Origin of the sequence: Ottowia sp. VDI28 (genome assembly GCF_049532675.1) — a bacterium.
Lineage (GTDB): Bacteria > Pseudomonadota > Gammaproteobacteria > Burkholderiales > Burkholderiaceae_C > Ottowia.
Map to the genome: position 1 here is coordinate 1702392 of NZ_CP149820.1, position 113002 is coordinate 1815393.

Annotated in this window: 101 protein-coding genes, 3 tRNA genes and 7 pseudogenes (2 of these 111 only partly in view); 75 read left to right on the forward strand and 36 right to left on the reverse strand. The window is 63.1% G+C overall.

The genetic code is table 11. The features are described 5' to 3' along the window. From dusB to WJU18_RS08055, 7 genes are all read left to right on the forward strand, one after another. Window positions 1–919, forward strand: partial view of a tRNA dihydrouridine synthase DusB gene (dusB, locus tag WJU18_RS08025; protein WP_423459572.1) — the 3' portion only. 131 nt of this gene lie to the left of the window's left edge; the window shows 919 of its 1050 coding nt (coding positions 132–1050); its start codon lies off the left edge, out of view; the stop codon is at window positions 917–919. Next, complete coding sequence (locus WJU18_RS08030; protein WP_423459573.1) at window positions 916–1149, forward strand: helix-turn-helix domain-containing protein; 234 nt, start codon at window positions 916–918, stop codon at window positions 1147–1149. The genes dusB and WJU18_RS08030 overlap by 4 nt, the downstream gene beginning before the upstream one ends. A gap of 118 nt (window positions 1150–1267) precedes the next feature. Next, window positions 1268–2872: a bifunctional phosphoribosylaminoimidazolecarboxamide formyltransferase/IMP cyclohydrolase gene (gene purH / locus WJU18_RS08035; protein ID WP_423459574.1), complete on the forward strand. Its 1605-nt coding sequence runs from the start codon at window positions 1268–1270 to the stop codon at window positions 2870–2872. Between the two features lie 318 nt (window positions 2873–3190). After that, window positions 3191–3712: a Csu type fimbrial protein gene (locus WJU18_RS08040; RefSeq protein WP_423459575.1), complete on the forward strand. Its 522-nt coding sequence runs from the start codon at window positions 3191–3193 to the stop codon at window positions 3710–3712. A gap of 18 nt (window positions 3713–3730) precedes the next feature. Then, window positions 3731–4495: a fimbrial biogenesis chaperone gene (locus WJU18_RS08045; protein WP_423459576.1), complete on the forward strand. Its 765-nt coding sequence runs from the start codon at window positions 3731–3733 to the stop codon at window positions 4493–4495. Next, window positions 4452–6839: a fimbria/pilus outer membrane usher protein gene (locus WJU18_RS08050; protein WP_423459577.1), complete on the forward strand. Its 2388-nt coding sequence runs from the start codon at window positions 4452–4454 to the stop codon at window positions 6837–6839. The genes WJU18_RS08045 and WJU18_RS08050 overlap by 44 nt, the downstream gene beginning before the upstream one ends. Before the next feature lie 29 nt (window positions 6840–6868). Beyond that, window positions 6869–7855 (forward strand): Csu type fimbrial protein, encoded by a 987-nt coding sequence (locus WJU18_RS08055; protein ID WP_423459578.1) that lies wholly within the window; start codon window positions 6869–6871, stop codon window positions 7853–7855. 29 nt (window positions 7856–7884) lie between these two features. On the opposite strand, the gene hemL is transcribed toward WJU18_RS08055, so the two are convergent. Beyond that, complete coding sequence (gene hemL / locus WJU18_RS08060; protein WP_423459579.1) at window positions 7885–9198, reverse strand: glutamate-1-semialdehyde 2,1-aminomutase; 1314 nt, start codon at window positions 9196–9198, stop codon at window positions 7885–7887. Next, entirely contained in the window at window positions 9182–10090 is a 909-nt protein-coding gene (gene thiD, locus WJU18_RS08065; protein WP_423459580.1) for a bifunctional hydroxymethylpyrimidine kinase/phosphomethylpyrimidine kinase, read from the reverse strand. The genes hemL and thiD overlap by 17 nt, the downstream gene beginning before the upstream one ends. A gap of 160 nt (window positions 10091–10250) precedes the next feature. On the opposite strand from thiD, the gene WJU18_RS08070 reads away from it, so the two are divergent. From WJU18_RS08070 to ppc, 13 genes and pseudogenes are all read left to right on the forward strand, one after another. Then, window positions 10251–10421, forward strand: a complete 171-nt coding sequence (locus WJU18_RS08070; RefSeq protein ID WP_423459581.1) for a rubredoxin — start codon at window positions 10251–10253, stop codon at window positions 10419–10421. 88 nt (window positions 10422–10509) lie between these two features. Beyond that, window positions 10510–10905, forward strand: a complete 396-nt coding sequence (locus tag WJU18_RS08075; protein ID WP_423459582.1) for a response regulator — start codon at window positions 10510–10512, stop codon at window positions 10903–10905. Further along, entirely contained in the window at window positions 10905–11270 is a 366-nt protein-coding gene (locus tag WJU18_RS08080) for a response regulator (protein WP_423459583.1), read from the forward strand. Before WJU18_RS08075 ends, WJU18_RS08080 begins: the two co-directional genes overlap by 1 nt. Window positions 11271–11296: 26 nt before the next feature. Continuing rightward, window positions 11297–11826, forward strand: a pseudogene (locus tag WJU18_RS08085) (chemotaxis protein CheW). 20 nt (window positions 11827–11846) lie between these two features. Beyond that, complete coding sequence (locus WJU18_RS08090) at window positions 11847–14117, forward strand: methyl-accepting chemotaxis protein (protein ID WP_423459584.1); 2271 nt, start codon at window positions 11847–11849, stop codon at window positions 14115–14117. A gap of 14 nt (window positions 14118–14131) precedes the next feature. Then, entirely contained in the window at window positions 14132–20086 is a 5955-nt protein-coding gene (locus WJU18_RS08095; protein ID WP_423459585.1) for an Hpt domain-containing protein, read from the forward strand. A gap of 54 nt (window positions 20087–20140) precedes the next feature. Continuing rightward, window positions 20141–20740, forward strand: a complete 600-nt coding sequence (locus WJU18_RS08100; protein WP_423459586.1) for a YqgE/AlgH family protein — start codon at window positions 20141–20143, stop codon at window positions 20738–20740. Beyond that, entirely contained in the window at window positions 20740–21135 is a 396-nt protein-coding gene (gene ruvX / locus WJU18_RS08105; protein ID WP_423459587.1) for a Holliday junction resolvase RuvX, read from the forward strand. Before WJU18_RS08100 ends, ruvX begins: the two co-directional genes overlap by 1 nt. After that, window positions 21132–21662, forward strand: a complete 531-nt coding sequence (gene pyrR, locus WJU18_RS08110; protein ID WP_423459588.1) for a bifunctional pyr operon transcriptional regulator/uracil phosphoribosyltransferase PyrR — start codon at window positions 21132–21134, stop codon at window positions 21660–21662. The genes ruvX and pyrR overlap by 4 nt, the downstream gene beginning before the upstream one ends. Window positions 21663–21664: 2 nt before the next feature. Beyond that, window positions 21665–22621, forward strand: coding sequence for an aspartate carbamoyltransferase catalytic subunit (locus WJU18_RS08115; RefSeq protein WP_423459589.1), 957 nt, complete (start codon window positions 21665–21667; stop codon window positions 22619–22621). Window positions 22622–22998: 377 nt separating this feature from the next. Next, a complete protein-coding gene (locus tag WJU18_RS08120; RefSeq protein ID WP_423459590.1) occupies window positions 22999–24321 on the forward strand; it encodes a dihydroorotase in 1323 nt (440 codons plus the stop codon). A 16-nt stretch (window positions 24322–24337) separates the two neighbouring features. Then, on the forward strand, window positions 24338–25072 hold the full coding sequence (locus WJU18_RS08125) for a lysophospholipid acyltransferase family protein (protein WP_423459591.1): 735 nt from the start codon (window positions 24338–24340) through the stop codon (window positions 25070–25072). 56 nt (window positions 25073–25128) lie between these two features. Next, entirely contained in the window at window positions 25129–27945 is a 2817-nt protein-coding gene (gene ppc, locus WJU18_RS08130) for a phosphoenolpyruvate carboxylase (RefSeq protein ID WP_423459592.1), read from the forward strand. Between the two features lie 8 nt (window positions 27946–27953). Here ppc and WJU18_RS08135 read toward each other — a convergent pair whose 3' ends face one another. Then, window positions 27954–29027, reverse strand: a complete 1074-nt coding sequence (locus WJU18_RS08135) for an ABC transporter ATP-binding protein (RefSeq protein WP_423459593.1) — start codon at window positions 29025–29027, stop codon at window positions 27954–27956. A gap of 126 nt (window positions 29028–29153) precedes the next feature. On the opposite strand from WJU18_RS08135, the gene WJU18_RS08140 reads away from it, so the two are divergent. The 19 genes and pseudogenes from WJU18_RS08140 (at window position 29154) to WJU18_RS08230 (ending at window position 46701) form a co-directional block, all read left to right on the forward strand. Beyond that, window positions 29154–30764 (forward strand): ABC transporter permease, encoded by a 1611-nt coding sequence (locus tag WJU18_RS08140; RefSeq protein WP_423459594.1) that lies wholly within the window; start codon window positions 29154–29156, stop codon window positions 30762–30764. A gap of 115 nt (window positions 30765–30879) precedes the next feature. Next, window positions 30880–31173, forward strand: a complete 294-nt coding sequence (locus WJU18_RS08145) for an ArsR/SmtB family transcription factor (RefSeq protein ID WP_423459595.1) — start codon at window positions 30880–30882, stop codon at window positions 31171–31173. 121 nt (window positions 31174–31294) lie between these two features. Next, a complete protein-coding gene (locus WJU18_RS08150; protein WP_423459596.1) occupies window positions 31295–31603 on the forward strand; it encodes a c-type cytochrome in 309 nt (102 codons plus the stop codon). Between the two features lie 12 nt (window positions 31604–31615). Continuing rightward, entirely contained in the window at window positions 31616–32902 is a 1287-nt protein-coding gene (locus WJU18_RS08155; protein ID WP_423459597.1) for an FCSD flavin-binding domain-containing protein, read from the forward strand. Window positions 32903–33505: 603 nt separating this feature from the next. Further along, window positions 33506–34510 (forward strand): MBL fold metallo-hydrolase, encoded by a 1005-nt coding sequence (locus WJU18_RS08160; protein WP_423459598.1) that lies wholly within the window; start codon window positions 33506–33508, stop codon window positions 34508–34510. Further along, window positions 34507–34965, forward strand: a complete 459-nt coding sequence (locus WJU18_RS08165) for a thioredoxin fold domain-containing protein (RefSeq protein ID WP_423459599.1) — start codon at window positions 34507–34509, stop codon at window positions 34963–34965. The genes WJU18_RS08160 and WJU18_RS08165 overlap by 4 nt, the downstream gene beginning before the upstream one ends. A 25-nt stretch (window positions 34966–34990) precedes the next feature. After that, complete coding sequence (locus WJU18_RS08170; protein WP_423459600.1) at window positions 34991–35317, forward strand: hypothetical protein; 327 nt, start codon at window positions 34991–34993, stop codon at window positions 35315–35317. Window positions 35318–35503: 186 nt separating this feature from the next. Beyond that, window positions 35504–36889 (forward strand): sulfite dehydrogenase, encoded by a 1386-nt coding sequence (gene soxC, locus WJU18_RS08175; RefSeq protein WP_423459601.1) that lies wholly within the window; start codon window positions 35504–35506, stop codon window positions 36887–36889. Further along, on the forward strand, window positions 36873–37988 hold the full coding sequence (locus WJU18_RS08180) for a c-type cytochrome (RefSeq protein ID WP_423459602.1): 1116 nt from the start codon (window positions 36873–36875) through the stop codon (window positions 37986–37988). Before soxC ends, WJU18_RS08180 begins: the two co-directional genes overlap by 17 nt. 136 nt (window positions 37989–38124) lie before the next feature. Beyond that, window positions 38125–38580 carry a thiosulfate oxidation carrier protein SoxY gene (soxY, locus tag WJU18_RS08185; RefSeq protein ID WP_423459603.1) on the forward strand — a complete coding sequence of 152 codons (456 nt, stop codon included), beginning with the start codon at window positions 38125–38127 and terminating at the stop codon, window positions 38578–38580. Between the two features lie 145 nt (window positions 38581–38725). Beyond that, on the forward strand, window positions 38726–39037 hold the full coding sequence (soxZ, locus tag WJU18_RS08190) for a thiosulfate oxidation carrier complex protein SoxZ (RefSeq protein ID WP_423459604.1): 312 nt from the start codon (window positions 38726–38728) through the stop codon (window positions 39035–39037). 69 nt (window positions 39038–39106) lie between these two features. Further along, window positions 39107–39916 (forward strand): sulfur oxidation c-type cytochrome SoxA, encoded by an 810-nt coding sequence (gene soxA / locus WJU18_RS08195; RefSeq protein WP_423459605.1) that lies wholly within the window; start codon window positions 39107–39109, stop codon window positions 39914–39916. Window positions 39917–39929: 13 nt separating this feature from the next. After that, a pseudogene (soxX, locus tag WJU18_RS08200) lies at window positions 39930–40596 on the forward strand (sulfur oxidation c-type cytochrome SoxX). An 82-nt stretch (window positions 40597–40678) separates the two neighbouring features. Then, entirely contained in the window at window positions 40679–42412 is a 1734-nt protein-coding gene (gene soxB, locus WJU18_RS08205) for a thiosulfohydrolase SoxB (protein ID WP_423459606.1), read from the forward strand. A gap of 140 nt (window positions 42413–42552) precedes the next feature. Then, window positions 42553–43092 carry a C40 family peptidase gene (locus WJU18_RS08210; protein ID WP_423459607.1) on the forward strand — a complete coding sequence of 180 codons (540 nt, stop codon included), beginning with the start codon at window positions 42553–42555 and terminating at the stop codon, window positions 43090–43092. Window positions 43093–43144: 52 nt separating this feature from the next. Next, the gene (locus WJU18_RS08215) at window positions 43145–44050 is read left to right on the forward strand and encodes a MurR/RpiR family transcriptional regulator (protein WP_423459608.1); all 906 of its coding nucleotides are present in this window, start codon (window positions 43145–43147) and stop codon (window positions 44048–44050) included. Between the two features lie 174 nt (window positions 44051–44224). Beyond that, window positions 44225–44380: a hypothetical protein gene (locus WJU18_RS08220; RefSeq protein WP_423459609.1), complete on the forward strand. Its 156-nt coding sequence runs from the start codon at window positions 44225–44227 to the stop codon at window positions 44378–44380. 66 nt (window positions 44381–44446) lie between these two features. Beyond that, a complete protein-coding gene (locus WJU18_RS08225) occupies window positions 44447–45421 on the forward strand; it encodes an alkaline phosphatase family protein (RefSeq protein WP_423459610.1) in 975 nt (324 codons plus the stop codon). Continuing rightward, window positions 45418–46701: a phospholipase domain-containing protein gene (locus tag WJU18_RS08230; protein ID WP_423459611.1), complete on the forward strand. Its 1284-nt coding sequence runs from the start codon at window positions 45418–45420 to the stop codon at window positions 46699–46701. The genes WJU18_RS08225 and WJU18_RS08230 overlap by 4 nt, the downstream gene beginning before the upstream one ends. 93 nt (window positions 46702–46794) lie before the next feature. Here the strand turns inward: WJU18_RS08230 and miaB are convergent, their stop codons facing one another. Together miaB and WJU18_RS08240 are read right to left on the reverse strand one after the other, a co-directional pair. Further along, on the reverse strand, window positions 46795–48138 hold the full coding sequence (gene miaB, locus WJU18_RS08235) for a tRNA (N6-isopentenyl adenosine(37)-C2)-methylthiotransferase MiaB (protein ID WP_423459612.1): 1344 nt from the start codon (window positions 48136–48138) through the stop codon (window positions 46795–46797). A gap of 82 nt (window positions 48139–48220) precedes the next feature. Beyond that, the gene (locus WJU18_RS08240; RefSeq protein ID WP_423459613.1) at window positions 48221–48607 is read right to left on the reverse strand and encodes a hypothetical protein; all 387 of its coding nucleotides are present in this window, start codon (window positions 48605–48607) and stop codon (window positions 48221–48223) included. Window positions 48608–48776: 169 nt separating this feature from the next. Between WJU18_RS08240 and WJU18_RS08245 the strand changes: the two genes are divergently transcribed. Beyond that, entirely contained in the window at window positions 48777–49109 is a 333-nt protein-coding gene (locus tag WJU18_RS08245; RefSeq protein WP_423459614.1) for a DUF805 domain-containing protein, read from the forward strand. Window positions 49110–49153: 44 nt separating this feature from the next. On the opposite strand, the gene WJU18_RS08250 is transcribed toward WJU18_RS08245, so the two are convergent. From WJU18_RS08250 to WJU18_RS08265, 4 genes are all read right to left on the reverse strand, one after another. Continuing rightward, a complete protein-coding gene (locus tag WJU18_RS08250) occupies window positions 49154–50662 on the reverse strand; it encodes an FAD-linked oxidase C-terminal domain-containing protein (protein ID WP_423459615.1) in 1509 nt (502 codons plus the stop codon). A 145-nt stretch (window positions 50663–50807) separates the two neighbouring features. After that, entirely contained in the window at window positions 50808–51656 is an 849-nt protein-coding gene (gene purU, locus WJU18_RS08255; protein WP_423459616.1) for a formyltetrahydrofolate deformylase, read from the reverse strand. A gap of 52 nt (window positions 51657–51708) precedes the next feature. After that, a complete protein-coding gene (locus WJU18_RS08260) occupies window positions 51709–52587 on the reverse strand; it encodes a ChaN family lipoprotein (RefSeq protein WP_423459617.1) in 879 nt (292 codons plus the stop codon). A 122-nt stretch (window positions 52588–52709) separates the two neighbouring features. Next, window positions 52710–52991: a BTH_I0359 family protein gene (locus WJU18_RS08265; RefSeq protein ID WP_423459618.1), complete on the reverse strand. Its 282-nt coding sequence runs from the start codon at window positions 52989–52991 to the stop codon at window positions 52710–52712. A gap of 250 nt (window positions 52992–53241) precedes the next feature. Here WJU18_RS08265 and WJU18_RS08270 point away from each other — a divergent pair, with 250 nt between their 5' ends. Together WJU18_RS08270 and WJU18_RS08275 are read left to right on the forward strand one after the other, a co-directional pair. Further along, complete coding sequence (locus tag WJU18_RS08270) at window positions 53242–54255, forward strand: fumarylacetoacetate hydrolase family protein (protein ID WP_423459619.1); 1014 nt, start codon at window positions 53242–53244, stop codon at window positions 54253–54255. 358 nt (window positions 54256–54613) lie between these two features. Beyond that, a complete protein-coding gene (locus WJU18_RS08275; protein WP_423459620.1) occupies window positions 54614–55450 on the forward strand; it encodes a DMT family transporter in 837 nt (278 codons plus the stop codon). Window positions 55451–55495: 45 nt separating this feature from the next. On the opposite strand, the pseudogene WJU18_RS08280 reads toward WJU18_RS08275, so the two are convergent. Then, window positions 55496–56704 (reverse strand): annotated as a pseudogene (locus WJU18_RS08280) (MFS transporter); the annotation flags it as partial. Window positions 56705–56878: 174 nt separating this feature from the next. Between WJU18_RS08280 and WJU18_RS08285 the strand changes: the two are divergent. The 7 genes from WJU18_RS08285 to WJU18_RS08315 all read left to right on the forward strand — a co-directional run bounded on the left by WJU18_RS08285 (window position 56879) and on the right by WJU18_RS08315 (window position 62866). Further along, window positions 56879–57688, forward strand: a complete 810-nt coding sequence (locus WJU18_RS08285) for an enoyl-CoA hydratase/isomerase family protein (RefSeq protein WP_423459621.1) — start codon at window positions 56879–56881, stop codon at window positions 57686–57688. 320 nt (window positions 57689–58008) lie between these two features. Then, window positions 58009–58374 (forward strand): DUF2946 family protein, encoded by a 366-nt coding sequence (locus WJU18_RS08290; RefSeq protein WP_423459622.1) that lies wholly within the window; start codon window positions 58009–58011, stop codon window positions 58372–58374. A 148-nt stretch (window positions 58375–58522) separates the two neighbouring features. Next, the gene (locus tag WJU18_RS08295; protein WP_423459623.1) at window positions 58523–59038 is read left to right on the forward strand and encodes a YcnI family protein; all 516 of its coding nucleotides are present in this window, start codon (window positions 58523–58525) and stop codon (window positions 59036–59038) included. Between the two features lie 34 nt (window positions 59039–59072). After that, window positions 59073–59543, forward strand: coding sequence for a copper chaperone PCu(A)C (locus tag WJU18_RS08300; protein WP_423459624.1), 471 nt, complete (start codon window positions 59073–59075; stop codon window positions 59541–59543). Between the two features lie 91 nt (window positions 59544–59634). Next, window positions 59635–60522 carry a PhaM family polyhydroxyalkanoate granule multifunctional regulatory protein gene (locus tag WJU18_RS08305; protein WP_423459625.1) on the forward strand — a complete coding sequence of 296 codons (888 nt, stop codon included), beginning with the start codon at window positions 59635–59637 and terminating at the stop codon, window positions 60520–60522. 20 nt (window positions 60523–60542) lie between these two features. Further along, complete coding sequence (locus WJU18_RS08310) at window positions 60543–61805, forward strand: FIST signal transduction protein (RefSeq protein ID WP_423459626.1); 1263 nt, start codon at window positions 60543–60545, stop codon at window positions 61803–61805. An 89-nt stretch (window positions 61806–61894) separates the two neighbouring features. Continuing rightward, the gene (locus WJU18_RS08315; protein WP_423459627.1) at window positions 61895–62866 is read left to right on the forward strand and encodes an NAD(P)H-dependent flavin oxidoreductase; all 972 of its coding nucleotides are present in this window, start codon (window positions 61895–61897) and stop codon (window positions 62864–62866) included. 32 nt (window positions 62867–62898) lie between these two features. On the opposite strand, the gene WJU18_RS08320 is transcribed toward WJU18_RS08315, so the two are convergent. Then, a complete protein-coding gene (locus WJU18_RS08320; protein WP_423459628.1) occupies window positions 62899–63630 on the reverse strand; it encodes a helix-turn-helix domain-containing protein in 732 nt (243 codons plus the stop codon). 142 nt (window positions 63631–63772) lie between these two features. Here WJU18_RS08320 and WJU18_RS08325 point away from each other — a divergent pair, with 142 nt between their 5' ends. Together WJU18_RS08325 and WJU18_RS08330 are read left to right on the forward strand one after the other, a co-directional pair. Next, window positions 63773–64585 carry a hypothetical protein gene (locus WJU18_RS08325; RefSeq protein WP_423459629.1) on the forward strand — a complete coding sequence of 271 codons (813 nt, stop codon included), beginning with the start codon at window positions 63773–63775 and terminating at the stop codon, window positions 64583–64585. Window positions 64586–64606: 21 nt separating this feature from the next. Next, window positions 64607–66526, forward strand: a complete 1920-nt coding sequence (locus tag WJU18_RS08330; RefSeq protein WP_423459630.1) for an MFS transporter — start codon at window positions 64607–64609, stop codon at window positions 66524–66526. Between the two features lie 29 nt (window positions 66527–66555). Here the strand turns inward: WJU18_RS08330 and WJU18_RS08335 are convergent, their stop codons facing one another. Together WJU18_RS08335 and WJU18_RS08340 are read right to left on the reverse strand one after the other, a co-directional pair. Then, window positions 66556–67563: a Bug family tripartite tricarboxylate transporter substrate binding protein gene (locus WJU18_RS08335; RefSeq protein WP_423459631.1), complete on the reverse strand. Its 1008-nt coding sequence runs from the start codon at window positions 67561–67563 to the stop codon at window positions 66556–66558. A 29-nt stretch (window positions 67564–67592) separates the two neighbouring features. After that, a complete protein-coding gene (locus WJU18_RS08340) occupies window positions 67593–68561 on the reverse strand; it encodes a TAXI family TRAP transporter solute-binding subunit (protein WP_423459632.1) in 969 nt (322 codons plus the stop codon). A 239-nt stretch (window positions 68562–68800) separates the two neighbouring features. Between WJU18_RS08340 and prpR the strand changes: the two are divergent. After that, window positions 68801–70692, forward strand: a pseudogene (gene prpR, locus WJU18_RS08345) (propionate catabolism operon regulatory protein PrpR); the annotation flags it as partial. A gap of 116 nt (window positions 70693–70808) precedes the next feature. On the opposite strand, the gene tgt reads toward prpR, so the two are convergent. Next, window positions 70809–71987, reverse strand: a complete 1179-nt coding sequence (gene tgt, locus WJU18_RS08350; protein WP_423459633.1) for a tRNA guanosine(34) transglycosylase Tgt — start codon at window positions 71985–71987, stop codon at window positions 70809–70811. A gap of 11 nt (window positions 71988–71998) precedes the next feature. Then, window positions 71999–73321: a methyltransferase gene (locus WJU18_RS08355; protein WP_423459634.1), complete on the reverse strand. Its 1323-nt coding sequence runs from the start codon at window positions 73319–73321 to the stop codon at window positions 71999–72001. Between the two features lie 190 nt (window positions 73322–73511). Here WJU18_RS08355 and WJU18_RS08360 point away from each other — a divergent pair, with 190 nt between their 5' ends. From WJU18_RS08360 to WJU18_RS08370, 3 genes are read left to right on the forward strand one after another with little or no spacing between them, the layout of a single operon-like run. After that, window positions 73512–74792 carry an aromatic ring-hydroxylating dioxygenase subunit alpha gene (locus WJU18_RS08360; protein ID WP_423459635.1) on the forward strand — a complete coding sequence of 427 codons (1281 nt, stop codon included), beginning with the start codon at window positions 73512–73514 and terminating at the stop codon, window positions 74790–74792. Next, window positions 74789–75274 carry an aromatic-ring-hydroxylating dioxygenase subunit beta gene (locus tag WJU18_RS08365; RefSeq protein WP_423459636.1) on the forward strand — a complete coding sequence of 162 codons (486 nt, stop codon included), beginning with the start codon at window positions 74789–74791 and terminating at the stop codon, window positions 75272–75274. Before WJU18_RS08360 ends, WJU18_RS08365 begins: the two co-directional genes overlap by 4 nt. A gap of 14 nt (window positions 75275–75288) precedes the next feature. Continuing rightward, complete coding sequence (locus WJU18_RS08370; protein WP_423459637.1) at window positions 75289–75600, forward strand: non-heme iron oxygenase ferredoxin subunit; 312 nt, start codon at window positions 75289–75291, stop codon at window positions 75598–75600. A 131-nt stretch (window positions 75601–75731) separates the two neighbouring features. Here the strand turns inward: WJU18_RS08370 and queA are convergent. After that, window positions 75732–76761 (reverse strand): annotated as a pseudogene (gene queA, locus WJU18_RS08375) (tRNA preQ1(34) S-adenosylmethionine ribosyltransferase-isomerase QueA). Window positions 76762–76837: 76 nt separating this feature from the next. Between queA and recG the strand changes: the two are divergent. The 4 genes and pseudogenes from recG (at window position 76838) to ubiA (ending at window position 81646) form a co-directional block, all read left to right on the forward strand. Then, window positions 76838–78978, forward strand: a pseudogene (gene recG / locus WJU18_RS08380) (ATP-dependent DNA helicase RecG). A 2-nt stretch (window positions 78979–78980) separates the two neighbouring features. After that, the gene (locus WJU18_RS08385) at window positions 78981–79949 is read left to right on the forward strand and encodes a LysR substrate-binding domain-containing protein (protein ID WP_423459638.1); all 969 of its coding nucleotides are present in this window, start codon (window positions 78981–78983) and stop codon (window positions 79947–79949) included. Then, the gene (locus WJU18_RS08390) at window positions 79946–80752 is read left to right on the forward strand and encodes a phosphatase PAP2 family protein (protein WP_423459639.1); all 807 of its coding nucleotides are present in this window, start codon (window positions 79946–79948) and stop codon (window positions 80750–80752) included. Before WJU18_RS08385 ends, WJU18_RS08390 begins: the two co-directional genes overlap by 4 nt. Next, window positions 80753–81646, forward strand: a complete 894-nt coding sequence (gene ubiA / locus WJU18_RS08395; protein ID WP_423459640.1) for a 4-hydroxybenzoate octaprenyltransferase — start codon at window positions 80753–80755, stop codon at window positions 81644–81646. Window positions 81647–81828: 182 nt separating this feature from the next. On the opposite strand, the gene proC is transcribed toward ubiA, so the two are convergent. Next, entirely contained in the window at window positions 81829–82659 is an 831-nt protein-coding gene (gene proC / locus WJU18_RS08400) for a pyrroline-5-carboxylate reductase (RefSeq protein WP_423459641.1), read from the reverse strand. Window positions 82660–82671: 12 nt separating this feature from the next. Next, on the reverse strand, window positions 82672–83739 hold the full coding sequence (locus WJU18_RS08405; RefSeq protein ID WP_423459642.1) for a CDP-6-deoxy-delta-3,4-glucoseen reductase: 1068 nt from the start codon (window positions 83737–83739) through the stop codon (window positions 82672–82674). A 146-nt stretch (window positions 83740–83885) separates the two neighbouring features. Here WJU18_RS08405 and WJU18_RS08410 point away from each other — a divergent pair, with 146 nt between their 5' ends. Then, window positions 83886–84800 carry an SDR family oxidoreductase gene (locus WJU18_RS08410; protein ID WP_423460963.1) on the forward strand — a complete coding sequence of 305 codons (915 nt, stop codon included), beginning with the start codon at window positions 83886–83888 and terminating at the stop codon, window positions 84798–84800. A 3-nt stretch (window positions 84801–84803) separates the two neighbouring features. Here WJU18_RS08410 and WJU18_RS08415 read toward each other — a convergent pair whose 3' ends face one another. From WJU18_RS08415 to WJU18_RS08425, 3 genes are read right to left on the reverse strand one after another with little or no spacing between them, the layout of a single operon-like run. Next, window positions 84804–85481, reverse strand: coding sequence for a hypothetical protein (locus WJU18_RS08415; RefSeq protein WP_423459643.1), 678 nt, complete (start codon window positions 85479–85481; stop codon window positions 84804–84806). A gap of 11 nt (window positions 85482–85492) precedes the next feature. Further along, entirely contained in the window at window positions 85493–86455 is a 963-nt protein-coding gene (locus WJU18_RS08420; protein WP_423459644.1) for a Bug family tripartite tricarboxylate transporter substrate binding protein, read from the reverse strand. A gap of 30 nt (window positions 86456–86485) precedes the next feature. After that, on the reverse strand, window positions 86486–87922 hold the full coding sequence (locus tag WJU18_RS08425; RefSeq protein WP_423459645.1) for an amidase: 1437 nt from the start codon (window positions 87920–87922) through the stop codon (window positions 86486–86488). A 295-nt stretch (window positions 87923–88217) separates the two neighbouring features. Here WJU18_RS08425 and WJU18_RS08430 point away from each other — a divergent pair. From WJU18_RS08430 to WJU18_RS08450, 5 genes and pseudogenes are all read left to right on the forward strand, one after another. Further along, window positions 88218–88795, forward strand: a pseudogene (locus WJU18_RS08430) (helix-turn-helix domain-containing protein). An 85-nt stretch (window positions 88796–88880) separates the two neighbouring features. Further along, window positions 88881–89270 carry a hypothetical protein gene (locus WJU18_RS08435; RefSeq protein ID WP_423459646.1) on the forward strand — a complete coding sequence of 130 codons (390 nt, stop codon included), beginning with the start codon at window positions 88881–88883 and terminating at the stop codon, window positions 89268–89270. Between the two features lie 6 nt (window positions 89271–89276). After that, entirely contained in the window at window positions 89277–89810 is a 534-nt protein-coding gene (locus WJU18_RS08440; protein WP_423459647.1) for an RNA polymerase sigma factor, read from the forward strand. A gap of 13 nt (window positions 89811–89823) precedes the next feature. Beyond that, window positions 89824–90093, forward strand: coding sequence for an anti-sigma factor family protein (locus WJU18_RS08445; RefSeq protein WP_423459648.1), 270 nt, complete (start codon window positions 89824–89826; stop codon window positions 90091–90093). Next, entirely contained in the window at window positions 90048–90608 is a 561-nt protein-coding gene (locus tag WJU18_RS08450) for an anti-sigma factor family protein (RefSeq protein ID WP_423459649.1), read from the forward strand. The genes WJU18_RS08445 and WJU18_RS08450 overlap by 46 nt, the downstream gene beginning before the upstream one ends. 9 nt (window positions 90609–90617) lie before the next feature. Here WJU18_RS08450 and WJU18_RS08455 read toward each other — a convergent pair whose 3' ends face one another. Continuing rightward, window positions 90618–91187: a ferritin-like domain-containing protein gene (locus tag WJU18_RS08455; protein ID WP_423459650.1), complete on the reverse strand. Its 570-nt coding sequence runs from the start codon at window positions 91185–91187 to the stop codon at window positions 90618–90620. A gap of 195 nt (window positions 91188–91382) precedes the next feature. Between WJU18_RS08455 and WJU18_RS08460 the strand changes: the two genes are divergently transcribed. Further along, window positions 91383–92090, forward strand: coding sequence for an RNA polymerase sigma factor (locus WJU18_RS08460; RefSeq protein ID WP_423459651.1), 708 nt, complete (start codon window positions 91383–91385; stop codon window positions 92088–92090). Window positions 92091–92335: 245 nt separating this feature from the next. Further along, window positions 92336–93322 (forward strand): Bug family tripartite tricarboxylate transporter substrate binding protein, encoded by a 987-nt coding sequence (locus WJU18_RS08465; RefSeq protein ID WP_423459652.1) that lies wholly within the window; start codon window positions 92336–92338, stop codon window positions 93320–93322. A 104-nt stretch (window positions 93323–93426) separates the two neighbouring features. Here WJU18_RS08465 and WJU18_RS08470 read toward each other — a convergent pair whose 3' ends face one another. From WJU18_RS08470 to WJU18_RS08490, 5 genes are read right to left on the reverse strand one after another with little or no spacing between them, the layout of a single operon-like run. After that, complete coding sequence (locus WJU18_RS08470; protein ID WP_423459653.1) at window positions 93427–94185, reverse strand: amino acid ABC transporter ATP-binding protein; 759 nt, start codon at window positions 94183–94185, stop codon at window positions 93427–93429. Between the two features lie 4 nt (window positions 94186–94189). Beyond that, complete coding sequence (locus tag WJU18_RS08475; protein WP_423459654.1) at window positions 94190–95305, reverse strand: amino acid ABC transporter permease; 1116 nt, start codon at window positions 95303–95305, stop codon at window positions 94190–94192. Then, a complete protein-coding gene (locus WJU18_RS08480; protein ID WP_423459655.1) occupies window positions 95302–96249 on the reverse strand; it encodes an ABC transporter permease subunit in 948 nt (315 codons plus the stop codon). The genes WJU18_RS08475 and WJU18_RS08480 overlap by 4 nt, the downstream gene beginning before the upstream one ends. A gap of 8 nt (window positions 96250–96257) precedes the next feature. Then, on the reverse strand, window positions 96258–97292 hold the full coding sequence (locus tag WJU18_RS08485; RefSeq protein WP_423459656.1) for a transporter substrate-binding domain-containing protein: 1035 nt from the start codon (window positions 97290–97292) through the stop codon (window positions 96258–96260). A gap of 48 nt (window positions 97293–97340) precedes the next feature. Further along, entirely contained in the window at window positions 97341–98405 is a 1065-nt protein-coding gene (locus WJU18_RS08490) for an aminotransferase class V-fold PLP-dependent enzyme (RefSeq protein ID WP_423459657.1), read from the reverse strand. Between the two features lie 142 nt (window positions 98406–98547). Here WJU18_RS08490 and WJU18_RS08495 point away from each other — a divergent pair, with 142 nt between their 5' ends. Next, window positions 98548–99036, forward strand: a complete 489-nt coding sequence (locus WJU18_RS08495; RefSeq protein WP_423459658.1) for a RidA family protein — start codon at window positions 98548–98550, stop codon at window positions 99034–99036. Then, on the forward strand, window positions 99033–99779 hold the full coding sequence (locus WJU18_RS08500) for a helix-turn-helix transcriptional regulator (protein WP_423459659.1): 747 nt from the start codon (window positions 99033–99035) through the stop codon (window positions 99777–99779). The genes WJU18_RS08495 and WJU18_RS08500 overlap by 4 nt, the downstream gene beginning before the upstream one ends. Window positions 99780–99910: 131 nt before the next feature. Here WJU18_RS08500 and WJU18_RS08505 read toward each other — a convergent pair. From WJU18_RS08505 to WJU18_RS08515, 3 genes are all read right to left on the reverse strand, one after another. Then, window positions 99911–99986: transfer RNA gene (locus WJU18_RS08505), tRNA-Lys, on the reverse strand. Window positions 99987–100119: 133 nt separating this feature from the next. Continuing rightward, window positions 100120–100195 (reverse strand) — tRNA-Lys (locus WJU18_RS08510). Window positions 100196–100250: 55 nt separating this feature from the next. Continuing rightward, entirely contained in the window at window positions 100251–101039 is a 789-nt protein-coding gene (locus WJU18_RS08515) for a tRNA threonylcarbamoyladenosine dehydratase (RefSeq protein ID WP_423459660.1), read from the reverse strand. A 198-nt stretch (window positions 101040–101237) separates the two neighbouring features. Here WJU18_RS08515 and WJU18_RS08520 point away from each other — a divergent pair, with 198 nt between their 5' ends. Further along, window positions 101238–104087: a valine--tRNA ligase gene (locus WJU18_RS08520; protein WP_423459661.1), complete on the forward strand. Its 2850-nt coding sequence runs from the start codon at window positions 101238–101240 to the stop codon at window positions 104085–104087. 60 nt (window positions 104088–104147) lie between these two features. Then, on the forward strand, window positions 104148–105035 hold the full coding sequence (gene galU / locus WJU18_RS08525) for a UTP--glucose-1-phosphate uridylyltransferase GalU (protein WP_423459662.1): 888 nt from the start codon (window positions 104148–104150) through the stop codon (window positions 105033–105035). A gap of 9 nt (window positions 105036–105044) precedes the next feature. Here the strand turns inward: galU and WJU18_RS08530 are convergent, their stop codons facing one another. The 3 genes from WJU18_RS08530 to cysM are packed head-to-tail and all read right to left on the reverse strand — an operon-like array spanning window position 105045 to window position 106807. Next, entirely contained in the window at window positions 105045–105272 is a 228-nt protein-coding gene (locus WJU18_RS08530) for a sulfurtransferase TusA family protein (protein ID WP_423459663.1), read from the reverse strand. 8 nt (window positions 105273–105280) lie between these two features. Next, complete coding sequence (locus tag WJU18_RS08535) at window positions 105281–105844, reverse strand: NUDIX domain-containing protein (RefSeq protein WP_423459664.1); 564 nt, start codon at window positions 105842–105844, stop codon at window positions 105281–105283. A gap of 60 nt (window positions 105845–105904) precedes the next feature. Next, on the reverse strand, window positions 105905–106807 hold the full coding sequence (cysM, locus tag WJU18_RS08540) for a cysteine synthase CysM (RefSeq protein WP_423459665.1): 903 nt from the start codon (window positions 106805–106807) through the stop codon (window positions 105905–105907). 36 nt (window positions 106808–106843) lie between these two features. Between cysM and WJU18_RS08545 the strand changes: the two genes are divergently transcribed. After that, window positions 106844–106928: transfer RNA gene (locus WJU18_RS08545), tRNA-Leu, on the forward strand. 57 nt (window positions 106929–106985) lie between these two features. Here the strand turns inward: WJU18_RS08545 and map are convergent. The 3 genes from map to WJU18_RS08560 form a co-directional block, all read right to left on the reverse strand. Next, window positions 106986–107753: a type I methionyl aminopeptidase gene (map, locus tag WJU18_RS08550; protein WP_423459666.1), complete on the reverse strand. Its 768-nt coding sequence runs from the start codon at window positions 107751–107753 to the stop codon at window positions 106986–106988. Further along, window positions 107750–107962: a ParD-like family protein gene (locus tag WJU18_RS08555; RefSeq protein WP_423459667.1), complete on the reverse strand. Its 213-nt coding sequence runs from the start codon at window positions 107960–107962 to the stop codon at window positions 107750–107752. The genes map and WJU18_RS08555 overlap by 4 nt, the downstream gene beginning before the upstream one ends. A 127-nt stretch (window positions 107963–108089) precedes the next feature. Continuing rightward, complete coding sequence (locus WJU18_RS08560) at window positions 108090–108845, reverse strand: sulfite exporter TauE/SafE family protein (protein WP_423459668.1); 756 nt, start codon at window positions 108843–108845, stop codon at window positions 108090–108092. A 150-nt stretch (window positions 108846–108995) separates the two neighbouring features. On the opposite strand from WJU18_RS08560, the gene WJU18_RS08565 reads away from it, so the two are divergent. The 3 genes from WJU18_RS08565 to WJU18_RS08575 form a co-directional block, all read left to right on the forward strand. Further along, entirely contained in the window at window positions 108996–109973 is a 978-nt protein-coding gene (locus tag WJU18_RS08565; RefSeq protein WP_423459669.1) for a LysR family transcriptional regulator, read from the forward strand. A gap of 25 nt (window positions 109974–109998) precedes the next feature. Continuing rightward, window positions 109999–111528: a glycerol kinase GlpK gene (glpK, locus tag WJU18_RS08570; RefSeq protein WP_423459670.1), complete on the forward strand. Its 1530-nt coding sequence runs from the start codon at window positions 109999–110001 to the stop codon at window positions 111526–111528. Window positions 111529–111691: 163 nt separating this feature from the next. Then, window positions 111692–113002, forward strand: the 5' portion of a protein-coding gene (locus WJU18_RS08575) for an FAD-dependent oxidoreductase (protein WP_423459671.1). It continues 312 nt past the right edge of the window; the window shows 1311 of its 1623 coding nt (coding positions 1–1311); the start codon lies at window positions 111692–111694; its stop codon lies beyond the right edge, outside the window.

Here is a 113002-nt window from a genome sequence, read left to right on the forward strand (position 1 = left end):
GCGCAAGGATCTGTGGCATACGCTGAAGACGTCCCGGCGCGCTGATCATGCCGGCGAACCGGGGCCGATCGCGGTGCAGATCGCCGGCACCGATGCCGAGATGATGGCGGAGGCTGCGGCCTACAACATCGACCGCGGCGCGCAGATCATCGACATCAACATGGGCTGCCCCGCCAAGAAGGTGTGCAACAAATGGGCCGGTTCGGCGCTGATGCAGGATGAACCGCTGGCGCTGGAGATCATCGAAGCCGTGGTGGCGGCATGCGCGCCGAGCAATGTGCCCGTGACGCTGAAAATGCGTACCGGCTGGTGCGCGCGCGAGAAAAATGCCGTGCGCATTGCCCGCGCGGCAGAGGCGGCCGGCGTGCAGATGCTCACCGTTCATGGCCGCACGCGCGAACAGGGGTATAAAGGCGAGGCTGAATATGACACTATCGGAGCCGTCAAGGCCGCCGTGCGTGTACCTGTGGTGGCCAATGGAGACGTCGATTCGCCTGTCAAGGCGCGCGCCGTATTGGCGGCCACTGGCGCAGATGCGGTCATGATCGGCCGGGCCGCCCAGGGGCGGCCGTGGATCTTTCGCGAAGTCGTTCACCATTTGGCCACGGGTGCGCTGCTGGCGCCTCCGCCGGTTCTGGAGGTGCGCCGCGCATTGCTGGCGCATTTGCAGGACCATTACGCGCTTTATGGTGAACACACTGGCGTGAGATCGGCGCGCAAGCATATCGGCTGGATGCTACGCGGCCTGGCTGGCGGCGATGATCTTCGCGCCGCGGTCAACGCCCAGGAGGATGCCGGCGCCCAATGGCGTGCGGTGGATGAGTATTTGCAGGCGCTTGCCGAGCGTCACGAACGCTGGCCGAGTGACACAGCGCAGGACGTGCCTGCCAACGAGATGGAAACGCCACGACAACCATGAGCAAGAAACATATAGAGGAATGCGTGCGCGACAACCTGGAGGGTTATCTGCGCGACCTGCGAGGCACCGAGCCGAACGGCTTGTACGGCATGATGATGAAAGTGGTGGAGAAGCCGCTGCTCGACGTGGTCATGCAGCACGCAGAACACAACCAGTCGCGTGCAGCCGAATGGTTGGGAATGAACCGCAACACCCTGCGCAAGAAGCTGATGGAGCACAAGCTGATTTGATGAGGAGCGGAGGCCAGCCCTCGGTAGGGTGCGCGCGAGGTGCACGCCCTACAGATCCCCCTACGACGCTTCAGTTGCTTTCCTGAGCCGTACTTTTTCATTTTTCACAAGTCCAAGCATGAACGCCCTGATTTCCGTATCCGATAAAACCGGCATCACCGAGTTTGCCGCCGCGCTGGCGGCGCTCGGTGTCAACCTGCTGTCCACGGGCGGCACCGCCAAGCTGCTGGCCGATGCCGGCCTGGCGGTGACCGAGGTGGCCGAGGTCACTCGCTTTCCCGAAATGCTCGACGGCCGTGTGAAAACACTGCATCCGGCCGTGCATGGAGGCCTGCTGGCGCGGCGCGATCTGCCCGAGCACATGGAGGCGCTGCGGGAACACGGCATCGGCACCATCGACCTGCTGGTGGTCAATCTGTATCCATTCGAGGCCACGGTGGCCAAGGCGGGCTGCACCCTGGCTGATGCGATCGAGAACATCGACATCGGCGGGCCGGCCATGGTGCGTAGCGCGGCCAAGAACTGGCGCCATGTGGCGGTGCTGACCGACGCGGCGCAGTACCCCGGCGTCCTGGCTGAGCTCCAGGCCAACCAGGGCCGCTTGAGCGATGCCACCCGCTTTGCGCTGTCCGTGGCGGCTTTCAGCCGTATCAGCGATTACGACGGCGCCATCAGCGACTATTTGTCTGCCATCGATTTCAAGGAAGGCGCCGACAGCGAGGTGCCGGCCAGGCAACTTTTCCCGGCCCACAGCAACGGCCGCTTCACCAAGCTCCAGGATCTGCGTTACGGGGAGAACCCGCACCAGCAAGCCGCGTTCTACCGCGACCTGTATCCCGCACCTGGTTCGTTGGTCACGGCGGAGCAATTGCAGGGCAAGGAGCTCAGCTACAACAATATCGCCGATGCCGATGCCGCCTGGGAGTGCGTGAAGCAGTTCACCGCGCCGGCCTGCGTGATCGTCAAGCATGCCAACCCGTGTGGCGTGGCCGTGGGTACCGATGCGCTCGCCGCCTATGGCAAGGCTTTCCAGACCGATCCCACCAGCGCCTTTGGCGGCATCATCGCGTTCAACGTGCCGGTGGATGAGCATGCCGCGCAGCAGGTGAGCAAGCAGTTCGTGGAAGTGCTGATGGCGCCTGAGTTCACGCCCGAGGCACTGGCCGTGTTCAAGGCCAAGGCCAATGTGCGCGTGCTGCGGATTTCGCTGGAAGGCGTGCAGCGCGACGGCCAGACGGATTGGGCGCGCGGCCACAACGCCATGGATGTCAAGCGCGTGGGCTCCGGCCTGCTGATGCAGACGGCCGACAACCGCGAGCTGGCGCTGGCCGAGCTGAAGGTGGTGACCAAGCTTCAGCCCACGCCTGAACAGTTGCAGGATCTGCTCTTCGCCTGGAAGGTAGCCAAGTTCGTCAAGAGCAATGCCATTGTGTTCTGCAAGGACGGTATGACCATGGGTGTCGGCGCCGGGCAGATGAGCCGGCTGGACTCGGCTCGCATTGCCAGCATCAAGGCCGGGCACGCCAATCTTTCATTGCAGGGTTCGGCCGTGGCCAGCGACGCCTTCTTCCCGTTCCGCGACGGGCTCGACGTGGTGATCGATCACGGCGCCACCTGCGTTATTCAACCCGGTGGCTCGATGCGCGATGCCGAGGTGATCGCCGCTGCTGACGAGCGCGGCGTGGCCATGGTGTTCTCGGGCGTACGGCACTTCCGGCACTGAACGGCCTGCTGTTCAAGACCTGGTGAGTTCCGAGAGAAACTCACTTTGGTGTTACAAATTTCCCGCGAAATGCTTGAAAAATGAGGCTATCAACTAAATAGTTTTGTCTCATTTTTGCCTCTCCAGCGAGGCCTTTAGTGCTTGATGGTTAAAAAAAGTGCCAAGAAGTTGGCACTTTTTTAATTTTTGACCAGCCGTTTACACATGTGAACAAATGGCAACCATACACTCGCGCCGCTCTAGCCCGAGTGTGAACAGGTTGGAGCAAAGAGCGGTGTGAAAGCCGCTGTTGTTTATCTCCTCAAGCACTGGATTTTTATGTTCAAGCAAGTGATTTCTACTGTCGCGCTGGCAGTTTTGGCTGTGTTCTCTGGCCAGGCAATGGCTGCTGATGCGGTCTCCCCTACGGCTACCGCGACATTCCAGGTCAAGATGACCATTGTCAAGGCCTGCTCGGTGACGGCGGGCACCGCCTCCGACATCGATCTCGGTTCGGTACTCTCGACGGCCGTCAATGTCAGCGGCTCCAATACCATCAGCGTGACGTGTTCCAAGAACACGCCGTACTTCATCGGCCTGCAGCCTACCGGCACCAATACGAATGGCGCGGGTGAAATGGTCAGCGCCACGACTACCGACAAAGTGCCTTATCAATTGCACTCCGCCTCGGCTACAGGTCCGGTCTGGGGCAACACTGCCACGCCTACCGCGGTAGGCAATGGTGTGGCTGACACGGGCACCGGCGCGGCGAAAACCCACACGGTCTATGCGGTGGCCGCCAGTGCAAACTTCACGCCGGGCAGCTACGCTGACACCGTGACCGTGACGATCAACTACTGATCCTGGATGGGTGGCAGAGTGAACATTGTGCGTTTCATCGTGTTGGCCTGCGCTTTGCTGGCAGGTGGAGTTGCCGGTGCGGCCGGCTTGCAAGTCGCGCCTGTCACTCTGACGCTCCAACCTGCCCAGCAGGCTGACGGCCTGTGGCTTTCCAATACCGGCGATGCGCCATTGGATGCCCAGGTGCGTGTGTTTCGCTGGACGCAGGCAGGCGGCGAAGATCGGCTGGAGCCGACGCGTGAAGTGATCGTGAGCCCCCCCATGCTGCAATTGCCGGCGCAAGGCCGCCAGTTGGTGCGCGTGATCCGCAGCGGGCCGCCGCCAGCAGGCACGGCTGAAGAGGCCTACCGCGTGCTGATCGATGAGTTGCCGCTGCCGCCTCCCCAGGTGGGGCAGGCCTCGTCCTCCGTGCCCGCGCCATCGGGTGCGGGCAAGGGCCTGAATTTCGTGATGAGGCACTCTTTGCCCATTTTCATCTCCCCCGCAGGCGCGCCGGCAAGTCCGCCGCAACTGAAGTGGTCTCTACAGCGCCAGGGGACGCAAGCCGTGCTCGAAGTAGCCAATACCGGTGGCACGCATGCGCAGCTGGCTGATTTGATTTTTACGGATGAAGCTGGGCGTTCCACGCCTGTTCACCCTGGCTTGCTGGGCTATGTATTGCCTGGCACTACCATGCGCTGGCCGCTCAAGGTGCAGCCCTCCACGTTTGTGGCCCAAGGCCGCTGGCAGGTCATGATCAATGGCAGTACGACCGAACAAGATGTTGCACCGCTGGATCGGTAGGGCTGGAAAGGCGTCGTGGGTGATGATGGCGCTGGCCGCGTCAGCCGCGGCCGCCGCGGCTGACGCGCCAGCATCCGTGCCTGCGCCTTCCCGTGCCGATCCTCGGGGGACGGCGCGCGGCGAACTTGAGCTTTTCCTTGAGGTTTCGCTCAACGGCATGGCGCGTGGGCTGCAGCCCTTCAAGGACCGCGCGGGCGAACTGTGGACGAGCGCCGATGTGCTGCGCCAGTTGGGCTTTGTGCTGCCGGAGGGGACTGCTGCCGACCAGCGCCTTCTCGCGTTGCCTGGCGTGCAGGCGCAGTACGACGCGCAGCGCCAGCGCGTGTCGATCACCGCGCCGCTGGCAATGCTGCAACTGCCTACCACCGTGGTCAGCGCGCCCGGAGTAATGGGCCAGTCTCCCAGCACTTCCGCGGGGCTGCTGCTCAACTACGACCTCTATGGTACCCAGAGCAGCACGACAAGCCTGGGGGCGTTCACGGAATTGCGCGCCTTCAGCGGAGAGTCCGTACTTAGCAACACGGCGCTGCTTCAGCATGCCAGCGGCCAGTCTGCCAGCACGCAGCAACAGGGATTGGTGAGGCTGGACAGCACCTGGAGCCGCTCATTCCCGGAGCAGATGCTCACCGTGCGCGTGGGGGACACATTCACAGGGGCGCTGCCATGGTCGCGCGCCACGCGTATTGGGGGTATTCAACTGGCGCGCAACTTCGGGTTGCAGCCTTACCGCCAGACCGCACCGCTGCCCAGCTTCATCGGATCGGCCACCCTTCCGTCGGAGGTGGAGCTGTTCGTGAATGGCATGCGGCAATACAACGGACAGGTGCCGGCGGGGCCCTTTCAACTCAACACCTTGCCGAGCGTCAACAGCTCTGGTACGGCTCAGGTGGTGCTTACTGACGCGCTGGGCCGTGCCACCACGCTGGATTTTTCGCTTTACGACAGTGGCCGCCTGTTGGCTCCAGGCCTTACGGATTGGACGGTAGATATAGGCGCGGTGCGCCGCAACTACGGCCTGAGCTCATTCGACTATGGCAGGGAGCCGGTGCTGACCGGTACCTGGCGCCGCGGCATGAGCAACCAGTTCACGCTGGAAGGGCACGCCGAGGCCATGCGCGGGCTGACCTTGGCGGGCTTGGGCGGGGTGGCGCAATTGGGGAGCGCGGGCTTGGTGTCAGCGGCGCTTTCACGCAGCCAGCACCGGGAAGGCAATGGCACGCAGGCCAGCCTGAGCTGGAGCTGGATTCAGCAGCGGTTCAATGCCGGCCTGAGCGCCACACGGACTCAGGGCGACTACCGCGACGTGGCGACACAGTATGGTTCCGCGCCGGCCAGAGCCAGCGGCCGCGCGACGATCGGCTACAGCACGGCTGAGCTGGGCAGTTTTAATCTCAGCTATTTTTATTACCATCCGGTTGATCAGGCTTCGACGCGCTACGCCAGCCTGAACTGGTCTCGCTCGTTCGGGCGTTCGGTTTCCCTGTCGGCTGGGATGAACCAGAATTTGAACAACCGCAGCGAGCGCAGCATGTTCATCACGCTGAACTGGCTGCTGGATACGCGCACGAGTGTCGGCGCCAGCGTGCAGCACGATGCGCAGGCTGGTACGACAGGCATGTTCACGGCGCAGCAGTCCGCACCCAGCGAAGGCGGTTGGGGGTGGCGTACCGCCGCGCGCGCGGGTGGCAGTGCCGCCGGCGGGCAGGCTGAGATCAATTACCTGGGCCGCTATGGCAGCGCGCAAGCGGGTCTCAGCGATTTCGGCCATGGCAGCCGCTATGGCTACGTGGGCGCCAGCGGTTCTTTGGTCATGATGGGCGGGCATGCCTTTGCCGCGCGGCGGATCGACAGTGCATTTGCGGTGGTCGATACCGATGGGGTGGCGGGCGTGCCGGTGAAGCTGGAAAACCGCTTGATAGGTGAAACGGATGAACGTGGCCTGTTGCTGGTGGTGCCCGTCAATGCCTATCAGAACAACAAGCTGGCGATCGATCCCATGCAATTGCCGGCCGATGTCCGCCTTGATCGCACCGATGCGGTATTCACGCCGAGCGACCGCGCGGGCTCGCAGGTACGCTTTGGCATCACGCCGGTGCGGGCGGCGAACGTGGCGCTGGTCGATGGCAAGGGCCAGCCTTTGCCTTTGGGGAGCCGGGTGCACCTGAATGGCCAAGGCGGTGAAGGCGCTGTGGTCGGATATGACGGGATGGTGTATCTGGATACGCTGGATGAGGACAATGCACTCTCTGTCCAGACGCCCGCGGGGGCATGCAAGGCGCGCTTGACATGGCGCAGGTCGCCGGATGGCGTGGCGCAGGTGGGGCCGCTGGCCTGCTTGCCCTGAGGCGGTGTGAACATACAAGGATGCATGGTGTGAAGACAATAGGCTGTGGAGTGTTCCGGTGCTGGCGTTGGCTGCTGGCGGTGTGCTTGCTGTCGGGTATGTGCACCGTGGCGCAGGCACAGTGCTACAACGGCGGCAACCTGGACGTGGTTTTCGGGACCGTGAGCGTGGGAAGCAGCGCCTTCGCCACAGGGAATGCGCCATTCAACTGCCAGTCCAATGGCACCACGAGCTACTTCAAGGCCTGTCTTTACGTGGCCGAGGGGCCTGGGAACCTGTCGGGCGTGAACCCGAGGCAGATGACCAACTACAACAGTGGCTCGCTGGCTTACACCCTTTACTCGGATTCGAGCCGCAGCAACGTACTGGGGCCGCAGGGCGGGAGTTACACGGTATATGAGAAAACACTGACGATCGCGGGCAGTTCGTCTGCCCTGGTGCCGTTGAATTTTCCGGTCTACGGACGCGTGGGGCCGGTGCCCGCGGGTACGGCGGCGGGCAACTACGAGGCACCATTCAATGGCGTCTTCATGGTCTATTCCGTGAACCGCAATGGCACGTTTCCGTCGAGCTGCACGGCAAATAGCGGTTCAGGCAATTCCGGCACGGTGAACATGGCCTTCAAGGCCACGGCCAGTGTCTCCAATAGCTGTGCCGTGGGGGTGAGCGCCACTGATCTGAATTTCGGCAGCGTGTCATCGCTCGCTTCTCCGGTTGATGGAACCTCCTCCATCACGATGACCTGCCCGCCAAACACGAGCTGGACGCTGGGTTTGAGCTACGGCGTGAACGCGTCCGGCACGCAGCGCCGCATGGCCGGCCCTTCAGGAAGCTATGTGAGCTACGGACTCTACCGGGACGCCAACCGTACCCAGATCTGGGACAACAGCAGCAACATGGTCACGGGCAGCGGCGGAAGTCCGGGCAGCGTCACGGTTTATGGCCGTGTGCCGGCGCAGCCGGAGTCCAGCCCCGGCAGCTACAGCGATACAGTGACGGTCACACTCACCTATTGACCATTGAGGGTGCGCGTGCCGAAAGGGCGTTACTTGGGCGCCAGCTCTTTGAAGATTTCTTTGGCCGCCGCCACGGTGGCCGCAATATCTTCATCAGTGTGCGCGGCGCTCACGAATCCGGCTTCATACAAAGCGGGCGCGATATAGACACCACGGTCAAGCAGCCCATGGAAGAGCAGGTTGAACCGGCCTGAGTCGCTCTTCATCACTTCGGTGTAGTTGTGCGGCAACTCGGGCAGCAGGAAAAAGCCGAACATGCCCCCTTCGCAATCGGCCGAGAAAGGCAGGCCTTCAGCCGCGGCCGCGTTCTTCAAGCCATCAACGAGCGCGTGCGTCTTGCGTGAAAGATCGTCGAAGAATCCGGGTTTTCTGATCTCTCTCAGCGTGGCCAGGCCGCAGGCGGTGGCCACCGGGTTGCCGCTCAGGGTGCCGGCTTGATAGACAGGCCCCAGGGGCGCGAGTTGTTCCATCACCGAGCGTTTGCCGCCGAAGGCCGCCAACGGCATGCCACCGCCGATGACTTTACCCATGACGGTCAGGTCGGGTTCGAAGCCCGGGATTTGCTTGGCATACACGCTCTGCGCACTGCCCAGCGCCACGCGGCAGCCAGTCATGACTTCGTCGTAGATGAGGAGCGCGCCGTGCTGTGTGCACAGTTCGCGGCAACGGCGGGTGAATTCCACCGAGGCGCGGACGAAATTCATATTGCCCGCGATGGGTTCGATGATGAGGCCGGCGATGTCCTTGCCATGCAGCGCGAAAGCCTCTTCGAGCTGGGCCACGTTGTTGTATTCCAGCACCATGGTGTGCTGCACCACCTCGGGCGGCACGCCAGCACTGGTCGGGTTGCCAAAGGTGGCCAGCCCGGAACCTGCCTTGACCAGCAGCGCATCGGCGTGGCCGTGGTAGCAGCCCTCGAACTTGATGATCCTGCTGCGGCCGGTGGCGCCGCGCGCCAGCCGGATGGCGGTCATGCCCGCTTCCGTGCCGGAGCTGACCAGGCGCAGCATCTCCATGGAGGGCACCAGCGAGAGAATTTCCTCGGCCAGCTCGATCTCCCGCTCGGTGGGCGCGCCAAACGAAAAGCCCTCGGTGGCGGCTTTCTGCACGGCCTCCAGCACGGCCGGATGGCCGTGGCCCAGGATCATGGGGCCCCAGGAACCGATGTAATCAATATAGCGCTGGCCGTTCGCGTCCCAGAAGTACTGGCCTTGTGCGCGCTGCACGAAGCGCGGCGTGCCGCCGACTGCCCGGAAGGCACGGACCGGCGAGTTGACGCCGCCCGGGATGACCTGGCGCGCGCGCGCCATCAGTGATTCGTTGAGATCAGTGTTTGGTTTCATTGAAAGGGTCTGGAATATCGGTGGAAGGCGAGGCGTCGGCATCAGCCTCCAGCACGCTGTCGTCGGTCTCGGCCCAGAAGAGGCGGTCTGCCACGGCATGGCCCATGCCGGGGTGAAAACCGTGGTCGAGCGATTGATCGACGTACTGTAGTGCCTCCAGGGTGGCTTCGGTCAGGTCGGAGCCCATGGCCAGCAGGGCCGCCAGCGCGGCGGAAAGGATGTCGCCCGCGCCCAGGAAAGAGGCGTCGATGCGCTCGAATGTCTGGGTGCAGAGCTCCGCTTGCGGCGAAGCCAGCACGTTGCCTATCTGGCCGTCAGGCAATGCCAGCCCCGTGGCCAGCACGTAGGAAACGCCCAGTTCCGCGGCCGCACGCGCAAGATCGGTGGCGCGCGCATGGCGATGGGTGGTGGACTCCGGAAGCAGCCAATGCCGCAGGGTGCTGTTGTTTCCAACCAACACTGCGGTTTGCGGCAGCAGAAGCTCGCGGAAAGCATCCAGGTAATTGTCGATCTCCTGGTCGTCCCACCAGGAGAGGTCGGGCATGTAGGCGATCAGCGGTATGTCCGAGTAGTCGGCCGCGAAGGCGGCGATGGCGGCCACGGCTTCGGCGCTGCCCGCGAAGCCGACCTTGATGACCTGCAGCGGTACATCTTCGGCCACCATTCGGGCCTGCTCGGCCACGGCTGCATCGTCGAGGGCAGCATGGCCAATGGTTTCGCGGGTGTCGCGCAGATAGGCGCCTGTGGCCACGGGCAAGGCATGCGCGCCCACCGACGCGATCACCAGCGCATCGCCAGCTAAGCCGCCAGCGCCGGTAGGGTCGCTGGCGTTGAAACTCAGTACACAGGGGAGGGGGCTTCGCCAGCCGGGTCGGTAGGGTCCATCAGTCATTATCCCCACGCGCCGGCATAGTGTCGCTAACTTGCGACGGGGGCGCGCGGGTTCGAGCCATCTAGCGTAAATCAAGCCACGTAAGGGTAGGCGCGCTATGTAGGTGGCGCACCCATCGATACAATCGATTGCATTTTAAGCGAGTGCAACTTAAGCTGTAATGGAAACGAAAACTTGGATGTGCCTGATCTGCGGATGGATCTACGACGAAGCGGCCGGTTCGCCTGAGCATGGCATTGCCCCTGGGACCCCTTGGGACCAGGTGCCCATGAACTGGACCTGCCCCGAATGCGGGGCCAGGAAAGAGGACTTCGAGATGATCCAGATCTAAGAGCGTACGCACGTTCTTCTAGGCTGCGCTCCCCCGCGGCTTCGCCTGCCCGATGGGGCCTGGTACATCGGAATCATAGGAGGACAGGGTGGAGTTGAACGGAGCGAGGAAGGTGTTGGTCATTGATGACAGCAACACCATACGGCGCAGCGCCGAGATTTTTCTCAAACAGGGTGGCCATGAGGTCATGTTGGCTGAGGACGGCTTTGACGCGCTTGCGAAAGTCAACGACAACCGGCCGGATTTGATCTTCTGCGACATCCTGATGCCGCGGCTGGACGGCTATCAGACCTGCGCCATCATCAAACGAAACGAAAAGTTCGCAACCACGCCGGTGGTCATGCTGTCGTCGAAGGATGGCGTGTTCGACAAGGCGCGCGGCCGCATGGTCGGCTCGCAGGAATACCTCACCAAACCTTTTACCAAGGACCAGTTGCTGCAGGCCGTGCAGCAGTTCGGCTCCCCTAACCAGAAAGCCCTGTGATGCCGATCCGCAATGTGTTGGTCGTGGACGACTCCAAGACGGAGTTGATGTATCTGGGAGAAATTCTCTCCAGGGCGGGGTTTGCCGTCACGACGGCCGAAAACAGCGACGAGGCGCGCCGCCGCCTTGACGAAGCCAAGCCGGACCTGATCCTGATGGATGTCGTGATGCCGGGGCAGAACGGTTTTCAGTTCACCCGCAGTCTTGTGCGCGACCCGCAGTTTGCCGATGTGCCCATCATCATCTGCACCAGCAAGAACCAGGAAACTGACCGCGTCTGGGGTATGCGCCAGGGCGCGCGCGACTACATCACCAAGCCGGTCAACGAGACCGAACTCCTCTCGAAAATCAAGGCCCTGGACTGAGCCGTACCAGGGAGCAGTACTAGGGTATGGCATCCAAACAGGCACTTCGAGAGTTCCAAAGCCGCCTGACTGAGCGCCTTCAATCGGCGCGCACTTCAGGGGGGCTGCGTCATGGCTGGCTGTTGAAGCCGGGGCATCGCGGCTGCTGTTTCCGCTCAGCCATGCGGGAGAAATTTTTGCCTGGACCCAGGTCCGGCCCGTGCCTTATGCGCACGAGTGGTTCATGGGCGTGGCCAACCTGCGCGGTGGATTGTTCGGCGTGGTAGATCTTGCCGCCTTCTCGAGCGGCGGGGACATTCCCGCCCGCAGCGAGGTGCAATTGGGGCAGTGCCATCTGGTGGCCCTCAATCCCTTGCTGGAGGTCAACTGCGCTTTGCTGGTCGATCGCCTTCTGGGGCTGCGCACCACCGACGCCTTTGCCGCCTCGGCGTCTCCGGCCGTGGGGGCTCCACCCTATTTTGGCCACGTCTATACGGATGCGGCAGGGGCCGAATGGCAGGAAATCAACCTGCAAGCCCTCTCGCAGCATCCTGCCTTTCTGAGTATTGGCGTCTGAAACTTCCCGAAGGTCCATCCATGTCGCTTGCCGATCAACTTTCAAGCCTGACCAAGAAAAAAGCGCGAGAGCCGCGAGACGAGGCTGTCGCCCACCTCGGGACGAATTTCGGGGCGCTGGGGGGAGGCGCTGCTGTGTTGTCTCCCGATCTTGACCTGACATCCGATGACGCGGATGCAGCGCCGCGGCAGGCCCCAGTGGAAGATATTGGCCTGAGCCAGCGCGAGACCGAATCTTTCACCGTGCCGCTGCTGGGTACGCGAACAGCGCTTCAGCATCAGCGGCTGCTGTCGATTCTGCTCGGGTTTTCGTTGATCGTGTTGGCCATGGCGGTGTACCTGACGGTCTCCAAATCCAACACGGAAGCGCAGCAGGTCGGGGCGGCGGGCCAGGCGCTGGTGCAAGCCCAGCGGATGGCCAAATCCGTGTCGCAGGCGGTTCTGGGCAATGCCCAGGCGTTCCCTGAACTCAAGGACAGCAGCGCGGCTCTGGCAACGGAAGTGCGCGGCTTGCGGACGGGCAGCGAAGAGACCGTGGCGCTCAGTACGGCCTACCAGGAAGAACTGGGCAAGATCTCCACCATGGTGGACCGGGCGGAAAAGAGTACCGCCGTGGTGGTTGGCCAGCAGAAAACGCTGACTCAAGTGGGCGCGTCTCTGCGGGCCATCAGCCGCCAATCGTCCGACCTGCTGGAAATCGCAGAGACTGTTTCCTCGCTGAAGCTGCAGCAGAACGCGTCTGCCACCGAGACCGCCGCCGCCGGCCAGCTCGTCATGCTGACCCAGCGTATCGGCAAGTCCGCCAACGAGTTCCTGACCCTGGATGGCGTGAGCCCCGAAGCGGTGTTTCTGCTCGGCAAGGACTTGAACACCTTCAAGGAAGTGGGCGAGGCCTTGCTTTCAGGCAACGCGGATCTGCGTCTGACGCCAGCGAAGGATGAGCAGACGCGTGAGCGCTTGACCGCGCTGCTCAAGACCTACGAAGAGACGAAGACAAAGGCGGACGGTATTCTTGGCAACCTTCAGGGCCTGGTGGCGGCGCGCGACGCTGAAACCGCGATCGTGAATGACAGTGAGCCGCTGCGCCAGGCGCTGAACGGGCTGCAGGCGCGCCTGTCCGACGAGTCAGGTCTGAGCTGGCTGAGCCTGCTGGCATTGGTTCTGTCGGGCGTGCTGGCTGTGCTCTCAGCCATTGGTCTGGCCTACGTGCAACTGCAGGAAAGCCGCTGGCGGCAGGGCGTCGCTGAGCAGCAGCGCCATTCGGCCGAGCAGCAGGAGCAGGAAGCCAAGCGCGTGAACGACGCCAACCAGGCTGCGATCTTGCGCCTGATGAACGAGTTGCAGACCGTGGCCGAAGGCGATCTGACGCAGGAAGCCACGGTGACCGAGGACATCACCGGCGCCATTGCCGATTCGGTGAACTACACCGTGGAGGAACTTCGTTCGCTGGTGGGCAACGTGCAAAGCACGGCTACGAAAGTGGCGCAGACCACCTCCCGCGTGGAAAGCACTTCCAACGAACTGCTGGCCACCTCGACAGAGCAGTTGCGCGAGATCCGCGAAACCGGCCAGTCCGTGCTCGACATGGCGACCCGAATCAACGAAGTGTCCGCGCAGGCACAGGAATCCGCTTCGGTGGCCCGGCAGTCGCTGCAAGCTGCTGAGTCAGGCCTTACGGCGGTGCATGACGCCATCGGCGGTATGAATGCGATCCGTGACCAGATCCAGGAAACTTCCAAGCGGATCAAGCGGCTGGGGGAATCATCCCAGGAGATCGGTGAAATCACGGAACTGATCGCCGACATTACCGAGCAGACCAACGTGCTGGCGCTGAACGCAGCCATTCAGGCGGCTTCGGCGGGCGAAGCCGGCCGGGGCTTCTCGGTGGTGGCGGAAGAGGTGCAGCGGTTGGCCGAACGCTCGGGCGACGCCACGCGGCAGATCGCGACGCTGGTGAAAACCATTCAGACCGATACGCAGGATGCGGTGGCCGCCATGGAGCGCTCCACGCAGGGGGTGGTGCAGGGCGCCCGGCTGTCCGACAACGCCGGTACCGCGCTTTCGGAGATCGACCGGGTGTCGCGCCGTCTGGCGGAGCTGATCGAGCAGATTTCCGCTTCGGCTTCGCAGGAAGCCACCCAGGCCAACGAGGTGGCCAGCAACATCCAGCACATTTTTGCCGTGACTGAACAGACCGGCGAAAGCACGCGCACCACAGCCACCCAGGTGCGCGATCTGGCGCGCATGGCTGACGAGCTCCGCCAATCGGTGGCGCGATTCAAGATCGGTTGATCTCTGGAGCGAATGTGACAACTCGTGGCGATGCCGTGGTAGCAACAGGGGATCTCGGGCCGCTGGCGTGGATCCTGGAGGAAACGCGCAAGTCGATAGAGGCCTCTGCCAAGGCGCTCAAGCGCTTCGCGCGCGAAACCGAACTGGCGCACGGGGGCGAGCTGTCCGATGCGGATGCAGGCCAACTGCGCGTAGCCCGGCAGCAACTGCATCAGGTGGTGGGTGCGCTGGAGATGATCGGCCAGGGCATGGCTGCCCGCATGGCGCGAGGCATGGAAAGCGCAGTTCAGCAGTTCGTGCTGAACCCAGGACAATGCAACGAAGCTGCCGCCGGCACGCTCGAGCGCGCAGGCTTCGCATTGATCGAATACCTGGAGAGCCAACTGGGCGAGCATCCACGCCCGGCGCTGGGCCTCTTTCCGCAGTTCCGCCAGGTGCAGGAAATGGCGGGCGCTGATCGTATCCATCCCGCTGATCTTTGGCCCGTGGAATGGCATTGGGCGGAGCCTGTGGCTCCCGCGGCAGCGCAGGACATGGCATACGGGCGGGAAGTACGCCAGCAACTTGACCAGCGCATGCTCAAGATCATGCGCGATGGCGATGCCAATGCGGCATCGGAGCTGGGGGTGATCAGCCTGGGGCTGGCGAGTGGCGAATCCGCGCGGCAACCCGCCGTTTTCTGGCGGCTCGCCGCGGCTTTCTTCGAAGCCCTGGGCCAATCGCTCATTCCGCTGGACGCCTACACCCGGCGCGCGGCCTCGCGGATTTTGCTGCAGTACACCTCGCTGGCGCGCGGCGAGCAGGTGGTGTCCGAGCGGCTGGCGCTGGATCTGCTGTTCTTCTGCGCCCAGGCTCGCCCGGGCCCGGGCAAGCATGCGCCGGTACTTGATGCCGTGCGCAGGGCATGGGCACTCGATACGCATGAGGCCGTGGCGTACGGCGAACCCATGTTTGGCCTTTTCGACCCAGCGGTCCTGGCGCAGGCGCGCCGCCGCGTCGAGGCCGTCAAGGAAAACTGGTCTGCTCTGGCAGGCGGGGACATGGCCCGGCTCAAGGGATGTGTCGATCAGTTCGGCCTGGCGGCTGAATCGCTGGTCAAGCTTCATCAGCGCGGCAAACCGCTGGCCGATGCGCTGAACCAGGTGGCCGAGCATACGGCGCAGTCCAACCAGCCGCCCACACCCGAACTGGCCATGGAAACAGCCACGGCCATTCTTTTCCTGGAAGCCTCGTTCGCCGATTTCCAGCCTGGCGATCCTCAATTCACCGACCGGACGTTATCCCTGGCCGAGCGTCTGAATGCGGTGCGCCAGGGCGGAAAGCCCCAGGCGCTCGAGTCCTGGATGGAGGAGCTCTACCGCCGCTTCAGCGAGCGCCAGACCATGGGCACGGTGATTGGCGAGCTGCGCGTGACGATGGGCGAAGTCGAGCAGCACCTTGACCGCTTCTTCCGCCATCCCGCCGACCTCACTCCGCTCGACCCCGTACCTGGGCTGATGTCGCAGATGCGCGGCGTCTTGTCCGTGCTGGGGCTGGAGCAGGCGGCGTCGGCGGTCGGCCACATGCGCTACACGATCGAAGGCTTGCTGGCAGGGCAGACCGAGATCGAGCAGATCAGGAGCGAAGGCGCTTTCGACAAGCTCGGCAACAGCCTTGGCGCGCTGGGCTTCCTGATCGACATGCTGGCCTACCAGCCAGTGCTTGCCAAGAAGTTGTTCGCCTATGACGAGCAGACCGGGCAGCTCAAGCCGCTGGTGGAACGCTCGCAAGCCGAAATGCCTGAGCCGGTTGACGCGCCGGTTGAGACATCTGAAGCGCTGGCGGCGCCCGGTGTGCCTCCGGTAGCCGATGACAGCCTTGATTTCGATCTGGATCTGCATCTGGATCTCGAGGAGACTCCGGATACCCCCTCTATCCCCGAGCGCCCGCCGGAGCCGGCAGGCCACGCCGCTGTGTTGCTGCCCGCCGAAGAGGCGTCGCCACAGTCCTTGCTCGGGCCCCTCGAACACCTTGCGATCACCGCGGCGCTCGACGAAAAACCCGCACTGGCCCATGCCGCCAACCGGGCGGTGGAGGCCGCTCGGGGCCAGGACGAGAAGGCCTTGTCCGGCGCCCTGGATCACCTGAATACGCTGTCTCGCCCCGCGGAACCTGTCGCTGAACTGGCGCTCGCGGGGCCGGATGACGAGGGCGGCGAGGAAGACCTGTTGGACATCTTCCTCGAAGAAGCCCGGGGTGTGATGCATTCGGGCTCGGCGGCACTGGTGGCGCTGGAGGCCGATCCTGCGGACATGGAGCAGCAGACCACGCTTCGGCGTGCGTTTCATACGCTCAAGGGCAGCTCGCGCATGGTCGGGCTGGCCGAGTTCGGTGATGCCGCGTGGTCGATGGAGCAATTGCTCAACACTTGGCTGTCCGAGCATCAACCCGTCACCCAGGATCTGCGCGAGTTTTCAGGCGAAGCCCTGCTGGCGTTCAGCCGATGGATCGAGGATGTGGCGGCCAGGAAGGACGGACATTGGCAGGCGGCTCCTTTCAGCCTGGCCGCCGATGCCCTGCGTACCCAAGGCCAGCGCCTGCCTTTGCTGCTTGATGAAAGCGAGCCGGGCGTGGCCGAAACCGCCGGCATGGCAGTCATGGGCGAGGTCATTGCAGGTGCAGGTACCGCGGAGGTGGAGCTCGAAGCCATCGAATTGCCGGCGCCTGCTTCATTGGGGGAAGCCGAACCTTCCGAGGAAGATCCGCAACAGGACGTCATGCTGGAGTGGAGCTTCGTGGATGACGAGGCTGAAGCCCCCCTGGGTGACAACACGCCTGCAGTGGCGGCGGAACCGGTGGAAACTGAATCTGCCGAAGACCGCAGCAGTTCCATCGCGCCTACGCAGCCCATGGCGCTGGAGCCGGCGTCGAAGTGGCTGGACCTGGATCTGCTGATCGAGACGGAGGACGAGGAAACTCTGGCAGAAGCCGAAGCAGCCAACGAAACCCCGGGATCCGAATCCGAACCTGGCCTGCAGTCCATGCCCGAGTCCGAGCCGGAGCCTGCGGCTGAATCCGAATCCTTGCTGGAGCCCGAACCCGAGCCGGAAGCAGAGCCTTCCCATGCTGGTGAGTACAAGCACATTGGCGACCTGCGCATCAGCATCCCGCTCTACAACGTCTACCTCAACGAGGCGGACGAATGGTCCCGTATGCTCATCACCGAGCTGTCCGAGTGGTCGTTGGAGCTGCAGCGGCCGGTGCCGGAAGCCGCGATTTCCTGCGCGCATTCCTTGGCTGGAAGCTCGGCCACGGTTGGTTTTGCCGATCTTTCAGGTTTGGCGCGTGCGGTGGAGCATGCGTTGCAGCGCCTGCGCGGGCAGAGCGCGGGTACCGCCAGGCAGGCGCATGTACTCAGCGATGCGGCGGAAGACATCCGCCGTCTGCTGCATCAGTTCGCCGCGGGCATCCTGAAGGCGCCCGACGCAACCATTCTGGAGGCGGTGCACGATCTGGAGTCTGCGGACCTTGGTGCCGAGGCGCCGGTGCTGGACGCAGAGCTCGCCGAAGCGCCCGCTCCCGAGACGGCCGTGACGATCTCCGATGCGCCGGCGCACGCCATTGCCGACGGCATCGACGTGGTCGATGCCGTGGACATGGACCTGCTGCCGATCTTCCTGGAGGAAGCCGAGGAGCTGATACCTCGGCTCAGCACGATGCTGCGCCATTGGATGGCGCACCCTGCGGATCCCGAAGCGCGCGGCCAGGTGCTGCGCGGCCTGCACACGCTCAAGGGCAGCGCCAGGCTGACCGGTGCGATGCGGCTGGGTGAAATCGCCCACCGCTCGGAATCGGCCATCGAACTGCTGGGCACGGAGGCACTTTCCGCAGGCGACCTGGAGCCCCTGCTGGAGTACCTGGACGAACTCCAGACCGGCTTTCAGCGCCTGCTTTCGAGCGATGCGGATCTGGCGCTTGCGGGGATGGCCGAGGCGCCTGCCGATTTCCATGAGGAGATCGCACCTGCACCAGTGGTGCAGGAGGACGTGAAGCCTTATCAGGTGCCGGCCAGCCGCACCGCCATTGCCTTGCCGGCCGAGCTTTCGCTGGCCAGCTCGCGCGTGGCGGCCAGCCAGATGGTGCGTGTGCGTTCCCAACTGCTGGATCGCCTGGTCAACAGAGCGGGCGAAATGATCACTTCACGGACGCGCCTGGAGGCCGAGGTGCGGCAGGTGCGCAACCTGCTCGGCGACCTCACGGGCAACCTGGATCGTTTGCGGGCCCAGTTGCGTGATGTCGAGCTGCAAGCCGAAACGCAGATGCAATCGCGCCTGGCCCTCTCCAAGGACGCGCAGCAGAATTTCGATCCGCTGGAGTTCGACCGCTTCACCCGCATGCAGGAGTTGACGCGGATGATGGCCGAATCGGTCAACGACGTCGCCACCGTGCAGCGAAGCCTTCAATTGGCCATTGACGCGAGCGAGGACGATCTGGCGGCGCAAGGGCGGCAATCGCGGGAGCTGCAGCGCGATCTGCTGCGCACGCACATGGTCGAATTCGAGGCCATTTCCGAGCGGCTGTACCGGGCGGTACGCCAGGCATCCAAGGAAATGGGCAAGCGCGTGCGGCTGGAAATCACGGGTGGTTCCATCGAGATGGACCGAGGCATCCTGGATCGCATGGCGCCCGCGTTCGAGCACCTGCTGCGCAATTGCGTGGTGCACGGGATCGAAACAGCCGATACGCGCGCGGCACGCGGCAAGGTGCCGGAAGGCGTGATTTCCATCGAAGTGCACCAGGCGGGCAATGATGTGTCCGTGGAGTTCCGCGACGATGGCGGCGGCTTGGACATCGCCCGCATCCGCGAGCGTGCCATCCAGACGGGGCTCATCACGGCCGATCAGGCACTGAGCGAGCCTGAATTCGCCAACCTCATTTTTGCCCCTGGGTTCAGCACGGCCGCTGAGGTAACCGAGTTGGCGGGCCGGGGCATTGGTATGGACGTCGTGCGCAGCGAGATCCAGGCCCTGGGCGGACGCGTCGAAACGAGTTTCCGCCAAGGCGAGGGCACTTCCTTCAAGCTGGTGATGCCCCTCACGACCGCCGTGACGCATGTGGTGATGCTGCGCGCCGGCAACATGGTGATCGGTGTGCCCTCCAGCCTGGTCGAGGTCGTTCAGCGCACCAGTCTGGCCGATCTGGGGCAGGCCTACGAAACCGCCAGTTATCGCCATGGCGCGCAGACCATGCCGTTCTTCTGGTCCGGGGCGCTGCTGCAAAGCTCGCCGCGCAGCACCGAGACGCCGGGCAAGTCCGCATCGGTCATCGTCTTGCGCAGTGCCGAGCAACGTCTGGCCCTGCACGTGGACGAAGTCGTGGGCAACCAGGAAGTGGTGGTCAAGAAATTGGGGCCCCAGCTTTCCCGCCTGCCGGGCCTTGTGGCGATCACGGCCCTGGCCACGGGCTCGGTGGCGCTCATCTACAACCCGGTGGCGCTGGCGGCCGTGTATGGAGAGCAGGCCAAGGCGTTCGTCGCCGCCGATGTGCCGGAAGCGGCGGATCCGGCCGGACAGGGAAGCCAGGCGGCCGCACAGGCGGCGGAACCGGAAATCCCGCTCGTGCTGGTGGTGGACGATTCGATCACGGTGCGCCGCGTGACCCAGCGCCTGCTTCAGCGGGAAGGCTATCGCGTGGCACTGGCGGCGGACGGCATGCAAGGGCTGGAGCGCCTGCAGACCGAGCGCCCGGCGATGGTGCTCTCGGACATCGAGATGCCCCGCATGGACGGCTTCGATTTCGTGCGGAATATCCGCGGCGATAGAAACCTGCGTAGCCTGCCTGTGATCATGATCACATCGCGCATCGCCGAAAAGCACCGCGAGCACGCGCGGGAGCTGGGCGTCAACCACTACCTGGGCAAGCCTTACTCGGAAGAGGAACTGCTGCGCCTGGTCGCTCAATACGCCCATAGCCCCATCGCGGCGGTGTGAGTCAGGGAAGGCGTACGCGCGCCTGGGGCAGGGGAGCTTCGTTAGAATCGCCCCATGTCCCAAGATGCCGCGTCGATCAACTTGACGAATCATTTCCTGATCGCCATGCCGGGCATGGAAGACGGCACCTTCGCCAAGAGCGTGGTTTACGTCTGTGAGCACAGCGAACGCGGTGCGCTGGGGCTGATCATCAACAAGCCAGGCGACATCAGCATGGCCGATCTGTTCCAAAAGGTCGACCTCCCCCTGGAGCGCAAGGATCTGGGCGTGCAACCCGTTTTTCACGGCGGCCCGCTACAGACCGAGCGCGGCTTCGTGCTGCATGAGCCAGTGGTGGTCGAGGGCATTCCGCCTGAAGAGTCGCTTTACGCCTCCACGCTCACGGTGCCCGGCGGACTGGAGATGACGACCTCCAAGGACGTGCTGGAAGCGCTCTCCAGTGGCGGCGGGCCGCGGCGTGTGCTGGTCACGCTCGGCTACTCGGCCTGGGGCGAGGGCCAGCTCGAATCCGAAATCGCGGGCAACAGCTGGCTCACCGTCGATGCCGATGCCGGCCTGATCTTCGACTCCCCCGTGGAGCAGCGCTACGACCGCGCGCTCAAGCTGCTGGGCCTGGAAGCCTGGATGCTGGCGCCCGACGCGGGGCACGCCTGATGGAGCTCGTCACTGGCGCGAGTTTTCTGGCGTTCGATTTTGGCCTGAAGCGCACGGGGGTGGCCGTGGGCAACCGCATGCTGCGGACGGCCACGCCGCAATCCACGCTGCGGGCGGAAGGCGATGCGCGCTGGCCGTTGATCGCGGCGCGCATCGCGGAATGGCAGCCGGATGCGCTGGTCGTGGGAGTGCCCTTTCACCCGGACGGTGGCGAGCACGAGAATACCGTGCGTGCCCGCCGTTTTGCCCGCCAACTGCGCGGCCGCTTCGGGCTGCCTGTCTATGAGGTGGACGAACGCTACACCACCACGGAGGCCCATGCCGGCGGCGCGCGCGATGCCGACGCCGCGGCGGCGGCCATCATCCTGGAGCAGTTCTTGAGGAGTCTTTCATGAGTTCATCGGCCCGTGTTGCCGAAACGGCGGTAGGGGCGCTCGCCCTTGACGCCGAAGCCCTGTATGGCGAGCTGCTGCGCGCTGTGCGTCCGCTGGTGGGTCCCCAGACACAATTGGTGGGTATCGTTTCCGGCGGGCAGTGGCTGGCCGACCGCCTGCATGCCGATCTGGGCCGTCCCGGCCAGGCCGGGGCTATCTCATCGGCCATGCACCGCGATGATTTCGCCAAGCGGGGACTCGCGGCCACCGGCCAGACCTCGCTGCCCTTCGAGGTCGATGGCGCGGACATCCTGCTGCTTGACGACGTGCTCTACACCGGCCGTACCATCCGCGCTGTGCTGAACGAGCTCTTCGACTATGGCCGCCCCGCTTGCGTGCGTCTGGCCGTGCTGGTCGACCGAGGCGGGCGCGAATTGCCCGTGGCCGCCGAAGTGGCCGCCGCCCGCCTGGCGCTGCCTGATACCCAATCGCTCGAACTCGCGCGCGAGGACAGCGGGCGCTTCAGTTTCCGAATCGAAAAGATATAACCATGCTGGCCCGAGGCAATCCGCAACTGAACCAACACGGCGAGCTCACGCACCTGCTCTCCACCGAGGGACTTTCCCGCGACATCCTCACGCACATTCTCGACACCGCCGCCAGTTTCGTGAGCGTGAGCGACCGCGAGGTCAAGAAGGTGCCGCTTTTGCGCGGCAAGAGCGTGTTCAATCTGTTCTTCGAGAACTCCACGCGTACCCGCACCACCTTCGACATCGCCGCCACCCGTTTGTCGGCGGATGTCTATACCCTGGATATCGCGCGCTCGTCCACCGCCAAAGGGGAATCGCTGCTCGACACCGTGGCCAACCTGGCCGCCATGGCTGCCGATATTTTCGTGGTGCGGCACAGCGAGAGCGGCGCGCCCTATCTGATTGCTCAGCACGTGGCGCCTCATGTGCACGTGATCAACGCCGGAGATGGCCGGCACGCGCATCCTACGCAGGCGCTGCTGGATATGTACACCATCCGGCACTACAAGAAAGATTTCAGTGGCCTGACCGTGGCGATTGTGGGCGACGTGCTGCATTCCCGCGTGGCCCGCTCCGACATCCACGCCCTGACCACCCTGGGCGCCGCGGAAGTCCGCGTGGTGGGGCCCCGTACGCTGTTGCCCGCCGATCTGGCACCGATGGGCGTGCGCGTGTGTTACTCGCTTGAAGAAGGCCTCAGGAATGCCGACGTCGTCATCATGCTGCGCCTGCAGAACGAACGCATGAGTGGCGCGCTGCTGCCTTCCAGCCAGGAGTTCTTCCAGAACTTCGGCCTCACGCCCGAGAAGCTCAAATGGGCCAAGCCGGATGCCATCGTGATGCATCCGGGCCCGATCAACCGCGGCGTGGAGATCGATTCGGCCGTGGTCGACGGCCAGCAGAGCGTGATCCTGCCCCAGGTGACCTTCGGCATCGCCGTGCGCATGGCCGTGATGAGTATCGTCGCCGCTTCATGAGGCCCCCCTGAGTCGCTTAGAACGTGTTGGCGATCTCGTCGCGAGGGCTGTTGTGTCCGAAAAGCTGTGGCTGCAAGGCGAAAACCGCAGGGATACCGGGGGTATCGCGAGGATTTTCAACGCCGCAGACGCAGTTTTTCGGGCGCAACGGACCCGCGAGGGGATCGCCAACACGTTCTTATGCGCCTTCCCCCCGAGGGGGACACCTCCGGCGGCCGGGCCAAGCCCGCTCCGCGGAGGCACTGGTATGGCCTGCTCCGCGGCCGTTCGATTTTGGGATAACTCCCTCTCCCGCTTGCGGGAGAGGGTTGGGGTGAGGGTGGGCGGCGTATCTAGGGCCCATGGCCAACGTGAATATTCTGAGTGATTTGTAAACCATGAAGATCCTGATCCAACACGGCCGCGTGATTGACCCGGCCTCGGGCCGAGACGAAGTGGCCGACGTGGCGATCGCGGGCGGCCGCATCATCGCCATCGGCAAGGCGGCGAGTGATTTCGCACCCAATCGAACCATTGATGCCAGCGGCTGCGTGGTGGCGCCCGGTCTGATCGATCTGGCGGCGCGCCTGCGCGAGCCAGGACATGAGCATGCGCGCATGCTGGAGAGCGAGATGGCCGCCGCCGTGGCGGGGGTGACCAGCCTGGTCTGCCCGCCCGACACCGATCCGGTGCTGGACGAGCCTGGCCTGGTGGAAATGCTGAAAATGCGCGCCGAAAAACTGCACCAGGCGCGCGTGCTGCCCCTTGGCGCGCTGACACGCGGCCTCAAGGGCGAGGCGCTCACCGAATTGGCGCAGCTGACCGACGCCGGTTGCGTGGCTTTCAGCCAGGCCGATACGCCGCTGGTCAATACCCAGGTGCTGCAGCGCGCACTGCAATATGCGGCCACCTTCGGCTACAGCGTATGGCTGCGCCCGCAAGACGCATGGCTCGGCAATGGGGTGGCCGCCAGCGGCCCCCTGGCTACCCGCATGGGCTTGGCTGGTGTTCCGGTCATGGCTGAAACCATCGCGCTGCACACCTTGTTCGAAATCCTGCGCGGCATGCAGGGCTCCGGCCTGCATGTTCATCTGTGCCGGATTTCCAGTGCCGCGGGTGTTGAGCTCGTGCGCCGCGCCAAGGCGGATGGCCTGCCGGTCACGGCGGACGTCAGCATCAACTCCCTGCATCTGACCGATCATGACATCGGCTACTACGACAGCGCCGCGCGCCTTTCGCCGCCGCTGCGCCAGCAACGCGACCGCGATGCATTGCGGGCCGGTCTTGCCGATGGCACGCTCGACGCGCTGGTGTCCGACCATACCCCGGTCGATGCCGATGCCAAGACCTTGCCCTTCGCAGAGGCAGAGCCCGGCGCCACGGGGCTCGAACTGCTGCTGCCGCTGGCACTCAAGTGGGGTGAGGATGGGGCCGGACTGATGCGCGCCCTGGAAGTGCTCACCAGCGCCCCCGCGCGCATCCTCGGCGGGGCCTTGGGCAGCCTGCAGGCCAGCTGCGGCCAATTGGTCGTGGGGGGCGCTGCGGATGTCTGTGTCTTCGATCCCCAGGCGCGCTGGCAGGTGGAGCCGGATGCGCTGCGCAGCCAGGGCAAGCACACGCCGTTTACAGGATATGAGCTGAGCGGGCGCGCGCGCCTCACCCTCGTGGCGGGCCATATGGCGTTTGAACGCAAGGGTGCCGCGCCTGGCGCCGGCCGGTGAGCGATCCCAGAACCTCATGAAGTCGGTTGTCGCTGCCTGGCTGCTGCTGCGCGGTGTATGGCATGTAGCCAAGGGGTACCTGACGATCCGCTTTCAGTTCCCGCGCCTTGCGCCCGCGGAGCGCGAGGCCAAGGTGCAAGCCTGGGCGCAGGGGCTGCTGCGCGTGTGGCGCATTGACCTGCAGGTGCTCGGCGAGCCTCCTGCGCAGGGGCCGATACTCCTGGCGGCCAATCACATTTCCTGGCTCGATATCGTGGTCATGCATGCGGCGCGCTACTGCCGCTTCGTTTCGAAGGCCGATGTCAAGGCATGGCCCGTGATCGGCATGCTGGCCACGGGGGCGGGCACCTTGTACATCACGCGTGAATCACGCCGCGACGCCTTGCGTACGGTGCACCATATGGCCGACGCGCTGAAGGCCGGCGAGGTGCTGGCGGTGTTTCCCGAAGGCACCACGAGCAATGGCCTGACGCTGCTGCCTTTTCATGCCAATCTGTTGCAATCGGCCATTTCCGCCACGGCTCCGGTGCAGCCGGTGGCGCTGCAATTCATCGACAGTGCGAGTGGTGAGATCAGTCTGGCGCCGTGCTATGTGGGTGACGAAACCCTGGTGGCCTCGGTCTGGCGCACGCTCACCACGCCGGGTGTGCGTGCAGTGGTCAGTTACGGCGTGCCGCAATGGCCAGAATCGCGTGGGCGCCGCGAGTGGGCTGACGAGCTGCGGCAGGCCGTGGATGCGCTGAGACGGTAATCCCGCACGGTCTGCAAGTGACCATTCCGAATTCCAACTCCGTACGTTCAGCAGTCATGACCGAAACCCGACCGAAAGCAAGCCCTCGCGGCCGCAGCCGTATGAACAATGAACAGCCTCTGGTGGATGACATCCGCTTGCTCGGCCGGATTCTTGGTGATGTGATCCGCGAGCAAGAGGGCGTGGAGGCTTACGAACTTATCGAACGGATTCGCAAGCTCTCCGTGGCTTTCCGGCGCGACGCCGACCAGGAGGCCGACCGCGCCCTCAAGAAGCTGCTCAAGGGCCTGTCCGATGATCAGACCGTGAGTGTGATTCGTGCTTTCACGTACTTCAGCCATCTGGCCAACTTGGCCGAAGACCGGCACCACATCCGTCGCCGCATGGTGCACGAGCGCGCGGGCAATACCCAGGAAGGCAGTATCGAGGTCGCGCTCATGCGCCTGCGCCAGGCCGGCATCGCGCCGCGCGCCATCTCGCAGACACTGGCCACCAGCCATGTTTCGCCCGTGCTCACGGCGCACCCTACGGAAGTGCAGCGCAAGAGCATTCTCGATGCCGAGCGGGGCATTGCCCAATTGCTTATCCAGCGCGACGAAATCAAGGCCCATGCACAGCCGCAGGACGCACTGGCCCCCCGCGAACTTGCCGCCAACGAGGGGCAGATGCGTGCCCGCGTGGTGCAACTCTGGCAGACTCGCCTGCTGCGCTTTTCCAAGCTTACCGTGGTCGATGAGATCGAGAACGCGCTTTCCTACTATGAAGCCACGTTCCTGCGCGAGATTCCGCGCATCTATGCCAGCCTGGAACGGGAACTGGGCCAAAACCCAGTGGCCAGTTTCCTGCGCATGGGCCAATGGATTGGCGGCGACCGCGATGGCAACCCCAATGTGAGCGCTGAGACGCTGGATTACGCCTTGCGCCGGCAATCCGAAATGGCTTTGCGCCACTATTTGACCGAGATCCACTACTTGGGCGCCGAGCTTTCTCTTTCCGCAAGGCTCGTGGACGTGAGCGAAGAGATGCGCGCCCTGGCGCAACGCTCTCCTGACACCAGCGAGCATCGCGCCGACGAACCGTATCGGCGCGCGCTCACAGGCATGTATGCGCGCCTGGCCGCCACGCTGCAGCAACTCACGGGCGGCGAGGCCGCGCGGCACGCCATTGCTCCGCAAGACCCTTACACCAGCGCCGACGAGTTCCTGGTTGATCTGCGCGTCATTGATGCCTCGCTGCGCGAACATCACGGCACAGCCCTCGCGCAGCAACGCCTTTCACCGCTCATCCGAGCAGCGGAGGTCTTCGGTTTTCACCTGGCCACGGTGGATTTGCGCCAAAGCAGCGACAAGCACGAAGAAGTGATCGCCGAATTGCTGCGCGTGGCCGGCACTGAACAACAATACGCCCGCCTGCCCGAAGAAGCCCGTTGTACCCTGCTGGTGCGCCTGCTGGCCGATCCCCGTCCGCTGCGCGTGATCGACGCCGAATACTCTCCGCTGGCCCAAGACGAGATCGCGATCTTCGAGACGGCGCGCCGTATGCGTACGCTTTTGGGCGCGCAAGCCATCCGTCACTACATCATCAGTCACACGGAAACGGTGAGCGATCTGCTCGAGGTTTTGCTGCTTCAGAAGGAGGTCGGCTTGATGCGCCGCCACCCGGATGGCCGCATGCGGGCTGATCTGATCGTTGTGCCTTTGTTCGAAACCATCGAGGACCTGCGCAACGCGGCGCCCATCATGCGTGCGTTCTATGCGCTGCCAGGCATCACGCAACTGGTGAAGGCCAGCGGTGGTGAGCAGGACATCATGCTCGGCTACTCCGACAGTAACAAGGACGGCGGTATCTTCACGAGCAACTGGGAGCTCTATCACGCGGAGATCGCGCTGGTGCATCTCTTTGAAGAGTTGGCCAACTCGCACGACATCACGCTGCGCATGTTCCATGGCCGCGGAGGTACCGTGGGCCGAGGAGGCGGCCCCAGCTACCAGGCCATTCTGGCGCAGCCGCCCGGTACGGTGCGCGGGCAGATCCGTCTGACCGAGCAAGGCGAGGTCATCGCTTCCAAGTATGCCAACCCTGAAATCGGGCGGCGCAACCTGGAAACCCTGGTGGCGGCTACGCTCGAAGCCACGCTGCTGCAGCCTACCAAGCCAGCGCCGCGCACCTTCCTCGAAGCAGCGGAGAAACTCTCAAATGCCAGTATGGCCGCCTACCGCGCGCTGGTCTATGAAACGCCGGGCTTCAACGAATATTTCTTTGCCGCCACGCCAATTCGCGAGATCGCCGAACTCAACATCGGCTCGCGTCCGGCCAGCCGCAAGGCCTCGCAGAAAATCGAAGACCTGCGCGCGATCCCCTGGGGGTTCAGCTGGGGCCAATGCCGTCTGACTTTGCCAGGCTGGTATGGGTTTGGCTCGGCCGTGCAATCGCTGCTGGCCGGCAACGGAGCGGCCGGCCGCCGTGAGGCCGTGGCGCTGCTGCGGAACATGTATCAGCAATGGCCGTTTTTCCGTACCCTGCTCTCCAACATGGATATGGTGCTGGCCAAGAGCGATCTGCCTCTCGCCTCGCGCTATTCAGAACTGGTGGCCGACAAGCGCCTTCGCCGTAAAGTATTCTCCGCCATCGAAGCCGAGTGGCGCCTCACCGCCGATGCGCTGGCGCTCATCACGGGAGAGCGCCAGCGGCTGGCCGGTAACAGCGCGCTGCAGCGGTCGATCAAGCACCGTTTTCCCTATATCGATCCGCTGCACCACTTGCAAGTGGAGTTGGTGCGCCGCTATCGCGCGGGGCAGACCGGTGACCGGGTGCAGACCGGGATTCACATCTCCATCAACGGGATCGCGGCTGGACTGCGGAATACCGGGTAATTACGCTCTCAGCGCGTGCTGTCGGGCGTGAACGTCACCACGTGATCTACCTGGGGCCGTATGCCAATCCATTCTCCCACCTGGTGGTCGTGGTGGCTGGGTACGTGGGCCATGACGATTTCCCCGCTGGCCAGGCGTAGCGTATAGAGAAACTCCGAGCCCCGGAATGCCTTGCGGACGATGGCGGCTTTCACCGGTGCGAGGTCGTCATGCACGATGTCGTCCGCACGCAGCAGCAGATCGCAGCGGCCATTGGCGTAGGCGTCGGGCAAGGGGCAGTCGGTCAGGTTTTTCAGCGTGCCGAGCGGTGTGTTCACTTGCGCGCCGCCATCTGCATGCACGATGTGGGCTGGTACGAACACGCCGTGGCCGATGAAGTCCGCCACGAAGCGCGTGGCCGGGCGATGGTAGAGCGAGTAGGCATCGTCCCACTGGTGCAAGCGCCCCTCGTTCATCACCCCGATCTGGTCGCCAATGGCAAAGGCTTCCAGTTGATCATGGGTCACGAAGAGCGCGGTGGCCTGCGCTGCTTTCAGGATGCCGCGCAACTCGTGCGCCAGGCGCTCGCGCAGATCGACGTCGAGGTTGGAGAAGGGTTCGTCCAGAAGCAGCAGGCGAGGGCTCGGCGCCATGGCGCGCGCCAGCGCCACACGCTGTTGCTGGCCACCCGAGAGCTCGTGCGGAAAGCGCTGCTCGCTGCCTGCCAGGTCCACGAGCTTCAGCACCTCGGCGACGCGAGCGGCCCGGTCGGCCGCTGTGAGGTGTTTCAGCCCGAAAGCCACGTTTTGCGCCACGCTCAGGTGGGGGAACAAGGCGTAGTCCTGAAATACCATGCCAATGCGCCGCTGCTCCGGCGGCATGTGCATGCGCGCACCGCTGACCAGTTCATCGCCTATGCGGATTTCGCCACCGCTGGCACGCTCCAGGCCCGCGACGGCACGCAGCAAAGTGGTCTTGCCGCAGCCCGATGGGCCGATCAGCACGCCAATGTCGCCCGCGGCCAGACCCAGAGAGGCGCCTTGCACAGCGGGGCGTTCGCGGCCGGGATACCGTACTTCGAGCTGTTCGACCTGGAGAAACATATTCGGATCTACGCAAAAGGGCTTTGTCATTCCTGAAGCCGTGAATTGTAGATACGTACAATTCTCATTTGACCTTATTTGACCGCCGGTGTAGCGAAGCCGGGGGCTTTCCCTCGCTTACCTACCTTGCGCGTACTTCAAAAACCTCTGCTGCTGCTCGTTGCGGCGCTGCTATTGCTGCCCGTGGCAGCGGTCATGGCCTCATGGTTTCAATGGGATGCGGCCAGCAGCAACATCCTGCGCGAGATGGCGGCCACCGTGCTGCCCGACTATGTGCTTTCCACCGTCTATCTTTTGCTCATGGCGGGTGTGGGGGTCGTGGCCGTGGGGGTGCCGGCGGCCGTACTGGTCACGGTATTCGATTTCCCGGGCCGCCGCAGCTTCGAATGGCTGATGTTGCTACCGCTGGCCATGCCGGCTTACGTTACCGCGTATGCCTATACGGATTTCCTCCAATTTGCCGGGCCATTCCAGACCTGGGTGCGCGCCGCGTTCGGCCTGGAGGGCAGGGTGTTTCCTGAGGTGCGCAGCCTCTGGGGCGCGGGCTGGGTGTTCGCGTTCTCCCTCTACCCCTATGTCTACTTGCTTTCGCGCACGGCCTTGGCCGAGCGCGCACCGCAACTGATGGAGGCGGCACGGCTGCTTGGCGCTTCCCTGCCGCGCCGTCTTCGTGAAGTGGCTTTGCCTCTCGCCCGCCCGGCCATCGCGGCGGGCACCGCGCTGGCGCTCATGGAAGTATTGGCCGATTTCGGTGTCGTCAGCTATTTCGGGGTACAGACCTTCACCGCCGGTATCTACAAGGCCTGGCTGTCGATGGACAACCGTATTGCCGCCGCGCAACTGGCGACCGGCCTGCTTGCCTTGGTGGTGGTGGTGCTGTGGGTCGAGCAGCGCGCCCAGAAGCGGATGCGTTTCGCGGGCAATGCCACCGCACGCGCGAGTTCAAGCGAAGCCCGGCCGATCGTCTTGAAAGGCGGCCGTTGCGCGCTGGCTTGGGTGCTATGCATCTTGCCCGTGCTGATGGGCTTTGTGCTGCCGGTGGCCTTCATGCTCAGGCCGCTGGCGGCCGATTGGTCGGTGCTGCCGTGGGACCGTTTCCTGATCTGGGCATGGAACAGCGTGCGCCTGGGCGGTATGACCGCGCTGCTGGCCGTGGCCGTGGCGCTCCTGCTGGCTGCCAGCGTGCGCCGTGCGCCAGGCTGGCTCACGCGCGGCGTGGTGCAGATCACCTCCCTGGGCTATGCGATTCCGGGCGCGGTGATTGTCGTGGGACTGTTGCTGCCCGTCGAATGGCTTCAGGCGAAATGGCCGGAGGCGCGTGCGGGGTATTTCGTCACCGCCACCGTCATGGGGTTGCTGTGGGCCTACCTCGTGCGGTTTTCTTCCGTGGCGCTTCAGTCGATACAAAGCGGCTACGCGCGCCTGCCGATGAGCCTGGATGAATCGGCCCGCATGCTGGGCGCGGGCCCCATGCGCCTGATGGCGCAGGTACATTGGCCGCTGCTGCGCCGTGCCGGCATGGCCGCCGCGCTGCTGGTGTTCGTCGATGTGATGAAGGAGCTGCCGGCCACCGTCGTGTTGCGCCCTTTCAACACTGACACGTTGGCCGTCGTGGCCTATCAACTGGCCCGCGACGAGCGTCTGGGCGAAGCCGCGCTGCCTTCGCTGGCCCTGGTGGCCGTGGGTTTGCTGCCCGTGATTCTTCTCAGCCGGACGCTGCGGAAAGAATCTTCCTGACCTTCTTTCTTGCACGCCCGGGAAAAGCCGGGCTGGATCGGTTCGCCGCCTTCAGATATTCTTCAAATTCTCCAAGTTGGATGCGAGTGAATCCGGCGTGCCACCAGTCATTGAAATGAAATCAGACGCGCAACTGCGCGCGGCAGCGGCTTTGTTCCGCGTCATGTCGGCGCCCATGCGCCTGAAGATCATCAATGTCCTGTGCGCTGGCGAGAAGAATGTCGGCGAACTGCTGAGCCTTATTCCCACCACCCAGCCTAATATGAGCCAGCACCTCAACAGCCTCTACAAGGCGGGCGTGCTCGGCAAGCGGCGCGAGGGCGTGCTGATCTACTACCGCATCGTCAATGAGCGTGTCGTGGCCTTGTGCAGGGCCATCTGCGCGGAAGTGCCTGCCGAAGTTCAGTGAAGAATACCGGCCAGGGGAAATCCCGTATAGGGATATCCGCAGGGCTTCGTATCATCAGCTTTTATAAGCGTGCGCTGATTTTTAGGCGCACTACGAATACCCACGTCTGGAGGACATTTCCATGCCTGTTTCGACCGCCCGATGGGCTGCCGCCGCGTTGGTGCTGACCAGCGCAGCCGCCAGCGCGCAGACCGATCCACTGCAGGTGCGCAGTTGGGCGGCTGCCTGCGCCAACTGCCATGGCACCAACGGCCGCGCCGAGCCGGGCAGCGTGTCATTGGCGGGCGGCAACAAGGACGATATGCTCAAGAAGCTGATGGATTTCAAGAGCGGCGCCAAGCCCGCCACCATCATGCATCAGATCAGCAAGGGCTATACCGACGCGCAGCTCGCGGCTATCGCGGCCTGGTTCGAGACGCAGAAGAAATAAGGGAGGCCAGTCATGGATCGTCGTCAATTCATTCGGGCTGCCTCGGCGGCATCGGTCACGGCATCCGCTGCGGCCGCGATTTCGGGTTGCGCATCGGTTGGCGGCGCCAACGATGGCAAGGTGGTGGTGGTTGGTGGCGGCTATGGCGGCGCCACGGCGGCCAAGTATCTGCGCATGTGGTCGGAAGGCCGCATCGAGGTCACCCTCGTGGAGCCCGGCGAAGCCTTCGTCTCCTGTCCCATCTCCAACCTGGTCATTGGCGGCAGCAAGCAGATCGCCGACATCACCACGCCCTATGACAACCTGGCCCGCCGCCATGGAGTGAAACTGGTGCGCGGCCGTGCCGTGGGGATCGATGCCGGCAAGCGCCAGGTGCGTCTGGCGGATGGCACTACGCTGCCGTATGACCGGCTTGTGTTGTCACCCGGTGTCGATTTCATGTGGGATCAATTGCCCGGCATGGCCAAGCCTGGTGCGCAGGATCGCGTGCTGCATGCCTGGAAAGCGGGGGCGCAGACTGTGGCGCTGCGCCGCCAGCTTGAAGCCATGCCTGATGGCGGTGTCTATGCCCTGAGCATTCCGCTGGCTCCCTACCGCTGCCCGCCTGGCCCCTATGAGCGGGCTTGCCAGGTGGCCCACTATTTCAGCAAGGCCAAGCCCAAGTCCAAGGTGCTGATCCTGGATGCCAACGACGATGTCACCTCCAAAGGGCCATTGTTCAAGAAGGCATGGGCCGACCGCTACAAGGGCATCATCGAATACCGCCCCAAGCATGTGGCAACCGATGTCGACGCCGCTACCGGCACGCTCAAGTTCGAGTTCAACGACGACGTGAAGGCGCAGGTGCTGAACGTGGTCCCCCCCATGCGCGCGGGGGATATTGCCCACAATGCGGGCCTGACGACGGCCAACAAGCGCTGGTGCGAAGTGGACTGGCTCACGATGGAGTCCAAGGCCGCGAAGAACATTCACATCCTGGGGGACTCTCTGCAGATCGCGCCCGCCATGCCGAAGTCGGGGCATATGGCCAACCAGCATGGGAAGGTGGCGGCGGCGGCTATCGTGGCGCTGATGTCCGGCCGGGCGCCGAATCCGCTGCCGCTCTATAACAATACTTGCTATAGTTTTGTGAGCGATGCCGATGTGGTTCATGTGGCTAGCGTGCATCGCTATGACGAGGCACAGAAGACCATGGTGACGGTGCAAGGTTCTGGGGGTGTTTCAACGGGCGCCAGTGAGCTTGAGGGGCACTATGCGATGGCTTGGGCGCGGAATATTTGGGCGGATAGTTTGGCGTGATGAGATAGTCATCGGATGGTTCTGAGGCTTGCTGTCTTTCTTCCTCTCCCTCTCCCTCTGGGGGGGTACGGCCATCCGGGAGGGCCGGGGTGAGGGCTTTCACTGCCGGTTGATCTGAACGGTCTTCTGCTTCCTGATAGCCTTCAGCTGTTTGAATTGAGGTCGGAGGCCGGGATTGCCCCCGGCAGTGCAGTCACCTTCTTTTGCGTCGCCAAAAGAAGGTAACCCAGAAAAGGCGACCCCACTGCCCGCGTCCCTGCGCTGCGCTCCGGGCAGCCTGCGATGCTCGGTCAAGGGGCGGTGCTGCAGAACTCGCTTTGTTCACTGCGTTCACGCCGCTCAAACAGCTGCAGCAAGCTAGAGCACGAAGCAAGGGCATCTTGCAGTGCCCTTGCCCGCCCCTTGCCCTGCGCTTCTCAGCGCGGACAGAGGGGACCCATGGCTCGGGCCATCGCTGCGCTCGGCCCTCGAATAGTCAGGCCTCGCTGCGCTCGCCTTTCTTGGATGCACCTCGAAGCGCCATCCGCGTTTCGACCACTCTTGCCATATCAAGCATCATCTTCAATAATAATTCAGTGCATGCTTATGAATAGAGAACCCACCATGATCAGTGCCATGGACCGGCGCCAACTTTTCAGGCGCTGCGCATGCTCCATGCTGGCAGCCGGATTGGGTAGTGCGTGGGCGCGCTACGCCGAAGCCGCGACCACTTCAAATGAGGACAGCCTCCCAAATACCCCTGCCATGAAGGCGCAGGAGGTCGCGCCGAACTGCTGGTATGTGGAGGGGCTTTCGGCGCTTGGTTCGCCAGCCAACCAGAATTTCATCTCCAACGCGGGTTTCATCGTGACCAGCGCAGGTGTGGTGGTGATCGACGCGCTGGGCTCGCCCGCGCTGGCTGAACGCCTGATCGGCGAGATCAAGAAGATCACCCCGAAGCCGATCACCCATGTGATCCTCACGCACTACCATGCCGACCATGTCTATGGCCTGCAGGCATTCAAGGCCGTGGGCGCGCGCATCATCGCGCATCAGGCTGGGCGTGAGTATCTCTACGCGGATACGGCGCGCTTGCGTCTGCAGGCCTCGCGTGAGGATCTGGCACCGTGGATCAACGAGAAAACGCACCTCGTGGAAGCCGATGAGTGGATCAGCGGTCCCAAGGAATTGCAGGTGGGCGATACGAAGCTCATGCTGCAGCCAGTGGGGCCGGCGCATACGCCCGAAGATATGGCGATCTATGTGCCCGCGTCCAAGGCGCTGTATGCTGGGGATCTGGTGTTCCGCAACCGCATTCCCTTCGTCGGCCAGGCCGACAGCCGCAACTGGATCACCTCGCTGGACAAACTGCTCCAGTTCGATGCCGTGGTGGTCGTTCCCGGCCATGGGCCCGCTTCCAGGGAGGCGCGCAAGGACATGGAACTGACGAGGGACTACCTCGTCTACCTGCGCAAGACCATGGGGGCCGCCGCTCAGGATATGACGCCGTTCGACGAAGCCTACAAGGCCACGGATTGGAGCGCCTTCGAGCACTTGCCGCTTTTTGGCGCGGCCAATCGCATGAACGCTTACAACACCTACTTGCTGATGGAGCACGAAACACCATGATGCGCAGGCAAGCCTTGTGGGCGCTCGGCGGGTTATGCTTGGTGGGGGAAGCGCACGCGGCGGCGCGGGAGTTGCCGCTGTCCAGTTCGCTGCCGGATGAGTTGGCCGGTGCGCTGGCCGTCCGCCAGCCGCTGGTGGTGATGATCAGCCTCCATGGCTGTCCCTGGTGCAAGCTGGTCAGAGAGAGCTATCTGGCGCCCATGCGCGAGCAGGAAGGGCTGCATGCGGTTCAGATCGATATGCAAAGCCAGCGCTCCACACGCGCGCTTTCGGGCGCCGCCATCACGCATGGCGCGCTCGTGCGTGAGTGGGGAGTGAAGTTCGCGCCCACCGTGCTCTTTTTCGGTCCCGAAGGCAAGGAAGTGGCCGAACGGCTGGTGGGCGGGTCACCGGATTTCTATAGCGCCTATCTCGACCAGCGGCTGAAACAGGCCCAGCGCGTGATGGGGCCCTGATCCTTTTCACCAATAGGAGCGCATCATGCATCTGTCCGCGGTCATTCTGGCTCTCTCTTGTCTAACCCTGGCTGGGGCGGCACGGGCGCAGGTGCCGGAGCTGTTCAAGGGCGCTGATCTGAAGCTGGGGGAAAAGCTGATCAGCGAAAACAAATGCAATGAATGCCACGCCCGGGACTGGACAGACAACGGCAAGGCAGTCTATCGGCCCAAGGGACGCATCAATACGCCCACTGCCTTGCAAGGCATGGTGGAGCGGTGCAGCCATGAGCTGAACCTTTCGTTCTTCCCCGAGGAAATCGCGGCCATCTCGGCTGTGCTCAATCGCGACCATTACCGCTTCTCCAAGTGAGAGGCGCCTGGGCGGCGAGCAGTGCGGCCTGGCTAAGCGCCTCCTGGCGGTGGGGAGGTGTGTACTTTCGTGCTTACCACGAATGCCGCGCGTTCTTGTGACAAAGTGGTGCGGAGAAACCCGTATGACACGATTGATTCAACAATATTAATATAAGCATATTCAAATATATAGATATAGTTCCCGATGAGTTACCCAGATCTTCCTGGCGACCCTGGCGGAAATCCGCGGGGCCGCCTGGTCAAGGCACCCGAGAATTTCCTGGATCGTGAAGGGATCCGCACCGTCATGGCCGAAGGCAAACGCGGGCGGCGAGATTTCATCCGCAACGCGTTCGCTGCCGCGGCGGCAAGCGCGGCAGCGCCTTCACTGATGGCACAGTCCAATCCGGTCGGCACCGAAGGGGGCGATCCCAACATCCTGAACCTGCCGGCGCACTCCAAGGGCCTGGGCCAGCCGGTGGTGACCGATGGCTACGGCAAGCCCTCCAAATATGAAGGCAACGTGCAGCGCCGCCAGAGCCCGGGCCTGACGCAGACCACGCAGGCTTCGGTATCTTTCGCACCCCTGCAATCGCTGTTCGGTATCGTCACGCCAAGCGGCCTGCATTTCGAGCGGCATCACCAGGGATGGTGGGACATCGATCCCTCCAAGCACCGGTTCATGGTCAATGGCATGGTGAAGACCCCCAAGGTCTTCACCATGGACGAGATCATGCGGCTGCCTGCCGTCTCGCGCTTTCACTTCATCGAGTGCGGCGCCAATACCGGCATGGAGTGGGGCAACGTTGCCGTGCCCACGGCGCAGTACACGCATGGCATGCTTTCGTGCAGCGAGTTCACCGGTGTGCCGCTGATCACGCTGCTGGAGATGGCTGGTGCCGATCTGAAGGCAGGGAAGTTCGTGCTCGCCGAAGGCGCGGATGGCTCCTCCATGACACGCACCATCCCCATGAGCCTGGTCACCTCCGGCCAGGTGCTGGTTGCCTACGGCCAGAACGGCGAGATGCTGAGGCCCGAGAACGGCTATCCGCTGCGCCTCGTGGTGCCGGGCGTGCAGGGCGTGAGTTGGGTCAAGTACCTGCGGCGCGTGGAAGTGGGTGATCAGCCTTGGGCTACCAAGGACGAAGCGGTCCATTACATCGACCTGATGCCCGATGGCCTGCACCGCCAGTACACCAGCATCCAGGAGTGCAAGAGCGTGATCACCACGCCCTCGGGCGGCCAGGTGCTGCTCGACAAGGGTTTCTACAACATCACGGGCCTCGCATGGTCGGGCAGAGGAAAGGTCAAGCGTGTCGATGTGTCGGTGGATGGAGGGCGCAACTGGCGCACTGCCAGGCTGGAAACCCCGGTGCTCGACAAATGCCTCACTCGCTTCAACATCGATTGGGTGTGGGACGGCAAGCCCACCATCGTGCAAAGCCGCGCCATGGATGACACGGGGTACGTGCAACCCAACTATCACCAACTGCGCGAAGTGCGAGGCACGCGCTCGATCTATCACAACAACGCCATCCAGTCCTGGCTGGTGCAGGAAAGCGGGGAGGTCAAGAATGTCCAGCTTTCTTGAACCCGTGCTTCGCCGCGTGCATGGCGTTCGCAGGGCGCGTGCGTGGCTGCCTTTGGCAGCCGCCATGGTGCTCGGCGGCCAAGCGCTGGCGCAGGACCGTTTCCCTGGTGTCGGACGGGCCGCCACGCCCAAGGAAGTCGCTGCCTGGGACATCGACGTCCGTCCGGATTTCAAGGGCCTGCCGCCGGGCTCCGGTTCCGTGGACAAAGGGCAGGATATCTGGGAAGCCAAATGCGCCAGTTGCCACGGTGTGTTCGGTGAATCCAACTCGGTGTTCAACCCGCTGATCGGGGGCACGTCGAAGCAGGATATCGAGACCGGCCGCGTGGCCAACCTGATGCGCACGGATTACCCGGGCCGCACCACCATCATGAAGGTGGCTACGGTGTCCACGCTGTGGGACTACATCAACCGTGCCATGCCGTGGAACGAACCCAAGTCGCTCAAGCCCGATGAGGTATACGCGGTAACGGCTTTCCTGCTCAATCTGGCCGATGTCGTGCCGCAGGACTTCACGCTCTCCGACAAGAACATCGCCGAGGTGCAAAAACGCATGCCCAACCGCAACGGCATGACCACCCAGCATGCCTTATGGCCAGGCAAGGAGCTGAAGGGCCTCGGCAAGCCTGACACCAAGGCCGTGGCGTGCATGAAGGATTGTTCTGTGGCTGGCGAGAAGATTGCAGAGCTGCCGCCTTTCGCGCGTGACGCGCATGGCAACCTGCGTGACCAGAACCGCACCGTGGGGCCACAGCGGGGCGCGGACACCAGCCGCCCCGAAGGCAAGCTGGGCGATGCGGCCAGGCCGGTGGCCGTGAAAGGCCCCGCAGCACCACCCGCCGCTGGCTCGTCCGCGGAGGCCGCGGCGCTGTTGCAGAAACATTCATGCACGGCCTGCCATGCGCAGGGCAGCAAGCTCGTGGGCCCCAGCTTCGCCGATATCGCGAAAAAGTATGCAGGCAAGGCCGACTACCTGGCTGGCAAGATCCGCAGCGGCAGCACAGGCGTATGGGGTGAGATTCCCATGCCGCCGCAGACCGCGCCTGATGCGGATGTAAAGGCGCTGGCGGCTTGGCTGGCAGCGGGGGCGAAGCCATAAATCATCGGCGCCTTCGAGGACAGGTCCGCCGGTTGGCGTCACAGCCAACCGGCACAATACCCAGGTTGGGGAATGCCCTCTCATGAGGGGTATCTTCAAGCTTTACCATTAATTACTTTCAAGGAGAACCATGCCCATGCAGACACGCAGGCAAACCCTCAAGCACAGTGCCGCCGTGGCAGGCCTGCTGGCCACCGCCGGGCTGATGCCGCAATACGCGCTCGCGTTCAACAAGAACGCTTTCGATGCCAAGTCCGTGAACGATGCGCTCAAGGCCCTGGGATCCGGTGCGCCCACCGAAGGCGCGGGCGTCACGCTCACCGCGCCTGACATTGCCGAGAATGGCGCCGTCGTGCCGCTGGCCGTGGCCAGCACGTTGCCGAACGTCAAGCAATTGGTGTTGCTGGTGGAGAAGAATCCGAATACGCTGGTTGCGGTGTTCAACGTGACTCCTGAGGTGGAGCCCAGTTTCGCCACCCGTACCAAGATGGGCCAGTCATCCGATGTCTATGCCGTGGCCATCACGGCCGACGGCAAGGCCCACTACGCCAAGAAAGAAGTCAAGGTCACCCTGGGCGGCTGCGGCGGCTGATGTGGCCCACCCCGAAGCGCCTGCGGCGCTCCCCCAAGGAGGCGCACCCGGCGGCCTGGCGAAGCCAGCTCCGCGGGTGCCCTGGCAAGGACCAGGGGTCACAGGCGTTTCACGGCATTAATACATTGAATCAGGAGTAAGAACAATGGCAGATCCGATGCGAATCCGCGCCCAAGCCGCTGGCGACAAAGCCACGGTGCGCGTGCTTATGAGCCACGAGATGGAGTCCGGCCAGCGCAAGGATGCGTCCGGCAAGCTGGTGCCCGCCTGGCACATCCAGGAGGTCACGGCCTCGCTGAACGGCAAGCAGGTGTTTTCCTGCGAATGGGGCGCCGCCGTGTCCAAGAACCCCTTCCTGCAATTCGCCATCAAGGGCGCAAAGGCGGGTGATAAGGTCAGCGTGACCTGGAAAGACAATAAAGGCGATACGCGCACCGACGAAGCAACGGTGTCGTAAATACGTTCGAAGGCGGGCAGCGGTAAATCAGGGCCCGCCTTTCTTTTCGTCTACGAAGGAGGTACCACGATGAGAGCGAGGGATTGTTACGGAATGGCGGTGGCCGCGGGGCTGCTGCTGGGGTCGGGGGTGGCCATGGCGCAAAAAACGTCCACCCAATCGATCGAGGAATATCGCGAGATGCTGCAGGACGGCAACCCCGCGGAGTTGTTCGAGGCCAAAGGCGAAGACCTCTGGAAGAAAAAACGCGGCCCCAAGAACGCATCGCTCGAGACGTGCGATCTTGGCAAGGGCCCGGGCGTGGTCAAAGGCGCTTTCGTGGAGCTGCCGCGCTACTTTGCCGACACCAACCGCATGCAGGATCTGGAGTCACGCCTCGTGTCTTGCATGGAAAACCTGCAAGGGCTGAATGCCAAGGAAATCAGCGAAACACCTTTCGGCAAGGGCGAACAGAACAATGTGACGGCGTTGGCCACTTGGGTTGCCGCTCAATCCAAAGGCATGCAGTTCAACCTGCCTCAATCGCATCCGCAAGAGAAAGCCTTCTATGAAGTGGGCAAGCGCCTCTTCTTCAAGCGTGGCGGCACACACGATTTCGCCTGCGCTTCCTGCCACGGTGAGGAAGGCAAACGCATCCGTCTTCAGGATCTGCCGCGCTTGACTGGTAATCCGGGCGATGGCGTGGGCTTTGCCGCCTGGCCGGCCTACCGGGTCTCCAACGGCCAGATGTGGGGCATGCAGCAACGTCTGAACGATTGCTACCGCCAGCAGCGCTTCCCCTATCCGAAGTTCGGCAGCGACGCCACCATTGCGCTGGGTGTCTATCTGGGCGTGAACGCCCATGGCGCCAAATCGGCCGTACCCGCCATCAAGCGCTAAGGAGCCGCGAACCATGAATAAAAAGCTCACAAAGACACTGTCATTGCTCGGTGCCGGCGCACTGGTGGCCGGTTGCGCCGCCACCACTTCCAACCTGGACTCGGCGGCCCTCGACAAGCTGACCTCCGATGTCGTTGCCTCCTCGTTCCGAGATCAAGGCATCGTCAAGGTGTCGGCTGCGCTGGCAGAGGATGCGACCCTGAAAGCCTGCGATGCGGCGGACGTGTCGGGCAAGCCGATCAACGCCGCAGCAGGCAAGGCGCTCGAAGAGGCCAACTTCAAGACCATCAAGTGGCCTTCGAATGGCAAGTTCCTCGGCGACTGGAAAGAGGGCGAAAAGATCGCTCAGAGCGGCCGCGGTGAAACCTTCACGGATCAGGCTGGCATGGCCAATGGCGGCAACTGCTACAACTGCCACCAGATCGACAAGAAGGAGATCTCTTTCGGCACCATCGGCCCGAGCCTGTACAACTACGGCAAGATCCGTGGTGTAAAGGATCCGTCCAGCCCGGAATCCAAGGCCATCGTCGAATACACCTGGGGCAAGATCTGGAACAGCAAGGCCTACAACGCCTGCTCCAACATGCCCCGCGCAGGCCACAAGGGCATCCTGAACGAAGACCAGGTGCGCCATATCGTGGCGCTGCTGCTTGATCCGGAAATCACCGGTGAACCAGTAACCGGCAGCAAGGACCAGGCCTACGCCCGAGCCCGGCCTTGGCCGGGCTTTTTACCTTTAAATACTTCAGCGGCAACTTATTCATGAATCTCACCAAACGCGAATTTCTTCAGGTTCTGGGCGCTGCCAGCGCCGCTGGCATGGCCTTGGGCAGCTATCAGAATGCAAGCGCGCAGACGGCGGCCGAAGGCCTCTACGACATTCCCAAGTTTGGCAATGTGTCGCTGTTGCACATGACCGACTGCCACGCGCAGCTCAAGCCCATCTATTTCCGTGAGCCCAGCATCAATCTGGGGCTGGGTGACATGAAGGGCAGGCTGCCGCATCTGGTGGGTGAACAGCTGCTCAAGGCGACGGGCGTGAAGCCCGGTACCGCGCAGGCACACGCGCTCACCTACCTGGATTTCGAGCAGGCCGCCGGCCGCTATGGCAAGGTAGGGGGCTTTGCCCACCTGTCCACCCTGGTGCAGCGCCTGAAGGCGAGCCGCCCGGGCGCCTTGCTGCTCGACGGCGGCGATACCTGGCAGGGCAGCGCCACCTCGCTCTGGACGAAGGGCCAGGACATGGTCGATGCCTGCAAGCTGCTGGGTGTGGACGTGATGACGGGCCATTGGGAATTCACCCTCGGCATGGAGCGCGTGCAGGAGATCATCAAGAAGGATTTCGCCGGCAAGGTGGATTTCATCGCGCAGAACGTCAAGACCACCGATTTCGGCGACCCGGTGTTCTCGCCCTACGTGATCAAGGAGATCAACGGCGTGCCCGTGGCCATCATCGGTCAGGCCTTTCCCTACACACCGATCGCCAACCCGCGTTACATGGTGGCCGACTGGGAGTTCGGCATCCAGGATGAGAACATGCAGAAGATGGTGGACGAAGCCCGCGGCAAGGGCGCGCACGCCGTCGTGGTGCTGAGCCACAACGGCATGGATGTCGACCTGAAAATGGCCAGCCGCGTGAGCGGCATCGATGCCATTCTGGGCGGCCATACGCACGATGGCATGCCGGTGGCCAGCGTTGTGAGCAACAAGGGCGGCCAGACCATCGTGACCAATGCCGGCTCCAACGGCAAATTCCTGGGCGTGCTCGACCTGGAGATCAAGGACAAGGAGGTGACCGGCTACCGCTACAAGCTGCTGCCGGTGTTCGCCAACATGCTGCCGGCTGATGCCAAGATGAACGAGCTCATCAACCGCATCCGCGCGCCGCATGAAGCCAAGCTGAACGAAACGCTCGCCATCACCGAAGGCCTGCTCTATCGCCGCGGCAACTTCAACGGCACGGGCGATCAGCTCCTGGTCGACGCGCTGATGGATGTGCAAGGCGCCGACATCGCCTTCTCGCCCGGCTTCCGTTGGGGCACCACCCTGCTGCCCGGCCAGGCGATCACGCGCGAGTGGCTGATGGACATGACGGCCACCACCTACAGCTACGCCACGCTCACGGACATGAAGGGCGAGATGATCAAGACCATCCTGGAAGACGTGGCCGACAACCTGTTCAACCCGGACCCTTACTACCAGCAGGGCGGCGACATGGTGCGCGTGGGCGGCTTGACCTACGCCTGCGATCCGCTGGCCGACATGGGCAAGCGCATCAGCGACATGCGCCTGAACGGCCAGCTCATCGATGCCAGCAAGACCTACAAAGTCGCCGGCTGGGCGCCGGTGGCTGAAGAAGCTTCCAAAGCCGGCAACAAGATGATGTGGGAGCTGGCCGAGCAATGGCTCAAGGCCCGTGGCGGCAAGGTGGCCCCACGTAAGCTGAACACGCCGAAAATCATTGGGGCCCTGCCCAATCCGGGCTACGCAGGGTAAGTTCGCCCTGGGACCGCCAAGCTCCAGCTTGGCATCAGCGCGTGAGGAGATGCTGCTGCCAAGCTGGAGCTTGGCGGTCCCAGAAGGCGCTGGCTGCGCCTGTTACCCGATTTTCTGCGATAGCTACTAAAATGGTAGCTATGACCCAGCAGCCTACCTCTCTCGATCGCCGCCTGTGGTTACTTGGTGCTACCGGCGCCGCGCTCTTGGCCGGTTGCGGCACGCCAGCGCCTCGCCGCACCGCCTCGCGCTCGCAGCCCGCCGTGCGCTCGGCCCCCTCATTGGCCCTGGATACCGCCGAACGCGAAGCGGCCGTGGCCCGGGCCATGCTGGTCGTGAACACGCCCTATCGCTATGGCGGCAACACCATCGAAGGCGGCTTCGATTGCAGCGGATTGGTGCACTACGTCTTCACGGATCTCGGCAATTCGCGCCTGCCGCGCAGTACCGAGCAGTGGGCGGCGGCGAGTACGCCCGTGCCGGAGGAGAGCTTGCAGCGGGGCGATCTGGTGTTCTTCAACACCACCGGAAAGCCTTGGTCGCACATGGGAATCTATGTGGGAAACGGCCAGTTCGTGCACGCGCCTTCGACCGGCGGCACCGTGCGCAAGGACAGCCTTTCCAGCCGCTACTTCGCCGCACGCTACCTGGGTGCCCGCAGCGTATTCGCGGCGCAATAGGCCCGATAGGCTCCCACCGAATCGCCATATCAGCCGGGTACACTCGCGCGGCATGAAGCGCAGCCATCCCAGGACCTCCAGCGACAAGAAAACGGCGGCAGGCGCGGGGGCTGCGGCTTTCGCGGTGCTCGCGCGTATCCAGACACTCTGGCCATCGCTTGGCCCGGTGGGCCAGCGCGTGGCGGATTTCATCGTGAAGCACCCGCGTGAGGTCATCCACATGTCGGTCAGCGAGGTGGCCGAGCGCACGGGCTCCAGCGAGGGGAGCGTCGTCGGCCTGTGCAAGAACCTCGGTGCCACGGGCTTCCAGCAGATCAAGATCGCGCTGGCGCAAGAGATGGTGCGGCCGGTGCAATTCATCCATGAAGATCTGGACCCGCAGGACACAGTAGATTCCGTGACGCGCAAGATCTTCCAGAGCAATGTCCAGACTTTGCACGACACCCAGGCCACGCTCGAGACTGCTTCCATGCAGCGCGCGGTCAGCTTGCTGCGCGGGGCTGAGCGGATCGAGATCTACGGCATCGGCAGTGCGGCCACCATCGCCGAAGACGCGCACTACCGCATGCTGCGCATCGGCCTGAACGCCAATGTCGTGGTCGATTCGCACGTGCAGGCCATCAGCGCCTCGCTGACCAACTCCAAGGTCGCGGTGCTGACCATCTCGCACACCGGTAGTTCGCACGAGACCGTGACGGCTACCCGGTTGGCCAAAGAGGCCGGCGCGGCCACGATCTGCATCACCAACTTCGGCAAATCACCGCTGCAGGCGCATGCCGATGTCGTGCTGTTCACCATGGCACGCGAGACCCATTTCCGCACGGAGGCCATGACCAGCCGGCTCGCGCAGCTTGCGATCATCGACGTGCTGATTGCCTGCCTGGCGCTGTCGGATCAAGACAGGGCCGTCCGTACCCTGCGCAAGACGTTCGACGTGCTGTCGCTCAAGCGCTATTGAGGCCGAAGCCCTCCGCGGAGAGGATTTTGAGAAATACTCATTTTCATTGAATAAATGAATTGAGCTAATTTCATTGGTCTGTCATGTTTGATTCCTAAGCTCAGTGGTCATCGAGCGGCGCACCTGCTCGTACCGCGTGCGTACCACGCTCCCACTGATCCGAAAGGAATCCCCATGACAACAACCGCGTTCCGATGCTTTTTTGCGGCGATGGCCGCTCTCTTGAGCCTGGGCCTCGCCGCCTGCGGCGGTGGCACTGAGGCCACCGCCGAGGCGCAGCTTGCTCCGAGCGCGCAGGCCGTTCAACCCAACCTCAAGTGCGCGCCTTGAGCTATCGCAGCACTCCGCTACGCCTTTCGTTGATTTGACCCTCCGCTCCCGCGTTGAAAGAACCTCATGACAAACACTTCACGTCGCGATTTTTTCCGTAAGTCAGCTGGCGCCGTTGGCGCTGCCTCAGCGCTTACCGTACTCCCGCCCTCGATCCGCAAGGCACTCGCCATTCCCGCTTCGGTCAACTCCCGCACCATCAAGGATGTCAAGCACATCGTGATCCTGATGCAGGAGAACCGCAGCTTCGATCACTACTTCGGCACCATGCGCGGGGTGCGCGGGTTCGGCGATCCCTTCCCGATTCCTCTGGCCAGCGGCAAATCGGTGTTTTCTCAACCCAATCCCAACGGCGGCTCGGACATTCATCCGTTCCGCCGCGATTCCACGGTCTACAACGCACTGATCGGCTCCGGCACCCCGCACAATTTCCCAGACCAGCAGGCGGCGTGGAACCAGGGCAAGATGGACCGCTGGATCCAGTTCAAGAACCAGGCCACCATGGGCTACTTCATGCGCGAGGACATCCCGTTCCAGTTCGCGCTTGCCGATGCCTTCACGGTCTGCGATGGCTACCACTGTTCCATCCTGACCGGCACCGACCCGAACCGCATCGTATTCTGGTCAGGCAGCGCGGCCAACCCGGAGCTGCGCAAGCAGGGTATCAACAGCACCGACACCGATGGCGAGCCCGTGAACTCGCGTTGCTGGCCCAATCCGTACAAGTGGGTCGCAGGCAGGGTTCAGCAGGCCGACGGGTCGGGGCAGGTCGATCCCAGTACAGGCGCCTACAACTACAAATACACCAACAGCGCCTTCCAGTGGGACACACTGCCGGATCTGCTGCAGAAGGCTGGCGTGAGCTGGCGCATCTACCAGAACATGAACAACAACTGGACAGGTGCCATGCATGGCTGCCTCGCCTTCGCGAGCTTCCGCAAGGCGCAACCTGGCTCACCGATCTATGAGCGTGGTTTGACGGGGGCCCTGAGACCGCCGACGGTGCCGCCAATTTCCTCGCGCAGCTCAAGCAGGACGTGATCAACGGTACCCTGCCTGAAGTCTCGTGGGTGTTGCCCACCCAGGATCTGGCCGAGCACCCCGGCAGCAAGGAAGGCGTGGCCGGTGCCGCGGATTTCATCGCGGATGTGCTGGACGCGCTCACTGCCAATCCCGAGGTCTGGAGCAAGACCGCGCTGTTCGTGACTTTCGATGAGAACGACGGTTTCTTCGATCACGCGGCGATGCCGGCGGTGCCTTCGTATGACGCCACTGGCAACCTCATGGGCAAATCCACCGTGCCGCTGGAAGGCGAATACTTCGACGCTTCTGTGAACACCGGCAAATACCTGAAGGCCGCGGACACCACCAGCGGCAAGATCCGCCCCTGGGGCATGAGCTCCCGCGTACCCATGTACGTGATCTCGCCGTGGAGCAAGGGCGGATGGGTGAACTCCCAGGTGTTCGATCACACCTCGGTAGGCCGGTTCCTGGAGAGGCGTTTCGGCATCACGGTCGATGCGATCAGCCCGTGGAGCCGTGCGGTCTCGGGCGATCTGACCACCTGCTTCGATTTCGAGCGCCCGAACGATCCCGTCTTTCCCGCGCTGCCCGACACGAGCAACTTCTCCGCGATCAATGCGGCCCAGAGGCTGTTGCCCACCACGGGGGTGACCACGGCGCCTGCCGTGCCTCAGCCGCTGTATCAGGAGACGGGCACTCGCCTGTCGCGAGCCTTGCCGTACGAGCTGCATACAAGCGCGCGCGTCGAGCCGCAGGGCCTGGTGTCGCTGCTCTTCAGCAATACCGGCGAGCAGGGCGCGGTGTTCCATGTCTATGACAAGCTGCACCTGGATCTCATTCCGCGCCGCTACACCGTGGAGGCGGGCAAACTGCTCGCTGACCAGTGGAATCCTGGCGCCAGCGACGGCGGGAGCTACGATCTCTGGGTGTACGGTGCCAATGGTTTCGTCCGCAGCTTCAAAGGCAATGCGCTGGCTCAGAACGCAGCCGACTTCAAGCCCGAGGTGCAGGTGTGCTACAGGCCGGTGAACGGGCAGCTCTACGTCAAGGTGCACAACACTGGCACGAAGTCGGGTACCGTGACGATCACGGCCAACGCCTATTTCCCCAACGGCTCCTGGACCATGAAAGTGAAAGCCGGCGAAACCGGTACGCAGCACTGGAACCTCAACCACAGCGGCCACTGGTACGACTTCACCGTGGCAGCCGGCAACATGGAGCGCCGCTTCGCCGGCCGCGTGGAGACCGGCAAGCCCGGTGTGAGCGATCCGGCCATGGCGTTGCATTTGCTGGGTTGAGCTTCATATCCGGGTGCCTTTCATGCGGTTCGCCGCATGAAGACTGCTCTCATTGTAGGAGCGGCTTTAGCCGCTCCTACAAAAACGCGGGTTCTAGGCTTCTTCCTTTACCGCCACGGCACCTCGAAGTGAATGCGGCCTGGCTTCGGTGATCGTCACATCGATCATCTGGCCGGCCAGCCTGGCGCCGTTCGGGCCGCCGTCGAAGTTGACGATACGATTGCATTCTGTTCGGCCCATCAGCTCACCAGGGTTCTTGCGTGAAGGGCCTTCCACCAGAATGCGCTGCAAGGTGTTCACGCGGCTGGCGCTGATGGCCTGCACGTTCTCCTCAATCGTGGCCTGCAGGTGCTGCAGGCGCTTCAGCTTCACGTCGTGCGGCGTGTCGTCCGCCAGGTTGGCGGCAGGAGTGCCTGGACGGGGGCTGAAGATGAAGCTGAAGCTCGCGTCGTAGCCCACGTCGTCGATCAGCTTCATCATCTTGGCAAAATCGTCTTCGGTTTCGCCCGGGAAGCCGACGATGAAGTCGCTGCTGAGCGAAATATCCGGCCGCACCGCCCGCAGCTTGCGGATGATGCTCTTGTATTCCATGGCGGTGTAGCCGCGCTTCATGGCCATCAGAATGCGGTCGCTGCCGTGTTGCACAGGCAGGTGCAGGTGGCTCACCAGCTTGGGCACCCGGCCGTAGACCTCGACCAGGCGGGCCGTGAATTCGTTCGGATGGCTGGTGGTGTAGCGGATGCGTTCGATGCCCGGCATTTCGGCCACATACTCGATCAACAGGGCGAAATCAGCAATCTCCGCCGTGTCGCCCATCTTGCCGCGGTACGCGTTCACGTTCTGGCCAAGCAGCGTGACTTCCTTGACCCCTTGGTCGGCTAGGCCGGCGATTTCGGTGAGCACATCCTCGAAGGGCCGGCTGAACTCTTCGCCACGGGTATAGGGCACCACGCAGTAGCTGCAATATTTGGAGCATCCTTCCATGATCGAGACAAAGGCCGAGGCGCCTTCCACACGTGCTGGCGGCAGATGGTCGAATTTCTCGATCTCGGGAAAGCGGATATCCACCTGCGGCGCGTTCTGCCGTTCGCGCTCGGAGAGCAGCTCCGGCAGGCGGTGCAGCGTCTGGGGACCGAACACCACGTCTACATATGGCGCGCGCTTGATGATCTCGGCGCCTTCCTGGCTGGCCACACAACCGCCCACACCGATCAGCACGCCCTTTTTCTTGAGGTGCCTCACGCGGCCCAGGTCGCTGAACACCTTCTCCTGCGCCTTCTCGCGCACCGAGCAGGTGTTGAACAGAATCAAATCCGCCTCTTCGACATCCTGCGTAGGCTCATAGCCTTCGGCGGCGGCCATCACGTCTGCCATTTTGTCGGAGTCATACTCGTTCATCTGGCAGCCGAACGTTTTGATGAAGACTTTGCGCGACATGGATAAAGGTCCGAAATAAAGAGGGGGCGCGGACAGGGTGCCCGCGAATGACAAAGCTGCCTGATGGACAGCGGTGACGGCCTCAACCGCCCATGAATACCGATTTGCCGACCGGCATTGGCGTGCCATCGGGCCAGGAGGTGGCCTCGTCGGGTGTCAGGATCCAGATCTCGCGGATCAGGCCGGCCGGGTCGCGCAGATAGTTCACGGTGAACATCTGGCCGTGCAGAGAGCCCGTCAAGGCCAGCAGATTCTGTTGGTTGCGCACACGCACGCCCGGGGCCAGAAACTCGCGCTGGCCATTGACCAGGACCTCCGGCGGTGCGGCGAAGACAATTTGCGCGCGCTTGACGTCCTGAGGGAAGTTGCGCACTTGTGCTTGAACGCCTGCACCGAGCAGCAAGCTCGTGAGCGCCATTGCGGAGAGCGCCACCAGAAAAAACGGATTGAACTTTGTCCAGCGGGTCATGGTATGTGTCCAGAGGCTAGAAAGCGAAATCCTCAAGTGTACTTGGTAGGACAAATCCTGGTTTCCTCAGCCTGCCCAGAAACTTCTGTCATGAAACACCTCCCGGAGGGTGCTACCATGAGAAACCGAGGGAGTTTGTCGGGATTATTGACGGAGAGAGGAGTTAGGTATGGATTTCATGACAGCCGTGAAGACTTGCTTTGCCAAGTTCGCCGATTTTTCGGGCCGTGCCACCCGCCCGGAGTACTGGTGGTTCGTGCTCGCCTATGTCGTCGTGGCGATCGTGGCGAGCCTCATCCATGAATACGTCTACATCCTGGTGGTGCTGGTATTTCTCATCCCCATGATCTCGGCAGGCGTGCGCCGCTTGCATGACATCGGCAAGACGGGCTGGCTGATCCTGCTCGGCTTGATTCCGCTGGTGGGCCTGGTGTTGCTTTACTTCATGGTGCAGCCGACCCAGCCGCAAGCCAACGAATACGGCGAGCCGCCTCTGGCCTGATAGCCGGCTGAAGCCGGCCCTGGAGCCAGGGCTCCAGCAAGTTCTTAAAACCGCTCCAGTTCCGGGTGCGGCAGTACGCCGCCCCGCACCAGCATGCGTCCGTACTCGGCGCAGCGCTGCAGCGTCGGGATCACCTTGCCGGGGTTCAGCAGGCCCTGGGGGTCGAACGCGCGCTTGACGCCCAGCATCTGCTCGTTTTCCTCTGCCGAGAACTGCACGCACATGGAGTTGAGCTTTTCCACGCCCACGCCATGCTCGCCGGTCACCGTGCCGCCCATCGCCACGCTGGTCTCCAGGATGTCCGCGCCGAACTGCTCGGCCCGGTGCAACTGATCGGGGTCATTGGCATCGAACAGGATCAGCGGATGCAGGTTGCCGTCACCGGCGTGGAACACATTGCAGCAGCGCAGGCCGTATTTTTTCTCCATGCCCTGGATGGCCAGCAGGATGTCAGCCAACCGTTTGCGCGGGATGGTCGAATCCATGCACATGTAGTCCGGGCTGATGCGGCCCGAAGCCGGGAAGGCGTTCTTGCGCCCGCTCCAGAATCTCAGGCGTTCGGCCTCGTCGGCGCAGACGGCGATGCGGGTGGCGCCGGTCTCACGCAGCACCTGTTCCATGCGGGCCACTTCCTCGGCCACTTCATGCGGCGTGCCGTCGCTTTCGCACAGCAGAATGGCGGCGGCATCGAGATCGTAGCCCGCATGAACGAAGTCTTCCACGGCGGCGGTCATGGGCTTGTCCATCATTTCCAGACCGGCTGGAATGATGCCTTTTGCGATGATGGCCGCCACGGCATCGCCCGCATGGCGCACGTCGGCGAAGCTGGCCATGATGCACACGGCCTTCTGGGGCTTGGGCGTGAGCTTGACCGTGACTTCGGTGGTCACGGCCAGCATGCCCTCGCTGCCTACGGCAACGGCCAGCAGATCGTAGCCTGAGGCGTCGAGCGCATCTCCGCCGAACTCCAGCGGCTCGCCTTCCACCGTGAAGCCTTTGACTTTGAGCACGTTGTGCAAGGTAAGGCCGTATTTCAGGCAATGCACGCCGCCCGAGTTTTCGGCCACGTTGCCCCCGATGGTGCAGGCGATCTGGCTGCTCGGGTCTGGTGCGTAATAAAGCCCGTACGACGCCGCCGCCTCGCTGATCGCCAGGTTGCGCACCCCGCACTGCACGAGCGCGGTGCGCGCCAGGGGGTCGATTTTCAGGATCTGGTTGAACTTGGCCAGCGAAAGCGTCACGCCGCCCGCATGCGGCATGGCCCCACCCGAAAGCCCTGTGCCAGCACCCCGCGCCACGACCGGCACGCCCAACTGGTGGCAGGCTTTCAGCACCCCCTGGATCTGCTCGTAGGTTTCGGGCAGCGCCACGGCGAGTGGCCGCTGCCGGTAAGCGGTCAAGCCGTCGCATTCATACGGAGTGGTTTGCTCGCTGGTCCAGAGAATGGCGTGCGAGGGTAAAACCTCCTTCAGCATGGAAACGACCAAGGCCTGGCGCTCTTGGTTTGACGACACATGCGGTGTGGCAGTAGGGGAGTCGACTTCGGTCACCATAGTCTTCCACGGCGCTGAGCACCATTCACGACAAAAAACTCGCAAGGCTGCGGAGCAAGCCAAATGGAGGCTGCCGCGGAGCTGGCTTTGCCAGGCCGCTGGCGGCGTCCCCCTGGGGGAAGGCGCGTAAGCGACTCAGGAGGGATCACTGGAACACCACGGTCTTGTGGCCATTTAGCAGCACGCGGTGCTCGCTGTGCCATTTGACTGCGCGCGCCAGCACCTGGCTTTCGGTGTCGCGTCCGGCAGCCGTCAGGTCTTCCACTGTATGGGTGTGGTCCACGCGTGCCACGTCCTGCTCGATGATCGGGCCTTCATCCAGTTCGGCCGTCACATAGTGGGCGGTGGCGCCGATCAGCTTCACGCCGCGCTCGTGCGCCTGGTAGTACGGTTTGGCGCCCTTGAAGCTGGGCAGGAAGCTGTGATGGATATTAATGGCGCGGCCCGAAAGCTTGCGGCACATGTCGTCCGAGAGAATCTGCATGTAGCGCGCCAGCACCACCAGTTCCGCGCCTTCGCCATCGATGATTTCCATCTGGCGCGCCTCGGCCTGCGCCTTGTTGCCTTTGGTCATCGCGACGTGGTGGAACGGCACGTTGTAGCTGGCAGCCAGTTGGTAGAAGTCGCGGTGGTTGCTGATGATGGCGCGGATATCCAGCGGCAGCAGGCCGCTTTTCCAGCGGAACAGCAGGTCATTGAGGCAGTGGCCTTCGCGGCTGACCATGATCACGCAGCGCATGGGCTGCGTCCGCGTGTGCAACTGCCAGTTCATCTCGAAAGGGGCCGCCAATGCCTGCAGTTGGCTGCGCAGCTCGTCGGCGCTGAGCTGATCGCAGCTGAACTGCACGCGCATGAAAAACAGGCCGGTGTCCGCGTCGTTGAACTGGGCCGCCTCCTCGATGTTGCCGCCTCGCTCCAGCAGAAAGCCCGAAACGGCATGCACGATGCCCTTGCGGTCAGGGCACGAGAGGGTGAGGATGTAGGTGTCTTGCATTTTGCTGATTGTCGCAGGCCCGGCGCAGGGGTGACGTGTGAGTACGTCCTGGCTACTGCCGCTGTGAGCCGGAAGCCGGTGGCGCGGTGCGCTTCATCTCCGCGCAGTAATCCTTGGGTGGCAGTGCTGGCGTGGCCCAGATGACATCGGCCGCGGTGCTCAAGGTGGCCGTGGCCTGCTTTCCCGCTTGTGCCGAGATCACCTTGGCGTTGAGGCCGGCAGGCAGGTGCACGGGCACCCCCAGCGTGCGGTCCACGTGGCCGTTGCCGGCGATCAGAAGCACCGTGCGGCCGGGCTGCAGCGCACTGGCCGTGGTCTGCGCCATCGAGATGTCGCGCGCCACCTGCACCCGGGCCATAGGCCGCATCTGGGTTTCAGGCAGCAGGCCGCAGTGGCTGTCGCGGATGCGCTCCGTTTGCGTGGCCAGCGCATCGGGCGGCAGACGCTTGTCCAGGGTGCCGTCCTGCATGGCGGCGCGCTGCTGTTCTCTTGGCAGATTGGCGCCCATCACCGGGATGCCGGCCTGGACCGCCGCCATCACCACAGGGCCGTAGGTACCCCAGGGCCAGCCCGCCTCGTTCCAGTCCAGGGCCTTGCGCACCTCCGAAGCGCTCGCATCGCGTGAAAGACCGCGCGTATCTTTCCCGCGTGGCGCCATTTCCATGGCCACGGCCGCCAGCGTTCCGCGCCGGGCCAGCCATTCGACCACCTGGCGCTCCAGTTCATGGTGTTCAGGGGCGTCGTGCTGTTCTCCCAGCAACCATGCATCGGCGGGCAGCAGCGCCTCCAGGCGCAACTGTTCAGCCGCTGTCCATGGGCTGGTATCAGGGGCGGGCTTTGAAGGGGGAGAGGTGTGCGCGCACCCGATCAGCGACAGGCTGCTGATCACGATGGCACCCCAGGTGATGGCGAGGCGGCGGGCTGGATTCATCAGCCGATACTACTTTGGCGATGTTTCCGCGTTTTTGATTGGACAGGATGAGCAGGGCGGCGCCAGCCTGCACTTCACGCCGGAAGTGGGGGAAGCTGGCCCTATCTGGTCCTATGCAAGGCTCAGTGCAGCACGACCGGGTTCTGCGCCAGTTCGGCGTAACCCTCGAGCGTGTCTTCCACTTCTTCCTGCGTGGGCGTGTTTTCCTGCCACGCGGAAATGCGTTGCTGGAACATCTCGGCCCACAGGCCGTCCAGGTAGACCTCCTTGCCTGAACGCTTGTCCACGATCTCGAATCCGTGGCGTGCGAGCACCGGTCCGCCGGCAGGCGCATCGGTTCCCTCTGGGGCGTCGGGCAGCAGATGAACCACCGCGAAGGATTCTGAGTCGTAGAGAGTGTTCATTGAAGGATGGCTCCTTTCAGCGTGGAGGATCGGGGACTTTCCCTTCATATATAGCAACGCGCGAGTGCAATTCAAGGTGGACGGGGTTTTCCCCGGTAGCCTGTATTTGATCACGATCCTGGGTGCGCTTTCCTTCAGAAGAAGGTAAGGCATTGCCATAGAATCATTTTTTCACATCGGTGTGATTGTTGCGGTACACCGCTCCTGAGGTGATGGCTGACATATCACCATGCAAAATACTCAAAACTAAATGAAACTGGCCACCTACAAGGACGGCTCGCGCGATGGACAACTGCTCGTGGTGTCGCGTGATCTGCATTCGGCTCATTTTGCGACAGGCATTGCCAGCCGCTTGCAGCAAGTGCTGGACGACTGGAATTTTCTTTCGCCCCAGTTGCAGGATCTTTACTCCGCCCTCAACGGAGGCCGCGCCCGCCACGCGTTTGCTTTCAACCCGCACCAATGCATGGCACCGCTGCCGCGCGCCTACCAATGGCTGGATGGCTCGGCCTATCTGAACCATGTGGAGCTGGTGCGCGCTTCGCGCGGCGCCGACATGCCAGAGGGCTATCTCACCGAGCCGCTGATGTACCAGGGCGGCAGCGACGACTTCCTGGGCCCGTGCGACGACATCGCCGGTATGCGGGAGGAGTGGGGTATCGATTTCGAGGCTGAAATCGCCGTCATCACGGGCGATGTTCCCATGGGCTGCTCGCCGGAATCCGGCCTGGATGCGGTGCGCCTGCTCATGCTGGCCAACGACGTGAGCTTGCGCGGGCTGATTCCCGATGAAATCGCCAAGGGGTTTGGTTTTCTGCGCGGCAAGCCGGCCACGGCGTTCAGCCCGGTCGCCGTCACGCCCGATGAACTGGGCGATGCCTGGCAGGAGGGGCGGGTGCATCTCACGCTGCAAAGCAACTGGAACGGCCGCAAGGTGGGCTTTTGCGAGGCAGGTCCCGAGATGCGCTTTCACTTTGGCCAGCTGATTGCCCATGCCGCCAAGACCCGGCGCCTGCGCGCCGGCAGCATCATCGGCAGCGGCACCGTGAGCAACCAGGGCACCGAGTCCAGCGGCCGCCGCGACTGGCCCAAAGGCTACAGCTGCATCGCCGAGAAGCGTGCCATGGAGACCATCCAGGACGGCGCGCCAAAGACCGGCTACATGAAGCTGGGCGACACCATCCGGATCGAAATGAAGGGCAAGAACGGCGAGTCCGTGTTCGGTGCCATCGAGCAGGAAGTGACGGCCTCCGAGGAGGCCTGAACTCGGATAGAGGCGCATGCGGCGGCGGAGCTGCCGTATGATGGCGCCATGGTTTCTCATCACCTGTCGGCGCTTTCGTCCGTCGCACCGCCCCCGGGCGGCGTGCGCGGCTAAGAACGTGCTCACGATCTCCTCGCGGGTCCGTTGCGCCCGAAAAACTGCGTCTGCGGCGTTGAAAATCCTCGCGATACCACCAGGTATCCCTGCGTTTTTCGCCTTGCAGCCACAGCTTTTCGAACACAACGGCCCTCGCGCAGAGATCGTGAACACGTTCTAAGCGCCCCTTCCTTACCTCCGCCTTTTGCGTTTTTTGAAACGCAGGCAGGAGCGTGCCTTTATTTTTCCAGACAGGTGATTCATGCATACATGGCCAACGGCGCTGTTTGTGCTGCTTTGGAGCAGCGGCGCCATTTTTTCGCGTTGGGGCTTGGACCATGCCTCCGCTTTTGTTCTTCTCGCGTTGCGCTTCACGCTCGCCTTGGCCGCCTTATGGGCGCTGGGTTGGCGCGAGCGGGTGTGGTTGCCCGCACCGGGTGCCCGGCTTTCGGTGGCGGGCGCTGGCCTGCTGATGATTGGCGGCTACTCCTGCTTTTACTTCCTCGCCTTGCAGCAGGGCCTGACGCCAGGCGTGCTGGCCACGGTCCTTGGGGTGCAGCCGATTCTCACGCTGCTGGTGCAGGAGCGGCGCTTTTCTTCGCAGCGTCTAGTGGGCTTGATCGTCGCTTTGGCGGGCCTTAGCCTGGTGGTGGCCGATAGCCTGTTGCGTGCGCGCCTATCGGTCAGCGGTTTTGGCTTTGCGCTGCTGGCACTGGTGTGCATGACCGCGGGCACACTGCTGCAAAAACGCGTCAGTGAACCGCCCAGCCGGGCATTGCCTTTGCAATATGCCCTCAGCCTGCTGCTTTGCCTGCTTCTGCTGCCTTTGCAGCCGCTGCATCTGGATTGGAGCGCGGGCCTGGTGGTGCCGGTCGTCTGGCTGGGGCTGGTGATCTCGGTGGGAGCCACGCTCCTGCTGTACCGCTTGATCCATGCCGGCAACCTGGTCAACGTCACCAGTCTGTTCTACCTCGTGCCTGGGGGCACGGCGTTGCTGGATTGGTTGCTGCTGGGCAACCGCATGGCGCCCGCCAGCCTGGCGGGCCTGGCTACCATCTTGCTCGGGTTGGCGCTGGTCTTCCGTTCGCGCCCGCGCTAGGGCGAACATGTTCTTAGTGTCTAGCTGACGTTCAACTGGGGGAGGGGGCTGGACCTTCTTGGGGATCCAGTGCCCCAGCACAGCCGCGGCCACGAAGGCAAGGCCTCCGGTCATGGCGATCCCTGCGGCCAGCGAAAAGCCGCCGGCCAGCAGGGACAGCAGCGCCGGTCCGCTAGAGGCGCCAATGTCGGCCATCAGCCGCCATACCCCCAGAAAATGAGCACGGCCATGCCTCGGCGAATGATCGGCACCCAGCGTCATGATCATGCCCGAGCCGATGCCATTACCAAAGCCGATGGCCAGTGAAGCCAGCAGCAGCGACCAGAAGCCCGAAGTCAGGGGCATCAGCAGGAGCGCGACCCCCATGATGACCATGGACGGTACCGCCACCGCGCGTCTGCCCCGCTGGTCCATGACCTTGCCGGCGGGATAAAACACCAGCATGTCAATGCCGCCGGCCAGCCCGTAGATCATGGAGGCCGCCGCGGGCGTCAGAGCCAGATGCTCCGCCCACAGTGGAATGACCGCCTGCCGCGAAGCGCGTACGGCGCTGACCAGCACAACGCCGATACCCAAGGTGAGGAACACGCGCCAATGGTCTTTCAGCGTGGAGCGCATCGTGACAGTGGCTGGTGCGGCTTGCCCTGGGGGTAGCGGTGGTGTTTCCAGGTCCGGGATGCGTATCGCGATGGACGCCGCAGCCGCGGCTGCCACGATCCCGATGACGTAGGCGGCGCTCAGGCCGAAAGCATGCACGGCGCCCGCAGCCAGGAAAGGGCCGGCGAACATGCCGATGCGCATCACGCCCCCCAGCGTCGAAAGCGCCCTCGCACGGTAAGCGACAGGCACGGCCTCGGTGAGATAGCTCTGGCGGGCCAGGTTGTAGACCGCCTGAGACATCCCCACCATGAAGCAGCCCGCCCCGAAAAGACCCAGGTGCGTGGTGTTGAAGCACAGCAGCATGCCCAGGACACTCCAGAGGCCCGCAGCCACGATGGCCCAGCGCTCGCCCCAACGCATGGTGATCAAAGAGGCGGGAACGTTGCTGAGCAGTGAGCCGATGCTGAGCAGCCCCACCATCAGCGCGGCCTCGGGCACCGAGGCGCCCAGATCGCGCGCGGTGAGCGGAATGATCGGCAGGATGGCGCCTTCACCCACTCCGAACAGCAGCGAGGGACCGAACGCGGGAATGGCGATCTTCCAGAGGGAAAAATCTGTGGATGGGCTCGAGGGGGGCGTATCGGGAGAAGGCATGCGCGCAAACAGGCCGCGGCCTTGGGGCGAGCTGCCGGAAGGCGTGGTCTACAGGAAATTGGTTTGCGCGGGATTGTCGCGCGGACGCGGGATAAGCGGGGCCGCGCCCTGCATACCCGACGTGTCCACGGGGCCGCTACCATCTGGGTATTTGCCAAAACCGAGGAACACCGCATGAGCGCCCCCGCCATCGATTACAGCCGCTATCAGACTTTCAACATCACCCGCCGTGGCCAGGAGGGCGCGATCATTGATCTGCAGATGAAAGCCCAGAACGGCAAGCTGCCCACGGCCGGCCACGAAGGCCACTGGGAGTTGAGCGAAATCTGGCGTGACCTCGACAAGGATGAGACCGTGCGCGCCGTGGTGCTGCGCGGCGAAGGCATGGGGTTCTCCGGCGGCGGTGATCTTTCCCTCGTGCAGGACATGGCGAGCGATTTCGCCGTGCGCACACGCGTGCTGAAAGAGGCGCGCGATCTGGTCTACAACGTCATCAACTGCGAGAAACCCATCGTTAGCGCCATGCATGGTCCGGCGGTGGGCGCCGGGCTTGTGGCGGGGCTGCTGGCCGATGTGTCCATTGCCGCCAAAACCGCGAAGATCGTGGACGGCCATACGCGCTTGGGCGTGGCCGCCGGTGACCACGCTGCCATCTGCTGGCCGTTGCTGTGCGGCATGGCCAAGGCCAAGTACTACCTCATGCTGTGCGAGGCGATCAACGGTGAGGAAGCTGAGCGCATCGGCCTGGTGTCATTGGCCGTCGATGACGACAAACTGCTCGAGAAAGCCTACGAAGTGGCCGACAAACTGGCCGCCGGCAGCCAGACCGCCATCCGCTGGACCAAATACTCCCTCAACAACTGGTACCGCCAGGCCGGGCCGAGCTTCGACACCTCGCTGGCACTGGAATTCATGGGCTTTGGCGGGCCTGACGTGCATGAGGGCATCGCTTCCTTGCGGGAGCGGCGCGCCCCTAGGTACTGACGAACCCCCTGAGGCGCTGGCGCGCCTTCCCCCTCTTTCTTCGGGAGGGGGACGCAGCCAGCGGCCTGGCAAAGCCAGCTCCGCGGCTACCTCGTATGGCTTGCTCCGCAGCCTTCTGGTGCTGGCGCACGGTGCTTCGCGGAGGTTTTTTCCGTCATCCCCGCGGAGGCGGGGATCCAGTGCGGCCGTTCCATTACTCCCTGGGCTTGTACCTGCTTGAGGCCCTCTATCTGGAAATGACTTGCGTGGTAGTTCAGGGTCTTTTGGCGCCCTCCGCAGCTTGCCCGAACCGCCTCCGCCGGGTAAACGATAATTACCCCATGCCGCCGCGCTCACTGTTCCAACGGATGCCTTCGCGAATCGCCCGCTTCATGCTGGTGTGGTTCGCGCTGGTGCTGGGCGTGGCGGCGGCTTCGCCGCTGGTGCAGCCGCGCGCCATGCAGTTGGTGTGCAGCGCCGATGGGGCCGTGCTGGTCGATGCCGGTGGCGGGGTGCTCCAGGCGGGCCATGCGCATACGCTCGATTGCGCGCTCTGCCTGCTGGCCAATACACCGCCGAGCACTTTCGCACCGCTGCCGCTGCCCACGGCGGGCGTGGCCGCCGTCAACACGTTGCGCGTCCCGGGGCCGGTACTGGCGCTGCACGGGGCTCCGCTCCCCGCGCGCGGCCCTCCTTCGCTTTCTTGATCGGGGCATCGTCCAGCAAGTCTTCGCGAACATCGCATCGCAGGGCTCCGTATGGCGCCGCCTTTTTTGCTTTTCCGTCATGGCCGCACGCGGTGGTCATGACATGCCTATTGATTTCAAGAGTTCAGGAGGAGCCATGCCGCTCCATATGCTTTCCCTCGTCCGCCACGGCGCCGTTGCCGCCATGGCCATTCTGGGTGCATCCAGCGCGTTCGCACACATTACGCTGGAACAGAAAAGTGCCGAAGCAGGCAGCTATTACAAAGCAGTGTTCCGTGTCGGCCACGGGTGCGAAAAGGCGCCCACGACCACCCTTACCGTGTTCATGCCGCCTGGCGTTCAGGGCGCCAATCCGATGCCCAAGCCGGGCTGGACGCTGGAGTTGGCGAAACCGGGGGAGGGCAAGGGCGCGCCCACGCAGATCAGTTGGCGTGGCGGTTCGCTGCCCAGTGAGTACTACGACGAATTCGCTATGCGCCTGCAACTGCCGGAGCAGCCCGGTCCGATGTGGTTTCGGGTGCTGCAGCAATGCGAAGGTGGGGCCAGCGTCGATTGGGCTGAAATCCCGGCCGAGGGCACTTCCACGCGCGGGCTCAAGCGGCCGGCAGCCTTGCTGGAGCTGCGCCCCACCGAGCTGGTAGCGCCTGCCCATCACCACCACTGATGTTTTTTCGTTTTATTGATTCAAGGAATTCCTCATGCGCTCTCTCAAGACTTCTCTCGCCGCTTTTGTATTGATGGCCGTCTCCGCCGCAGCCTTTGCACAGGCCGTGAAAATCGACAACGCCTGGGTGCGCGCGTCCGTGGCGGGGCAGAAGGCCACAGGCGCCTTCATGACCCTGACAGCCAAGGAAGGCACGCGCCTGGTCGGCGTGGCAACGCCCTCTGCCGGTGTGGCCGAAATCCACGAAATGGCCATGCAGGGCGATGTGATGAAAATGCGTTCCGTGTCCGAACTCGATCTGCCTGCTGGCAAGGCGGTTGAACTCAAGCCCGGCGGCTTTCACGTGATGCTGCTCGATTTGAAGGCTCCCCTGGCCGCCGATTCCACGGTGCCGTTGACCTTGACTTTCAAGGATGCCAAAGGCGCTGAAAGCAAGACCGAGCTGACGGTGCCGGTGCGTGCCGTGAACGCCTCGGCACACGGTGGACATGGGCACAAGCATTGAGCCTCCGCATATGAGGATTTAGGTTAAGCTGTATGCACGCCGCCCCAGGCGGGGCGGCGGTCTACACACTCTGAATTCGAAAGGCGCTGCCATGAATGAAGATCCCGGCGTACTACCATTCGGCAAATTCATTCCCGGTTTTGACTTTCTGAAAAACCTCGCGGGCGGCCAGGCCGCTGCTGGCAAAGGCATGGCCTCGCCATTGCCAGGCCTGGGAAGCTGGGTAGCTCCCACGGTGAACGAGGAGGAGCTCGATAAGCGCATCAAGGAATTGAAGGCCGTGCTGTTCTGGCTCGAGCAGAACGCCACCGCGCTCAAGGCCACCATTCAGGCACTGGAAGTTCAGAAGATGACGCTGGCCACCTTGGCCGGTATGAACATGAGCATGGCTGAAGTCGCCAAGGCCTTCACCATGCCGGGCGCCTCGGGCGCCGCCTCTTCCGCTTCTTCCCGTGCGGCGTCCTCGGGTGAGGCCGCAGGTGCCCAACCTTGGCCTTTCAACACCGCACCGTCTCCAGGCGCAATGCCGCCTGCGGCAGCACCCGCGCCGGAGCCTGAAACCGCACCGGCGCCCGAGCCGCCTGAGCAAACCCCGCCACCCAAGGCGCCGTCCCGAACCAGAGCCAAGAAGGACGCTTCGCCCGAGCCGCCTGCCAATGGCATGGCTGATCCGCTGCAGTGGTGGGGTGCGCTGACGCAGCAATTCCAGCAGATTGCCGCCAATGCCTTGCGGGATGCGTCCACCCAGGCATCGGCCGTCAAAGCCTCGGGCGCTTCCGAGGAGGCGCCTGCAGCCAAGGAAACTGCGCGCCCACCCGCCGCCAGGAAGAAGGCGGCGGCCAAGGCCACTGCAAAGACGCCTGCTGCCAGGAAGACTGCCGCCAGTAAATCAGCCTCCCGAAAGCCGGCGGCCAAGAAATCCACCCCCATGCCCGCGGCCGGAGGCTGGCCGCTGCCGCCGCCTTTCCGGCGGAAGTGAGCCGTTGTTCCCAGCTCGTCATGAAACTATTTCCTCACGGCCATGCCACTCACCCGCAGTGGCGCATGGCAGCGGGCCTGGTGCTCGCACAACTGCGTGCCCTGATGGCATTGCCCGAGTACGCCAGCGCACCCACTTTGGGCTTGCTTTACATCACGGACCACTATGCCGGGCAGGCGCGCGAAATTCTGGACCACCTGAGCGCCGAATTGCCGGAGGTGATCGATTGGGCGGGCACGGTAGGTATCGGCGTGGCCGCCAACAATGCGGAATACTTCGACGAGCCCGCGCTCAGTGTGATGCTGTGCGAACTACCGGGAGATCAATACCGCGTGTTCTCCGGGGTGGCCCCGCTGTCCTCGAACCTGGGCTTCGAACCCCACACGGCGCTGGTGCACGCGGATGCGCAAACTCCTGATCTGGCCGAGCTGATCCCCGAATTGGCCGAGGGCACTGAAACCGGCTATCTGTTCGGAGGTATCGCTGCAAGCCGTACCCAGACTGTGCAGTTCGCGGTGGGCGGCAATGGCAATGTGCGGGGCCAGGGGGCGGCCAGCGGCGTGTTCTCAGGCGGCCTTTCCGGTGTGGCTTTCGGCGCAGGCGTGCCGCTGGTTTCCCGTATCACCCAAGGGTGCCGGCCTGTCGCGCCCGAACGCCTTGTCACCGAGGCCGATGGCAACGTGCTGCTGAAGCTGGACGACAAGCCGGCGCTGGACGTTCTGCTGGGCGATCTGAACATCAGCATGGATCAGCCGCGCGAAGCGCTGGCCGTGGTGCGCCGCACGCTGGTGGGCCTGTCGAATCCGGGTGAAGAGTCCGTGGGCCGTACAGGAAATTTTGGTGCCGATGTGGTGGTGCGCCACATCATCGGCCTCGACCCCGGCCGGCGTGGGGTGGCCGTGGCCGAAAAGGTGCACCTCGGCCAGCGTGCCGCCTTTTGCCAACGCAATGCGGAAGCCGCACGGGCTGATCTGGTCCGCATCTGCGCCGAGATCCGCGAAGAACTGGAACCCGAAGAACTCCCGCAGACCACGGCTGCCGAGTTGGCAGCTTCCTACGAAGACGCCGCGCCGCATCCTGCCCGCCGCATTGCAGGCGCCGTCTACGTGAGTTGTACCGGCCGGGGCGGGCCGCATTTCGGCGCCCCCAGCGCCGAACTTCAGGCCGTTCGGCGCGCGCTCGGCGATGTGCCGCTGGTGGGTTTCTTCGCCGGCGGCGAGATTGCCCGGCACCATGTCTACGGATATACCGGCGTATTGACGGTATTCACCAACACCGCTTGACCCTGCTGCTGTAGCCCTTATAAGAGTCGTCCAAGGCCGAGCCAACAAGGTTGTCGCGATAATCGCGGCACGCTCAAGAGGATCCCGCCATGATCGCGACTGCACTGACTCGCCTGTTCAATTTGAAGCACCCCATTGTGCTGGGGCCCATGGGCGGGGTCTCGGGCGGTGCCCTGGCGGCTGCGGTCTCCAATGCGGGCGGGCTCGGCCTGGTGGGCGGCGGCTATGGCGATCCTGACTGGCTGCGTGCCGAGCTGGCCATCGTGCGGCGCTCCACCACCGCACCGTGGGGCGCTGGGGTGATCACCTGGGCGGTCGGGCCCGAGGTCGTGCAACAGATTCTGGCCGAACAACCGCAGGCGGTGATGCTCTCGTTTGGTGATCCGCGTCCGCATGGCGCGCTGGTCAAGGCGGCGGGCTGCAAGCTGATCTGCCAGGTGCAGGACCTGGCCAGTGCCTTGCTGGCGCGGGAAGCAGGGGCTGACCTCATCGTGGCCCAAGGGACTGAAGCGGGCGGCCATGGCAGCACACGTTCCACCCTGGCGCTGGTGCCCGCCGTGGTGGACGCGGTAGGGCCGGTGCCGGTGCTGGCTGCCGGTGGTATCGCCGATGGCCGTGGCTTGGCGGCCGCACTGATGCTGGGGGCGCAGGGGGCTCTTATCGGGACGCGGTTTTACGCCAGCCATGAAGCGTTGGGTTCGTCCCGCGCGAAGGCGAGCATTGCCAACGGCAGCGGCGAGGAGACCGAGCGCACCACCGTCTTCGACATCGTGCGCGGCTTTTCCTGGCCGAAGCCCTATACCGGGCGGGCGTTGCGCAACCAGTTCATGGCCCAATGGCAGGGGCAGGAGCCGGCACTGGCCGACGCGGTGCCCACTGAATCCAGGCGCTTCAAGCTGGCGCAGCAAGATGAGGATTTCGAGACCGCCATGGTATGGGCTGGCGAGGCCATCGATCTGATCAAGTCAGTGGAGCCGGCCGGTGAAATCGTCCAGCGCATCTCAGCCGATGCCGAGCGCATATTGAGCGCCGGCGCGGCGATGTGCCAGTCCACCTCGTAATTCAACGCCTTTAACGTCTTTAACGCTTTTAACTAGCGCCTCAACCGTTCAAATGCCGCGAACTCCCACGCGCGCATGCACAGCAGCAGCGTATAACCCTTGCGATCGCTGCTTTTCATCTTCTGATCCGTCTGGTGCTGCTGGGCGAAGTCCTGCGCCACGCGCTGCAGGCGCTCCAGGAAAGAAGGGGCCAGGGCAGGGCTGATGCTGCCGTGCACCAGCTGCAAGCCTTCGGCAGGGCCATCGAAGCCGCCGGCAAAATAGTCGAGCAGCACGTTTTCTCTGAAATACTGCATCACCGGTCCATGCGGCCGCCAGCGGAAGGTCTTGGCTACCTTGAGGCGGTAGCGGTTGAGAGGCTTGAGCTCGATGATGCCGATGCGATCCAGCTGCACCAGGTACCTGACCACTTCTGCTTCGGTCAGGCGGTACGTGGCGGTCATCTGCTCCAGCGTCCACTGGCTCAGCACATTGATGGCCACCAGCAGCAGCTTTTCATCGTGCACCACGAAGCGCTCCTGCTCAGCCGTCAACTCCCGAAGCAGCGGCTGGGCATCGGCCACGCGGCGCGCGAGCTCGGCGAAATCGAGCTTCAGTGCGCGGCAGATGGCGTCGATGCGCGAAAGCGGCATGTCGCCCTTGGCCAGCATGCGTTTCACGCTGGATTCGGCCATGTCCAGGGCCTGAGCCAAGTCCGCATAGGTCATCTGGGCTGATTTCAGCTCTTTCTTCAAGGCGGAGATAAGGTCTGCCGTGGTGCTCATTTGATCTCTGATGATGTGCTGGGTATCTTTATACGATACCAAAAGGGTAGTGCAAACGAACGAAGTTGCAAATCTGGCTGCCCCTTCCCTGGCGGTGGCTAGATTTCGCCTGTTTTCACTACCAGGAACCACCTTGTCATCCATGACATCCGCTATCCAGACCCATCCAGGCCTGTCTCCAAAAGCCGCTGAATGGGGACTTGCCGCATTTGTCCTGCTGGCCATGCTGGCTGCGGCGTGGTTGCCACCCGTGATGCTGCCGGATGGGTATCACGCATTCGCGGATCAACGCGGCTTGTTGGGCCTGCCGCATGCCATGGATGTCCTCACCAACCTGCCTTTCGCGGCCGTCGGGGCTTTCCTGTTCCGGGCTGCATGGCGTGCGCGTGAGCGTTTGTCGGCCACGCAGCGCTCATTGGCTTACCTGACCAGCATAGGCTTGCTGGCGACGGCATTCTGTTCGTCCATCTACCACCTCTGGCCTGATGCGGGCGGTTTGGCGTTGGACCGGCTGGGCATGGTGCTGGTCTTCACCGGCGTGTTGGGCCTGGCGGCAGCCAGCCGGGTAAGCGACCGGGCAGGGTGGCTGCTGGCCTGTGGCGTGGGCGCGATGGCACCGCTTGCGGCTCTATGGGATCTGCTGACGGCCAACATGACGCCCTGGATCGTGCTGCAGGGCGGTGGCCTCATGCTGTTGCTGGTGCTCGCCCTGCGTCCGCTCAGGGCGGAGGCAGTACGCGTGGCGCTGTGGCCCATCCTGGGGCTGTATGTCCTCGCCAAGCTGCTGGAACTGGCTGACGCGCCCGTGCTGGCGCTCACGCAAGGATTCATTTCAGGCCACAGCGCCAAACACCTGGTGGCCGCGGCGGCATTGTGGCCGATGGCTGTGACGTTCTGGCGGATGATCCCGTGCGGGCAAGCCTTTGAATCACGCAAAATAGGCGCACAGAACTAAAACCAGAGCCAGAACTAGAACATGAACACCGATCCTGCTCAAGGCGCCCAGGCGCCGAACCAGTTCGCGCTGCTCCGGCAACGCCGCTTCGCTCCTTTCTTCTGGACTCAATTCGCCGGCGCGGCCAACGACAATCTTTTCAAGTTCGCCTTCACCGTCATGGTGACCTACCAGCTCAGCGTGGGCTGGTTGCCGCCAGCCACCGCGGGCATGGTCATCGGAGCGCTGTTCATCCTGCCCTTTCTCCTGCTTTCGGCTTCCAGCGGGCAACTGGCCGACAAATTCGAGAAAACCGCCCTGATCCGCTTCGTCAAGAACCTGGAGATCGGCATCATGGCATTGGCCGCCTGGGCTTTCGTGGGCGGCAATGTGGTGGTCCTGCTGCTCTGCGTGTTCCTGATGGGCGTGCACTCCACGCTCTTCGGGCCGGTGAAGTTTGCTTACCTGCCGCAGGCCTTGGATGAGCGCGAACTGACCGGCGGCAACGGCATGCTGGAGATGGGCACTTTCGTGGCCATCCTGCTGGGCAACGTGGTCGGTGGCCTGCTGGTGGCGGTCCACGGAATCGGGCACGCCACGGTGGCGGTGGCTTGCCTCGTCCTGGCGCTGACTGGCCGCCTGGCCGCTCAGTTCATTCCGCCCGCGCCCGCGACCGACCCCGGCCTTGCGATCAACTGGAATCCTGTCAGCGAAACCTGGCGCAACCTGAAGCTGGCGCGAAGCAACATCGTCGTGTTCCGCTCCATGCTGGGCATCTCGTGGATGTGGTTTTTCGGCGCGGTCTTCCTGAGCAACTTTCCGGCCTTTGCCAAGGAGGTGCTGCACGGCAACGAGCAAGTGGCTTCGCTGCTGCTGGTGTTGTTTTCGATCGGGATCGGGGTGGGCTCGCTCCTGTGCGAAAAGCTGTCGCACCGCCATGTCGAGATCGGCCTGGTACCGCTCGGTGCCCTTGGCATGACGGTTTTCACCGTCGATCTGTACTTCGCTCTGCAGGGGCTGCCGTCTGCCGCCCAGTACACCTTGGGCAGCTTCGTGTCACTGCCGGGCCATTGGCGCGTCATGGCCGATCTGGTGCTGCTCAGCTTGTTCGCGGGCCTTTACAGCGTGCCGATGTACGCGCTGATCCAGTTGCGCAGCGCGCCCACGCACCGGGCCCGCATCATCGCCGCCAACAACATCCTGAACGCGTTGTTCATGATCGGCAGCGCGTTGGTCGCGGGCGCCTTGCTCGAATCCGGATTCAGCATCTCGCAGATATTCCTTTTCGTAGGCGTGGCCAACGCGGTGGTGGCGCTCTATATCTTCCTGCTGGTGCCGGAATATCTGCTGCGTTTCATCGCCTGGGGCGCTTCGCGTCTCGTATACCGCTATGTGGTCAAGGGCAGCGCGAATATTCCCTTGCAAGGTCCTGCCGTGCTGGCGGCCAACCATGTGAGCTTCGTCGACGCGATCCTCTTGATGGCTGCAAGCCCCCGTCCGATCCGCTTCCTGATGGATCACCGCATTTTCAGGATCCCGGTGCTGGGTTGGCTGTTCAGGCTGGCCCGTTGTATTCCCATTGCCTCGCAAAAGGATGATCCGGTGACATACCAACGCGCCTTCGAGGAAGCTGCTCTCGTGCTGCGGGAGGGCGAACTGCTTGGCATCTTTCCTGAGGGCGGGATCACTGCGGATGGCAAGTTGCAGCCTTTCAGGGCGGGCGTGATGAAAATCCTGGAACAGGCGGAGGCCGATCAACTGACGGTGCCTGTCATTCCCATGGCGCTGACCAATCTCTGGGGCTCGTTCTTCAGCCGCATAGAGAAGGACGGTGCCATGACCAGGCCCTTCCGCCGGGGCTTCTTCAGCCGGGTGGGCTTGAACATCGGTGAGGCGATACCCTCGTCGGAGGTATCACCTCAAGGTTTGCAGGCGAGTGTGGGCAGCTTGCTGGCGCCCTGAGTTTCCAGGAAGCTGACCCCCTGCCCGATTCACTCCGGTTCGATGCCCGCGGCCTTCGCCAGGGCGCCCCAGCGCGCGGTGTCTCGCTTCACGAGATCGCGTAGCTCGCTCGGTGAGCCAGGAAAGGGTAGTGCATAAAGGCTGGCAAGCTGCTCTTGCATGGCGGGAGCGCGCACGATCGCCGTAATTTGCTCAGACAGCTGATTCACGATGGGCTGGGGTGTTTGCGCGGGCGCAAAGATGGCCAACCACGCAGTGAACTCGAAGTCAGGCAAGCCTGATTCGGCGATTGTGGGAATGTTGGGCGCGGCGGGTACCCGTTTGGCGGAAGTCAGGCCGAGCGCCTTCAGCCGCCCTGCTTGCGCCTGAGCGATGCCCAGGCCGGCGTCCGTGATGAGAAAGTGCAACTGCCCGCCGATGAGATCCGTGATCGCTTGGCCAGAGGTCTTGTAGGGAATGTGCACGGCCTCGAACCGGGCCTGCTGGCGAAAGGCTTCCGAAGCGATTCTGCCCGTGGCGCTGGAACTGCCGTAGTTCAATTGCCCGGCGCGCTGGCGGGCCAGTGCGATCAATTCCTGCACCGTGTTGACCTGCAGGCTTGGGGCCACCAGCAAGACCTGAGGGATCGTGGCCAACGTGGCGACAGGGGCGAAGTCGGCCACGGGGTCATAGCTCAGTTTCTTGAACAGGTGAACATTGGCTGCATGGGTGGAGTTGGCACCGAACAGCAGCGTATACCCGTCCGGGCGGGCGCGGGCGACATAGGAGGCCGCTACGCCGCCAAGCGCACCTTGGCGTGCTTCGACCACAAAGGCCTGGCCCATGGCTTCGCGCAACCGGTCAGCCAGATAGCGCGCCATGGTGTCGTAGGCGTTGCCTGGCCCGAAGGGGACGGTGATCGTGACGGGGCGTGCAGGGTAGTCCTTCTGGGCGTAAGCGGCGGGTGCCATGGCGGCCAGGCCGGCGGCCGCAGCAATGCGCAATAGGCCGCGGCGGTCAACGGGCTCGGGGAGCGGAGGGAAGAGGGGATGATCCACGAGAAACTCCTTTGCTTCAGTGCCTGTGATCAAGCGAGGTAGCCGTGCTCGCGGTAGTAGCGTTCGGCGCCAGGGTGCAGCGGCAAGTCCACTCCCGTGGGCATGCGCCTTGGATCGATCGGATAGGTCAAGGGGCTCTGGTGCACCGGCATGTGGCGAAAGCGAGCTTCAAATTCGGCACGCTCTTCCACCATGACGGCGGTGACCCGGTAAGCGGTTTCCTCGGGCATGTCGTCCCGGCACATGACGGCCCAGTTGGACCAGTCCAGGCAGGCCACATCCTGCTCGTTGCGCAACCGGCCCTTTTCCAGCACGGCGGGCTTCAGCCCGTACTGCTGCTCCAGCACGCGCATGGCGCCGGGTTCGATAGGTATGAAGCGCATGGGATGCTGGGCCACCAGATCGCTCCAGTTGGACACCATGATCGCTTCGTTGAACACCGCATTGCAGCGGCCTTCCTGCGCGGCCTTCAGGGTGGCACGCGGATTCTCATGTTCCCAGTAGGAGCCGCCCCAGCGGACGATGTCTTCGGGCTCGATGCCGTGCGCCCGGAAAATCAGGTCGATCACGTAGCTGCAGAGGCAGTCGTCCGCACGCGGTGGCATGGCGATATGCAATACGGGCTTTTTCTCACGGATATCCGCGAACGAGGCCACGCCCGTGTCGGCGCGAACCGCCAGCGTGAGGCGGTCATCCTGCGGCAGGTGTCCCAGCGTGCGGAGGTTGGGAAACGCGCGGCCCGCATAGAAATGCTTTCCCTCCCGCGCCCAGCGCACGCCGATATGCGTAGGCGTGGTCACAGACAAGTCAGCCTCGCCCATGCCGACCAGTTCAACGCTGTCCCGGTAGGCGCTGCCTATGCGAACGTTAAAGCGGGAGAGCGGCGCCGAGCGCCAGCGGAGGTGTGCCGAGACCCAACCCCAGATGGTATGGAAGTTGGCGGTTCCCCAGTCTCCCACCATCGTGAGGTTCAGTCGGGGGCCCTTGTTCGTGGTCATGCGTGTCTCCTGTTGATGTTGAAGCAAAGCTGGCGGGCGGTCCGCGGGGTGATGGCCGGCCATCGGCCTTAGTGCCCGCAACGCACTCCGCTTGCGGATAAACCCATAGAGAAGCAGGATGTATGCCGATCCTGATGAATTTCTAAGTGGCTGATGCGCATGGATATTTCTGATCTGGATGTTCGATGGAACGTTTCGTGATACATTTTTTGAAGAGAAATCATGTTTCATGAAACATCTTGCTGCGCACTGAACATCCTGAACGGCGGCCACGCCTTTGCTTCGTCGGTTATCGCCAGATTCGTGAATTCGCGGCCCCGGTGGTAGCGGAATACGCGTGCCTGGCGGAAATCGAGTTGGTGGACGGAAGCTTCGCGGCCGCGCTTTCTGTGGCGCGCGATCGGCTGGAGCGTGGCATGGTGGATGCCTTCGTCAGCGCAGGGTCGAACGCCAGCTTGCTGCGCGCCGAGTTGCCCGCTCCGGTGGCCACCATTGAATTGAGCGGGTTTGATCTGCTGCAAGCACTGATCCAGGCGCGGCAATGGTCCGGCCGGGTGGGCGTGGTGACCTACGGTCAGACCATTCCGGAGCTGGATGCGGTCAAGGAACTGCTCAATATCGAGATTGCTCAGCACGCCTATCACACTCCTGAAGATGCCAATGCCCGCTTCGATCAACTGCGGCGCGACGGCTTCGAGGTCATTGTGGGCTCAAGCCTGGTGGTGGAATTGGCGCAGAAAGCCGGTTTGAGGGCGCTGCTGGCCTACTCGCTGAGCAGCATCCGCAAGGGTTTTGACGACGCGGTCGAACTGGTCCGCGTAGCCCGGCTCGAAGCTGGGCGGTATGAGCAGCTCAATGGCGTGCTCCGCAACTTGCAGGAAGCCGTGGTCGCGGTGGATCAGCAGCATCGCATCATCGCCATCAATCCTCCCATGTTGCGCGTACTCGGCCAGCGGCAGATGCCGCGGATCGGCCAGCGTCTGGAGGAGTTGGAGCCTCAGCTCTCGCTGCAGAACACGCTCAGCCAGCCCAGCGAGGAGCGGGGCGTGGTGCAGCACCTGTCAGGGTGCGACTGGCTGGTCCGCCGGGCACCGATCCACGAGCAGGGGCAATTGGTGGGCGCCACGCTCACCCTGCACGACGCGCGGGACATCCACGATGCCGATGCGGCTTTGCGCAGCCGCCAGCGGCATAGGCAGAATACGGCGAGGCATAGTTTCGAGAAGATGGTGGGCCGCAGCCCTGCGTTTCTTCAGGCTGTGCAGACCGCACGCCGATATGCGCGTACCGACCTGGGGGTGCTTCTCGGTGGAGAAAGTGGCGCTGGCAAGGAGCTGTTCGCTCAAGCGATGCACAACGCCAGCCCGAGAGCCGACAGGCCATTCGTGGCGGTCAATTGCGCGGCTTTCCCGGAGGCACTGCTCGAAAGCGAGCTTTTCGGCCACGAGGAAGGCGCATTTACCGGTGCGAGGCGAGGGGGAAGCGCGGCCTGTTCGAGGTTGCCCATACCGGCACGCTGTTTCTCGATGAAATCGGCGATATGCCGCTTTCCTTGCAGCCTCGGCTGTTGCGTGCCTTGCAGGAGCGCGAGATCACCAGGCTCGGTGCGACCGCTTCCATCCCCGTCGACGTCCGTGTGATGGCCGCCACGCACCAGTCGCTCGAGAGCCTGGTCGCCCAGGGGCGTTTCCGCCAGGATCTGTACTACCGCATCCATGCCTTGCGCCTCACATTGCCTCCGCTTCGCGAGCGTGCGGACGATCTCGCGTTACTGGCGCGCGTGTTGCTCGCGCGCAGCCTGCGCCAACTGGGGTCCGAGCTGGATCCGGAGCAAGCCCTGAGTCCGCTGATGCCGGCTTTGAGGCGCCATCCATGGCCAGGCAATGTGCGCGAACTCGAGAATGTATGTGAGCGATTGGCTGTGTTCCTGTGGCAATACCCGAACATCCACGACATCCAATGGAGCGCACTGGGGCAGGAGTGTCCGGAACTGATGGCCCATGCCCCCGCCGATCACGAGGAAATGACGGCCGATCGTCTGGCCGAGGCTCTGTACCTTGCCGGAGGCAACCGCCAGCGCACCGCACAGATGCTCGGTATCAGCCGCTCCACGCTCTGGCGCTGGATGCGCGACCCGCAGATGGCCGGCGCGCTGGAGCAAGCCCCGCAGGCTGCGCCAGAGTCACTGGCACCAGTGGATGAAGGCCGGGCAGCGCACCTCGGAAAACATCGTTCTTAAGAACGTGTTCACGATCTAAACCCCCGCGCGCGCTCCGAATGAAAGCGCGCCACGAACTCGCTCAATGCGCCTGCATCCAGCGCCGCCCGTACTTCCTGCATGAGCTGAAGGTAGTAGTGCAGGTTATGTACCGTCGCCAGCATGGGCGCGAGCATCTCGCCGCAGCGCTCCAGGTGGTGCAGGTAAGCGCGGCTGAAGCCATCGCGGCCGCCATCCTGCCAGGCCACGCCCGAGCTACCTGCGCAGGCATGGCAAGTGCAGCTTTCGTCGATGGGGCGAGGATCGTTCTTGTGCCGTGCGTTGCGGATCTTCAGATCGCCGAACCGTGTGAACAGGTGGCCGTTGCGCGCGTTGCGTGTGGGCATGACGCAGTCGAACATGTCCACGCCATGCTGCACGCCATAGACCAGGTCTTCCGGCGTGCCCACGCCCATCATGTACCGGGGCTTGTGGGCCGGCAGCCGGTGCGGCGTATGCGCGGTGATGCGCATCATGTCTTCCTTGGGCTCGCCCACGCTGACACCGCCAATGGCGTAGCCAGGGAAATCCATCTCGATCAGGGCTTCAAGCGAGTCCTGGCGCAAGTTCTCGAACATGCCGCCCTGCACGATGCCGAACAGGGCGTTGGGGTTTTCCAGCCGCGCGAACTCGGCCTGGCAGCGCCGTGCCCAGCGCAGCGAAAGCTCCATGGACGCGCGTGCTTCGCGCTCGGTGGTGATCTTGCCCTTGGTTTCGTACGGGGTGCACTCGTCGAACTGCATGACGATGTCGCTGTTCAACGTGGTCTGGATCTGCATGCTGATCTCGGGCGTGAGAAACAGCTTGTCGCCATTCACGGGGGAGGCAAACTTCACGCCCTCCTCGCTGATCTTGCGCATCTCGCCCAACGACCAGACCTGAAACCCGCCGGAATCGGTGAGGATCGGCTTGTTCCAGTTCTCGAAGTCGTGCAGCCCGCCGAATGATTGGATGATGTCCAGCCCGGGGCGCATCCACAGATGGAAGGTGTTGCCGAGAATGATCTGCGCGCCCATTTCATGCAGGCTGCGCGGCATGACCCCCTTGACCGTGCCATAAGTGCCTACGGGCATGAAAATCGGCGTTTCCACCACGCCGTGGTTCAGCGTCAGCCGTCCGCGCCGGGCGTGGCTCGTGGGGTCCGTGGTGAGCAGATCGAAGCGCAGCATCGCGGGTGGCCTTAGTTTTGGCTCTTACGCACAGTCACGAGAAAGCCCGGAAGCGGTTCTCCGCCCTCGGTGCGGAGCTGTGGCAGTTGCTCGATCTCGACGCTTCCAACCCCTGCCTCTTCGCACAAGCGCTGTACTGCAGATGCCTTGTGAGCGAAGCGGCCTGTGGCGCGAAGCACCATGTCTTCCTCGTCTTCCGTGGCGGCTTCGCACGAGAAGATGAAGTGGCCACCCGGTTTGAGGATGCGCAGTGCGTTGGGAATGACTTCCGAAAGATCGCCCACGTAAACCAGCACGTCGCAGCAGGTAATGGCCTCGTAGTGGTCCGATGGGGTGTCGCGCAGCGCATCGAGCACGTTGACATTGTGAAACCGCTCATACACATTGTGCCGGGCGGCCTTGCGGATCATTTCCTCGGAGAGATCCACGCCGATGATGAAGCCATTGAGGCGGCCCAGGAAGACGCCAACGAGACCGGTGCCGCAGCCCAGGTCAAGCAGATTGAATTTACGGTCGGGATGGGCTTTCAGAAGAATGCCTGCGGCCTTTTCCGGTACGCGGTACTGCAGGTTTTTCCAAAGGACGGTGTCGAAATTATCCGCGAAGCGGTCGAACAGGTTCTTGACGTCTTCCACCGGTTGCGTCTTGGGCTGCTCGCCGCGCGCCAAGGCCAGCAGATACTCGTGCGAGGTGTTACCCGGCTCCAGGCGAAGCAGCGCCTCGGCGTCCTGCCGGGCCTGCTCGTTCTTGCCCACCAGCATGGCCGCCCGCGCCCGCCCCGCCAGGGTTTCCGTGTCCCAGGGTTGCTCCTGCACGAGTTGATCGTAGAGCGCCAGAGCTTCTTCGCCTTCACGCGCGGCGACCAGATTCGCTGCGAGCAGCGAGCGGAGCCTCTGTTCGTGCGGCATCAAGGCCACGGCCTTGCGCAACCATTCCAGTGTGGCGGGAAGGTTGTCTGCCTGGATCGCGATGCCCACGCAACGACGGATCACGTTGAAATCGTCAGGCGCGAGTGCGACGCCGCGCCGCGCCTGCTCAACGGCCTCGGCATACTTTTTCTGGCGCAGCAGAAGCATGGCCAGCTCGATGGTGGCCACCGGCCAGCCCGGAGCAGCCTTTTGCGCCAACTCTGCCGACTGCAGGGCGCCTGCCGGGTTGCCCGCCTGCTCCGCCAGGCGCGAGCCCAGGAGAAAAATGCGCGCATCGCGGCCGTGGCGCTTTTGCACGTCATTCAGGGCTTTGGCGGCTTGCGGCAGTTGGCCGGACGCAATGAGCGAGCCAATGTGTTGCAATTCCTGCGTCAGGGCGTCGTCGGAGATGGTGTAGTTGCTCATGGGCACCGGGTACGGGAGGAAGCCGGTTGGGTTCAGCGGCTGGGATCAGGCGCAGCAAGGCGCGGCTGAGCAGGCGGCCGGCAAAAGGTGAGATTATCGTGCATCGCACGGCAACGCTTGGCCGGGCGATCTGATTCAGAATGTTCAGCCGTGGAAGTTGTTGACTCAGGAGACAGGAAAGGGGTGCCAAATGCCGGACAGTCATGAACCAAGCGCCAGCCCAAACTGGGAAAAAGGCGATACCAGCCGGATCCCGTTTGCCGTATATACCGACGAAGGGCTGCACAAGAAGGAGCTGGAGCGCTTTTTCTATCAAGGCCACTGGTGCTACGTAGGGCTGGAAGCGGAAATACCCAACCCGGGTGATTTCAAGCGCACGGTGGTAGGGGAGCGCTCGGTCATCCTGAGCAGGGCGGCTGATGGCAGCCTGCATTGCTTCGAGAACGTATGCGCTCACCGCGGCATGCAATTCTGCCGTGCGCGGCACGGCAACCGCCGCGAGTTTGTGTGCCCTTATCACCAGTGGAGCTACACGCTGGAAGGCGATCTGCAGGGCGTGCCGCTTCGCCGCGGTGTGCGGCAGGACGGCCAGGTCAAGGGTGGCATGCCCGCGGATTTCAATCCCAAGGAACATGGCCTCCACAAGTTGAAGGTAGCCAACCGGGGCGGCGTGGTGTTCGCCAGCTTCGATCATGAGGTCGAGCCCCTTGAAGACTATCTGGGCCCGGCCATCCTCACGTACTTCGATCGCCTGTTCAACGGCCGGCCATTGACCATCCTGGGGTACAACCGCCAGCGCATTCCTGGCAACTGGAAGTTGATGCAGGAGAACATCAAGGACCCTTACCATCCGGGGCTGCTGCACACTTGGTTCGTCACCTTTGGCCTCTGGCGAGCCGACAACAAGGCCGCGCTGAAAATGGACGAGCATCACCGCCATGCCGCCATGATCTCCACCCGCGGCAATGCCGGCAAGCAATCCGATGTGTCCCAGGTCTCCAGCTTCAAATCCACCATGGAGCTGGAAGACAAGCGCTTTCTGGACATCGTGCACGAAGAATGGTGGGGCGAGCCGACAGCCGTGATGACCACCATTTTCCCCAGCGTCATCTTCCAGCAGCAGGTCAACAGCGTCTCCACCCGTCACATTCAGCCAGACGGCCATGGCCATTTCGACTTCGTGTGGACGCACTTCGGCTTCGCCGACGACACCCTCGAGATGACCGCTCGCCGCTTGCGCCAAGCCAACTTATTCGGGCCGGCGGGTTTCGTGAGCGCCGACGATGGCGAGGTGATCGAGCTTTCACAAAGCGGCTTCGAGCAGAAGCCGTTCCACCGCGCACTGGCGGAACTGGGCGGACGCGGCGTGGAAGATACCGATCACATGGTGACCGAGACGTTGATCCGCGGCATGTACGACTATTGGCGCAAAGTCATGGAAGACGGCGCGCCCCAAGGAGCCGACGCATGAGTGCCTCGAAGCTTGATTTCGATACCTGGCAGTCGCTGGTCCAGTTGCAGGCGGATTACGCCAGCGCGGTGGACGGCGGCCATTGGGAGTTGTGGCCCGATTTCTTTACCGAAGAGGGCGTTTACAAGCTACAGCCCCGGGAGAACCACGAGCGAGGCTTTCCTCTGTGCACACTCGCCTTCGACGGCCGCGCCGCTATGCGCGATCGAGTCTACGGCATCAAGGAAACGCTGTTCCACGACCCCTACTACCAGCGCCACGTCGTGGGCGCGCCCGTATTGCGCGGCGTGGGCGAGGAGGGTATCCGCTGCGAAAGCAACTATGCGGTGTTCCGCACCAAGCTCGACGGCCTGTCCTTGGTGTTCAATGTGGGCCGCTATATCGATCTTGTCGTGCCTACGCCCGCCGGCATGAGGTTCGCGGAGCGCCTGGCTGTCTATGACAGCGAAATGATTCCGAACTCGATCATCTATCCCATCTGAAAGAAAAACCCATCATGAGCCATTGGATCGAAGTCGCCGTAGAGGGAGATCTCTTCGAGGGGGCTGCTATTGCCGTGGCGCCTCAAGGTCTTGATATTGCCGTCTATAAAACGGAAGGCGGCGAAGTGTTCGCCACTGACAACACCTGCTCGCACGGGCAGGCACGGTTATGTGATGGCTATATGGAAGACTACGAGATCGAGTGCCCTTACCATCAGGGCCGCTTCGATATTCGTACCGGCGAGGCCACGTTGCCGCCGTGCGTGGCGCCTGTCAAAAGCTATCCGGTGAAGCTGGAAGATGGCAAGGTATGGCTTGAGATCTGACTCATACCGAGTTGCGTTCGAAAATAAAAATCCGTTCACGCTGAGCTTGTCGAAGCGCAGCACAAGGCTTCGGCAAGCTCAGCCCGAACGGTTCTTGTTGATTGAATTTAGATACATATCAGGACACCTTCTCAGGCTTCACGCCTGACCAGCCACATCGCGTCCCCGTAGCTGAAAAACCGGTACCGCTCTCGCACCGCATGGGCATATAGCTCCATGATGTGCTCGTATCCCGAGAACGCGCTCACCATCATCATCAAGGTGCTGCGCGGCAGGTGGAAGTTGGTGACCAGCCCCTCCACCACCTGAAAGCGGAATCCCGGCGTGATGAAAATCCCGGTATCGCCGCTGGCCTCGCCGCTTTGGGCCCAGGATTCCAGCGTGCGCACGCTGGTCGTTCCCACTGCCACGACGCGCCCCCCGTGCGCGGCACTCCGCGATCGCCTGCTGAGTGGTTTCCGGCACGTGATAACGCTCGCGGTGCATCACATGTTCGGCGATGTTTTCGGTTTTCACGGGCTGGAATGTGCCCGCTCCCACGTGCAGGGTCACAAACGCGCGCCGCACACCGGCGGCTTCCAGCCTGGCCAGCATGGCTTCATCGAAATGCAGCGCCGCCGTGGGGGCCGCTACCGCCCCTGGCTTGCTGGCAAACACGGTCTGGTAGCGCGCGGCGTCTTCCGAACTATCCGTGTGCGTGATGTAGGGCGGCAGCGGTACGTGGCCGTGGGCCTCCATCAGCGCATAGGGTTCACACGAGAGCCGCAAATGAAATAACGGGCCGTCCGCATCAGGCCAGCGGCCCAACAGTACGGCCTGGGCGCCCCCTGCCAGCCGCAGCGTGCCGCCCACACGCGGCTTCTTGCTGACTTTCATGTGCGCCGCCACTTCGTTGCCGCTCAGCACACGCTCGATCAGCAGCTCCAGTTTTCCGCCCGTGCTTTTTTCACCGAAAAGGCGTGCCTTTACCACCTGCGTGTCGTTGAACACCATCAGATCGCCTTCACGCAACAGGCCGGGCAGATCCGTGAACTGGCGGTCGGCGGGCGACGAACCGCTGCCGTCGAGCAGGCGGGAGCCACTACGGCTCGCGGCAGGGTGTTGGGCGATGAGCTCAGGGGGAAGGGCGAAATCGAAGTCGCTCGTGGAGTAGCTGCGCATGAAGAAAGGCCAATGATTCTGACTGCAATGGCGGTTTATTAAGGAAACGGGGCCGCCAACGCGGCAGAATTGTCCCATGCCTGCTTCGGCTCCTGCCTCCGCCCCCCAAAAACTCAGCGCGCCCCAGAAGGCGCTGCGCAAGCTCGGCCTCACGCGCGATATCGATCTGGCGCTTCACTTGCCCCTGCGCTACGAAGACGAAACACGCCTCATGCGCCTGCGCGATGCGCGCCACGGCGACATGGTGCAGATCGAAGCCGAAGTCGTGCACGCGGAAGTCACATTCCGTCCGCGCCGCCAGTTGCTGGTCACGGTAGAAGACGAGGGCGATCAGTGCGTGCTGCGCTTTTTCAATTTCTACCCCTCCCAGCAGAAGCAGATGGCGGTGGGCACGCGCCTGCGGTTGCGCGGCGAGGTGCGGGGCGGGTTGACCGGCTGGACCATGATGCATCCCACGGTGCGGGCTGCGGGCGGCCAATTGCCCACCGCACTGACGCCTGTGTATTCCACCGTCGCGGCGTTGCCCCAAGCCTATCTGCGCAAGGCGGTGCTCGCGGGCTTGAGCCGGGCCGATCTGTCGGAGACCATCGCCCAGGCCTGTCTCCACCAGGTGGGCCATCTGGCGGGTTGGCCCTTGCGAGAGGCATTGACTTTCCTGCATTTGCCCACGCCCGATGTCTCATTGGCCGAGCTGGAGGACCGCACTCACCCCGCCTGGGGGCGCCTGAAGGCGGAGGAATTGCTGGCCCAGCAGCTTTCGCAGTTGGAGGCCCGGCGGGAGCGGGAGCACCTGCGGGCGCCTGCGCTACAGGCCAAGCTGGGCGGTTTGCATGAGCGATTGCTCGCCGCATTGCCTTTCGGCCTGACGGGTGCCCAGCGGCGCGTGGGCGAGGAGATTGCGCAGGATCTGGCGGGCGAGCAGCCCATGCACCGCTTGCTGCAGGGCGATGTGGGCAGCGGCAAGACCGTGGTCGCGGCCTTGGCCGCTGCCATTGCCATCGATGCCGGTTGGCAATGCGCGTTGATGGCGCCCACTGAAATCCTGGCTGAGCAGCACTTTGCCAAACTGGCCGACTGGCTCACCCCGCTGCTGCAGGAGCGCGGGCAGTGCGTGGCCTGGCTCACCGGCAGCCAGAAGAAGAAGGCACGCGGCGAGATGCTGAGCATCATTGCCAGCGGAGAGGCGGCGCTGATCGTCGGCACGCATGCGGTGATCCAGGAGCAGGTGAATTTTCACAAGCTGGGTCTCGCCGTGATCGACGAGCAGCATCGCTTTGGCGTGCAGCAGCGGCTGGATCTGCGGCGCAAGATGACGAGCGTCCAGGAAACTCCTGGTTCACCGGCGGAAGGCGCGGAAGTGGCGGCCACCGGGGGCGTGGTCAGAGAGCCGCACCTGCTCATGATGAGCGCCACCCCCATTCCGCGCACGCTCGCCATGAGCTATTACGCCGATCTGGATGTTTCCACCCTGGATGAGTTGCCCCCGGGCGGACGCCCGTGGTCACCAAGCTGGTCGCGGCCCATCGGCGGGCCGAGGTGATTGAGCGCATACGCGCCCAGATCGACGAGGGCCGGCAGGTGTACTGGGTCTGTCCGCTGATCGAGGAAAGCGAAGCGCTTGATCTACGCAACGCCACGGAAACCCATGCTGAACTGGCGGCCGAGCTGCCGGGGGCGGCTGTCGGCCTGCTGCACTCACGCATGCCGGTGGCCGACAAGAAAGCCGTGATGGGGCAATTCACCGCCGGGCAGATGCAAGTGCTGGTGTCCACCACCGTGATCGAGGTCGGGGTGGACGTCCCCAATGCCAGCCTGATGGTCGTCGAGCACGCCGAGCGCTTTGGCCTCAGCCAACTGCACCAGCTGCGCGGCCGTGTCGGGCGCGGCGCAGCGGCATCGGCCTGCGTGCTGCTCTATGAAGCACCCGAGGGCGGCCGCCTGAGCGAAACCGCGCGCGCGCGCCTGAGGGCCATGGTCGAGACCAGCGACGGCTTCGAAATCGCCCGGCGCGACCTGGATATCCGTGGGCCAGGCGAATTCATGGGCTCACGCCAATCCGGCGCCGCCTTGCTGCGGTTTGCCGACCTGACGGAAGATGCGGACCTGCTCGCATGGGCCCGGCAGGCGGCCCCCGCCATGCTCCGCCACCACCCAGAGCTTGCCCGCCGGCACATCGAGCGTTGGCTGGGTGGAAAATCCGAGTATCTGAAGGCCTGACCATGACACTGACGGAACTCAAATACATCGTAGCTGTCGCTAGGGAGAAGCACTTCGGCAAGGCGGCCGAGGCTTGCTTTGTTTCGCAACCCACGCTTTCTGTGGCGATCAAGAAACTGGAAGATGAGCTGGAGCTCAAGCTCTTCGAGCGCAGTGCCGGTGAAGTGACCGTGACGCCATTGGGTGAGGAAATCGTGCGCCAGGCGCAAAGCGTGCTGGAGCAGGCCGCCGAGATCAAGGAAATCGCCAAGCGCGGGAAAAGCCCCTTGAGCGGCCCGCTCAAGCTGGGGGTGATCTATACCATCGGTCCGTATCTGCTGCCCGATCTGGTGCGCCAGATCATCAAGCACACGCCGCAGATGCCGCTCATGCTTCAGGAGAACTTCACGGTCCGCCTGCTGGAAATGCTGCGTACGGGCGAGATAGATTGCGCCATCCTGGCTGAGCCCTTTCCTGACACCGGCCTGGCGGTTGCCCCCCTCTACGACGAGCCTTTCATGGCAGCAGTGCCATCGACCCACCCGCTGTCGAAAGAGGTCGCGGTCAGCACCGAACAGTTGAAAAACGAGACCATGCTTCTGCTGGGCAACGGTCACTGCTTTCGCGATCACGTGCTGCAGGTCTGCCCTGAATTCGCACGTTTCTCGAGCGATGCCGAGGGCATCCGCAAGAGTTTCGAGGGCTCGTCGCTGGAAACCATCAAGCACATGGTGGCTGCCGGCATGGGGGTGACCTTGGTGCCGCGCCTCTCGGTGCCCGCTGAAGCGCTGGCCATGCAAAAAGAAGAGAACGCCCACTCCGACGAGTCCTTCGTCCGGTACCTGCCGATTGTTGATCCAGGTCCGGGCGAGCCGCCCACGCGCCGTGTGGTGTTGGCATGGCGGCGCAGTTTTACGCGCTATGAGGCGATCGCGGCGTTGCGCAATGCCGTCTATGCCTGCGAGCTGCCAGGGGTTCAGCGCTTGTCATGAGTGCTTTCCCCGGTTCGTTGATGCCCGCGGCTTTCGCGGCGCAGGGCCTTTCAATCCTTGATCCCTTCGTACCATGGTTGCTCGCGGCAGTGCTGCTCGCGGCCGGCGGTTTGGCATGGCGTGGGCGTCGCGCGCTGGCGGTAGCGGCACCCTGGCGCCTAGCCGCGCGCCTGTCCTGGGCGGCTGCCGGCGGGCTCATGTTGGGCGCTGCTCTGCTGTTCTGGGGCATGGCCTGGGGCGTGATGGCAGGGCAGGAGTCCGCGTTCGGCCAGTGGATCGCAGGCTGGGATGGGGCAGCGCTGCTTTGGGCTAGGAGGGAGCCTTTGCACGGCTTGCGTGCGCTTGCCCTGGCTTTGACTGATATAGGCAGCGCGCGTGTTCTGATGCCCCTGGTGGTGCTGGTGTCACTTTGGCTGCTGTACCGGCGGCAGCGTTTTCTGGCGGCGGCCTGGTTCATCGGGTGCACTGCCAACAGCTTGCTGCTGCGGATGCTGAAGAATGTCTTCGAGCGCACCCGGCCCGTCCATGCCGCGGAAGTCATGGCTTCAGGCTATAGTTTTCCCAGTGGACATGCAGCGGGCATGGCGATGGTGATCGGGCTGCTCGTCTGGCTGCTGCGCGATCAAGTTGCCGGACCTTGGCGAGCGCCGTTGGTTCTTCTAGGAATCCTGTTGATCGCCGCCGTTGCAGCCAGCAGGGTTTTGCTGCAAGCGCACTTCCTGAGCGATGTGCTGGCGGGCTTGTTGCTGGGTGCTTTTTCTTTATTGTTAACCATCGCCGTGATTGAACACGCGCGCACGTGAATGACCGTGACCTCAACTGATCCCGCTCCGCGGAGCCGGCTTTCTCTCTATCTTGACCTCATCCGCTGGGATCGGCCGGCTGGCTGGCTGCTGCTTCTATGGCCATCCCTCAGCGCCTTGTGGATCGCCAAGGGCGGCTTTCCCGGCTGGCACCTGATCATCGTTTTCACGCTCGGAACCATCCTGATGCGCTCGGCCGGTTGCTGCGTCAATGATGTGGCCGATCGTGAGTTCGACCGTCACGTCAAGCGCACGGCCCATCGCCCCGTCACCAGTGGCCTGGTGAGCGTGAAGGAGGCCTTGGCTTTAGGCGCCGTGCTGGCATTGCTTGCCTTTTGCCTGGTGCTGACTACGAATGTACAGACCATCGCCTGGTCCTTCCCGGCCTTGGCGGTCACGCTGATCTATCCCTATGCCAAACGCTATGTGTCGATGCCGCAGGCTGTCCTGGGCGTGGCGTTCAGTTTTGGCATTCCCATGGCTTACTCTGCTGTGCAGGCCCACGTGCCTCTGGAGGCCTGGGTGCTGTTGATTGGCAACCTGTTCTGGGTGCTGTCCTACGACACGGAATACGCCATGGTTGATCGCGATGACGATCTGCGTATCGGCATGAAAACCTCTGCCATCACGCTTGGCCGGTTTGATGTGGCGGGCGTCACCTGTTTTTACCTGGTGTATCTGGCGATCTGGCTCTTGGTCAGTTGGCAGTATGTGCCGGGTGCCATTTTGCTCGTGGCGTTTGCTGCGGCGCTGGCCCAGGTCGTGTGGCATTACACGCTTATCAAGGATCGCACGCGGGAGGGCTGCTTCAAGGCGTTCCGCCTTAACCACTGGCTGGGTTTTACGCTCTTCGCAGGCATCGTGTTGGCCTTCCTCGCCAAGCAGATCTCGTAAGGGTGTGCACGAAGTGCGCACGCGGATGCTTGTCGTAGTCAAGCCCCCTCTTTCTCCCTATCCCTCTGGGGGGTATGGCCATCCGGGAGGGCCGGGGTGAGGGCTTTCACGGCTGGTTGATCTGAACGGCCTGCTGCTTCCTAATGGCCTTCAGCTGTTTGATTGGAGGTCGGAGGCCACCCTCACCGCCCAAACTCGTCCCCCAACTCCACTGCCCGCTGCTGCGCCGCCCGCATAGCCCGAATGAACGCGTCCTTCATGCCGCTGCTTTCCATGGAGGTCAAGGCCGCATAGGTGGTACCGCCTTTGCTGGTCACGCGCTCGCGCAACACGGAAAGCGGCTCACTGGAGGCACCTGCCAGCGCGCTGGCGCCATCGAAGGTTCCCACCGCCAATTGGCGGGCCTGGCTGGCGTTCAAGCCCATTTGCTCGCCAGCCTGCTGCATGGCCTCCAGAAAATAGAACACGTACGCAGGGCCGGAGCCTGAAAGAGCTGTCACCGCATCGAGCTGCTCCTCCTGCGCCACCCAGAGCGCATCGCCCGTCGTGCGGATCACCTGCTCGGCCCGTGCGCGATCGGCTTCCTGCAGTCCGCCACGGGCAAACAGCGCGGTCATGCCGCGGCCGACGAGTGCCGGCGTATTGGGCATGCAGCGCACGATGCGCTCGGTACCGCAGGCAGCGGCAATACTGCTGGAGCGAATACCGGCCATCACGCTCAGATGCACTGCATTGCTGGTAAAGGGCTGTACGGGCGCGGCCGCCTCGGTGAACATCTGCGGTTTCACCGCCCATACCACCAGCGCGGTATCCTGCAGAAACTCTCCCGCAGCCGCCTGCGCCACCACGCCGTGCTGAGCCACAAGCGCCGTGCGCGTCGATTCAAACGGCTCGACCACGCGGATCTGCGATGGCGCCAGGCCCTGGCGAATCAAACCGCCGATGATGGCGCTGGCCATGTTGCCGCCGCCGATGAAGCCAATGGGTTCGTTGAAGGATGCTGTGGAAGTCATGGTGTTCAGGTGTCAGTTGGCCGTGTGGGTCTTGTCCGCTTCGCTCGTGAACGAGTCGGCAAAGAATTCTTCGTCGGGCAGGCCGGCTTGGGCCACATACTCGTGCCGCGCCGAATCCACCACAATGGGCGCGCCGCAGGCATAGACCTGGTGGCCCGAGAGATCGGGGAAATCTTCCATCACCGCCTTGTGCACGAAGCCGGTGCGGCCGCTCCAGCCGTCTTCGGGCAGCGCATCAGATACCACGGGCACATAGTGCAGGTGCGGCATCTCGGCCAGGCGCTCTTTCACCCAGCTGTCCATGTAGAGATCCTGCGGCCTGCGTCCGCCCCAGTAGAGCGTTGCCTTGCGCGTGATGCCCATGAAATGCATATGCTCGATGATCGCCTTGATCGGGGCAAAACCCGTGCCCGAAGCCAGCAGAATCATCGGTTTGGGTGAATCATCCCGCAGGTAAAAGCTGCCGTACGGGCCTTCCACCCGCAGGATTTCCTTTTCCTTCATGGCGCCGAACACATGGTCGGTGAATTTGCCGCCTGGCATGTGGCGCACATGCAGCTCCACGATAGGCGCGCCCGTTCCACCGCCTGCTGGTTGCTGGATCAGCAGGTGCGGCGCATTGGCCATGCTGTAGCTGCGGCGTGCGCCATCGCGGAGAATGAATTCAATGTATTGGCCAGCGTGGTATTGCATCACGTCATTGGCCGGCAATTGCAGCCGGATGCCCATCACGTCGTGCGATTTCTTTTCCAACGCGGCAATCCGGGCGGGCATCTTGCGGATCGGGAAGGCCCCTGCGTGGGTGACTTGCCGTGATTCCAGCACCACGTCACTCTGCGGAACGCCGCAGCAGGTCAGCACATAGCCCTGCGCTTCTTCCTCCGCGCTCAGGGCCTTTTCCTGGTGCGGGCCGTGCGCGACGGTGCCGGAGAGCTTCTTGCACTTGCAGGAGCCGCAGGCGCCGTCCTTGCAGCCGTAGGGCAGGCCAATACCCTGGCGGATGCCGGCCGCCAGCATGGCTTCACCCGGCGCTGCTTCAAAAGTGCGGCCGCTGGGCTCGACAGTGATCTGGTAAGTCATGTGGTAAATATCCTAGTAAGCTCTAATGGCCCTCTATTGGGAATGGAAACTCCCTCTCCCTCTGGGGGGTACGGCCATCCGGGAGGGAAGGGGTGAGGGCGCAGCGGCGCATCGCGAATTACGAAACTTCCGTCAACTACCTGATTTTGCCCTCAAACCAAAACCCCCTAGGCGCACTCCCGGCACGCTTCCGGCGCCAGAGAGTCCTGATCGTCGGCTGCGGCGATGTCGGCCTGCGCGCCGCAAAGCTGCTGCTCCATCCCCGCCTGCAGGTGCTGGCGCTTACTTCCGATCCGGAGCGGGCGCCTGAGTTGCGCGCCGCCGGCATCAAGCCGCTCCTGGGTAATCTGGATTTTCCGTCCACGCTGACGCGGCTGGCCGGGCTGTCACCGCGCGTGATCCATCTTGCGCCACCGCCCTCGGAAGGCCAGACTGACCGGCGCACGCAGGCACTTGTGCGCGCTCTCCGCCGGCGAGAGCTCCCAGCTGCTCTGGTCTACGGTTCCACCAGCGGCGTATATGGCCATTGCGGTGGCGAATGGGTGAATGAGACTCGCGCAGTGAATCCGCAGACGCCGCGTGCTCGGCGCCGGGTCGATGCGGAAGCAGAAGTCCGCTTTCTGGGCCGCGCCGGGGTGCGCACCAGCATTTTGCGTATTCCTGGCATCTATGCCCCTGACCGCGAAGGGGGTACCCCGCGCGAGCGCCTGCGCAAGGGCACGCCTGTGCTCCTGGCGGAGGAAGACGTCTTCACCAACCACATCCATGCCAATGACCTGGCGCGCGCCTGCGTACTGGCCCTGTGGCGCGGTCGGCCCCTGCGCGCGATCAACGTCAGCGACGACACTGACCTCAGGATTGGCGACTACATGGATTTCGCCGCCGATCTCTATGGCGTGCCGCGCCCGCCACGCATCACCCTGGCCCAGGCTACCCAGACGCTCTCGCCCATGCAACTCTCATTCATGCGCGAGTCGCGCCGGTTGGACAACCAGCGCATGAAGCGCGAACTGCGTATGCGGCTGGCCTATCCTACGGTGAGGCAAGGATTGATTCGGTAGTCCTCAGGTTTTGCCAGACACGCCATGAGCAGACTCTCGTGAGAGCGTTTGGAAGTCCGAACGCGCCTCACTGAGGAGCGCCCGGTCGCCGAAGCCGATGAGCTTTCCCTGGAAGGCACGCCGCCTTCCGTAGACAATCCACACGTCGTCAGGCGAACCGATGACCTCCTCCACATACAAGGACTCAGGATACTGGTCGGCATAGGAGCGGTAGACCAGGCCCGAATCAATTTTTCCCGCCAGCAAGGCGTCATTGATCAGCGGCAGCGAACCGAAGGGAACGATCTTTGCCCACTTCGATAGATCGGTATATTTCTCGTTCGCCGGTAGCAACACGCCTATCGACTCGGGGTGTTCAACGCCGCGCCGAGACAGCACGGCTAGTTCCTGGCTGTCGGAAATGAAGCAATCGATGGCGAAAACCGAGCGAAAATTTTCCCCAAGCGTTTGCGGAGTTTCGGGGTGCACCGCGCACTGCATGACATGATCCACTTCGCCAGCGAGAAGCAGGGCAATGGCGTCCTTGAACGTCAGAATGAGCTTGATCTCATAGTTCTCTATGCCTTGCGATGCAAGGTACCGCTTGGTGATCAGCTCGTGATTGGTGCCACTGGGGCCCAGCGTGGCGAACCTCACGGTGGAGGGGCGGGCCACGGTTCTTTGCGCGTTCGATTCAGGCATGCGATGTGTCCTTATTGGGCCGCTGGCTTGGCCGCCAATGTTTTCCTGAACTGGGCGAGCTGCGAGGTGGTCAGCGCGTTGGCATCGTCACCAAGGATCCGCTTGGCCGGCGCGACCATCAACTTCAATAGCGCTTGCTGAAACTGGGGGGTGGCAAGAACTTCGTTGGCGCTCCTCGTGATCACTTCGGCGGCTTGCTGCGGCATGGCCTTGGGTCCGTAAAGCGGGTAGCCGATCTTGGTGTCGATCTCCTTCAATGCCGGTGTCTCGGCCAGGCTCGGTATTCCTGGCATGACCGGCGAGCGATTGGCTTCCGAGATGGCCAACGGAACGAGCTTGCCTTCCTGGATCAAGCCGCTGACCACAGGCGGAGACATCAGCGCGACGTCCACATTGCTGGCGAGAATGTCCGTGACGATCTGTCCGGAGCCTTTGTAGGAAACATCTATGAGCCGGATGCCTGCGGCCTGCTGGATCATGAGGCTGGTGATCTGCAGCGCGGTGCCCGGGCCAACCGCCGCGATCGAGACTACGCCAGGCTTGTTCTTGGCCAGAGCGATGAGTTCATCCACCGTCTTGACACCAAGCCCCGGACGCGCGACCAGGACCATGGGTTGGGTTCCGAAGTTTCCGATGGCCTTGAGTTCGGTGGCCTTCACGGGAGCGTCGGGGTTGGACAAGGCCTGCATCTCATATTCCATGCCGCTGGCGACCACGAGGGTATGGCCATCGGGGCGCGCGTTGTTGAGTTTCTGCAGGCCGATGGTTCCACCCGCGCCGGGCGCGTTTTCCACAAGGACGCTCTGGCCCAGCTTGGGCCCCAGCATCGACGCGAGCGTGCGTGCGAAAAGATCCGTGCCGCCACCTGGGCCGTAGGGCACGATGATCGTGAGAGGCCTCGAAGGAAATGAATCGGCAAAGCAGGCCTGGATCATGCCGGCCGCAATGGCGAAAGCGAGAAGTATCTTGCGCATGGGGTTTCCTGTTTGAACGCGTGAAAGGTCTCAGCCTTGCGTCGCCAGCGGTGGCCGCCTGTCGAACCAAGGCTTGGATTCTTCGAGCTGAGCCGCCAGAGAGAACAGCATCTGCTCCTGGCCGAACGCCCCCACGAAATGGGAGCCGATGGGCAGGTCTTCCGCGGACCATGCAAGCGGCACCGTCATAGCAGGCACGCCGGCCGCGTTGGCCAGTGAGAGGAAAGAGATGTGGCCTGCGTGATGCGTGAACATCTCGTCGAAGGTCATCGAGGGCGAGGCCAGTGTTCCGAGCATGGCGGGAGGGTGCTGCAATGTGGGCGTCAGCAGCGCGTCGAAAGCAAGCATGTGTTCAGCGTGCTTGCGGCCAAGAGCATGGGCCAGGGCGACGATCTTGCTGTAGTCAAGGGCTGATCGCTTGGAGGCATATTCCATGGCTTCCCACGTCATTGGTTCCAGCTCGTCGTGGAGGGGCTGGCGCCCCAGGATCGCTGACCTGGCTTCGACCGCCCCTAGAGCCGATATGCCGATGAGAAGCTTGAAAATACCAGCCTGCTGTTCATAGTCGATATTGGGTAGCGTCGTCGCTTCCACATGATGTCCCAGCGATTCACAGAGCCTGGCAGTTTCACGGATAGCCGCCAGAACCTGTTCATCGACAGGCGTGCCGTTGGGGGCGGCCTCGACCAGCCCGATACGCAGCCGGCCCGGTTCGCGCCGGGTGGCCTCCAGGAAGCCGTTTTCACGAGATGGCGCGGCATAAGGCGCGCCCAGGTCGGCGCCGCCGAGAGCATCTAGCATCGCGGCACTGTCTCGCACCGTTCGCGAGACCGCGTGATAGCTTGCCAGCCCCGCCAATCCCTCGCCCTTTTTCGGGCCGGCAGGCACACGCCCGCGTGAGGGCTTCAGGCCGAACAGCCCGCATGCGGATGCGGGAATCCGGATGGAACCGGCGCCGTCGGAGGCGGCGGCCATCGGCACGATGCCGGCTGCGACGGCGGCTGAGGAGCCACCGCTTGAGCCGCCGGCACTGTGCTCCAAATTCCAGGGGTTTCGCGTGGGACTGCCGTAGAGGCGTGCCTCCGTGGTGATGTTCATTCCGAACTCAGGTGAGGCGGTCATGCCCGCGAAGACGAATCCTGCCTCCCGCATGCGTGAAGTGAGTTCGGAGTCGGCGATTTGCCGGGCGCCCTCGAAAAAACGACATCCATTGGTGGATACAAAACCCGTGACAGGCATTCCGCTGTCCTTCACCAGGAGAGGCACACCCTTGAATGGGCCATCCGGCAACCCATCGCCAATGAGCTTGCGTGAAAGCTCGCGGTTCTCCCACACGACAGCATTCAGCTTGGGGTTGCGTTCGTCCACGCGCTTGAGGGCTTCATCGAGGAGTTCACCGGGCGACACCTCGCCGCGCCGCACCAAATCGGCCAATGCCAGCGCGTCATACTTTTCATAGTCCACCATCTGCAGTCCTTTCCTGATTTTGGGGGAGTTTTGAGAGATGGCGTCAAGGCGTCAAGGCTTGCATCGCATGCATAGGAGCCATGCCTTCATCAAGTGTTCTGCTGAAGGAGCGCGCATGTGGTGTTTCATCACATGCAACCATTGCTCAGACTGCTTTTTTGAAGAAACTCGCTTCATTTCAGGAATGAGGAGATTCGCCTTGGCTCGCCGTCAGACTCCTTCACCTCTACCAACCGCCAGCAAGGGGCGCGTGCCAGTCAGGCTCGTAAAGCCAAGATCATCCGCGGCCTCCGACATGCCAAAGCGCAGCCAGATCGCCGTTCAGCTCGGCAAGCAAATCCATTCGCTGCGCCTGGCCAGCGGTGTCTCCGCGGCGGCCTTGGCCAAGGGGCGGGGCTATCTCGTTCCATGCTGTCACGGATCGAGCATGGTCTCGCATCGCCTTCCATGGAAGCGCTGGAGCGGATTTCAGGGGCGCTCGATGTCCCTATGTCACGATTTTTCGTTGATCAGATCCGGCGTACAGACTGCTCGTTCGTGCCCGCGGGGACCGGCTTGCGCGTGGAGCGCGAGGGGGTGATTCGCGGTTATGGCTACGAGCTGATCGGGCACTTGCTCTCGGGGAATCTTTTTGTCGAGCCGTATAAGGTCGATTTGGACGCGGATGCCGAGCCCTACACCACGTTCCAGCATCCCGGGACGAAGTTTCTCTACTTTCTCCGCGGCAAGCTCCGATATCGCTACGGAAGCCGCCTGATGACGATCGGCCCGGGCGATTCGCTGCTCTTCGATGCCACTGCGCTTCATGGAGCCGAGACGATCCTGGAGCATCCAGTCAGCTATCTCTCCATTGTGTTCACTTTGCGTGAATGAGGGGAGTGGTCTTTTCTGGTGAACACTATGGAATAAAACCGCTCTCCGAACTGTTTACCGCAGGTCAACTTCAAGGAGAGACCTCATGATTCGCATTGCTTCCCTCTCGATCCTGGCCCCTGTACTGCTGGCGGCCTGTTCCACGGCTTCCGTCTCCCAGACAGCGGCGCCAGCCAAAGCCATGAACGGCGTACTGGTCGGCCCCAACCAGATGACACTCTATGTGTTCGACAAGGATGCCGCTGGTTCGGGCAAGAGCGTCTGCAATGGCGGCTGCGCCACCAACTGGCCGCCACTGGCGGCCCCCGCCGGGGCGGCTTCGATGGGCGACTGGGCCGTGGTGACCCGCGATGACGGCGGCAAGCAATGGGCCTACAAGGGGCGCCCGCTCTACTATTGGGTCAAGGATACGAAGCCCGGAGACAAGACGGGCGACGGTTTTCTCAACAATACCTGGCATGCGGCCAAGCCCTGAGATCGAGTGAACATCGATTCCGCGATCACCCACATTCCGCGCCTGCGCCGCTATGCCCAGGTGCTGGTGGGCGATGCTGCCCGCGCAGACGATCTGGTGCAAGACACGTTGGAACGGGCGTGCCAGAAGTGGGCGCTCTGGCGTCCCCCGTCGCCGGCGTCCGCGGATGAGATCCGGAAAGCGCTGCTCAGTTGGCTGCTGACCTTGATGCACAACCTCTATGCCAACCAATGGCAGCAGGCCACGCGGCAACGCACAGTGGAACTGGACGAAATCAATGATTCCGGCCACGACCCCACGGGGCAGATGACGCTGCGGCTGGACCTGGAGCGTGCGCTGGCCCGTTTGGCGCCACAAGCGCGAGAGGTGCTGTTATTGGTGGGCATGGAACAGTTCAGCTACGCGGAGACAGCGGAAATGCTGGGTATTCCTGTCGGTACGGTCATGTCACGCCTGTCGCGGGCGCGTGAGCAATTGCGGCAACTGATGGAAGGCGAGGGTGAACGGCCCGTTCTTCCCGCATTGAGGGCAGTCAAGTGAAGGAGTCAGATTGATGCAAACGCGCCGCCCTGATGAAGCGGAGCTCCACGCCTGGGTGGATGGCGAACTTTCGCCCGAAAGCGCCGCCGTGGTGGCGCAGTGGCTGGCTGAGAATCCGGGCGAAGCGGCCCGCATGGCCGCGCTGCAAGCCCAGAATGCCGGTTTGCGGGCGCTCCGAGGTCAGGTCCTGCAGGAGCCCGTACCGCCTCACCTGCGCCATGCGTTGCGCCCCCTCCGGTGCAATGGCGCTGGCCGCATGCGCTGGCGGCGGGCATCATGCTGAGCGTGGGCCTTGGCGCCGGTTATGGGCTGGCCTCGAACCGCCCCGCCATGCGGCAAGCCAATGCCACCGCGCAGCTTCCGGTTTTCGTGCGGGAAGCGGTGGCGGCCCATGTCGTCTATACACCCGAGCAACGCCACCCGGTCGAGGTGGCGGCGCAGCAGCAGGCCCACTTGGTGCAGTGGCTGTCCAAGCGCCTGGGGGTGCCACTGAAAGTGCCCGTGCTTGATGCCGAGGGATTTCATCTGGTGGGCGGCCGTCTGCTGCCCGGGGAAACGGGGCAGGCCCGCGCGCAGTTCATGTACGAGAACACCGCGGGCCAGCGTGCGACACTGTATGTTTCCGTTCTACCGCAATCCAAGGCGGCAGCGCTCCCCGTAGCGTTCCGGTGGACGGAAGACGGGGGCACTCAGGGCTTCTACTGGATCGATGGCCGCCAGGGCTATGCCCTCAGCGCCACCTTGCCCCGGGCGCAACTGCAGGTTCTGGCCGAGGCGGTCTACAGGCAGTTGGACTGAAAACGCTTCCTATGCCATGAAAGCCAGTGGCACTGGCACATCGCCCACCGCCTGGCGCAACACCGCCCAGTGCATGGCTTCATCACCCAGAATGCTGGCGGCAGCTTTCGAGAGGTCGCGGTTGCCAAACAAGGGAACCGCTCCCAGGTAGGCACTGACCGCCCCTTGCTCCAGCTTCGCGGCGAAACGCAGCACATCTTCCTGGGACTTCAACTGATCGACCGGAAAGTTGTAGGCGCTCTTGGCGCTGACGGGCTTGCCTCCGAGCTGCTCGATCGTTTTGGCCAGCAGCGCGGCATGGGCTTTGTGGTGGCCCTGGAAGGTGAGGACCAGGTCCAGTATGGGCTTTTGCAGCTGCTTGCTCTCGGCGCCTGCTTGATAAGCCGCCACGGCTTCCAGTTCAGCGCCCAGCGCCGTATTCAGGATCTGGGTGTCGTCGTGGGTGCCGCTGCCAGAACGGGCCGCCAGCGCATCGCGGCCCGCCAGCAAGGCCACCGCCGTACCGGAGAGCAGCAGGCCTGATTGGCCCAGAAAGAGACGGCGTGCGGCCAAGGGATTGGGGAGATTCAGGAACGACATGGTTTTTTCCTTCGTGGGTGGTTGAGAGAGCCGCATCGGTCAACCGGGTCTGTTTTCCGCGCTGCGGCTGCTCGCTCCATTCGATGGCGGGCTGCAGAGCCACGTTCCGGCCCTTTCAGCATCAGGGTCTGGCGATGGTGCCGGCGTGGGAACGCTTGGAGCAGGCGCACCATCTAACGACAGAGGAGCCATGTCATGCAACCAGCGCTATCCCCGTTATCTCCATTTCCCGAGGCCGCTCGTCCAGTCGAGGGCGATGCGCCGGATCTGGAGTTGGCCTTGCGGGCAGCCAGTGGCGACGAAGTAGCCTTCGAAGCCATCATGCGGCGCCACAACCGCCTGCTGTTTCGTACGGCGCGCGCTATCTTGAAGAGTGATGCAGACGCGGAAGACGCACTGCAGCAGGCCTATCTGCGTGCGTGGCGCGCGTTGGGTGAATTCCGGGCCGATGCCCGGCTGTCTACCTGGCTGGTGCGCATCGTTGTCAATGAAGCGCTGGGGCATTTGCGGCGGCGGCAGGCTCAAATCATCCCCCTGGAGGCGGCCATGACCTCGACCGAACCCGATACGCAACGCAGCCTGCAGGATGATGCGGACAGGCGGCCGGACCGAAAAGCCATGCGTTCGGAGTTGCGGCAGCTCATGGAGGCGCGCATCGACACGCTTCCCGATGACTTCCGCCGCGTGTTCGTGCTGCGCGGCGTGCAGGAGATGAGTGTGGAAGAGGTGGCGCACGCCTTGGCCATTCCCGAAGCCACTGTGCGCAGCCGATTCTTTCGCGCCCGCAGCCTGCTGCGCGAAGGGCTGTCCCAGGATCTCGATATGGCGGTCAACGACGCTTTCTCGTTCGACGGCGAGCGCTGCAATCGTATCGTGGCCGCGGTGCGTTCGAAGCTCGGTTGAACCACTCCTTCAGTTTTTGCAGGTCTGATCTGCACATGCAGCCGTAACAAAATCGCATCGGCTCCCTAGAATTTGGATCCTTCATGAGGGACTCCTTTTCATGAGCGTGAGCACGCTCTCAGAAGGGTAAAGGCAACGCAAGCGCGGCCATTGTGCGCTTTCCGTGTCCGGTTTACCTCTAACGCGGCTACCCCATACAGACGGGAGTACTCGCTTCCAATCAGCAGCCATTCCAGGAGATCCGCATGTCCTCTACGTCCATCAAGCGACGCACAGTTCTTTTCGGCAGCATGTTGCTGGGCGTTGGCGTGAACGCTCAGACGAAAACGGCAGCCTGGCCGGGCCGCCCCATCCGTATCGTGGTGGCTGGATCGCCAGGAGCCGCTGGCGATGCCATCGCGCGCATGCTGGCGCAGTCCTTGTCCATTTCGCTGAAGCAACCCGTCGTGGTCGAGCCCAAGCCAGGCGCCAATGGTTTGATTGCATGCGACGCCGTCGCCAAAGCCCAAGGCGATGGCTATACCTTGTTGTTCGCGCCATCGTCCTCGATCTTCATCAATCCGGTCATTCACGCGAAGATGCCTTATGACACGGACAAGGACTTGGCTCCTGTCGTCCAGGTGGGCGCGAGCGGCGCGCTCCTGGTCGCCAGCGTCGACAGCGGCTTCAAGACCTTGGCCGATATGGTGGCCTACGCCAAAGCCAATCCGGGCAAGCTGGCATACGGCTCCTGGGGAACCGGCTCGACGGGCCATCTGGTCATGGAAGGCATCAAGGCCCACTATGGGCTGGACATGCCGCACGCACCCTACAAGACCATCGCCACGGAAATCACGGACTTGCTGGCCAACAATATCCGGGTGGGCTTTGCCGATGTGGCAACTCCCGTGCCCCATCTTCGCAGTGGCCGCCTGGTAGGCTTGGGGCAATCAGGCTCTCAGCGTTGGCCAGCCACCAAGGAAATCCCTACCTTGACAGAGCAAGGCTTCAAATTCGATGCCAACGGCTGGTACGGTGTCTTCGCGCCGACGGGCGCATCTTCAGAGATCGTCGATCTGCTCAATGCAGAGATCAATCGCTTGCAGAAAACCGAGGACGTCCGCAAGTACCTCGAAGGCCAGAACATGATCGTGCCCGCCGAGCGCTCGGCCAAGGAGTTTGCGGCGTCGATGAAGAAGGAGGCGGCCGTCTGGCAAGGTCTTGCCAAAGGGATCGACCTGAAAACAAAGTAAGAAATCGACAGCGCTTCATTTGCCCGGGGGATTTTCTCCCTCTCCCGCTTGCGGGAGAGGGTTGAGGTGAGGGTCCGCGGCCGTCGAAAAACCTCGATGCGTTCTCAGTGCCGCAGAATATCCCCGAGGAAGGCGCGGGTCCGCTCATGGGCTGGCGAACCGAAGAACTCCGCCGGTGTAGCCACTTCCAGGATCTGTCCTTCGTCCATGAAAACGATGCGGTCGGCCACCTCGCGTGCGAACCCCATCTCATGCGTGACGCACACCATCGACATCCCTTCGTCGGCCAGGCTCACCATGGTGTCGAGCACTTCCTTCACCATTTCCGGGTCGAGTGCCGAAGTAGGCTCATCGAAGAGCATGAGCCGGGGTCGCATGCACAAGGCACGGGCGATCGCCACGCGCTGCTGTTGCCCGCCCGAAAGCTGCGCGGGGTATTTGCCGGCATGTTCCGCCACGCGCACCCGCGCCAGCAACTGCATGGCAAGTTCGGTGGCTTCCTGCGCATTCATGCGCCGGGTGGATACGGGCGCGAGCGTGCAGTTTTCCAGCACGGTCATATGAGGAAAGAGGTTGAACTGCTGGAACACCATGCCCACATGCTGGCGGACCTTGGCAAGAGCGCTTGGAGAGGCTCCCAGGCTTGTACCGCAAACATGAAGCGAGCCACTGTCGAAACTCTCCAGGCCGTTGAAGCAACGGATCAGCGAAGACTTGCCTGAACCCGACGGTCCACACACCACAATGCGTTCCCGTTCGGCCGCTGTGAGCTGAATATCTCTCAGTGCGTGATAGTCGCCATACCACTTGTTGAGGCCTTCCGCCTGAATGATGGGGGAGGTGGGGAGTGATGGATTGGACATGGGTTCAGCGGCGTCGGCCGGCATCCAGAGAGGTGTGCAGTCTGGCGCTGTATCTGGACATGGCAAAGCAGAACAGAAAATAGATCGCGCCCACGAAAAGATAGACCTCCGTGCCAAAGCCTTGCCACTGGGCATCGGCAATGGCGCGCTTGGCAGCCGTCATCAGATCGAAGATACCCACGATGACGACAATCGAGGTCGCCTTGAAGAAGGCGATGAACACGTTCACCAGCGCGGGAAGCACGGCAGTCAGCGCCTGCGGTAGTACCACTCTCAGCGTGGTCACGCGGGCGCTCAAGCCCAGCGCCGCCGCAGCCTCGTACTGGCCGCGCGGCACGATCTGCAAGCCGCCTCGGATCACCTCGGCCAGATAGGCCGCCGCAAACAAGGCAAAGGCGATGAATATCCGCAGCAGCTTCGACAGATCGGTTCCTTGCGGCAGAAAGAGCGGGACCATCACGCTGGCCATGAATAGCACGGCCAGCAAGGGCACGCTGCGCGTCACTTCTATGTAGGCCACCGCCAGTGCCTTGCCCACACCGGGGCGCTTGGAGTGCCGCAGGAGCGCCAGGACGATCGAGAGCGGAAAAGCTGCCGCCAGGCCAAGCGTCGCCAGGATAAGCGTGACCGGCAGGCCTCCCCACTGATCGTCAGGCACAAAAGGCAGGCCGAGAATGCCTCCCCACATCAGAACACCGAAGACCACCAACGCCAGGATCCACGCGACCGCCAGGCGCCGGTTCCACCACCGGCGGCGGGTGGACAGCACGTACATCACCACCAGAACCGCCATCGCCAACGCGGCGCGCCACTGCTCCGCATAGGGATAGATGCCGAAGACGATCAGGCGGAATTTTTCACCGATGAATGCCCAGCAGGCGCCGGCACCTGCCACCCGGCATGCTTCGGGGCCCCCGCCGTGAGTGGAGAACACGGCGCGGAGCACTCCCCAGTTCAGCAGCGCCCAGGCCAAGGCGATGGTCGCGGCCAGCAGTACCAGGGTGATGGCGGCCGAGCCCGGCGTCCGGAAAAGGCGTGCCTTCAGGCTGCTCAGCCAGCCACCGTGCCGCTGAGGCGGCGGCGCAGGCGCGATGTGTGCGGTGGAGATGTATCGGGTCAAGAGGCCTCCCATCGCCGGTGCCGCTCTTCGAACGCATGCATGGCCGCGCTCACGATCAGACTCACGCATACATAGAACAACACGACGATGGCCATGATCTCCACGGCCTGTCCTGTGTCGGTCAACATGGTTTCGCTGACGGCCATGAAATCCTGAAAGCCGATGGCCACCGCCAGCGTGCTGTTCTTGAAAACGCCTATATATTCACTGGCCAAGGCTGGGAGACCCACCCTCAGCGCCTGAGGTCCCAGCACGCGGCGCAGCGTGGTGGTGCGGGAAAGTCCCAGCGCCGAAGCCGCTTCCAGTTGCCCTTGTGCCAGGGCGCCGATGGACGCGCGCACGATCTCGGCGATGAACGCCGCGGTATAGAGCGATATGCCGATGAGCAGGGCCGCGAACTCAGGCGAGATGGAAACCACCCCCTGCACCGAAAGGCCATCAACCGTGGGCAGCAGAAAAATGCCGCGGTTGCTGGCCAGCACCAGCGAGGAAGCGCCATCGGATGAGGCAGGCGGCAGCTCCAGCAGCAGGCCATACCAGAACGTGATGTGGAGCAGCACGGGGATGTTGCGCATCAGCTCCACGTAGGCTTTCGCGATGGCCTTGGCCAACGGGTTCTGCGCCAACGAACCCAGGCCCACCAGCAGCCCCAGCACCGTGGACAGCAGAATGGCTGCTGCCGTGAGCTTCAACGTGTTCAGCGCGCCCGCGAGGAAGGCTTTCGCGAAAGTGTCTCCGGCCTCGAACTCAAGAGGTGAGTTGAATACGGGCGTGGTGGCGGGTTTGCTTAAGAAATCAAAGCCCGTATGCACGCCGCGCGCGTGGAGGTTGTCGCTCGTGAAGCGGAACAGGAGCACCAGCAGCGCAGCCAGCAGGGCAAAAGCAACGGCCTGCGCCATCACTGCGCTCCAGTTCCACCGGCTTGCCGGCGCGCGAGGGTTCATGCGGCTTTTCAACGCATCGGCACCGCGTAAAGCAAACCGCCCTTGGCCGCGAGCCTGTTTTGCGCGCGCGGCATGCCTACAGTGCCAAAGGTGCGGTCGAAAACTTCACCATAGTTGCCGACCTGGGCAATGATGTTGGCGGCCCAGGCCTTGTCGAGCCCCATCGAAGGCCCGAGATCGCTGTCGGTGCCAAGCAGGCGTTTCACATCGGAGTTGGTGGAAGAGGTCATGCTCTTGACGTTCTTCGAGTTCACGCCAAGCTCTTCGGCGTTGATCATGGCGTTCAGGGTGTAGCGCACGATATCGAACCAGCGGTCATCCCCCTTGCGCACGACGCCCGCCAGGGGCTCGAGGGCATGCGTCTCAGGCAGCAGTTCATAGTCGTTCGACTGTGCGCCCAGCGTGCCCTTGAAGGCCGCCAGCGCCGCGAGGCTGTGGAAGGCCGCGTCGCAGCGCTTGGCGAGGAAGGCCTTGCGCAACTGCTCGCCCTCGGAGAACGCCACGGGCTTGTAGCGCACCTTGATGTTTCCGAAGAACTCCGAAGCGTTTGTTTCACCGGGGCCGGTGATCATGCAGATACTGCCGCCGTCGAGTTTCTTGGCATTGGTCACCTTCAGCGCCTTGGGGACCAGCACGCCATAAGTGTCGAAGAAATAGGTGCCCGTGAACTGCACGCCCGATTTGGACTCTCGTGCCAGCGTCCAGGTGATCTGAGAATATGACACGTCCACTTCACCAGATTGCACGGCCACCAAGCGTTGTGCGGGGGTGAGATTGATGAATTTCACCTTGTTGGCATCACCCAGTGCGGCGGCCGCGGTGGCCCGGCACAGATCGGCATCCAGGCCGCGCATCACGCCGGTGCTGTCGGGCAAGGAGAAGTTGGGAGCGCTTCCAATCACGCCGCAATTGAGCACGCCGCGCGACTTGATCGCTGTCAGCGTGGCTGATGAAACAGGCGACGAGGCCTGGGCAAAAGCGCCAGTGGCTGCGGTGAACAGCACGCCGGCCATGGCGAGGCGGCACAGATGCGATTTGGACATGGTGATTTCCTCTTTTGAGTCGAACAGACTGAAACGGGTTAGGTAGGTTCAGGTGCTGGCAAGCACCTGCGCGAGCGCGGCAGCGCACTTCTGGACGTCTTGGGTCGAGTTGTAGAAATGCGTGGCGATCCGTACGCCTTCGCCTCGCGCGGAAACACTGATGCCTTGTTCCGCGAGCCGCAAACGGACCGCTTCGCCATCAGGTGCCTTGAAAATATGAATCCCGGCGCGTTGGTGCCGTGGCGTCACGAGGTTCAGGCCATGCCGGTCGGCTTCCGCGATGAGCTGATTGCCCAGCATGCGCACGCGGGCGTGCACGGTGTCCCAGCCAATGTCTTCAAATAGGTCGAGCGTGGCATCAAGGCCATACAGCGCAGGTGAGTTGACATGCGCGTATTGAAGCTGGCGCTCGTCGTCCATATTGGCGTACCCTTGCCAGATGGGCTTCATCATGTTTCGCGCCCGCTCGGAAGTGACCAGCATGCCGAAGCCGAAACCCGAGAGCATCCACTTGAAGAAAGAGGCCGCATAGATATCGACATCCTTGAGGCAGGTCGGCACGGCACCCAAGGCTTGAATGCCATCGATCATCAGCAAGATACCGTGCGCGCGGCAGTGCCGGCCAAGGGCCTCCAGATCCAGGGTGGTGCCGGTGTTGGGGTGGGTGTGGGAAGCTACCAATACCTTGGTGCCCGCACGCGCGGCCTCCAGCAAGCGCGCCTGCCGTTCTTCTTCGTCCGGAATAGGGACCAGCACCAGTTCGGCACCTTGGCGCTCGGCCGCTTTCCAGATGCCCAGCGCGGAAGGAAACTCATCCTTGGCGCAGACGATGCGGTCGCTTGCCTTGAACTGGAGGCTGTTGGCCGCCAGGTTGAGGCCATCCGTGGTGTTCGAGACGAAGGTGATGTCTTGCGGGCCCACGCCGAGCCAGCTGGCCAGGCGCGCACGCACTTGCCCCGTTTTCTCGAGCCACTGGGGCCGCACGTCATAGCCGTGGCTGAGTACTTCATCGTAGAACCGGCTCACGGCCGACCCAAACCCTTGCCAGCACAGGCCGACAGCGGCGGTATCGAGATAGACGCGCTCTGCCAGATAAGGGAAAAGTGCTGCCATGCGCGCATCCCTGCCGATGATCTCCGTGCCCCTCATATCGTTTTCACTTTAAGTTGAATTGAATCAACAAAATGTTTAAGATTTGAGTTTAAGCAGTCTTCGATCGTGCTGTCAAGGCAACGCAGGCGGCAAAAGGAAAATCATGCAAAACACTGCCGAGCTTTCTTCCGTGGAAGATCGCCTGAAGACACTGGGCATCAAGCTACCCTTGGCGCCCAAGCCCGCGGCCAATTACGTTACGGCGGCACAAAGCGGCCGGACGGTTTATCTGGCAGGGCAGGGGCCCATGGAGAACGGAACAGTGGTCTATGGCGGCAAGGTTGGCTCCGACCTTTCCGAAGAGGAGGGCTATCAGGCCGCGCGGCTGACCATCCTCAATTCATTGGCCGTCCTGCGCGAACACGCAGGTTCGCTGGACCGGGTTACCCGCATTCTGAAGTTGACCGCATGGGTGAATTGCGCACCGGGGTTTCAGCGGCACCATATCGTGATGAACGGTGCTTCGGATCTGCTGGTCGAGCTGTTCGGCACGCGTGGGCGGCATGCCCGCAGCGCGGTATCCGCGCATGAGCTGCCTTTCGGCATCGCGGTCGAGATCGAGCTGGTGGCAGAGGTCGACTTCGAATCATGAGAGAGCGTTCTCCACGCCTCACGCCGGAGGTCAAGCGCGAGCGTGAAATCATTCTGTCCTCGCTTCAGGTGCTGGTGCCCATGCTGGGCGCGATGATCGGGGATCACATCGAGGTCGTACTGCATGACTTGACGCATCCTGAGCGCTCCGTGCTCTGTATTGCGAACGGCCACGTCACCGGGCGTGGACAAGGCAGCCCTGTTCTCGCCGGGCCCGGCAACGACAAGGCGCTTGCCATCCTGGCGAAAGGAAAGGCACTGGCAAGACCCTCCGAGCATGTCTCGGTATTCCCTTATCCCACTTTCACGCGGGACGGCCGTTCACTCGTGTCCGCGACCGCGATGTTCCGCGACTCGCTAGGGCACACGTTCGCCGCGTTATGCCTGAATGCCGACATTGATTGCCTGGAGCGGGCGCAGGCATTGCTGGCACGCATGCTGCCGTCCCGCAATGGGAAGGGTGCCGAGGAAGTGGCCGCCAAAACGGAAATATTGGACGCGGAAGCCTTGATGCAGGACATCATCTCCACGGCAGTGCACCGCTACGGCAAGCCGATCCAGAAGCTGGACAAAGAGGAAAAAACCGCCGCCGTCGAAATGATGCTCGAGCGCGGCATGTTCATGGTCCGCGGCGGTGTCGAGCGCGCTGCCACCGCACTGGGGGTGACGCGGTTCACGATCTACAACTATCTGGACACGGTGAAGGCGCGGCGGGGCGAGGGGGCGTCGACGTCGGGCCAATAATTGCGAGGTGCCGCGATCACGAGCAATTCAATTCGTCCCGGCGGTATTGGTAGGCAGCGCCTCTGCTCGATTCCCAAAACTCAAAAGAAAAACCGCGCTACCTTTCGGATAGCGCGGCTTCTTGAATTGAGTGGTAGGACGTATAGGGGTCGAACCTATGACAAACGGATTAAGAGTCCGCTGCTCTACCAACTGAGCTAACGTCCCACTGAATTTGGATCCGAGAAAATCTCGTCGCCTGGTTGCGTGCCGAAGCTCCGGCATGCTGAAAACGAGGCCGCACCTGGAGCGCGACTGGAAGTGAAAAGGGTTTAGCTTTTGGCCAAACCCTTGAATTCACTGGTAGGACGTGCAGGATTCGAACCTGCGACCAACGGATTAAAAGTCCGCTGCTCTACCAACTGAGCTAACGTCCCACTTTTTCAGTCGTTTCCGAGTGAGCCTTGAAGTATAGCGTGTTTTTGGGTGGTTTTAGCCCTTCCGGGAAATTTCATTCAAAATCCATCCTGCAGCGCAAAAACCAAAGCTGGCTGTGACGGCGACGGTAGAGCCGTAGCCGTGGCAATTGAGGGTGCCATCCACCGCGTCACCTTCGCAGGCCGCCGGGGGCTGGGCCACGCTCTCGCGGCTGAACACACAGTTGAGCCCTATGCGGCGGCCCGCTGACGGGGCGCCGTGCTCGCGCCGCAGCCGGTAGCGTACTTGCGCCAGCAGCGGATCATGCGTGACGTCGGCAATGTCTGCGATTTCCACGCCATCGCCACGAACCTTGCCGCCAGCTGCGCCCACGCTGATGAAGCAGCGTTTGCCCCGGCGAGCCCATGCCGCCATGGCTACCTTGGCGGCCACTTGATCGCATGCATCGATCACGGCCTGTGCGGAGGCGGGCAGCAGCCCGGGCCAGTTGTCTGGCTCGACGAAAGCATCTACCGCGTGCACCACGCAACCGGGGTGGATCTGCGCGATGCGTTCTCGCATGGCTTCCACCTTGGCCTGGCCCAGGGTGTCCGTCACGGCATGAATCTGGCGGTTGATGTTCGATTCGGCAATGTGGTCGAGGTCAATCAGCGTAATTTCACCTACGCCGCTGCGGGCCACTGCCTCCGCGGCCCAGGAGCCGACTCCGCCTATGCCGACGATGGCAACGTGCGCCCGGCGGATGCGCTGCGCGCCTTCTACGCCGTACAGGCGGCTGAGCCCGCCGAAGCGCCGCTCCAGGTCGGGCGAAGAGTCGGTGGCAGTGTCTGCATTCGAAAACATGGGACGGATTTTATGGAGACCCGCCATCGTGTGCAGCGCCATGGGTGTTTAGCGCGTGGCCTATAGGCGTGCTGGCACGCGCCTAAGAGCGTGAATACGCTCTGAGACTCGCAAGGCTAAAATTGTGAATTCCCAGGCCCGTTCCTCGTGTTTCACAGTATGCGGGCCATGCCTATTGCGGTTACGCCGCCCTCCGCCATGTCTGATCAACAGCTCTCGCAGCCCGGCCTCGCGGCCCTGTCCAAATCTTTCGATCCGGCCGCCGTCGAATCGCGCTGGGGTCCCTTGTGGGAAGAGCGCGGTCTGGGCCGCGCCGGCTTCCGAGGCACCGGCCACGCCAGCGCCGATGCCACGGCCAAGGGCGAGAACTTTGCCATTCAGCTGCCGCCACCCAACGTCACGGGCACGCTGCACATGGGGCATGCGTTCAACCAGACCATCATGGACAGCCTGACGCGCTACCACCGTATGCGCGGTTTCAACACGCTCTGGGTGCCTGGCACCGACCACGCCGGTATCGCTACGCAGATCGTGGTCGAGCGGCAATTGCAGGAGCAAAAGCAGAGCCGCCACGATCTGGGCCGCAAGAATTTCGTGGCCCGTGTCTGGGAGTGGAAGCAGCAGTCCGGCGACACCATCACCCGGCAGATGCGCCGCATGGGCGCCAGTGTCGACTGGGACCATGAGTACTTCACCATGGACGACAAGCTCAACAAGGTCGTCACCGAGACCTTCGTGCAGCTTTACGAGCAAGGGCTCATCTATCGTGGCAAGCGCTTGGTGAACTGGGATCCTGAGCTGAAGACCGCCGTGAGCGATCTCGAGGTCGAGAGCGAAGAGGAAGAAGGCTTCCTGTGGCACATCGCCTATCCGCTCGCTGATGGCGGCGGGCAGCTCGTAGTGGCCACCACCCGGCCTGAAACCATGCTGGGCGACGTTGCCGTGATGGTGCACCCCGAGGATGAGCGCTACCAGCACCTGATCGGCCGCCAAGTCACGCTGCCGCTGGTCGGCCGCAATATCCCCGTGATCGCGGACGATTACGTCGATGCAGACTTCGGCACGGGCGTCGTCAAGGTCACGCCCGCCCATGATGCGAACGACTACGCGGTCGGGCAGCGCCACGGCCTGCCGATGATCGGCGTGCTCACGCTCGACGCCGCCATCAACGACAACGCCCCGGAAAAGTACCGTGGCCTCAATCGTTTCGATGCCCGCAAGGCCGTGGTGGCCGACCTGCAGGCGCTGGGCCTGCTCGTCGAAACCAAGAAGCACAAGCTGATGGTGCCGCGGTGCGCGCGTACAGGCCAGATCATCGAGCCCATGCTGACCGACCAGTGGTTCGTCGCCATGAGCAAGCCGGATGAAACCGGCAAGAGCATCGCGCAGAAGGCGATCGATGCGGTGCAATCCGGGCAGGTGCGCTTCGTGCCGGAGCAGTGGGTCAATACCTACAACCAGTGGATGAACAACATCCAGGACTGGTGCATTAGCCGGCAGCTCTGGTGGGGCCATCAGATTCCGGCCTGGTATGGCGACGATGGCCTCACTTTCGTGGCGCGCAACGAGGAGGAGGCGCGAGCCAAGGCCGCTCAGGCCGGGTATGCAGGACCGCTCACGCGGGACGAGGATGTGCTCGACACATGGTACTCATCGGCGCTGGTGCCATTCTCCTCCCTGGGATGGCCAGAAAAGACGGAAGACTTGAGCCTCTATCTTCCGAGCAGCGTCCTGGTCACCGGCCACGACATCATCTTCTTCTGGGTAGCCCGGATGATCATGATGACTACGCATTTCACGGGCCAGGTGCCGTTCCGCGATGTCTACATCCACGGCCTGGTGCTCGATGCGCACGGCAAGAAGATGAGCAAGTCCGAAGGCAATGTGCTGGATCCGGTTGATCTGATCGACGGCATCTCGCTTGATCCGCTGCTGCAAAAGCGGACCACCGGCCTGCGCAAGCCCGAGACGGCGCCCAAGGTGCGCGAAAACACCAGGAAGGAGTTCCCGGAGGGCATTCCCGCCTATGGCGCGGATGCATTGCGTTTTACCTTTGCCGCCATGGCCACGCTGGGGCGCACCGTCAATTTCGACAGCAAGCGCTGCGAAGGCTACCGGAATTTCTGCAACAAGCTGTGGAATGCCAGCCGCTTCGTTCTGATGAATTGCGAGGGGCATGACTGCACTTCTTCAGAGGAAACCGCGGCTCACCGCTCTGCCGCTGACCGCTGGATCATCAGCCTGCTGCAAAAGACCGAGGCCGATGTCGCCAAGGGCTTCGCGGACTACCGGCTCGACAACGTCGCCAACACGATCTACGACTTCGTGTGGAACGAGTTCTGCGATTGGTACCTGGAGATCGCCAAGGTGCAGATCCAGACCGGAGATGCCCTGCAGCAGCGCACCACGCGAGGCACCCTGGTGCGGGTACTGGAGGCTATCCTGCGGCTTGCACATCCCATCATTCCTTTCGTGACAGAGGCCCTATGGCAGGCCGTGGCCCCCGTGGCCGGAAAAGAGGGCGAGTCGGTCGCCGTGGCGCCCTATCCGGTTGCCCAAGCCGCCAACATCGATGCCGCGGCGGAAGAGCAGGTGGCCAAGCTCAAACGCCTGGTCGAGGCTTGCCGCAACCTGCGCGGTGAGATGAACGTGTCGCCCGCACAGCGCCTGCCGCTCTTCGTGCTGGGTGATACTGAGTTCATGCGCGCGAACGCTGCCGTGCTCCAGGCGCTTGGCAAACTGAGTGAAGTCAAGGTTTTCGACGAAGAGGGCGCTTGGCAAGCCGCCGCCCAGGCCGCTCCGGTGGCCGTGGTGGGTGATGCCAGGTTGGCACTCTTCATGGAAGTCGATATTGCTGCTGAGAAAGCGCGCCTGGCCAAGGAGATTACCCGCCTGGAAGGCGAAATCGCCAAGGCCGGCGGCAAGCTCGGTAACCAGGCTTTCGTCGCCAAGGCGCCGCCAGCGGTGATCGAGCAGGAGAAAAAGCGCCTGGCCGACTTCAATGCGGCCCTGGAAAAGAACCGTGGACAACTTGCGCGGCTCGGTTGAAGCCATGGCTTAAGACCGTCAACACGCTCTGATCGACAACTCTCACCATCTATCCACAGCATGTCATCCGCCAGCCAAGTCACTACCGCCGTCTTTCCCGTCGCAGGGCTGGGCACGCGCTTTCTTCCTGCTACCAAGGCCAGCCCGAAGGAAATGCTGCCGATCGTCGACAAGCCTCTGATCCAGTACGCAGTGGAAGAGGCTTATGCGGCTGGCGTGCGCCACATGGTGTTCGTCACCGGGCGCAGCAAGCGCGCCATTGAAGATCATTTCGATACTGCTTACGAGCTCGAAAGCGAATTGGAAGCGGCCGGCAAAGCCGAGTTGCTGTCTGTGGTGCGCGCAGTGCAGCCCGACGACATGGATTGCACCTATGTGCGCCAGGCGCGCTCCCTGGGCCTCGGCCATGCTGTGCTGTGCGCCGCGCATATCGTGGGCCAGCAACCGTTTGCCGTGCTGCTGGCCGATGACTTGATGGTAGGGCCGCCAGGCGGCCCAGCGGTGCTCACGCAGATGGTGCAAGCCTTCGGCGCGCTGGGCCGTTCGGTGCTGGCCGTGCAGGAAGTACCCGAAGACCAGGTGCGCCGTTACGGCATCGTGGCCGGGCAGACTGCGGGCGAGCGTCTGATCAGCATCGATCGCATCGTCGAGAAGCCGGCGCCGAGCGAGGCGCCTTCACGCATGGGTGTGGCTGGGCGCTACATTCTCACGCCGCGCATCTTCGACGAAATCCGCAACCAGACGCCAGGCGCGGGCGGTGAAATCCAACTGACCGACGCCATCGCGCGCCTGATGGCCCAGGAGCGCGTCTACGCCTTCCAATATGATGGAAAGCGCTATGACTGTGGTAGCAAGGAAGGCTTTCTGCAGGCCACGGTGGAACTGGCCCTGCAGCACCCGCAGATGGGTGCCGGGTTCCGCGAATACCTCAAGGCGCTCGAACTCTGAGCGCCAAGCTCAACGCCGCCGCAGCACGTGGATGAATTCGTCACCCACGGTCTGCTGCTCCACCAGTTCATTGCCGGTTTGCTTGGAAAACGCCTGAAAATCGCGCACCGAGCCGGCGTCCGTGCACAGCACTTTCAGCAACTGGCCACTCTGCAGTTCGGCCAGTGCTTTCTTGGCTTTGAGAATCGGCAACGGGCAATTCAGGCCGCGTGCGTCTACTTCCTTGTCGATGTCCATGGCTGATGCTAACTCTTCAGTGCCTCATCGAGGCCGCGCCGGCGTTCCGCGTTTTCCTCCGGCGTGAAGAAGACGGGCTCATGCCCGCGCGAACGCAGCCAGTCGGCCAGGGCATAGCCGGTACCCGCGGGCCAGCATCGCAGATCTGCCAGATCGTAGAGCTTGTAGTCGGCCAGTTCCGGAGAAAGGCGTACTTCGCCCTCTGCTTGCACGTGATAGGCAATGATCACCTGGTTCATGCGCAGGAACTCGTAGGCGCCGACCAACTGTGTGCTGAGCACATCCAAGTTGGTTTCTTCCTTGACTTCGCGCGCAATCCCTTCCTGGGGAGATTCACCTGCTTCCATGAAGCCGGTGATCAACGCGAACATCTTGCCCGGCCAGGCCGCGTTGCGCGCGAGCAGCACTTTGCCGCCAATCTCCACGATGGCGGCGAGCACGGGGGTCGGATTATTCCAATGCGTGAAGTTGCAGGCCGGACAGCGCAGGCGCGCCTGGGGCCCGCCATCTTCGTCCAGCGTGATCATCTCCAGCGGTGTGGCGCATTGAGGGCAAAAATTCCAGTGGGTCATGCTGTGTCTGCGTGGGTCAAGGGCAAATGGCTGCGGCTGCCAGGGTGGCCAGCGCGGGCCTCAAGCAGGAAATACCCCGGTGGAGAGATAGCGGTCTCCGCGATCGCAAACCACGAACACCACCGTGGCATTCTGCTCGCGCGCGGCAATCTGCTGTGCAACCCAAGCTGCACCGCCGGAGGAAATACCGCCAAAAATGCCTTCCTCCCGCGCCATGCGCCGGGCCATGTCCTCGGCGTTAGACTGCGTCACCGGAAACTCCTCATCGACCACGCTCGCGTCGTAGATCTTGGGCATGTATTCCTCGGGCCACTTGCGGATGCCGGGAATCCTGGAGCCCTCGGCAGGTTGCGCGCCGATCACGTGCACCTTGGGGTTCTTTTCTTTCAGGAAGCGCGAAACGCCGGTGATGGTGCCGGTGGTACCCATCGCGCTGACGAAATGCGTGATGCGGCCGCCTGTCTGCTCCCAGATCTCGGGGCCCGTGGTTTCGTAGTGGATGCGAGGGTTGTCCGGATTGGCGAACTGGTCAAGAACCACCCCCTTGCCTTGCAGCACCATCTTGTCGGCCAGATCGCGCGCGTACTCCATGCCGCCGGAGCGCGGCGTCAGGATCAGCTCGGCGCCGAAGGCCTTCATGGTCTGCGCGCGCTCCACGGAAAGGTCTTCCGGCATGATCAGCACCATGCGATAGCCCTTGATAGCCGCCGCCATGGCCAGCGCAATGCCGGTATTGCCCGAAGTCGCCTCGATCAGCGTGTCCCCCGGCTTGATATCGCCGCGCTCTTCGGCACGCCGAATCATGGAAAGGGCAGGCCGGTCCTTCACGGAGCCGGCTGGATTGTTGCCCTCCAACTTGGCCAGAACCACGTTGCCTCGTGCGGAATTGTCTTGCGCACCAATACGTTGCAGCCGTACCAGCGGGGTGCGCCCCACCGCATCTTCGATCGTCTGATAGTTCATGGTTCGCACTGTGCCATAATTTCATCTTCCCCCTCTGCCCGGGTGGTGAAATTGGTAGACGCGCCGGACTCAAAATCCGGTTCCGAAAGGAGTGTCGGTTCGATTCCGACCCCGGGCACCAAATTGAAAAGCCGCATGCTCTTGTTGGAGCATGCGGCTTTTGTTTTGGGGTAGCTCCTCAACTGAGCGGTTTCTCTCCAGGGCGCAAGGTCAAGACCCGCACTCCGTGGCGCGTCACGGCTACCGTATGCTCGAACTGCGCGGACAGCTTTCCGTCTTTCGTGACGACTGTCCAGCCGTCGTCCTCGGTCTGAACGGCATGGCGGCCCTGGTTGATCATCGGCTCGATGGTGAACACCATGCCTTCCCGCAATTCCAGGCCGGTGCGTGGTCTGCCCCAGTGCAGCACCTGGGGCTCCTCGTGCATTTCCCGCCCAATGCCATGCCCGCAATACTCCCTCACGACCGAGTAGCCGTTGCGCCGGGCATGGCGCTCAATGGCATGGCCCACATCGCCAAGCCGGGCGCCGGGGCGGACCGCCCTGATGCCTTTCCACATAGCTTCCTGGGTCACTTGCACGAGGCGCCGGGCCATTGGTGAAACCTCGCCCACGAGATAGGTTTTGCTGGAGTCCGCGATGAATCCATTTTTTTCCAGCGTGATATCGAAGTTCACGATATCTCCGCTCTGCAGGATTTCCGATGAGGACGGAACGCCATGGCAGACGACATGATTGCGGGAGGAGTTCAATGCGTAGGCGTACCCGTATTGCCCCTTGCTCGCCGGGCGCGCATCGAGCTCGTTGACGATGAAGCTCTCGGCCAGATCATTGACCTGCATGGTGGACATGCCCACGAGGTTCAACAGATCCAGATGAGCGAACACGCTTGCCAGCAGTTGGCCCGATTCGGCCATCAATGCAATTTCTTCAGGCCGCTTGGTCATGTCGCTAATGCCCCGGCGGGCTGGGCTTCCAAGCCGGCAGCCCGGAGTTCCCGGCCGACGATCTCATTGAATGTCAGCGTCGGATTCATCTCGCACAGCATGCCGATCTTGATCCAGAAGGCGGCCTGCGCATTGATGGACCGGCACGCGACCGAACTGGCCTTGCGCAATTGGTCGTGCAGATCGTCGTCGATGTTCACAATGCCCATATGATGTTGAGTATACGAAACGTATATTGATCATATAGTGACAGCCAAGTCATTGCTTTCTTGTGGGTATTGAGGCTTTGACGCTTGGAAGCGTTCGGAAGTGTCCTTTTTTGTGGCGCGCCGGAATTCAGGCGGATCGCGCCAGAAGCTGTGGCACGGCGTTCGCCAGCAGCGTCAATCCCGAGACGGTCAGCAAACCCAGCACGATCTGGCGAAACCGGGCTTCACTGATGCCGATGTAGAGCCGCGTACCGAGCAGGGTGGGCACCAGCATGGCGGGCGCCACGGTGGCGAACAGCGGCAGCATGTCGCGCGTCACGATGCCGGTGGCCAGGTACGTCCCCATGGTGACCATCAGCATGGACAAATTGAAGTTCTGGATCACCGCGCGCTGAATGTCCTTGGGATAGCCGCGCAGCGCGCACCACAGTGTGGGCACGGTTCCTGTGAATCCCCCAATGCCACCAAGCACGCCCCCTGCCAGCCCCACGACGCCGTCCGCCACCCGGCCACCGGCTGTGATCTTCGGCAAGCGGCTGGACAGCAGCATGACCGGGCACCACAGCACCAGCACGCCGCCGAATATGGCTTTGAACCAGGTCATTTCCAGGTGCGGAAGCAGCATCACACCGATTGGAATGCCCACCAGGCCGCCCAGGATGAACGGCAGCAACAAAGGGAGATTGAAGCCGCGCCGCATGGAAATGGCGCCAAGGATCTGTCCCGTCAGCCCGCCGAAGATGGTCAGCGAAGCCGCCAATCGGGGCTCCAGCACCCAGGCCCAGAGAGACATGGCCACCATGCCGAATGCGAAGCCGGAAAGCCCTTGTACGAAACCTGCGACCACCGCCCCCAGGGCGACCACGATAAACACCGAATCCATCAAACCTCCTTCAGGCAGATCCCTGACTTCTTGGAGCGTGGACACGTTCTTGGATGCGCCGGGAATGTGCGGGGAATTTTGGATCTATGCCATAAGCAGAATATCGTATATTTTTATCATTCCATATCAATTTACTTATGCGTCGCTGCCATGTCTGATTTGTCTGCGCTTTCCAATGCGGCGCCGCCGCTTGCCCGGCGCATGGTGGCGCGCCTGCGGATGAAGCACCTGGCGCTGCTGTTGGCCATCAAGCAAAATCGCTCACTCACGCGGGTGGCTGAACAGTTGGCCACCAGTCAGCCGGCTGTGACGCAAGCTCTGGCGGAATTGGAGAGCCTGTTTGGCGCGCCGTTGTTCTCGCGGTCGGCGCGGGGCATGACGCCCACGGCACTGGGCGAATTGGTTCTGTCTCGCGCGCAGACCATGCTGGCGGATCTTGATCATTGGGCGCTGGATGTCGAAGCCGTCGCTTATGAGCGGTCTGCCCACCTGCATGTGGGTGTGATTCCGTTTCTGCAGGGGCGTATGCTGGCTCGGGCGATTGCCCGGGCCCAGCAGCGCGGCCGCCGGATTTCCGTGACACTGCACGAAGACACCAGCGACCGCCTGCTGGCCCGATTGCGGGCCCACGAACTGGATTGCGTCATTGGCCGGGTCTCGGCCGTTCTGGACATGGCGGGTCTGCGCCACGAAGTGCTGTATCAGCAGGAGCCTCGCCTGGTGGCGCACAGGCGCCTGGCGGCCCGGCTGGAGCGCAAGCCCTTGCAGTGGGCCGAATTGACCGAGCTCGACTGGATTCTGGGCGCGCGCCAGACTCCGATGCGCGAGCAGATCACGGATTTTTTTCTCAGGGCAGGTGCCACGCCTCCTCAGCCCTATGTCGAAAGCTTGTCCGCCAAGATCATCGGAGAGTTGGTCGCCGCCAACGAGCGGGCGGTTTCCATCGTGCCGGCGGATATCGCTGAAGAACTGGTGCGGATTGCGGGTGTTGGCATCGTGCGCCATCGCTTCAGCTGGACGCTGCCGCCTCTCACCCTGTTCGAGCGCAAGAGCGGAGCGATGCATGAGGAGCAGCGGTTGTTCGCGCAGGCGTTGAGGGATGTTTGCGCCGAACTGACAGCTGCATAGAAAACGTTCCGCTTGGAGTACGCTAATGACCATGAACTATCTGCTCGCGCTAGATCAAGGCACTACCAGCTCCCGCGCTATCGCGTTTGACCGCCGGGGCCGTGTCGCCGCCTTGGCTCAGCAGGAGTTCACGCAACATTTTCCGAAGCCGGGCTGGGTCGAGCATGATGCGCAGGAAATCTGGTCCACCCAGCTTGGTGTGGCACGCGAATGCCTGCGGATGCTGGCGGAGCAACGGGGCACAGCCAGAAGTTCCATCCGGATCCGGGCGATCGGTATCACCAACCAGCGGGAAACCACCGTGCTGTGGGAGCGGGCCACGGGGAGGCCATTGGCGCCGGCCATTGTCTGGCAGGACCGCCGTACCACGGCCCGTTGCGAAGCTTTACGCCGCGCCGGCAAGGCGGGTTTCATCCAGCGCAAGACCGGTCTGGTGCCGGACGCCTATTTCTCCGGCACCAAGCTTGAATGGCTGCTCGATCAGGTACCCGGCGCGCGTGCGCGCGCTGAAGCTGGTGAACTGGCCTTCGGTACGGTCGATAGCTGGTTGATCTGGAATCTGACGGGCGGCCAGGTGCACGCCACCGATGCCAGCAATGCTTCGCGCACCCTGCTGATGAACATCCATACCCAGGATTGGGACGATGAGCTGCTGCGTCTTTTCAACATTCCCCGGGCTGTGCTGCCGAGCATCGTGCCCTCCAGCGGCGTGTTGGGAGAAACGCAGCCCGGGTTGCTGGGAGCCCCGATTCCCATAGCCGGCGTGGCTGGCGACCAGCAGGCAGCCACGTTCGGTCAAGCTTGTTTTACCCCGGGCATGGCCAAGAATACTTACGGTACAGGCTGCTTCATGCTCATGAACACCGGAAGTGTGGCCGTGGCCAGCCGCAATCGCTTGCTGACCACCATAGGCTGGCAGGGCCCGGCGGAAGAGGGCGGTCGTCGTACGGCCTATTGCCTGGAAGGGTCGGTCTTCATGGCGGGCGCCACTATCCAGTGGCTCAGAGACAGTCTGCAGATCATCGAGCGCGCCGCCGATGTCGAAGCCTTGGCCGCCAGCGTGGCGGACACTGGCGATGTATTTCTGGTACCTGCCTTTGCCGGCCTGGGTGCGCCGGATTGGGACGGCCGCGCGCGTGGCACCCTGGTGGGGCTTACCCGCGGCACCACGCGAGCCCACATCGCGCGGGCCGCATTGGAGGCGATCGCGTTGCAGTCTGCCGACCTGTTTGGCGCCATGACCCGGGATGCGGGCATTGCGTTGACCGAGCTGCGGGTTGACGGTGGCGCCAGCCGGAACGATCTGCTGATGCAGATGCAGGCCGATTTCCTCGGCGTGCCGGTGGTGCGCCCTCGTGTGACCGAGACCACGGCCTTGGGGGTGGCCTACCTGGCAGGCTTGGCGGTGGGCCTATGGGCCGATGGTGCAGCCATCGCCAAGCAGTGGTCGGTCGACCGGCGCTTCGAGCCGCGCCTGACAGAACCCGCGCGGCGTGCGCAACTGACTCGTTGGCGCGAAGCCGTAGCCCGCTCGACATGTTGGGCTCCTCCCTGATTGGGGGCTTCCCCTGAGTCGCTTACGCGCCTTCCCCCTCCGGGGGACGCAGCCAGCGGCCTGGCGAAGCCAGCTCCGCGGCTGCCCCTGAATGGCCTGCTCTGCAGCCCTCTGATTCTTTTTCTGCGATACAACGATAGATAAACTGCTTCAGAATCAGCTTATGACCGCTGCTCCGCTACCCACACACCGCGAAGACTTGCTGGCGCGCCTGGCTGAGCCGAAAAAATACGATCTGGTGGTGGTAGGCGGTGGTGCCACGGGCCTGGGTGTGGCGCTGGACGCGGTGCTGCGCGGCTACTCCGTGGCGCTTGTCGAGGCGCATGACTTCGCCAAGGGAACCTCCTCGCGTGCGACCAAGCTGGTGCATGGCGGGGTGCGGTACCTGGCGCAGGGCGATATCCATCTGGTGCGCGAGGCCCTGCACGAGCGCGTGAATATCCTGCACAGCGCCCCGCATCTGGCGCAGCCGCTTCCGTTCGTGATGCCATCCTACAAACTGTGGGAAACCCCGTTCTACGGCATCGGCCTGAAAGTCTATGACGCCCTGGCAGGCAAAGCCGGCCTGGGACGTACCCAATGGCTGACCGCCGGGCAGACGCTGCGCCTTCTGCCTGGAGCCCAGCCGCGCGGGCTGAAGGGGGGTGTCAAGTATTGGGACGGCCAGTTCGACGATGCCCGGCTGGCGTTGGCGATCGGGCGTACGGCGGCGCTGCACGGTGCACTGCTCGTCAACTATTGCCCCGCCGTTGGCTTGCTTCATGAGGGCGGCCGGGTGGCTGGCATCACTTGCCGCGACGCCGAGACCAGCCGGGAATTCACTCTGAACGCGCGTTGCGTGGTCAATGCCACCGGTGTCTGGGTGGATGCGCTGCGGCAGGAGGACGCCCGCGCGCTTGGGCGGCCCGCCAGCGCCATCGTGGCGCCAAGCCAGGGCGTGCATCTGGTAGTGGATCAAACCTTTTCGCCGGGCGCGCATGCCTTGCTGGTGCCCAGTACTGCTGACGGCCGGGTCCTGTTTGCCGTGCCCTGGCTTGGCAAGCTGATCCTGGGCACGACCGATACGCCCCGGGAGGACGTTCCGCTGGAGCCTTTGCCTTTCGAGCAGGAAATCGATTTCATCTTGCGTGAAGCCGGCCACTACCTGCGCCGCGCACCCACGCGAGCCGACATCCTGAGCCGCTGGGTCGGTCTTCGCCCCCTGGTGAGGCCGGCAAACGAAGGTGGAGCACCAACCCGGGCGTTGAGCCGCGAACACACTGTGCTGGTTTCTGGCGCTGGGCTGGTGACCGTCACTGGCGGCAAATGGACCACTTACCGGGCCATGGCCGAGGATGTGCTGGCTCAATGCGTTGCCAACAGCCTGTTGCCCGGGCGCGGAAAGGCTGGCACTGCCGGACTTCGGCTTGTCGGGGCGCCGGCGGTAGGGGCTGGCGCCATCTCCGTGAGTGCCGAACCAGGCCTGCATCTCTAT

Bases quoted from the DNA above. Each gene is read 5' to 3' on its own strand.
- WJU18_RS08030 (WP_423459573.1), top strand. From the start codon at position 916: ATGAGCAAGAAACATATAGAGGAATGCGTGCGCGACAACCTGGAGGGT.
- purH (WP_423459574.1), top strand. From the start codon at position 1,268: ATGAACGCCCTGATTTCCGTATCCGATAAAACCGGCATCACCGAGTTT.
- WJU18_RS08040 (WP_423459575.1), top strand. From the start codon at position 3,191: ATGTTCAAGCAAGTGATTTCTACTGTCGCGCTGGCAGTTTTGGCTGTG.
- WJU18_RS08050 (WP_423459577.1), top strand. From the start codon at position 4,452: ATGGCAGTACGACCGAACAAGATGTTGCACCGCTGGATCGGTAGGGCT.
- hemL (WP_423459579.1), bottom strand. From the start codon at position 9,198: ATGAAACCAAACACTGATCTCAACGAATCACTGATGGCGCGCGCGCGC.
- thiD (WP_423459580.1), bottom strand. From the start codon at position 10,090: ATGACTGATGGACCCTACCGACCCGGCTGGCGAAGCCCCCTCCCCTGT.
- WJU18_RS08070 (WP_423459581.1), top strand. From the start codon at position 10,251: ATGGAAACGAAAACTTGGATGTGCCTGATCTGCGGATGGATCTACGAC.
- WJU18_RS08080 (WP_423459583.1), top strand. From the start codon at position 10,905: ATGCCGATCCGCAATGTGTTGGTCGTGGACGACTCCAAGACGGAGTTG.
- WJU18_RS08090 (WP_423459584.1), top strand. From the start codon at position 11,847: ATGTCGCTTGCCGATCAACTTTCAAGCCTGACCAAGAAAAAAGCGCGA.
- WJU18_RS08100 (WP_423459586.1), top strand. From the start codon at position 20,141: ATGTCCCAAGATGCCGCGTCGATCAACTTGACGAATCATTTCCTGATC.
- ruvX (WP_423459587.1), top strand. From the start codon at position 20,740: ATGGAGCTCGTCACTGGCGCGAGTTTTCTGGCGTTCGATTTTGGCCTG.
- pyrR (WP_423459588.1), top strand. From the start codon at position 21,132: ATGAGTTCATCGGCCCGTGTTGCCGAAACGGCGGTAGGGGCGCTCGCC.
- WJU18_RS08115 (WP_423459589.1), top strand. From the start codon at position 21,665: ATGCTGGCCCGAGGCAATCCGCAACTGAACCAACACGGCGAGCTCACG.
- WJU18_RS08120 (WP_423459590.1), top strand. From the start codon at position 22,999: ATGAAGATCCTGATCCAACACGGCCGCGTGATTGACCCGGCCTCGGGC.
- WJU18_RS08125 (WP_423459591.1), top strand. From the start codon at position 24,338: ATGAAGTCGGTTGTCGCTGCCTGGCTGCTGCTGCGCGGTGTATGGCAT.
- ppc (WP_423459592.1), top strand. From the start codon at position 25,129: ATGACCGAAACCCGACCGAAAGCAAGCCCTCGCGGCCGCAGCCGTATG.
- WJU18_RS08135 (WP_423459593.1), bottom strand. From the start codon at position 29,027: ATGTTTCTCCAGGTCGAACAGCTCGAAGTACGGTATCCCGGCCGCGAA.
- WJU18_RS08145 (WP_423459595.1), top strand. From the start codon at position 30,880: ATGAAATCAGACGCGCAACTGCGCGCGGCAGCGGCTTTGTTCCGCGTC.
- WJU18_RS08150 (WP_423459596.1), top strand. From the start codon at position 31,295: ATGCCTGTTTCGACCGCCCGATGGGCTGCCGCCGCGTTGGTGCTGACC.
- WJU18_RS08155 (WP_423459597.1), top strand. From the start codon at position 31,616: ATGGATCGTCGTCAATTCATTCGGGCTGCCTCGGCGGCATCGGTCACG.
- WJU18_RS08160 (WP_423459598.1), top strand. From the start codon at position 33,506: ATGATCAGTGCCATGGACCGGCGCCAACTTTTCAGGCGCTGCGCATGC.
- WJU18_RS08165 (WP_423459599.1), top strand. From the start codon at position 34,507: ATGATGCGCAGGCAAGCCTTGTGGGCGCTCGGCGGGTTATGCTTGGTG.
- WJU18_RS08170 (WP_423459600.1), top strand. From the start codon at position 34,991: ATGCATCTGTCCGCGGTCATTCTGGCTCTCTCTTGTCTAACCCTGGCT.
- soxC (WP_423459601.1), top strand. From the start codon at position 35,504: ATGAGTTACCCAGATCTTCCTGGCGACCCTGGCGGAAATCCGCGGGGC.
- WJU18_RS08180 (WP_423459602.1), top strand. From the start codon at position 36,873: ATGTCCAGCTTTCTTGAACCCGTGCTTCGCCGCGTGCATGGCGTTCGC.
- soxY (WP_423459603.1), top strand. From the start codon at position 38,125: ATGCAGACACGCAGGCAAACCCTCAAGCACAGTGCCGCCGTGGCAGGC.
- soxZ (WP_423459604.1), top strand. From the start codon at position 38,726: ATGGCAGATCCGATGCGAATCCGCGCCCAAGCCGCTGGCGACAAAGCC.
- soxA (WP_423459605.1), top strand. From the start codon at position 39,107: ATGAGAGCGAGGGATTGTTACGGAATGGCGGTGGCCGCGGGGCTGCTG.
- soxB (WP_423459606.1), top strand. From the start codon at position 40,679: ATGAATCTCACCAAACGCGAATTTCTTCAGGTTCTGGGCGCTGCCAGC.
- WJU18_RS08210 (WP_423459607.1), top strand. From the start codon at position 42,553: ATGACCCAGCAGCCTACCTCTCTCGATCGCCGCCTGTGGTTACTTGGT.
- WJU18_RS08215 (WP_423459608.1), top strand. From the start codon at position 43,145: ATGAAGCGCAGCCATCCCAGGACCTCCAGCGACAAGAAAACGGCGGCA.
- WJU18_RS08220 (WP_423459609.1), top strand. From the start codon at position 44,225: ATGACAACAACCGCGTTCCGATGCTTTTTTGCGGCGATGGCCGCTCTC.
- WJU18_RS08225 (WP_423459610.1), top strand. From the start codon at position 44,447: ATGACAAACACTTCACGTCGCGATTTTTTCCGTAAGTCAGCTGGCGCC.
- miaB (WP_423459612.1), bottom strand. From the start codon at position 48,138: ATGTCGCGCAAAGTCTTCATCAAAACGTTCGGCTGCCAGATGAACGAG.
- WJU18_RS08240 (WP_423459613.1), bottom strand. From the start codon at position 48,607: ATGACCCGCTGGACAAAGTTCAATCCGTTTTTTCTGGTGGCGCTCTCC.
- WJU18_RS08245 (WP_423459614.1), top strand. From the start codon at position 48,777: ATGGATTTCATGACAGCCGTGAAGACTTGCTTTGCCAAGTTCGCCGAT.
- WJU18_RS08250 (WP_423459615.1), bottom strand. From the start codon at position 50,662: ATGGTGACCGAAGTCGACTCCCCTACTGCCACACCGCATGTGTCGTCA.
- purU (WP_423459616.1), bottom strand. From the start codon at position 51,656: ATGCAAGACACCTACATCCTCACCCTCTCGTGCCCTGACCGCAAGGGC.
- WJU18_RS08260 (WP_423459617.1), bottom strand. From the start codon at position 52,587: ATGAATCCAGCCCGCCGCCTCGCCATCACCTGGGGTGCCATCGTGATC.
- WJU18_RS08265 (WP_423459618.1), bottom strand. From the start codon at position 52,991: ATGAACACTCTCTACGACTCAGAATCCTTCGCGGTGGTTCATCTGCTG.
- WJU18_RS08270 (WP_423459619.1), top strand. From the start codon at position 53,242: ATGAAACTGGCCACCTACAAGGACGGCTCGCGCGATGGACAACTGCTC.
- WJU18_RS08275 (WP_423459620.1), top strand. From the start codon at position 54,614: ATGCATACATGGCCAACGGCGCTGTTTGTGCTGCTTTGGAGCAGCGGC.
- WJU18_RS08285 (WP_423459621.1), top strand. From the start codon at position 56,879: ATGAGCGCCCCCGCCATCGATTACAGCCGCTATCAGACTTTCAACATC.
- WJU18_RS08290 (WP_423459622.1), top strand. From the start codon at position 58,009: ATGCCGCCGCGCTCACTGTTCCAACGGATGCCTTCGCGAATCGCCCGC.
- WJU18_RS08295 (WP_423459623.1), top strand. From the start codon at position 58,523: ATGCTTTCCCTCGTCCGCCACGGCGCCGTTGCCGCCATGGCCATTCTG.
- WJU18_RS08300 (WP_423459624.1), top strand. From the start codon at position 59,073: ATGCGCTCTCTCAAGACTTCTCTCGCCGCTTTTGTATTGATGGCCGTC.
- WJU18_RS08305 (WP_423459625.1), top strand. From the start codon at position 59,635: ATGAATGAAGATCCCGGCGTACTACCATTCGGCAAATTCATTCCCGGT.
- WJU18_RS08310 (WP_423459626.1), top strand. From the start codon at position 60,543: ATGAAACTATTTCCTCACGGCCATGCCACTCACCCGCAGTGGCGCATG.
- WJU18_RS08315 (WP_423459627.1), top strand. From the start codon at position 61,895: ATGATCGCGACTGCACTGACTCGCCTGTTCAATTTGAAGCACCCCATT.
- WJU18_RS08320 (WP_423459628.1), bottom strand. From the start codon at position 63,630: ATGAGCACCACGGCAGACCTTATCTCCGCCTTGAAGAAAGAGCTGAAA.
- WJU18_RS08325 (WP_423459629.1), top strand. From the start codon at position 63,773: ATGACATCCGCTATCCAGACCCATCCAGGCCTGTCTCCAAAAGCCGCT.
- WJU18_RS08330 (WP_423459630.1), top strand. From the start codon at position 64,607: ATGAACACCGATCCTGCTCAAGGCGCCCAGGCGCCGAACCAGTTCGCG.
- WJU18_RS08340 (WP_423459632.1), bottom strand. From the start codon at position 68,561: ATGACCACGAACAAGGGCCCCCGACTGAACCTCACGATGGTGGGAGAC.
- tgt (WP_423459633.1), bottom strand. From the start codon at position 71,987: ATGCTGCGCTTCGATCTGCTCACCACGGACCCCACGAGCCACGCCCGG.
- WJU18_RS08355 (WP_423459634.1), bottom strand. From the start codon at position 73,321: ATGAGCAACTACACCATCTCCGACGACGCCCTGACGCAGGAATTGCAA.
- WJU18_RS08360 (WP_423459635.1), top strand. From the start codon at position 73,512: ATGCCGGACAGTCATGAACCAAGCGCCAGCCCAAACTGGGAAAAAGGC.
- WJU18_RS08365 (WP_423459636.1), top strand. From the start codon at position 74,789: ATGAGTGCCTCGAAGCTTGATTTCGATACCTGGCAGTCGCTGGTCCAG.
- WJU18_RS08370 (WP_423459637.1), top strand. From the start codon at position 75,289: ATGAGCCATTGGATCGAAGTCGCCGTAGAGGGAGATCTCTTCGAGGGG.
- WJU18_RS08385 (WP_423459638.1), top strand. From the start codon at position 78,981: ATGACACTGACGGAACTCAAATACATCGTAGCTGTCGCTAGGGAGAAG.
- WJU18_RS08390 (WP_423459639.1), top strand. From the start codon at position 79,946: ATGAGTGCTTTCCCCGGTTCGTTGATGCCCGCGGCTTTCGCGGCGCAG.
- ubiA (WP_423459640.1), top strand. From the start codon at position 80,753: ATGACCGTGACCTCAACTGATCCCGCTCCGCGGAGCCGGCTTTCTCTC.
- proC (WP_423459641.1), bottom strand. From the start codon at position 82,659: ATGACTTCCACAGCATCCTTCAACGAACCCATTGGCTTCATCGGCGGC.
- WJU18_RS08405 (WP_423459642.1), bottom strand. From the start codon at position 83,739: ATGACTTACCAGATCACTGTCGAGCCCAGCGGCCGCACTTTTGAAGCA.
- WJU18_RS08415 (WP_423459643.1), bottom strand. From the start codon at position 85,481: ATGCCTGAATCGAACGCGCAAAGAACCGTGGCCCGCCCCTCCACCGTG.
- WJU18_RS08420 (WP_423459644.1), bottom strand. From the start codon at position 86,455: ATGCGCAAGATACTTCTCGCTTTCGCCATTGCGGCCGGCATGATCCAG.
- WJU18_RS08425 (WP_423459645.1), bottom strand. From the start codon at position 87,922: ATGGTGGACTATGAAAAGTATGACGCGCTGGCATTGGCCGATTTGGTG.
- WJU18_RS08435 (WP_423459646.1), top strand. From the start codon at position 88,881: ATGATTCGCATTGCTTCCCTCTCGATCCTGGCCCCTGTACTGCTGGCG.
- WJU18_RS08445 (WP_423459648.1), top strand. From the start codon at position 89,824: ATGCAAACGCGCCGCCCTGATGAAGCGGAGCTCCACGCCTGGGTGGAT.
- WJU18_RS08455 (WP_423459650.1), bottom strand. From the start codon at position 91,187: ATGTCGTTCCTGAATCTCCCCAATCCCTTGGCCGCACGCCGTCTCTTT.
- WJU18_RS08460 (WP_423459651.1), top strand. From the start codon at position 91,383: ATGCAACCAGCGCTATCCCCGTTATCTCCATTTCCCGAGGCCGCTCGT.
- WJU18_RS08465 (WP_423459652.1), top strand. From the start codon at position 92,336: ATGTCCTCTACGTCCATCAAGCGACGCACAGTTCTTTTCGGCAGCATG.
- WJU18_RS08470 (WP_423459653.1), bottom strand. From the start codon at position 94,185: ATGTCCAATCCATCACTCCCCACCTCCCCCATCATTCAGGCGGAAGGC.
- WJU18_RS08480 (WP_423459655.1), bottom strand. From the start codon at position 96,249: ATGAACCCTCGCGCGCCGGCAAGCCGGTGGAACTGGAGCGCAGTGATG.
- WJU18_RS08485 (WP_423459656.1), bottom strand. From the start codon at position 97,292: ATGTCCAAATCGCATCTGTGCCGCCTCGCCATGGCCGGCGTGCTGTTC.
- WJU18_RS08490 (WP_423459657.1), bottom strand. From the start codon at position 98,405: ATGGCAGCACTTTTCCCTTATCTGGCAGAGCGCGTCTATCTCGATACC.
- WJU18_RS08495 (WP_423459658.1), top strand. From the start codon at position 98,548: ATGCAAAACACTGCCGAGCTTTCTTCCGTGGAAGATCGCCTGAAGACA.
- WJU18_RS08500 (WP_423459659.1), top strand. From the start codon at position 99,033: ATGAGAGAGCGTTCTCCACGCCTCACGCCGGAGGTCAAGCGCGAGCGT.
- WJU18_RS08515 (WP_423459660.1), bottom strand. From the start codon at position 101,039: ATGTTTTCGAATGCAGACACTGCCACCGACTCTTCGCCCGACCTGGAG.
- WJU18_RS08520 (WP_423459661.1), top strand. From the start codon at position 101,238: ATGTCTGATCAACAGCTCTCGCAGCCCGGCCTCGCGGCCCTGTCCAAA.
- galU (WP_423459662.1), top strand. From the start codon at position 104,148: ATGTCATCCGCCAGCCAAGTCACTACCGCCGTCTTTCCCGTCGCAGGG.
- WJU18_RS08530 (WP_423459663.1), bottom strand. From the start codon at position 105,272: ATGGACATCGACAAGGAAGTAGACGCACGCGGCCTGAATTGCCCGTTG.
- WJU18_RS08535 (WP_423459664.1), bottom strand. From the start codon at position 105,844: ATGACCCACTGGAATTTTTGCCCTCAATGCGCCACACCGCTGGAGATG.
- cysM (WP_423459665.1), bottom strand. From the start codon at position 106,807: ATGAACTATCAGACGATCGAAGATGCGGTGGGGCGCACCCCGCTGGTA.
- map (WP_423459666.1), bottom strand. From the start codon at position 107,753: ATGACCAAGCGGCCTGAAGAAATTGCATTGATGGCCGAATCGGGCCAA.
- WJU18_RS08555 (WP_423459667.1), bottom strand. From the start codon at position 107,962: ATGGGCATTGTGAACATCGACGACGATCTGCACGACCAATTGCGCAAG.
- WJU18_RS08560 (WP_423459668.1), bottom strand. From the start codon at position 108,845: ATGGATTCGGTGTTTATCGTGGTCGCCCTGGGGGCGGTGGTCGCAGGT.
- WJU18_RS08565 (WP_423459669.1), top strand. From the start codon at position 108,996: ATGTCTGATTTGTCTGCGCTTTCCAATGCGGCGCCGCCGCTTGCCCGG.
- glpK (WP_423459670.1), top strand. From the start codon at position 109,999: ATGACCATGAACTATCTGCTCGCGCTAGATCAAGGCACTACCAGCTCC.